At 52.6% G+C, this 115343-nt stretch carries 113 protein-coding genes, 1 tRNA gene and 2 pseudogenes (2 of these 116 cut by a window edge); 66 read left to right on the top strand and 50 right to left on the bottom strand.

From position 1 onward, the window contains the following. The 3 genes from HS100_20460 to HS100_20450 all read right to left on the bottom strand — a co-directional run. Window positions 1-723, bottom strand: partial view of a TerC family protein gene (locus tag HS100_20460; protein MBE7436299.1) — the 5' portion only. Its footprint begins 120 nt before the window's first position; 723 of the gene's 843 nt are visible here — the first part of the coding sequence; its start codon is at window positions 721-723; its stop codon lies beyond the left edge, outside the window. A 70-nt stretch (window positions 724-793) separates the two neighbouring features. Continuing rightward, entirely contained in the window at window positions 794-1690 is an 897-nt protein-coding gene (locus tag HS100_20455; GenBank protein ID MBE7436298.1) for a class I SAM-dependent methyltransferase, read from the bottom strand. Between the two features lie 9 nt (window positions 1691-1699). Then, window positions 1700-2293, bottom strand: a complete 594-nt coding sequence (locus HS100_20450; protein MBE7436297.1) for a deoxynucleoside kinase — start codon at window positions 2291-2293, stop codon at window positions 1700-1702. A 51-nt stretch (window positions 2294-2344) separates the two neighbouring features. Between HS100_20450 and HS100_20445 the strand changes: the two genes are divergently transcribed. Next, window positions 2345-2815 carry a hypothetical protein gene (locus tag HS100_20445; GenBank protein ID MBE7436296.1) on the top strand — a complete coding sequence of 157 codons (471 nt, stop codon included), beginning with the start codon at window positions 2345-2347 and terminating at the stop codon, window positions 2813-2815. Window positions 2816-2833: 18 nt separating this feature from the next. Here the strand turns inward: HS100_20445 and HS100_20440 are convergent, their stop codons facing one another. The 8 genes from HS100_20440 to HS100_20405 all read right to left on the bottom strand — a co-directional run bounded on the left by HS100_20440 (window position 2834) and on the right by HS100_20405 (window position 14758). Then, window positions 2834-5254, bottom strand: a complete 2421-nt coding sequence (locus tag HS100_20440) for a DUF4071 domain-containing protein (GenBank protein MBE7436295.1) — start codon at window positions 5252-5254, stop codon at window positions 2834-2836. Window positions 5255-5260: 6 nt separating this feature from the next. After that, entirely contained in the window at window positions 5261-6610 is a 1350-nt protein-coding gene (locus HS100_20435) for an SLATT domain-containing protein (GenBank protein ID MBE7436294.1), read from the bottom strand. A 19-nt stretch (window positions 6611-6629) separates the two neighbouring features. Further along, complete coding sequence (locus tag HS100_20430) at window positions 6630-8018, bottom strand: C39 family peptidase (GenBank protein MBE7436293.1); 1389 nt, start codon at window positions 8016-8018, stop codon at window positions 6630-6632. A 162-nt stretch (window positions 8019-8180) separates the two neighbouring features. After that, a complete protein-coding gene (locus tag HS100_20425) occupies window positions 8181-11159 on the bottom strand; it encodes a carboxypeptidase regulatory-like domain-containing protein (protein MBE7436292.1) in 2979 nt (992 codons plus the stop codon). 425 nt (window positions 11160-11584) lie between these two features. Next, window positions 11585-12859, bottom strand: coding sequence for an amidohydrolase family protein (locus HS100_20420; protein MBE7436291.1), 1275 nt, complete (start codon window positions 12857-12859; stop codon window positions 11585-11587). A 4-nt stretch (window positions 12860-12863) separates the two neighbouring features. Next, window positions 12864-13367 carry a DUF4760 domain-containing protein gene (locus HS100_20415; GenBank protein MBE7436290.1) on the bottom strand — a complete coding sequence of 168 codons (504 nt, stop codon included), beginning with the start codon at window positions 13365-13367 and terminating at the stop codon, window positions 12864-12866. A gap of 100 nt (window positions 13368-13467) precedes the next feature. Further along, a complete protein-coding gene (locus HS100_20410; protein MBE7436289.1) occupies window positions 13468-14199 on the bottom strand; it encodes a metallophosphoesterase family protein in 732 nt (243 codons plus the stop codon). A 112-nt stretch (window positions 14200-14311) separates the two neighbouring features. Further along, the gene (locus HS100_20405; GenBank protein MBE7436288.1) at window positions 14312-14758 is read right to left on the bottom strand and encodes a hypothetical protein; all 447 of its coding nucleotides are present in this window, start codon (window positions 14756-14758) and stop codon (window positions 14312-14314) included. Between the two features lie 101 nt (window positions 14759-14859). Between HS100_20405 and HS100_20400 the strand changes: the two genes are divergently transcribed. Then, window positions 14860-15132, top strand: coding sequence for a hypothetical protein (locus tag HS100_20400; GenBank protein MBE7436287.1), 273 nt, complete (start codon window positions 14860-14862; stop codon window positions 15130-15132). Here the strand turns inward: HS100_20400 and HS100_20395 are convergent. Next, window positions 15129-15881 carry a 5'-methylthioadenosine/adenosylhomocysteine nucleosidase gene (locus HS100_20395; protein MBE7436286.1) on the bottom strand — a complete coding sequence of 251 codons (753 nt, stop codon included), beginning with the start codon at window positions 15879-15881 and terminating at the stop codon, window positions 15129-15131. The two genes, HS100_20400 and HS100_20395, sit on opposite strands and share 4 nt — an antisense overlap. A 211-nt stretch (window positions 15882-16092) precedes the next feature. Between HS100_20395 and HS100_20390 the strand changes: the two genes are divergently transcribed. The 5 genes from HS100_20390 to HS100_20370 all read left to right on the top strand — a co-directional run bounded on the left by HS100_20390 (window position 16093) and on the right by HS100_20370 (window position 20096). Continuing rightward, entirely contained in the window at window positions 16093-16305 is a 213-nt protein-coding gene (locus tag HS100_20390; protein MBE7436285.1) for a cold-shock protein, read from the top strand. 249 nt (window positions 16306-16554) lie between these two features. Further along, window positions 16555-16773: a 4Fe-4S binding protein gene (locus HS100_20385; GenBank protein MBE7436284.1), complete on the top strand. Its 219-nt coding sequence runs from the start codon at window positions 16555-16557 to the stop codon at window positions 16771-16773. Beyond that, window positions 16770-18074 carry an NAD(P)/FAD-dependent oxidoreductase gene (locus HS100_20380; protein MBE7436283.1) on the top strand — a complete coding sequence of 435 codons (1305 nt, stop codon included), beginning with the start codon at window positions 16770-16772 and terminating at the stop codon, window positions 18072-18074. Before HS100_20385 ends, HS100_20380 begins: the two co-directional genes overlap by 4 nt. Window positions 18075-18134: 60 nt before the next feature. Then, entirely contained in the window at window positions 18135-18695 is a 561-nt protein-coding gene (locus HS100_20375) for a hypothetical protein (protein ID MBE7436282.1), read from the top strand. A 9-nt stretch (window positions 18696-18704) separates the two neighbouring features. Further along, complete coding sequence (locus tag HS100_20370; GenBank protein ID MBE7436281.1) at window positions 18705-20096, top strand: cytochrome c3 family protein; 1392 nt, start codon at window positions 18705-18707, stop codon at window positions 20094-20096. Window positions 20097-20144: 48 nt separating this feature from the next. Here the strand turns inward: HS100_20370 and HS100_20365 are convergent, their stop codons facing one another. After that, on the bottom strand, window positions 20145-21269 hold the full coding sequence (locus HS100_20365; GenBank protein ID MBE7436280.1) for a hypothetical protein: 1125 nt from the start codon (window positions 21267-21269) through the stop codon (window positions 20145-20147). A 141-nt stretch (window positions 21270-21410) separates the two neighbouring features. On the opposite strand from HS100_20365, the gene HS100_20360 reads away from it, so the two are divergent. Both HS100_20360 and HS100_20355 read left to right on the top strand, forming a co-directional pair. Then, window positions 21411-22016 carry an FMN-binding negative transcriptional regulator gene (locus HS100_20360; GenBank protein ID MBE7436279.1) on the top strand — a complete coding sequence of 202 codons (606 nt, stop codon included), beginning with the start codon at window positions 21411-21413 and terminating at the stop codon, window positions 22014-22016. A 199-nt stretch (window positions 22017-22215) separates the two neighbouring features. Next, window positions 22216-22884 carry a 50S ribosomal protein L25 gene (locus tag HS100_20355; GenBank protein MBE7436278.1) on the top strand — a complete coding sequence of 223 codons (669 nt, stop codon included), beginning with the start codon at window positions 22216-22218 and terminating at the stop codon, window positions 22882-22884. Window positions 22885-22934: 50 nt separating this feature from the next. On the opposite strand, the gene HS100_20350 is transcribed toward HS100_20355, so the two are convergent. The 5 genes from HS100_20350 to HS100_20330 all read right to left on the bottom strand — a co-directional run bounded on the left by HS100_20350 (window position 22935) and on the right by HS100_20330 (window position 27535). Beyond that, a complete protein-coding gene (locus tag HS100_20350) occupies window positions 22935-23537 on the bottom strand; it encodes a CoA pyrophosphatase (GenBank protein ID MBE7436277.1) in 603 nt (200 codons plus the stop codon). A 1-nt stretch (window position 23538) separates the two neighbouring features. Next, window positions 23539-24105, bottom strand: a complete 567-nt coding sequence (locus tag HS100_20345) for a hypothetical protein (GenBank protein MBE7436276.1) — start codon at window positions 24103-24105, stop codon at window positions 23539-23541. A gap of 1 nt (window position 24106) precedes the next feature. Further along, the gene (locus HS100_20340; GenBank protein MBE7436275.1) at window positions 24107-24946 is read right to left on the bottom strand and encodes a tRNA (adenine-N1)-methyltransferase; all 840 of its coding nucleotides are present in this window, start codon (window positions 24944-24946) and stop codon (window positions 24107-24109) included. A gap of 16 nt (window positions 24947-24962) precedes the next feature. Further along, window positions 24963-25634, bottom strand: a complete 672-nt coding sequence (locus HS100_20335; protein MBE7436274.1) for a peptidylprolyl isomerase — start codon at window positions 25632-25634, stop codon at window positions 24963-24965. A gap of 623 nt (window positions 25635-26257) precedes the next feature. Then, window positions 26258-27535, bottom strand: a complete 1278-nt coding sequence (locus tag HS100_20330; protein ID MBE7436273.1) for a hypothetical protein — start codon at window positions 27533-27535, stop codon at window positions 26258-26260. 141 nt (window positions 27536-27676) lie between these two features. Here HS100_20330 and HS100_20325 point away from each other — a divergent pair, with 141 nt between their 5' ends. After that, entirely contained in the window at window positions 27677-28693 is a 1017-nt protein-coding gene (locus HS100_20325; GenBank protein ID MBE7436272.1) for a MoxR family ATPase, read from the top strand. Further along, complete coding sequence (locus HS100_20320) at window positions 28683-29906, top strand: hypothetical protein (protein ID MBE7436271.1); 1224 nt, start codon at window positions 28683-28685, stop codon at window positions 29904-29906. Before HS100_20325 ends, HS100_20320 begins: the two co-directional genes overlap by 11 nt. Window positions 29907-29947: 41 nt before the next feature. Here the strand turns inward: HS100_20320 and HS100_20315 are convergent, their stop codons facing one another. The 7 genes and pseudogenes from HS100_20315 to HS100_20285 all read right to left on the bottom strand — a co-directional run bounded on the left by HS100_20315 (window position 29948) and on the right by HS100_20285 (window position 35420). Next, the gene (locus tag HS100_20315) at window positions 29948-30340 is read right to left on the bottom strand and encodes a hypothetical protein (GenBank protein MBE7436270.1); all 393 of its coding nucleotides are present in this window, start codon (window positions 30338-30340) and stop codon (window positions 29948-29950) included. Between the two features lie 89 nt (window positions 30341-30429). Continuing rightward, window positions 30430-30852 (bottom strand): annotated as a pseudogene (locus HS100_20310) (DUF1801 domain-containing protein). Window positions 30853-30902: 50 nt separating this feature from the next. Next, window positions 30903-31529 carry a hypothetical protein gene (locus tag HS100_20305; GenBank protein MBE7436269.1) on the bottom strand — a complete coding sequence of 209 codons (627 nt, stop codon included), beginning with the start codon at window positions 31527-31529 and terminating at the stop codon, window positions 30903-30905. A gap of 21 nt (window positions 31530-31550) precedes the next feature. Continuing rightward, the gene (locus HS100_20300) at window positions 31551-31700 is read right to left on the bottom strand and encodes a hypothetical protein (protein ID MBE7436268.1); all 150 of its coding nucleotides are present in this window, start codon (window positions 31698-31700) and stop codon (window positions 31551-31553) included. Window positions 31701-31886: 186 nt separating this feature from the next. Further along, window positions 31887-32690, bottom strand: coding sequence for an AAA family ATPase (locus HS100_20295; GenBank protein ID MBE7436267.1), 804 nt, complete (start codon window positions 32688-32690; stop codon window positions 31887-31889). A gap of 220 nt (window positions 32691-32910) precedes the next feature. Then, window positions 32911-33792, bottom strand: coding sequence for a hypothetical protein (locus tag HS100_20290; protein ID MBE7436266.1), 882 nt, complete (start codon window positions 33790-33792; stop codon window positions 32911-32913). A 185-nt stretch (window positions 33793-33977) separates the two neighbouring features. Then, window positions 33978-35420: an NAD(P)-dependent oxidoreductase gene (locus HS100_20285; protein ID MBE7436265.1), complete on the bottom strand. Its 1443-nt coding sequence runs from the start codon at window positions 35418-35420 to the stop codon at window positions 33978-33980. 260 nt (window positions 35421-35680) lie between these two features. On the opposite strand from HS100_20285, the gene HS100_20280 reads away from it, so the two are divergent. The 5 genes from HS100_20280 (at window position 35681) to HS100_20260 (ending at window position 40472) form a co-directional block, all read left to right on the top strand. Then, window positions 35681-36943, top strand: a complete 1263-nt coding sequence (locus tag HS100_20280) for an efflux RND transporter periplasmic adaptor subunit (protein ID MBE7436264.1) — start codon at window positions 35681-35683, stop codon at window positions 36941-36943. Between the two features lies 1 nt (window position 36944). Next, entirely contained in the window at window positions 36945-37643 is a 699-nt protein-coding gene (locus tag HS100_20275; protein ID MBE7436263.1) for an ABC transporter ATP-binding protein, read from the top strand. After that, window positions 37640-38896, top strand: a complete 1257-nt coding sequence (locus HS100_20270) for an ABC transporter permease (protein MBE7436262.1) — start codon at window positions 37640-37642, stop codon at window positions 38894-38896. Before HS100_20275 ends, HS100_20270 begins: the two co-directional genes overlap by 4 nt. 1 nt (window position 38897) lies before the next feature. Continuing rightward, the gene (locus HS100_20265; GenBank protein MBE7436261.1) at window positions 38898-39605 is read left to right on the top strand and encodes an SH3 domain-containing protein; all 708 of its coding nucleotides are present in this window, start codon (window positions 38898-38900) and stop codon (window positions 39603-39605) included. A gap of 108 nt (window positions 39606-39713) precedes the next feature. Continuing rightward, on the top strand, window positions 39714-40472 hold the full coding sequence (locus HS100_20260) for a hypothetical protein (protein MBE7436260.1): 759 nt from the start codon (window positions 39714-39716) through the stop codon (window positions 40470-40472). Window positions 40473-40551: 79 nt separating this feature from the next. Here the strand turns inward: HS100_20260 and HS100_20255 are convergent, their stop codons facing one another. Further along, entirely contained in the window at window positions 40552-41595 is a 1044-nt protein-coding gene (locus HS100_20255; GenBank protein ID MBE7436259.1) for a tryptophan 2,3-dioxygenase, read from the bottom strand. Window positions 41596-41706: 111 nt separating this feature from the next. Between HS100_20255 and HS100_20250 the strand changes: the two genes are divergently transcribed. Beyond that, a complete protein-coding gene (locus HS100_20250; protein ID MBE7436258.1) occupies window positions 41707-42027 on the top strand; it encodes an RNA polymerase sigma factor in 321 nt (106 codons plus the stop codon). 264 nt (window positions 42028-42291) lie between these two features. On the opposite strand, the gene HS100_20245 is transcribed toward HS100_20250, so the two are convergent. Further along, entirely contained in the window at window positions 42292-43674 is a 1383-nt protein-coding gene (locus tag HS100_20245) for a tryptophanase (protein ID MBE7436257.1), read from the bottom strand. 360 nt (window positions 43675-44034) lie between these two features. Between HS100_20245 and HS100_20240 the strand changes: the two genes are divergently transcribed. The 33 genes and pseudogenes from HS100_20240 to HS100_20080 all read left to right on the top strand — a co-directional run bounded on the left by HS100_20240 (window position 44035) and on the right by HS100_20080 (window position 75862). Further along, window positions 44035-44655, top strand: a complete 621-nt coding sequence (locus HS100_20240) for a DUF47 family protein (protein ID MBE7436256.1) — start codon at window positions 44035-44037, stop codon at window positions 44653-44655. An 8-nt stretch (window positions 44656-44663) separates the two neighbouring features. After that, window positions 44664-45647, top strand: coding sequence for an inorganic phosphate transporter (locus HS100_20235; GenBank protein ID MBE7436255.1), 984 nt, complete (start codon window positions 44664-44666; stop codon window positions 45645-45647). A 560-nt stretch (window positions 45648-46207) separates the two neighbouring features. Further along, the gene (locus HS100_20230; GenBank protein MBE7436254.1) at window positions 46208-47149 is read left to right on the top strand and encodes a metallophosphoesterase; all 942 of its coding nucleotides are present in this window, start codon (window positions 46208-46210) and stop codon (window positions 47147-47149) included. A 62-nt stretch (window positions 47150-47211) separates the two neighbouring features. Continuing rightward, entirely contained in the window at window positions 47212-48855 is a 1644-nt protein-coding gene (locus HS100_20225; GenBank protein ID MBE7436253.1) for an APC family permease, read from the top strand. A 74-nt stretch (window positions 48856-48929) separates the two neighbouring features. Next, complete coding sequence (locus HS100_20220) at window positions 48930-49829, top strand: phosphotransferase family protein (GenBank protein ID MBE7436252.1); 900 nt, start codon at window positions 48930-48932, stop codon at window positions 49827-49829. Between the two features lie 37 nt (window positions 49830-49866). Next, window positions 49867-50619: a nucleotidyltransferase family protein gene (locus tag HS100_20215; GenBank protein ID MBE7436251.1), complete on the top strand. Its 753-nt coding sequence runs from the start codon at window positions 49867-49869 to the stop codon at window positions 50617-50619. Continuing rightward, window positions 50616-50786, top strand: a complete 171-nt coding sequence (locus HS100_20210) for a hypothetical protein (GenBank protein ID MBE7436250.1) — start codon at window positions 50616-50618, stop codon at window positions 50784-50786. Before HS100_20215 ends, HS100_20210 begins: the two co-directional genes overlap by 4 nt. Next, window positions 50786-51619, top strand: a complete 834-nt coding sequence (locus HS100_20205; GenBank protein MBE7436249.1) for a hypothetical protein — start codon at window positions 50786-50788, stop codon at window positions 51617-51619. Before HS100_20210 ends, HS100_20205 begins: the two co-directional genes overlap by 1 nt. 110 nt (window positions 51620-51729) lie before the next feature. Beyond that, window positions 51730-52083 carry an NADH-quinone oxidoreductase subunit A gene (gene ndhC / locus HS100_20200; protein MBE7436248.1) on the top strand — a complete coding sequence of 118 codons (354 nt, stop codon included), beginning with the start codon at window positions 51730-51732 and terminating at the stop codon, window positions 52081-52083. Between the two features lie 150 nt (window positions 52084-52233). Next, window positions 52234-53427, top strand: a complete 1194-nt coding sequence (locus HS100_20195) for an NADH-quinone oxidoreductase subunit H (GenBank protein ID MBE7436247.1) — start codon at window positions 52234-52236, stop codon at window positions 53425-53427. 63 nt (window positions 53428-53490) lie between these two features. After that, window positions 53491-54018, top strand: a complete 528-nt coding sequence (locus tag HS100_20190; protein ID MBE7436246.1) for an NADH-quinone oxidoreductase subunit J — start codon at window positions 53491-53493, stop codon at window positions 54016-54018. 14 nt (window positions 54019-54032) lie between these two features. After that, window positions 54033-54341, top strand: a complete 309-nt coding sequence (gene nuoK, locus HS100_20185; protein ID MBE7436245.1) for an NADH-quinone oxidoreductase subunit NuoK — start codon at window positions 54033-54035, stop codon at window positions 54339-54341. Window positions 54342-54428: 87 nt separating this feature from the next. Next, window positions 54429-56549 (top strand): NADH-quinone oxidoreductase subunit L, encoded by a 2121-nt coding sequence (gene nuoL / locus HS100_20180; GenBank protein ID MBE7436244.1) that lies wholly within the window; start codon window positions 54429-54431, stop codon window positions 56547-56549. A 9-nt stretch (window positions 56550-56558) separates the two neighbouring features. Further along, on the top strand, window positions 56559-58079 hold the full coding sequence (locus HS100_20175) for an NADH-quinone oxidoreductase subunit M (GenBank protein ID MBE7436243.1): 1521 nt from the start codon (window positions 56559-56561) through the stop codon (window positions 58077-58079). 56 nt (window positions 58080-58135) lie between these two features. Then, window positions 58136-59656 (top strand): NADH-quinone oxidoreductase subunit M, encoded by a 1521-nt coding sequence (locus HS100_20170; GenBank protein MBE7436242.1) that lies wholly within the window; start codon window positions 58136-58138, stop codon window positions 59654-59656. Beyond that, window positions 59656-61104, top strand: coding sequence for an NADH-quinone oxidoreductase subunit N (locus HS100_20165; GenBank protein ID MBE7436241.1), 1449 nt, complete (start codon window positions 59656-59658; stop codon window positions 61102-61104). Before HS100_20170 ends, HS100_20165 begins: the two co-directional genes overlap by 1 nt. Before the next feature lie 56 nt (window positions 61105-61160). Then, window positions 61161-61430, top strand: coding sequence for an AtpZ/AtpI family protein (locus HS100_20160; GenBank protein MBE7436240.1), 270 nt, complete (start codon window positions 61161-61163; stop codon window positions 61428-61430). 3 nt (window positions 61431-61433) lie between these two features. After that, entirely contained in the window at window positions 61434-62438 is a 1005-nt protein-coding gene (gene atpB / locus HS100_20155; protein MBE7436239.1) for a F0F1 ATP synthase subunit A, read from the top strand. Between the two features lie 30 nt (window positions 62439-62468). Beyond that, window positions 62469-62708, top strand: a complete 240-nt coding sequence (atpE, locus tag HS100_20150) for an ATP synthase F0 subunit C (protein ID MBE7436238.1) — start codon at window positions 62469-62471, stop codon at window positions 62706-62708. Window positions 62709-62726: 18 nt separating this feature from the next. Then, window positions 62727-63461 carry a F0F1 ATP synthase subunit B gene (atpF, locus tag HS100_20145; GenBank protein ID MBE7436237.1) on the top strand — a complete coding sequence of 245 codons (735 nt, stop codon included), beginning with the start codon at window positions 62727-62729 and terminating at the stop codon, window positions 63459-63461. Between the two features lie 201 nt (window positions 63462-63662). Beyond that, window positions 63663-63974: a hypothetical protein gene (locus HS100_20140; GenBank protein ID MBE7436236.1), complete on the top strand. Its 312-nt coding sequence runs from the start codon at window positions 63663-63665 to the stop codon at window positions 63972-63974. 3 nt (window positions 63975-63977) lie between these two features. Beyond that, window positions 63978-65063: a V-type ATPase subunit gene (locus tag HS100_20135; protein ID MBE7436235.1), complete on the top strand. Its 1086-nt coding sequence runs from the start codon at window positions 63978-63980 to the stop codon at window positions 65061-65063. A 73-nt stretch (window positions 65064-65136) separates the two neighbouring features. After that, window positions 65137-67140, top strand: a complete 2004-nt coding sequence (locus HS100_20130) for a hypothetical protein (GenBank protein MBE7436234.1) — start codon at window positions 65137-65139, stop codon at window positions 67138-67140. 81 nt (window positions 67141-67221) lie between these two features. Then, the gene (locus HS100_20125) at window positions 67222-67653 is read left to right on the top strand and encodes an ATPase (protein ID MBE7436233.1); all 432 of its coding nucleotides are present in this window, start codon (window positions 67222-67224) and stop codon (window positions 67651-67653) included. A 22-nt stretch (window positions 67654-67675) separates the two neighbouring features. Continuing rightward, window positions 67676-67981 carry a Vacuolar H+transporting two-sector ATPase F subunit gene (locus HS100_20120; protein ID MBE7436232.1) on the top strand — a complete coding sequence of 102 codons (306 nt, stop codon included), beginning with the start codon at window positions 67676-67678 and terminating at the stop codon, window positions 67979-67981. Between the two features lie 47 nt (window positions 67982-68028). After that, window positions 68029-68640, top strand: a complete 612-nt coding sequence (locus HS100_20115) for a hypothetical protein (protein MBE7436231.1) — start codon at window positions 68029-68031, stop codon at window positions 68638-68640. Further along, window positions 68637-70406: a V-type ATP synthase subunit A gene (locus HS100_20110; GenBank protein MBE7436230.1), complete on the top strand. Its 1770-nt coding sequence runs from the start codon at window positions 68637-68639 to the stop codon at window positions 70404-70406. Before HS100_20115 ends, HS100_20110 begins: the two co-directional genes overlap by 4 nt. Beyond that, window positions 70403-71830: a V-type ATP synthase subunit B gene (locus HS100_20105; GenBank protein ID MBE7436229.1), complete on the top strand. Its 1428-nt coding sequence runs from the start codon at window positions 70403-70405 to the stop codon at window positions 71828-71830. The genes HS100_20110 and HS100_20105 overlap by 4 nt, the downstream gene beginning before the upstream one ends. Further along, entirely contained in the window at window positions 71817-72452 is a 636-nt protein-coding gene (locus HS100_20100; GenBank protein MBE7436228.1) for a V-type ATP synthase subunit D, read from the top strand. Before HS100_20105 ends, HS100_20100 begins: the two co-directional genes overlap by 14 nt. A 39-nt stretch (window positions 72453-72491) precedes the next feature. Continuing rightward, window positions 72492-73142 carry an NAD(P)-binding domain-containing protein gene (locus tag HS100_20095; GenBank protein ID MBE7436227.1) on the top strand — a complete coding sequence of 217 codons (651 nt, stop codon included), beginning with the start codon at window positions 72492-72494 and terminating at the stop codon, window positions 73140-73142. Between the two features lie 71 nt (window positions 73143-73213). Further along, the gene (locus tag HS100_20090; protein ID MBE7436226.1) at window positions 73214-74803 is read left to right on the top strand and encodes a UDP-N-acetylmuramoyl-L-alanyl-D-glutamate--2,6-diaminopimelate ligase; all 1590 of its coding nucleotides are present in this window, start codon (window positions 73214-73216) and stop codon (window positions 74801-74803) included. After that, window positions 74800-75260: pseudogene (locus HS100_20085) on the top strand (SRPBCC family protein). Before HS100_20090 ends, HS100_20085 begins: the two are co-directional and overlap by 4 nt. Then, window positions 75257-75862, top strand: coding sequence for a GNAT family N-acetyltransferase (locus tag HS100_20080; protein ID MBE7436225.1), 606 nt, complete (start codon window positions 75257-75259; stop codon window positions 75860-75862). The pseudogene HS100_20085 and the gene HS100_20080 overlap by 4 nt, the downstream one beginning before the upstream one ends. 103 nt (window positions 75863-75965) lie before the next feature. Here HS100_20080 and HS100_20075 read toward each other — a convergent pair whose 3' ends face one another. The 8 genes from HS100_20075 to HS100_20040 all read right to left on the bottom strand — a co-directional run bounded on the left by HS100_20075 (window position 75966) and on the right by HS100_20040 (window position 82926). After that, complete coding sequence (locus tag HS100_20075; GenBank protein ID MBE7436224.1) at window positions 75966-76514, bottom strand: hypothetical protein; 549 nt, start codon at window positions 76512-76514, stop codon at window positions 75966-75968. Next, window positions 76486-76899 (bottom strand): VOC family protein, encoded by a 414-nt coding sequence (locus HS100_20070; GenBank protein ID MBE7436223.1) that lies wholly within the window; start codon window positions 76897-76899, stop codon window positions 76486-76488. Before HS100_20070 ends, HS100_20075 begins: the two co-directional genes overlap by 29 nt. A 35-nt stretch (window positions 76900-76934) precedes the next feature. Continuing rightward, window positions 76935-78176 carry an MFS transporter gene (locus HS100_20065; protein MBE7436222.1) on the bottom strand — a complete coding sequence of 414 codons (1242 nt, stop codon included), beginning with the start codon at window positions 78174-78176 and terminating at the stop codon, window positions 76935-76937. 42 nt (window positions 78177-78218) lie between these two features. Next, the gene (locus HS100_20060) at window positions 78219-78518 is read right to left on the bottom strand and encodes an antibiotic biosynthesis monooxygenase (protein MBE7436221.1); all 300 of its coding nucleotides are present in this window, start codon (window positions 78516-78518) and stop codon (window positions 78219-78221) included. A 67-nt stretch (window positions 78519-78585) separates the two neighbouring features. Continuing rightward, complete coding sequence (locus tag HS100_20055) at window positions 78586-79473, bottom strand: bile acid:sodium symporter family protein (GenBank protein MBE7436220.1); 888 nt, start codon at window positions 79471-79473, stop codon at window positions 78586-78588. 134 nt (window positions 79474-79607) lie between these two features. After that, a complete protein-coding gene (locus HS100_20050; protein MBE7436219.1) occupies window positions 79608-81875 on the bottom strand; it encodes a polyribonucleotide nucleotidyltransferase in 2268 nt (755 codons plus the stop codon). A 176-nt stretch (window positions 81876-82051) separates the two neighbouring features. Further along, entirely contained in the window at window positions 82052-82324 is a 273-nt protein-coding gene (rpsO, locus tag HS100_20045; GenBank protein MBE7436218.1) for a 30S ribosomal protein S15, read from the bottom strand. Between the two features lie 101 nt (window positions 82325-82425). Next, the gene (locus HS100_20040; GenBank protein MBE7436217.1) at window positions 82426-82926 is read right to left on the bottom strand and encodes a DinB family protein; all 501 of its coding nucleotides are present in this window, start codon (window positions 82924-82926) and stop codon (window positions 82426-82428) included. 324 nt (window positions 82927-83250) lie between these two features. Between HS100_20040 and HS100_20035 the strand changes: the two genes are divergently transcribed. From HS100_20035 to pelG, 8 genes are all read left to right on the top strand, one after another. Beyond that, window positions 83251-84237 (top strand): ATP-binding cassette domain-containing protein, encoded by a 987-nt coding sequence (locus HS100_20035; protein ID MBE7436216.1) that lies wholly within the window; start codon window positions 83251-83253, stop codon window positions 84235-84237. Next, complete coding sequence (locus HS100_20030; GenBank protein MBE7436215.1) at window positions 84234-85037, top strand: ABC-2 family transporter protein; 804 nt, start codon at window positions 84234-84236, stop codon at window positions 85035-85037. The genes HS100_20035 and HS100_20030 overlap by 4 nt, the downstream gene beginning before the upstream one ends. Before the next feature lie 2 nt (window positions 85038-85039). Next, complete coding sequence (locus HS100_20025; protein MBE7436214.1) at window positions 85040-85825, top strand: ABC-2 family transporter protein; 786 nt, start codon at window positions 85040-85042, stop codon at window positions 85823-85825. A gap of 540 nt (window positions 85826-86365) precedes the next feature. Next, entirely contained in the window at window positions 86366-88540 is a 2175-nt protein-coding gene (locus HS100_20020; GenBank protein MBE7436213.1) for an NAD-dependent epimerase/dehydratase family protein, read from the top strand. Window positions 88541-88575: 35 nt separating this feature from the next. Beyond that, on the top strand, window positions 88576-89466 hold the full coding sequence (locus tag HS100_20015; GenBank protein ID MBE7436212.1) for a hypothetical protein: 891 nt from the start codon (window positions 88576-88578) through the stop codon (window positions 89464-89466). A gap of 13 nt (window positions 89467-89479) precedes the next feature. Next, the gene (locus tag HS100_20010; GenBank protein MBE7436211.1) at window positions 89480-91336 is read left to right on the top strand and encodes a DUF2194 domain-containing protein; all 1857 of its coding nucleotides are present in this window, start codon (window positions 89480-89482) and stop codon (window positions 91334-91336) included. After that, window positions 91333-92763, top strand: a complete 1431-nt coding sequence (pelF, locus tag HS100_20005) for a GT4 family glycosyltransferase PelF (GenBank protein MBE7436210.1) — start codon at window positions 91333-91335, stop codon at window positions 92761-92763. Before HS100_20010 ends, pelF begins: the two co-directional genes overlap by 4 nt. After that, window positions 92739-94175, top strand: coding sequence for an exopolysaccharide Pel transporter PelG (pelG, locus tag HS100_20000; protein ID MBE7436209.1), 1437 nt, complete (start codon window positions 92739-92741; stop codon window positions 94173-94175). The genes pelF and pelG overlap by 25 nt, the downstream gene beginning before the upstream one ends. 194 nt (window positions 94176-94369) lie before the next feature. On the opposite strand, the gene HS100_19995 is transcribed toward pelG, so the two are convergent. After that, window positions 94370-94442, bottom strand: a tRNA-Arg gene (locus HS100_19995). Window positions 94443-94511: 69 nt separating this feature from the next. Next, on the bottom strand, window positions 94512-95174 hold the full coding sequence (locus HS100_19990) for a hypothetical protein (protein ID MBE7436208.1): 663 nt from the start codon (window positions 95172-95174) through the stop codon (window positions 94512-94514). A gap of 77 nt (window positions 95175-95251) precedes the next feature. Here HS100_19990 and HS100_19985 point away from each other — a divergent pair, with 77 nt between their 5' ends. From HS100_19985 to HS100_19960, 6 genes are all read left to right on the top strand, one after another. Further along, window positions 95252-95968, top strand: coding sequence for an SDR family oxidoreductase (locus HS100_19985; GenBank protein ID MBE7436207.1), 717 nt, complete (start codon window positions 95252-95254; stop codon window positions 95966-95968). A gap of 54 nt (window positions 95969-96022) precedes the next feature. Further along, window positions 96023-97651: a hypothetical protein gene (locus HS100_19980; GenBank protein ID MBE7436206.1), complete on the top strand. Its 1629-nt coding sequence runs from the start codon at window positions 96023-96025 to the stop codon at window positions 97649-97651. A gap of 34 nt (window positions 97652-97685) precedes the next feature. Continuing rightward, on the top strand, window positions 97686-98156 hold the full coding sequence (locus tag HS100_19975; GenBank protein MBE7436205.1) for a DinB family protein: 471 nt from the start codon (window positions 97686-97688) through the stop codon (window positions 98154-98156). A gap of 69 nt (window positions 98157-98225) precedes the next feature. After that, window positions 98226-99335, top strand: a complete 1110-nt coding sequence (locus HS100_19970; GenBank protein MBE7436204.1) for an aminotransferase class I/II-fold pyridoxal phosphate-dependent enzyme — start codon at window positions 98226-98228, stop codon at window positions 99333-99335. Window positions 99336-99357: 22 nt separating this feature from the next. Beyond that, on the top strand, window positions 99358-100221 hold the full coding sequence (locus HS100_19965) for a hypothetical protein (GenBank protein MBE7436203.1): 864 nt from the start codon (window positions 99358-99360) through the stop codon (window positions 100219-100221). Window positions 100222-100256: 35 nt separating this feature from the next. Next, window positions 100257-101525: a molybdopterin molybdenumtransferase MoeA gene (locus HS100_19960; protein MBE7436202.1), complete on the top strand. Its 1269-nt coding sequence runs from the start codon at window positions 100257-100259 to the stop codon at window positions 101523-101525. A 53-nt stretch (window positions 101526-101578) separates the two neighbouring features. On the opposite strand, the gene HS100_19955 is transcribed toward HS100_19960, so the two are convergent. Further along, on the bottom strand, window positions 101579-102217 hold the full coding sequence (locus HS100_19955; GenBank protein MBE7436201.1) for a hypothetical protein: 639 nt from the start codon (window positions 102215-102217) through the stop codon (window positions 101579-101581). A gap of 53 nt (window positions 102218-102270) precedes the next feature. Next, window positions 102271-103323 carry a proline racemase family protein gene (locus tag HS100_19950; protein MBE7436200.1) on the bottom strand — a complete coding sequence of 351 codons (1053 nt, stop codon included), beginning with the start codon at window positions 103321-103323 and terminating at the stop codon, window positions 102271-102273. 120 nt (window positions 103324-103443) lie between these two features. On the opposite strand from HS100_19950, the gene HS100_19945 reads away from it, so the two are divergent. Both HS100_19945 and HS100_19940 read left to right on the top strand, forming a co-directional pair. Beyond that, window positions 103444-103869, top strand: a complete 426-nt coding sequence (locus HS100_19945; protein MBE7436199.1) for a GNAT family N-acetyltransferase — start codon at window positions 103444-103446, stop codon at window positions 103867-103869. A 26-nt stretch (window positions 103870-103895) separates the two neighbouring features. Continuing rightward, window positions 103896-105863 carry a cation:proton antiporter gene (locus tag HS100_19940; protein ID MBE7436198.1) on the top strand — a complete coding sequence of 656 codons (1968 nt, stop codon included), beginning with the start codon at window positions 103896-103898 and terminating at the stop codon, window positions 105861-105863. Window positions 105864-105948: 85 nt separating this feature from the next. On the opposite strand, the gene HS100_19935 is transcribed toward HS100_19940, so the two are convergent. The 11 genes from HS100_19935 to upp form a co-directional block, all read right to left on the bottom strand. Then, window positions 105949-106833, bottom strand: a complete 885-nt coding sequence (locus HS100_19935) for an alpha/beta fold hydrolase (protein ID MBE7436197.1) — start codon at window positions 106831-106833, stop codon at window positions 105949-105951. Window positions 106834-107108: 275 nt separating this feature from the next. After that, window positions 107109-107543, bottom strand: a complete 435-nt coding sequence (locus HS100_19930; protein ID MBE7436196.1) for a hypothetical protein — start codon at window positions 107541-107543, stop codon at window positions 107109-107111. 3 nt (window positions 107544-107546) lie between these two features. Then, window positions 107547-107843, bottom strand: a complete 297-nt coding sequence (locus tag HS100_19925; GenBank protein MBE7436195.1) for a class I SAM-dependent methyltransferase — start codon at window positions 107841-107843, stop codon at window positions 107547-107549. A gap of 2 nt (window positions 107844-107845) precedes the next feature. Next, window positions 107846-109531, bottom strand: a complete 1686-nt coding sequence (locus HS100_19920) for an amidase (protein ID MBE7436194.1) — start codon at window positions 109529-109531, stop codon at window positions 107846-107848. Between the two features lie 109 nt (window positions 109532-109640). Beyond that, window positions 109641-111143, bottom strand: coding sequence for an aminotransferase class V-fold PLP-dependent enzyme (locus HS100_19915; protein MBE7436193.1), 1503 nt, complete (start codon window positions 111141-111143; stop codon window positions 109641-109643). A 22-nt stretch (window positions 111144-111165) separates the two neighbouring features. Continuing rightward, a complete protein-coding gene (locus HS100_19910) occupies window positions 111166-112761 on the bottom strand; it encodes a xylulose kinase (protein MBE7436192.1) in 1596 nt (531 codons plus the stop codon). A 9-nt stretch (window positions 112762-112770) separates the two neighbouring features. Then, window positions 112771-113781: a zinc-dependent alcohol dehydrogenase family protein gene (locus tag HS100_19905; GenBank protein ID MBE7436191.1), complete on the bottom strand. Its 1011-nt coding sequence runs from the start codon at window positions 113779-113781 to the stop codon at window positions 112771-112773. Window positions 113782-113796: 15 nt separating this feature from the next. After that, window positions 113797-114135 carry a hypothetical protein gene (locus tag HS100_19900; GenBank protein ID MBE7436190.1) on the bottom strand — a complete coding sequence of 113 codons (339 nt, stop codon included), beginning with the start codon at window positions 114133-114135 and terminating at the stop codon, window positions 113797-113799. Window positions 114136-114196: 61 nt separating this feature from the next. After that, on the bottom strand, window positions 114197-114745 hold the full coding sequence (locus HS100_19895; protein ID MBE7436189.1) for an isoprenylcysteine carboxylmethyltransferase family protein: 549 nt from the start codon (window positions 114743-114745) through the stop codon (window positions 114197-114199). Window positions 114746-114748: 3 nt separating this feature from the next. Then, window positions 114749-115075 carry a TfoX/Sxy family protein gene (locus HS100_19890; GenBank protein ID MBE7436188.1) on the bottom strand — a complete coding sequence of 109 codons (327 nt, stop codon included), beginning with the start codon at window positions 115073-115075 and terminating at the stop codon, window positions 114749-114751. Between the two features lie 68 nt (window positions 115076-115143). Then, a protein-coding gene (upp, locus tag HS100_19885) for a uracil phosphoribosyltransferase (protein ID MBE7436187.1) crosses the window boundary here: on the bottom strand, window positions 115144-115343 show its final stretch. 427 nt of this gene lie beyond the right edge of the window; only the last 200 of its 627 coding nucleotides appear in the window; its start codon lies beyond the right edge, outside the window — the gene reads right to left on this strand; its stop codon occupies window positions 115144-115146.

The following is a 115343-nucleotide window of genomic DNA, read 5'->3' as shown; positions in this document are numbered from 1 at the left end:
TTTGTCGCGCATGCGGATGTTGATCATTTCAACGAAGACCGAGAAGCCCATCGCGAAGTAAATATAACCCTTGGGGATGTGCAGGTGCAAGCCTTCGACCACCAATGTAAAGCCGATCAATAACAGGAAGCTCAATGCGAGGATTTTGATCGTGGGGTGCTTTTCCACGAATTCGCCGATGGGTCCTGCGGTAAAGATCATCACGCCCGCTGCGATCACAACGGCGATCATCATGATGGAGACATGGTCCACCATGCCGACCGCTGTAATGACCGAGTCGATCGAAAAGACGATATCCAGCAGCATGATCTGGATGATGACGCTGGCGAAGTTCGCCGCGACTCGCGTGGAGACGCGCCCTCCCGTGCCTTCCAGCTTGTCATGGATCTCGTGAGTGCTTTTCCACAGAAGGAAAAGCCCGCCGACGATCAGGATCAGATCGCGGCCTGAAATTTCGAGCGTATCACCGCCAAACCACGGCACGAAAAAGAATGGCTCATCGAGACTGATGATCCAGGAAAGAGAGAGCAATAACAGGATTCGGGTGATGACTGCCAATGCAATACCGGTCGTCCGGGCGCGTCCCTGATCCTGGGGCGGGAGTTTTCCGGCGAGGATGGAGATGAAGATCACATTATCCACGCCTAGTACAAGTTCGAGGGCGACCAGGGTCAATAGCGCAACCCAGGTTTCAGGGTTGGAAAGCCATGAAAAGTCAAGCATAATTCTCCTTATGATGTATGGCGCAATTTTACCAAAAGCCGATCGCAGTCGGATTTACATTTGGTTTCCATCATGTGCCGGGCACGCCAATGTGTTTTCTGCCTATGGCCAGTATCTTGTTGCGGATGGGGAAGACCAGGAAGAACAAATGTACGAAAGGGAGAAGCAGTTTCACCAAGAGGTCGGAATGGAGCAGTTTCTTCAAATAGAAACCATATGGAAAGGAGAGTTCGTGAAACCGTTTCAGTTCCACCACTTCCAGCCCGGAAGATTCCAGCAAACCGCGCATCTCTGCGAGGGAAAGGATCTGTTTATGCCCGAACGGTTTCGACGAATACATGGTGTTCAGAAAGGTCGGGAATTTTCCGCGCGAAAGGCGGTAGGTGAGTTCGCCGAAACGGTGATAGAACGCGTCTCGGCAGGGTGTGTCGATCGATAAAACGCCGCCGGGTTTAAGCATCGCTGACGCTGCGCGCAGGGTCGCTTGCGGGTAATTCACATGTTCGATGACGTCCCACAAAGTCACAACATCGAACGTCCCCTGAAACGGCTTCCAATACTCGTCTTCGATGGGGCGTTTGACGACTTCGAACCCGTGCCGGGTTCTTGAATAAAATGCGCGCGTATCGTTCAGCTCGATCCCTGTCGCCTCTGCGCCTTCGCGCTGTAATGCTGCAAGGAATAATCCGCCGCCACAGCCGATATCCAGGGCTTTCTTTCCCGCTACAGTGACATGTCTTTTGACAGCGGCGATCTGATTCGACAACCGTTCCGGATTCGACTGCAGGGATTTCTCGATATACTCCACCTCGGCCTGGGTCAGAGAACTGCCATCGATCTCGGGCGAGATCTCCGCAACAGGGTCGAGATGGTCGATAAAATGAAAACCGCCCGGTGAAACGAACACATTCGCCGCCGAAAGTCTGTATCGCGGTTCGCCGGTTATTTGATGTTTGATTTCGTCCAAATTTTCCATTTATATGGTTCGGATTTTATCAAGAATGACCGGCACACTGGCGGGATACTCGATGCCTTCGTGTGAAACATCCAATTGCAGGATTCGCGACTCGGGGAGCGGATTCAGCCATTCGGCGATATACGACTCAAGCAGTTCCGCATCCTGCGCAGACGCGATGTTGATCCTGTTTCTCAAGGCGAGTCGTTCGCTGATGGTTTTTGAATCCGCGAAAAGATGGATGATGAGGTCGGGCGGCGGGAGATGGGAACGGATAAATGTGTGCAGGCGTCGGCACAGATCGAACTCAGCAGCGCTGAGCCAGCCCCGGTCATGGAAGAGGCGTGAGAAACCGTAAAAGTCGAGATCGAGCCCGCCGTCCATCAGGGCAGGAAATTTGCCGGATCGCAGTTCGCGTTCCTGTTCCGCGCGCAGGAGCAGGTAGTCGATTTGATTGGCCAGTGCGTATTTCGAATCGCCCTTGAATAAGGATTGGAACGGCCGCTGTTCATGCTGCTCGTACGCGACGGCAAATTCATGGCTGGCGCGCAGGGCGTTCATGAGGCTGGTCTTGCCCGCGCCGCTCACCCCGACGATAACGATGAGTTTGTTCATTCCGAATCGATTTTATAATAAAATGGGGCAGATTCAAGAACAGGAAAATTTATGAGCGATCCTCTTGTCATTACATCAGACGACCCGATCCTCGAAAGATTGAACTTCAAACCCTATCGCAACAAGATGGTTCGCCGTGTGACGCCTTTTGTCCCCGGACCCGATGAGCCTCAAACGAGAGAGGTTATAACGCCCTGGGGTTCGGTCTTGACCGCAAAGAAAGGCGACATGCTCATCAGCGAAATGGACGATCCCGACGAAGTCTGGCCCATCGACGCGGTAATCTTCGACCAGACCTATATCATGACAGGACCAGGCGTTTGCGTCAAACGCGCCATCACTTTGATCGTTCCGCTGGCAGATGTCGCCGACGGAGATGAAGACCGCCAGGTGACCGTGGTCACACTCGAAGGACCAGAGACCGTTCGCGCCGGGGATTTTTTTCTTGCGAAAGGCGTTCGGGGAGAGATCTGGCCCTGCTTGAAAGAAAGGGTTGCGCGCACAATGAGACCCGCCGAATGACCAGCGGGTCTCTTCTTTTCAGGATACGCGTTTGCGGGCGATGCTTTTCTTGATAAGTTTTACACCTTCGCCCGATTTTTTTTCCTCTGCCTCCTGCTGGATCATGCGTTCGAGCGCGGTGTCGATCACGCTGTAGATGTATTTCGACGGGTTGATGATCTCCTCCACCACGCCGCCCACATTGCGCATCAGGTCGATGGTGTAGCGTGTGAGCAGAACGTCACGATCCTTTGTATCGCCTGCAAATTCGTTTGCCACCGCGACCATACGCATATTTTCGATGCCCACACGCCCAAGCGCGGAATAGATCGCCCATCGACAGTTCCGTTCGTACAGATTGTCCCCATCCTTTGGTTGACCAAGGTGCTCGATCTGGTAGATTTCATCCACCAGGTGGTGGTTGCGGACCTTGTAGAAGCGGTCCACCCATGCCTCTCCTGCCGGGGAGACGAACCTGCGGATATAAGTGGATTCAGTATGCGGCAGAAAGACCTTGACCTTGATGCCCGCCTCGGCGCATACTTCGGCAAAGATAATTTCACTGCCTGCGGATAATCCCGCAAGGAATGCCCTGTCCTGCGGGCCGGGTCCGAATTTTTCCACGCGCTTGCGAATTTCATGCCTGACTTCATTTTCCTTATCGGGTGGAAATACCTTCTTGTCCTTGCCTGGATAATCCACCATGAAGCCGGTGAAGAGGAGTGCCCTTCCGCCAGTGGCTTTGCTCCCGGGGCGGTTGTCGGAGGCGGGCACATTCCCGGCATCACCCGAGCTGGCCAGTTTGATCTCGTCCTTGATCAGGTCGATGCATTTTGACACGTATTCCGTGCGAACGCCAAGAAGTTTAATGGTCTCCAATTGACCGAGCGAAGAGCGCAGAGAGAACAGGTCGCGCCTTAAAGCGGTAATGGCTTTTCTGTACGAACGGATGACCTCGGCATCGTCGTGCGATGTCAACAGGCGCAGTTCTGCGATCGAGACGAGCGACCAGTAATCCGCTTTTTCCTGCTGGAGGTCGATGGTGCTTTCAAGGCAGAATTCCAGCGTATCCCTCAACCCCGGCATGATCTTGCGAATGCGGGTGATATCGGGGTCGGGATTCTTCTTGGAGTCGAATTTATCCGCCAAATGGGTGGCGAGCACCGATAGGGTATATGCGTTGATTCCGGGATAGTAATCCCGCACATCCATCTGAAACCCCTTGAGGTAGATATCGACCGACTTGATCAGCCAGTGATAGGTTTCGAAGGCAGTCTTCAGGCGCTTTCTGTTGTTCGATATCCGGTCCCAGGAATTCGTCCACATCTCTTTGTAAATGCGCCCGAGATAGGAGATGGATTTCGTGTCCCTGGGGAAGTCGTTCAGAATGCCTTCGAGTTTGATGATGGCTTCGTTCACGCGCCCCACGCGGTTGAGATGGAACGCCTCTTCGCGCCGAAATTCGAGGTTGTTGGAATTTACCTGGATGCCTTCGCGGTATTGACTCAGAGCGAGTTCATTGCGTCCCAATTTGGCGAGCGCGTTTCCCACCTCGGCAACCGCGTCTTCGCGGATGAGGGGATTCTTTATCTCTTCGGTGAGCAGCAGTATATCCCCGATATGTTTTTCACGTTGCGCGACGGTGACTCTTTCCTTCCACTCATCGTATTCCCGCCAGAAGCCTGTGGCAAGGGGTGTCTGCAGGCTTTTCCTTTCCGGTTCTTTCAAACCTGAGAGCAGGTTGTAGATCGGGCTATGCACTGCGTCGCGGTCCGAAGCCCAGGTATCCCGGAGCAGCCGCGCAATGGCTTTGATATCGCTCTTGATAAATTCCGGGTCCGGGATACCTTCATTTGTGACGTGATAGGGGAGCGTACGGACGTTGAAAATATCGAAAGGCATGTAAGCCCGCCCCGCCTGGATGTGGACCACGCCTCGTTTCCTCAAAGCATGACGGATGCCAAGTTCGTAGAAGGCGTTGGCGTTATCGATGCTCAGGTCGCACAGGACCATATCTGCCAACAGGAGTTCCTGGAACATATCGGTTAGTATGTCGCCGGAGGCGGTTTCTTCATCGGCGCGGAAAGGCTCGAATCCGGCGTCTTCGATGGCGGGTTTGATCAACATCTTGTAAATGGCGTTGAAGTCGAATGGATGCCCGTCGGAACCGGTTTTCTTTCCAAACGGCATGACCACAAAGGCATGCGGTTTTACCTCGGGGTGCAAGGGGCGGTATTCCCTGGCGCCGCCATCGCTTTCGTCGTCGTCTTTTTCACTGGGTTGACGTTTCACCTTCGATTCCTGCAAAGCGGTCTCTGTTTTGGGCTTGGCAACTTGTTCTGCTGTCTGGTTATCGCCGGGGGAAGAGGCTTCGCTCGTCGGCACAGTCGGCGGGACAGGGATGGGATTCTCGGCCGGGTCGATTTTCTTTTCAGGTGTCTTTTCACTCGTCTCAGTCATGGAGTATCAGCCTTTTACTTCTTCGGTCTTCGGAAAACGCGCAAGCAGATCGTTCAAGACGCCTCGCGGAGTTTCTCCGCCAACAATCACACCCTTGTAATCTTCCTTGATGGCCTCGAGCGAATTGGATAGACCGAATTTCTGCGCGATCTTCTCGGAAAATTCCTGGATAGCCTCCCGCATCGCCGCCAGTTCGGCTTGGACCACATCCGACGAAGCTTCTTCTGCTAGCGTGCCAAGGATCTCATCGAAGCGCTCGCTCAAATCTGCGGTGACTTTATCCAGCTCCTCCGACGTTTTGTTCACGATGGAATCGGTCAGCGCCTGCCTGAAGCGCGCATCGGCTTCGCGCTGCTCGGCGATGACGTGGTTGATGAGTTCGGCTTCCTTGTCGAGGCTGGAGTCGCGCAGGGCTTCCTGCATGGCTTTGATGTATTCGACGTTGCGGCTCCAGAGAATGTTCTCGGTGCTTTGCACCATGCGGTTGACCTCGCTCTGTGTGCGTTCCTCGGCTTCGAGATTCTTCCAATGATCCGAGATGATGCCGAGCTCCATGATGACCTTGCTGTAGTTGCGCACAACCTGTTCGAGATTCTTCAATTGCTGCCAGACTGAGAACGCGCTAGTCAGCGATGCGGTCAACGCAACCCATATGGCGATGTTTGAAGTTGATTCACCAAAGGTGGCGATCGCGGCAATGATCGCGCCGAGAGCTCCAGAGATGTAGATCGAGACCTGTAAGCGGAAACGTTCCTTCTGCTTGCCGATGATCTTCTTCTCGTGCCACTGCAGTTCATTCCTGAGGCGATAGTTGAAATACTCATCGCCGCTCAAATCATCGAAACCGTTATCGTTCCCGGGTTCGGCGGGATTGAAGCGCGGCTTGGGCGGCACGTTCCCTTTGAAGGTTTCCATCACCAGTTCGCCGTTCATGCCGCGGAAGACCGCGCGCTGCACGCGTCCCAGCCTTCTTTCCAGCCATTCGCGCCGCTTCGGGTTGCCCTTTAAAATCGTCCGATACAGGTACATATCGCGCAGAATCTCTTCCGCGCCTGCCCTTGCCACGAGCCAATCGCCGGTGGAGTAGTATTCGTTGCCGATCGCGGCAAGCACCGAGGCGATGATCGGCGACGCAACCAGCAGGATCTTCAGAACGAACAAACCGAGGGGATAAAATCCAGCCGGGTAGATCGTCGTCAGGATGGAAAGTAATGTTGCCAGCACCCCGAAGATCAAAATCCATCGTCTCAATCGGGTGAACGATGCGGTCCTTTTTACCGACGTATCGTCGTATTGGGCGAACTTGCGCCAGGCGACTTCGAGAATGGGGGTTACATTTACGGGTTGGACAGCCATGATGATTCTCTCCAGTCTGCTAACGGGCCAGGAACCATGCGGCGATGTAGCCTTCGTTCGTCGCGTCCTTGACTTTGATCCATTGATTGTTTGCACCGATCTTTGATTCGCCGCCAGGCTCGGTGATCGTGAACTCGTAGTTGATCGGCACGCGCTTGATCAGCGTCGCATCGCTGACGAAGGGTTGGTTTCTCAGTGATACGGCCTCGGCTGTCGTCCGCACTTTGACCGCTCCGCTGGATGATGAAGCCGCCGAGCCTGCCTGCGCGGTGGAGCCGCCTGCATATTTGACAAACCATGCTGCAACATATCCCTCCCTTTTACCCGCATCGCGGACTTTGATCCACTGATTCTGAACACCGACCTTTTTGATGGCATCCTTTGCCGGTTCGAGGCTGATGAGTTGCTCGGTCGGTTCGATGTAACGGATGACATTATCCGCCTCGACAACAGGTTTGCTGCGTAATGTCACCTGCGCAGTGGGATACAACGCCAAAGCACCGGCAGGCACGGGGGTGGGATCGGGTCCCGGCTTGGGCGTAGCCGAAGGCGTGGGAGCGGGACTCGGCTGACCCGTCGAGGACGATGCGGGTGTTCCTTTTTTATCCGATACATACCAGGCGGCGACATATCCCTGGTCGCCTTTCGGGTCCTGCACTTGAATCCACTGTCCTTGCACGCTGATCTTTGCTTTCGCTTTCGCCTTATCTTCCAGGCTGATGAGTTCGGTGTTCATCATCATGCGTTTCCAAAGGTAACCAGTGACGGAGGGTTCGGCGCGCAGGGCGAGGTCGTCTTCGGAGACGTAGAGGATGAATTTTTCGGCAGGGACTGGGACGGTTTTTTTCTTCGGCGGCTCGGGCGCATTGACGCTGGTGCTGTCGAACCAGAGGACGGCGCTGATCTCAGTGCTGAGTTTTGCGCCGTTGAATTTATAGCGTGTCGTGAGCAGGACTTCCTTATCAGGAGAATCGCCGCCGTATTTGTAGGGATCGTAGATGACGTAGTCGTCGCCCTTCTTTTCCTTGACGAGAACAAAGTGAGTTTGAAGCCCGACTTGTTTGTTCCAATCCACTTGCAAGATGACGGGCTTCCCCGCCGCGACCGCCGCGTCGATCTGAGCAATGGGGGCGGGGGTCGTTTCGCAATTTTGCATGTCGCGGTAGACACAGTTGGGCCATATGTACGGCAGGACGCTGGGGATAAAAAGAGACCCCTGAAAACCGCCGTTCGCTTTCATCTTGTCGTTGACGGTGGCAGGGGTTTCGTTATAGCCGATGCCGTTGAGCATCATGGTGGCGGAGGTCAATAAACAGCCCCACTTGCCGATGGTGCTTTCTCCCGATGCGCCGAGCGGGACGTCCTTCCATTGATCGTCGTTCTGGTAGAGATTCTTGGTGACGAACATGCAGGCCTCGCCTTCTGAGTTGGATATGGAGAAGAATTGGGCAATTTTACTCCATTTCAGGTTGAGAGGATTATTATTCTTTTAGGGTTGAGACGATCAATAGGTGTCAATCCAAAAAGCCGCCCAACAAGTGGACGGCTTTTTGGCGAATGGCATCATTCTCTATGGTTGTAGCCAGGTTACTGAGCCAGCCATGCGATAGTTTTCAGCAAGCATTTCCAGATCAGTTACGTTTATCAGACCATCATTGCTCAAATCAGCGGGGAGTGAGGCTGATACGTTGTAATTCATACCCACAGTGAGCGCATCGTATTGATCGATCACGTTGTTGCTGTCTATATCCCCAGCCGGGAGGGTGATTGGATTGAGTGTCGTAGTTGTGCCTTCCAAAAGCGTTACGCTCGCTTGTGCACTCAAATGTCCCTCGGCGGATGCTATTACAGTAAAGGATCCTGCGGGGGCAATCAAGTTGAAAGAGCCGTCGGGGTTTGTCATCGCGGAGGCGGCTAGTGTCGTATCCGGGTTGAATAAACTGATCTTGACAGGTTTCTTCGCGATCACCTGTCCGGCTAGCATGGGTGCGGAAAGAGGAGTTGCGGTGGGGGCAGAGAAGAGTGCGACAGTTATGGAATCAGGTATGGACGCAATGCTTTCCAGGGAGTAATTGGTTCCTGAAATCTTCGCTTTACATTCCACAGGTGACGATCCCGGTTGCATACCGGTGATGTTGAACGTAAAGGCAACTCCATTTGTATTGATGACCCTGCCGTTACTTGCGGCGACTGCATAGATGAAACTCCCGGCTTGTGAGTTGTTGTAAGCAGAGACTGGATCATCTCCAAAAATATTTCCGATTTGAACGCTGCCAACGGATATCTGATCGGATGCGTATGAACATGCAAATTCGACGCTTGCGATACCTTCTGAGGGCAACCCGTTCAGACTCACGGAGACCAATCCGGCCTGACCAACGAGGAGGGTATCAGGATCAACTGTCGTGAGGACCGATGTTCCGCTGGGCAAAGTGGGGGGAGTAACAGTAAATGTTGGTGTGATGACGGGCGTTTGCGGTAGCGGTGTAGGTATTGTTATATCTGTAGCGGTGGCAATTATTTCAGCAGACGTTGCCGTCAATGTTACGGGTGGCACGGGGGTGGAAGTGATAGTGACTGCCGGTACAGTTGTCGGGGTGGCGGGAGCTGTGTTCGTTGGCACGGGCAAACCGGCGATGAGTGCCGCCTGTTCTGCCAGGTAATCAGGTAAATTATCCCAAGGATTACCGAGCGTGTCATTCGTTGCATAGATGTAACCGAACCGTCCTTTTGTCTCCGCAACAAAGGAAATCATTTGTTCGCGATTGGCATTGTAGGCCAGGGCACAAAGCTTTGCTGGGTTTACTTGTCCCCAGGTAGGGTACGGAATGGGCGAGCGGGGCGGGGCCTCATAAATGCAAGCCACATCTGAACTGCTCATATAAGACTCTGTCGTCATTGCGCCTGGGTTTATTATGACAGACATACCTTTAGAGCGGATATAATTATATATTTCGTTATAGTATGCCAATTTATTGGCGTCATTCGTGTTATCGACCTCATCGAGGAATATCCCGGATGGAGCATACCATCCCTGCCATGTGTCGATCTCGGATTTAATGGTACTGATGCTTCTTGTTCCATAACCTGTAAGAACATATCCGAACACACCGATTCCAGCACTTCGAAAAGAAGCAATGCCATTCACAAATGAGGTCTGAATAGCGGAGCCTACGCCATTATGCGGATTAACAATAACATCAATCACGTTACCCACGTTGGCGGAAATAACCTGTCCCCAATTCGAAGGATAAGTGTAAAGCGGAATCAACATGCGTGTTCGGGCTGTTGTAGGGGGCGGATTGTTGGTCGGGGTGGGCGACGTGTTAGTTGCAGTGGGATTTACTGGGACTGAAGTCGCAGTCGGTTCGGAAGCGTTCACAAAGACATTTGATGCTTCCGGGAGGTTGACAGCCGAGAATGTTTTAAAGCCACCGACCGAGTTGTTTTCAAATCGATTGCCTTTTGAGCGACAGTCGTGGGGATACATGTACCCCCAATCCGGGCTGGACGTATCGCTCTCCAAGGGCATGAAATCCGAGAAGTTGCATGGATAGGCGGTAGTGCCATCTGCCCAGGAGCGCAACACGAAGGCGGTATCCACGCCGGTGAGTTGATTGTTTCGGATAATGTTGTTGTCTCCACCGTAGAATGAAATACCGTTGGCAACGCCGGTGATGACATTATTTTCGACAAGATTATTATCTGCCAGATCCCACTCGAAGAAAATACCGATGCATCGGATGGATTGATCGATACGAGCCAATTTATTCCCTCGTACGATGTTATTGTTGCCAAGCAGGTTAAGTAACTGGCAGCCGTAGGTCGAATTGTAATCCGAGGTCAGCTTGATGATCTCGTTATTCTCGATGCGGTTGCCGTTCCCGTTGAATTGCATTCCGCTTTCACGGTAGTATTCGTAGACTCGATTATCGTGGACATACCACCTGTCTGCGGATGTCGCGCCATTTCTTACCTTCCTCTGAAATATTCCATAGGCGACCTTAATAAAATCGATCCCTGCAACCTCCCAATTATCGCATTGAAAGGCGGTGATGGCGGGGGCGATTCCTGAGCGAACTCCCGTCATGACGATGCCTTTGGAAGTGGTTACCCCATCGAAGACCTGTGGGGCTACATTCGTTCCTATGATGCGAATATAATCAACTGCCGGCGATACCTGTAAGCATTTGATGATGTAGTTCCCGGATACGCTGTTATCCGTATTCAATACGACACGCTCACCCGGGTAATTTGTCACGGTGATCGGCTGGCTGGCTGTGCCGGAATTGGTAAATTGCCATCCAGTTGCGGGGGCGGTATACGTCCCGCCCCGAATATAAAGTGTATTTCCCGCCTTTAGCATCGAAAAAGCTTTTACTAGAGTTTTAAAGGGGGATGATTCTGTCCCGGCATTGGCGTCATTACCAGATGGAGAGACATAATAACTTGTCGAAGTTTGAAGTGCCGCTGCGGCGGGGGGGATGTTCCACAATAATGTGGCGGTCATAGCGGTTAGGGTCATTATTTGGAGGATTTTCTTGATCATTCTCATTTCCTAATAATTCACTGGCTGGTATTGTGTGGATTCTGCCAAATTAGACCAAAGACCAGCAAACTAATTTGAAGTTCTTTTGAAAAATTATCACATTAGGGATTAAAGTTCAATGCACAGGCATAGGAATTGAGTACTAGCAGCGTAGACACTTTTGTTGGGGCGAGCAGAGAACCATTTTTATGCCGTTTACTCTCCCCAAAATGAGATATCTTATGCTTCAAAGTATTACAATTTCATTGCAATTCATTACTATACGTCCTTTAATTCTGGAAATTGTCGGAAAAATCCGCGGATTAGGTGAATTGGTGAAATTTCAATAGGAAAATCTGCGATATTCCTTGCTTCTGTTAATAAGCAGCTTTTCAATCCTTTTACCGGATATGTTCTACTGAATACGGTAATCATTTGTCGTAATATTAGGTTCCGCAGCAAATCCATGCGCCAGCCATCAACTCCTCAGGGATTCCATCCGGTTCGGAGAATTGTCTTGCCACGAACTTTCCGCCTTGCATCACATATTCGATGTTTTTTCTATCTGCCAACGAGCGCAAATCATCGAGTGGATTCGTTTTGACCACGATCAAGTCCGCGAGCTTTCCCGCTTCGAGGGTGCCGAGTTTCGAGTCCCAGCCGAGGGCGCGCGCGGCGTTCCTGGTTGAAGCCACGATGCAATCCATGGTCGAAATCCCTGCCTGAGACATGTAATATAGCTCCATCGCATTCTCGCCGTGGAAATTATAGGGCGTTGCGGCGTCAGTTCCCATGGCGATGGGCACACCCATCCTATACGCTTCGCCGATCGAACGCAGCGCATCTTCTTGCGTCTCTTTGCTTTTCTCCATGATCCAAGCCGGGATGCCCGGCCTATCGCCGTAGATCACGTCATATCCCGCTTTCAAGGTCGGCACGAGAAAGATTTCCTCCTTTGCCATATGTTCCATCAGGCGAGGGTCCTGGTTAAGATACGTCCCGTGTTCGATGGTCTTTGCTCCCGCAGACACGGCATTGCGGATGCCTTCGATCCCGTGCGCGTGTGCGGCGACGATCTTGCCGACCTTCGCCGCCTCTGTCACTGCCGCGCGGATCTCTTCAATTTCGAAGGTCGCCGCGCCGGGTTTTTCTCCGGGAGATAAAACCGCACCCGTAGCCAAAACTTTGATGAGGTCGGCTCCGGCTTTGAGTTGTTCCCGAGCCGCCTTGCGGACCTCGTCCACGCCGTCGGCTTCGCGATACATCCCGTCGTACCATTCTGTTCCGGTCGTTGTGATCGAGAGCAATTTCCCGGCGAGGACCATGCGCGGAGCGACAAAAAAGCCTGCTTCTACTGCTTTGCGGAGAGAGAATTCAAGATGATGCCGCCCGCCCACATCGCGGATCGACGTGACTCCCGCTGCAAGCGTGTTTTGGGCATGTTTCAACATTATGAGCGTCGTCCAACCCCAGGGACCCGCCATCGTGCTATCCGGCAGACATTCGGCAGCGATATGGACGTGACAGTCGATCAAACCGGGGAGAATTGTTCTTCCGGATAGATCCAATTCGTGAGCATCCTTTCCCTCAGGAATTCTCCAATCTTCTAATTCTCCAGCATAGATGATCTTTTCATTTTCGACAGCGACCACACCGCGCTCAATTGGCCTTGAGCCTGTTCCGTCGATCAACCGGGCGTTCTTCAATACATGGATCGTCATATCGTTACGCCTTCCATTTCCTGGCTCGGATGTAAGCGGGGATTGCCGCATCCGTATGCTCTCGTTCGCGGATCCGTTCAGCCAGCCACTGGAACCACTCGAATGCCGTATCGCGCTTCGAGTTCTCGCGGAATTGTGTGACGAAACCTTCCAGCCTTTGCCATGAGACCATCACCGTTCCGCCGAACGCGTCATCCACCAGGTCAAGTGGAATCTCACGGCGATGCACGAGGATGCCAAGCCTTTCCCATGTCCCAAGCAGGATATAGAACGCAAGATAATCCTCCTTCGGAAGTTTTTCGACCGTCTTCATGCTGATCTCGCCGCGCATGTCGAACATCAACATCAGCCCGCGCACGAAGTCGGTCGTCTGGAAGGAATTCAACATCAGGATGGCGGCTTCGCGCCGCCGCATCATCTGGAAATTTCTCAGGTTCAGCAAACCAAAGATGATTCCCAGAATGACTGCCGTGGTCGAGATCAATTGAAAGACAAGGGAGAGTTCCATAATTTTGATAATCGACCGCTGACCGCGGTTTGCCGTCAACGGTCTATTGTCGTTGGAATGAGTAATAACAAGGTCAATCGCAAGTGACCGTAAAAGAGAGCTACTGGTATTGTCTGATCCACCAATCCGCGCCGGGCAGTCCGCTCGCCTTCACCAGTTCGACCAGCGCGTTGGTGTTGAAATATACGCGGCGCATGTCTGCGCGAAGCATGTTCCCGTCCTGTTCCAAAATGGCGTATTCAGCCCACGGCAGTAAACTTGGCGGATTGCCGGGAGAGAATGCATATTTGAAGGCATTGCCGACACTGCCCGAATTGAGGATTAATTTTTTACCGTGACGGCGGTGCATTTGAATGTGCGAGTGTCCGCCGATGAAAATTGAAGCAGTTTGACCCTCGAAATATGTGTCCAATTCTTCCGGAGGTGTGATCGCCTGGATCAAGTGCGTGGTGGATTTGGGCGAACCGTGGAAGGCGAGCAATTCGATCCCATTCATAAATTGCATTGTATACGTCGAACGAAAAGACCGGATGTACTCGATATCCGCGCCTGAAAGTCTCTCCCGCCCCCATTCCAAGTCTGGGACCAGATGAGTCGCAATCTCAAATTGGGCGCAATTTGCCGGATCAAGGATTGCCTGGTCGTGATTTCCCATGATGGTAACGGTATTCCAATCCCTCAAGGCACTTAATACCTCGACGGGCTGTGGACCCAGGCTGACCGTGTCGCCCAAACAGATCAATTGGTCGATGTTCTGCTTCTTGATGTCTGCGAGGACGGCTTCGAGCGCTGTAAAACTTCCGTGAATATCAGAAATAAATCCAATGCGCATGATTATGCCAATTGTACACGACGCGACTCGTTTTTTTCGCCTCAATAGAACTTTTGGGTGATGGAAATCCGCTTCAGCGTGGGTGTCCAGCCTGGTTCAACGCCCGGGCCATTCATCCCGCCCGAAGCGTGATCTCATCGGGATCGATGCCCACCTCGAGCGAGTCCCCGTATTTGATTTCCGGAATCCGTTTTGTGATCACTTCCAGAAGCGATGGATTCTGGAAGTGATTGCGCTTTGTCTCGGGGTGTGGGTAATACACCCAGCCCGGATATTCGATATTTTTATACACAACGATACAGCGCGAAAAGGAAAATGTCTCTGGCGGGTGCAGGTCGGTCCATTCGACAAGCGGAAAAGTGAACTCCGGTGCGGTCATTTCGAAAATCAGCGGGGCGATGGAGATGTTCAGCGTACCGTTGAAATATCCGTATAGATCCAACCCTAACGCTTTGAAGAGCGGTTTCTGCTTTTCCAGTGCGCTGTAGGGATAATCCTTCGAGGGGCGCGAGGCGACCTGGTGTCCACGGGAGAGGATTCCTGGCAGGCGTTTGAACATACGGAAAGTATATCAGCCGGGATTTTAATTCGTCCGCTCGAAGTTCGTGCTATTGTTTAACTGCCCGGGTCTTCGGAACGATACCGGGCAGGAGCAGATTTATGGAAGTCGAGATTGGAAAGGTCACGCATTATTACAATCATCTTGGCGTCGCTGTCCTGGAGTTGGTGGATGGATTGAAACTTGGGGATAAGATCCGGTTCTATGGGCATTCGACCGATTTCACCCAGCGGGTCACATCGATGGAGGTGGATCATCACACCGTCCTGTGGGTGAAACCGGGAGATAACATGGCGGTCAAAGTGATCCAACCCGTTCACGTCCACGACAAGGTATATCGAATCGTGGAAAAGGAACTTGAGTCGACCGTCTAGATCTGCCTGATGAGTTTATCGAAGATGCGTCCGTAATTGTGGGTGGCGGAAGTAAGAAAATCGGTAAAGCTGACATTGGCGGAATGATCGGCTTTGTCGGACATGGCTCGAACGCACAGGAAGGGGATCTTATTGATGAAGCAGACATGCGCGATGGCGGCGGCTTCCATATCCACGCACAGGGCCTGGTGAGTTTTCCATAATTGACCGGCTTTTTCACGGCTGGAAATGAACTGGTCTCCGCTGACAAGCCGTCCCAGGTGGACTTTTGGGGCGTGACCGGCGATGGGGTCCAATTCGTTCGCTTGCGCAGCTTCGAAGGCGATTTTGGTCAGGCGCGGATCAGTCGGGAAGACCTGCCGCGAAGCGAAGGTCAGTTGTCCTGATTCTGGGGCGGTTTTTACATCAAAGAGCATCTCGCCGGGCTTCATTCCCCAACCGGTCAGATCGAAATCGTGCTGGATGGCTTCGGTCGCCACTACAAGGTCTCCCACCTCGAGTTCGGGTGAAAGCGCGCCGGAACTACCCATGTTGAACAGGCAATCGGGGGTGAAAAGATCGATCAATTGCTGGGCGGCGATGACGCTGTTGACCTTGCCGGGATCGCAGCGCGTAAGATACACCTGATGTCCATGCATGTCGCCGTGCCAGTATTCGCGTGCGCCTTTTTCGATCCGTTCGAGATGAGCTGATAACGCGCGGATGGGGGCAAGTTCTTCGTCCATTGCGCCGACGATTCCAATTTTCATGGCGGGTTTCCCTTCGCGGTGAAATGATTTTCAATCTGGTACCGGATTTTACCGCTCCTTGGATGGCGGTTGGAAGAAACAGAGGGATTGAATAATGCCTGAAAAATCTTGACACTCGCATACAGGCATGATAATCTTGCGCGTGCATGCCCGGCACGTGGCGTCACGGCGCCATGGCGGGCATAAATTTTTTAATTGCAGGAGTAATAAAATGTCTGAACGTATCGTTGGAACCGTCAAGTGGTTCAATGCGACCAAGGGCTACGGCTTCATTGGGCGCGATGGAGGCGAGGATGTGTTCGTTCACTTCAGCGCCATTCAGACCGACGGCTATCGCAAGTTGGAAGCCGAGCAGAAGGTGGAGTTTTCCATCGAGGAAGGACCCAAGGGTTTGCAGGCCGCGAACGTGGTGCCCATCTCGTAAGAAGTACATCATTTGCATAACGAGCAGGGTTGTCGTGAGACAGCCCTGTTTTTGTTTGCGGGGAAGGATGCAAGCCTTTTATTGCTTCATTGCAAATCAAGAAAATACACGCTACTCATGACATTCGTCACTATTTGGGCATTTGATGGCGGATTTAGAATAATCATGTTACACCCGTAACTTTTCTGCTCTATCTGCGACATGTCAATAATGGAGCTTTTCTCGAATCGCCGGAGCCACCGCATAACCTTGTCGGCGGGATTTGTCGTTCCCGACCCGTCCCGTTGTGTGCAATGCGGGATCTGTTCGTATAACTGCCCCATCGGCATCGACGTCCGCGCTCATGCGTGGCTGGGACGTCCGGTGAAACACGGGGAATGCCTGACGTGCGGGGAGTGCGTGGCGAGATGTCCGCGCGGCGTTTTGCGTTTTGAATTGCCCGAAACCGGAAGGGAGATCGGTGCATGAGATATCTCATCATCGGTACCGGCGTGGCGGGCATCTCGGCTGTTGAGGCGATTCGCAGCGTGGATCGAAGCGGGGAGATAGTAATACTGGGCGAAGACCCGCATGGCTATTATTCCCGGCCCGGGCTCGCCTATCTCCTCACCGGTGAACTGCAAGATAAGGCACTTTTCCCAAAAGCGCGAGAAGAATATGAAAGGATGAAATTCAATTACAAATATGCGCGCGCTGTGGAGATCGACCGAAACAAAAAAAACATCCGATTGGGAGACGGGTCGCTTCTTTCGTACGATAGATTGTTGATCGCGACAGGCGCCTCCGCCGTCCCTTTGACCGTTCCCGGGGCGAAATTTTCAGGTGTGATGAAACTCGATCACCTCGAAGATGCGCTAGCCATATTGAAACTAGCCAGGCGTGGACGCAGGGCAATTGTGATCGGGGGTGGTATCACCGCGCTTGAGATGACAGAGGGCTTGCTCGCGCGCGGCGTTCATGTCCATTATCTTTTGCGTGGAGATCGATACTGGAGCAGTGTGTTGGATGAACAAGAATCGCGTGTAGTCGAAGCCCGTCTTCTTGAGGAGGGCGTGGAACTCCATTTTCGCTCTGAAGTGAGCGAGATTCTGGGCAGGTCGGGCAGGGTGGTCGGAATCCGCTTGCTTGACGGGCGAACGATCAAATGCGACATCATGGCATATGCAGTCGGGATCAAACCGCGGCTCGAGTTGGCGCAAACTGCAGATCTGGCGATGGATCGCGGGATTCTCGTGAATGAATTCTTACAAACGAACGACCCGGATATATTTGCGGCAGGAGATGTGGCTCAGGTATACGACCCGTCGGCGGGACGTTCTGTATTGGATAGTTTGTGGAACCCTGCGCGCGAACAGGGTTATGCGGCGGGATTGAACATGGCAGGAGAAAGAAAGCCGTACATCAAAAAAACACCGTTCAACGTCACCCGCCTCGTTGGGCTGACCACGACCATTATCGGCGCGGTGGGACATGGGAACGATGAGGATGTGGTGGGTATTGCGCGCGGCGACAGCGAAACATGGCGTCAATTGCCGGATGTTCTGGTCGCGCAGGGTGGTTTCGATGTGAATCGGATTCGATTGTTGGTTGGTGAGAATCATCTTATCGGTGCGGTGGTGATGGGAGACCAGAAACTTTCCATGCCTCTGCAAAAGATGATTGATGAGAAGATGAACATTGTTCCGATCCGCGAGAGATTGCTGGCAAAAGACGCCCGGGTTGCGGATGTCATCGCGGATTTCTGGACGCGCCATCTGGCGGCTGCGTAAACATAAATTCATCATCAACAACCGCCTTTGGGCAGGGCGGAACTCATGGTTCGGGAGGGCATGACGATGCTTCGTGGAAATATCGAACTTTGGCTGGCGTTGATCACCTGTTTGCTGGTCGGCATGATTTACGGGTTCATAATGTTTTGGACCCGCGAGATTCCTGCCGCAGGCGAGCTGTTTGGCCATACGTTGGGAATATTCGGCTTTATCTTAATGTTGTTGACGGAAACACTATATAGCATCCGAAAACGCAGTCGAAGCGCTTCTCTCGGACGCATGTCCACCTGGTTGAAATTCCATATTTTCATGGGGTTGGTCGGTCCGTTTATGGTTTTGCTCCATACCTCATGGAAGTTCAACGGCATCGCTGGCGCGACCACCTTGTTAACGGTCATCATTGTCTTCAGCGGCATCATCGGGAGATATATCTTCACTCGCATCCCGCGAACGCTCGACGGGATCGAGATCGAAGGCGCGCTCTCACAAGAGGCGCTCAGGCGCAGCCGTCAATTCCTGGCGCTGTGGCACACTGTCCATATACCCATCGGTATGGCGTTGTTCATCTCCGCCTTTATCCACATCGGCGGGGCGTTGTACTACGCCACCTTTCTGAAATAGGAGACGGTCATGAAAAACCCAAATCGTCTTGGCTGTCTGACAGGAACGGGAATCATCGCCGCTCTGATTACCGTATTCGTCATAGTCGGCGTCGCCTACGCCAGCGGATCGCAAATGTTTAGCTCCGGCGCGCTAAACGCCCAACCCGGCGAGAACATTCACGGCGTCAAATCGCACGCGCAGATCATCGAGTGTAAATCCTGTCATGCTGCGCCATGGAGTCGGGCGACGATGGCTGACCAATGTCTTGATTGTCATGAAAATATCGCCGACCAAATGCGGGACGTTGCCCAGCTTCACGGCTCCATTACGGCAAAATCGCCCAGCCTTGCCTGCCGCGATTGTCATCATGAACATCGCGGAAAGACCGCATCCCTGACAGACCTCGGGGATAACACCTTCCCACACGATGCCTTCGGTTTTGCCTTGAATGAGCATAAGCGGATGGAATCCGGCGAGCCGATGACTTGCGATTCCTGTCACATTGATGATTTGACAACCTTCGCCTCAGAGTCGTGCCAAACCTGCCACAGCGGCATGGACATTGCCTTCACCCAGGCACATCTGCTCTCCTTTGGCGGCGATTGCCTCGCCTGTCACGACGGTGTGGACCGTTACGAGAATTTCAATCACAGCGCTTACCCTTTCAGGCTCGAGGGCGGTCATTCAAACGTTCACTGCACCGGATGTCACCTGAACGCGCGTTCCATCGCGGATCTGCAATCTGCGCCTCAGGATTGTTTTTCGTGCCATAAGCAAATCGATCCGCACCGGGGCGCTTACGGCGCAGATTGTCAGGCATGTCATTCCGTCAAAGGCTGGTTACCCGCCAATTTCGATCACAACCTTTCGTCGTTCAAACTCGAGGGTGAACACGCTGAAGCCGCCTGCGAAGAATGCCATGCAAATAATGTCTTCAAAGGCACACCGAAGGATTGTTATTCCTGCCATCGCGAAGACGATGAACATAATGGACAATATGGGACTCAATGCGAATCGTGCCATAATCCGTCTGATTGGGAGAATGCAACGTTCGATCACGAACGTACCGGCTTCCCGCTAAGAGGCGGTCATTCTCAAGTGGAATGTGACCAATGCCATGTTGGCGGTTCGTTTGAAGGACTCTCCACTGCCTGTGTCAACTGCCATCAAGACCCCGTTTTCCACGCAGGCGCATTTGGTTCGTCGTGCGAGTCATGCCATTCCGTGGATTCCTGGTCGCCAGCCCGCTTTGAACTTTCTCATCCCGAACCGAGAGTGGAAGAGGAGGGGAGTGGAATTCATCACGGCGGCGCATCATGCCGGGATTGCCATCCATCATCGGTTTTCCAATCTAGTTGTATTTCCTGTCATGAAGGGAATAGTTTTGAGGAAAGCGAGGGCGGCGGGGATGATGATTAGTTGATTCGAGAAGAAACGGGAGACAACTCTCCCGTTCTCTTCTTTCCTCTACTTACCGTTCCTTTTTGTCTCTTCCAATTCCCTCGGTTCGAGCATTCCCCATCGTCCCGCCGCGAGATAAAGGATTTCCAATATCAGGTCGGTGTGGCTGATGCCCTCCGCTTCCGCTTGCAGGCACAAGTCGCTGTAACCGGGAGTGAGACCGGGCAGGGTGTTGATCTCTATCAGGCGCGGATTGCCTTCTTCATCCAACCGAATGTCGGTGCGCGAGACATCGAGCGCATAGATGATGTTATGGGCGCGATATGCCAGGTGTTTGAGTTTCTTTTCCAGTTCGGGATCCACGATTGCCGGACAAAAAAAACCTTCATTGCCTTCAGGACCGACATCTTTGGATTTGGCTTCGTTCGTGTAGATCCATGGACCTTCAGTGTTGCCCGTATCCAATTCCAGGATCGGAAAACGGTGAAATCCGTCCTTATCGTACCATTCGGGATGACGACTATAACGTTTGGCGTCCGGGCGTCCCAGTATGCCCATAGTGAATTCGCGGCCCGGAAGGAAGACTTCGACCAATGCGGGTTGTTGATAGGCGTTGATGATGTATTGCGCGCGTTCGCGCAGTTCCGATTCATTGTTGACAATGGCGTTCATATCCACGCCCATGCCCGTCCCTTCGCGCGCAGGCTTGACGAAGAGCGGGAACTTCAACTCGGGGCGCAGGGGTTCGTCGCCGAATGTGAACTCCTGAAAGGGGGCGACGGGCAGACGGCGGTCGCGCCAGATGCGTTTCGTCAGTGTTTTATCGAGCGAGATACCATTTGCGAGCACACGTGATGCGGTGTAAGGGATCGAGAGCATCTCCAGCAATGCGGGAACCTGCGCTTCGCGCGCGTCGCCGCCGAGTCCCTCCGACATGTTGAAACAGATATCGGGCTTGTATTTTTTCAGCGCATATGGCAGGTCGCGATCGGAGTGGAGAAAGACCGTGGAGTGGCCATCTGTTTCGATGGCAGCGCGCAGCGCGTCCATCGTTTCCATCGTATCGAAGTCGGCGAAGACATCCGGCGGGACTCCCTCCGGCTTGGGCTGGTTCGCATCCTTGATATTGCCGATAACCGCCACTTTCCATGGACGTTTCGAACGACGGTTGGGTTTTCCATCAAAGGGCATCAGAGATCGGTTGCTCCGGATTTGATTTCATGGTTTCCAGTATAGTATAAGCCAGATGATTGACAAGGGTATCGCGATCCCAATTCCATTGCATTCGTTGCGCATGAAATGTAGAATATCTTGAAAATTGAGGAGCTGTTCATGCATATTCCGAAATATTATCGTGAAGAAGACCATAAGCGGGTCGTGGAATTCTTGAAAGGGAATGGATTCCCCGCGCTCGTGTCAATTCATGACGGGAAGTTGGTTGCGACTCACCTGCCTGTGGAAGTCGTTGAGAACGCCGATGGTTCATTGACGATCTATTGCCACATGTCGCGCGCAAATCCACAATGGAAATCGTTCGGGGATCAGGAAGTGCTGCTCATTTTCCAGGGCGCGCATACCTACATCTCGCCGCGCTGGTATAACCACGTCAACGTGCCGACGTGGAATTACATGAATGTGCATGTTTACGGCAGGGTACGGATGCTCGAAGGGGAAGAGTTATATTCCCTGCTTGATCGGTTGGTGGAAAAACACGAAATTGAGACTGGATATGATTTGGAGACGTTGCCGCGCGATTTCGTGGAGAAGGAAATGAAAGGTGTGGCAGGCTTCGCCCTTGAAGTGACGCGGTTCGACGCAGCGTTCAAGCTTAGCCAGAACCGCGACGACGAATCCTACGTAAATATCATCCGTGAACTGGAGGCGCGGGGCGACGATGCTTCTGCGGAGGTTGCGCGCGCAATGAGAAACAGGCAGTGATTCCATCTTCCTTGACGAAACCCCCGTTAGCGAATAAAATCCAGCCCGTTCCAGACCATGCGCCTCCGCAAGGAGGCGCGTTTTCTGCGGATGATTTCGAATGACGGGCGGATGTGATCTGCTTGACAGAAATTCTTTGACAGGGCGAAGGTAATGCGGCGGAGTTGCCGCGTGAGAGGCGCCCAAGGAGATTGATAAGATGGAAAAAGTGGTTTTGAACGCAACCAAACGCGAAGTGACCGGCAAGCAGGTGAATGCTTTGCGCCGCGAAGGGAAACTCCCGGCGGTGATCTATGGGCGGCACCTTGAACCGATCTCGATCGCACTGGAAGCGCATGGGGCAGGGCTGGCTCTGGCGAAAGTGACTGCGTCCAGCCTGGTCACTGTCAATGTGGACGGCGCAGAATACCCCGCGCTCGTGCGCGAACGTCAGCGCGATTACATCAAGGGGACGCTTTCCCACGTTGATTTCCTCGCAGTGGATATGAACGAAAAGATTCGCACCAGCGTCGGTCTTGCATTCGTCGGTGTATCACCCGCCGTGAAGGACTACAACGGCATTCTTGTTCACAACCTCGAGCGGCTCGAAGTGGAATGTTTCCCCGGCGACCTGCCCGAGCGAATCGAAGTGGACATTACGGTGCTCAAACAGATCGGTGATCTGGTTCGCGTCCGCGAGCTTACTGTGTCTGATAAGATCCGCATCCTGGGCGACCCGGAAGAGACCATTGCAGTGGTTACGATCATCAAGGAAGAAGCGGCTCCTGTGGCCGCCGAAGCGGAGGCTGTTGCCGCCGAGCCTGCAGCTCCCGAACTGAGCGTGGAGCGCGGCAAGAAGGCAGAAGAAGGCGGAGAAGCCGAGAAGTAGTTCTTGCCTGTGTAAAAGTATCCGTCATTGCAAGGTGGCGGATACTTTTTTTATTTTAATAACTCCAATATCTTCATGAAATTCACTGTCATTCTTGCGGTGGCGCCCCACAGCAGTTCACCGTCGTAGGGATGATAGGCGATCACGGTCCGTTCCGAACCGGGAAGTGAAAATTCCCAGAAGTTGTTTCGGTCTGCAAGCCAGAGCAGGGGGATGGTAAAAACCCGCGCCACTTCGATACCCGCCGTTTTGAATGCATAGGGGAAGGGGATGATTCCCACCACTGGGCTTACCCGAAATTTGCTGATGGTCACCATGCGGCTCAATCTGCCGATGACCTTCACATCCTCTGGGCGGATCCCTATCTCCTCTTCTGCTTCGCGTAGCGCGGTCTGCTCTGGGGTGGTTTCGTTTTCATCACAGGCTCCTCCTGGAAATGAAACCTGCCCCTTATGTGATTCCACCCTGTCTGTACGACGCGTATAAAGAATATGCCATTCGCCTTGAAAATGAACAAGGGGCACAAGCACTGCCGCGCATTTGAGGTGGACGTCCGGATGAATCGGGATCTCAGCATAACCGTCCGTCTCGGCATGCGAACGGTTGGACTCCCGCAGTTTTGTTATCAGGAATTCCACATCGACAAAAGTCATCTCATGACTCTGCGCGGACGGGGCTCCCGCAATAATCACATTCTGCAGTGACATCGTCCAACCATTCCACTTCGTCGGATCGAACCGCCGCGCCGCATGATGGACAATGCGTGGGCAAAACTGGACGGTCTTTTGGGGCGGACGCCTCCGCCTTTCCCCAGACAGCGGCGTTGTTCCTGACGACGGATTCCACCTCTTCCGCTTCGGCGTTGAAACCGTGATCACGCAGTTCGGCGACGATCCGCCGGCCCGCTTTGCGCAAGCGGTGATGACGCTGCTGTGATCCCAGCATGGTCAACCCGCTGCGGAAATGCGTCACTGCTTTTTTGCCGTCGCGGTTCAACATTGCGGCATGTCCGGCTTCGATGTATAAAAACGGCGCGCGTTCCGGGAACCGATCCTCGGCCTTTTTGGCGAGATCGTGAAAAGCGACCGCGGCTTCCGGGTATTTCCCTTCATCCATGAGGCGATGCGCGTGTTGAAGTTCCGGCGGAACCGGCGCAGGCGGACCGTGTCGGCGACGACTCAGGGGACCACCCCTGAAGAATCTTCTGGCGCGTCGAAACATATCAATACTCCTCTTCGATCCCGCTGATCTCCTTTGCAAGCGCAGACCCTCGTGGGTCGTCAGTGGGCTCGATCTTGCGGGCAAATACCAGAAATCCGGTATGCGCCACCATGCGGTCGGTGGGTCGCAGCCGGGCGGGATTGGTCTTGTAATATCTCAATATTAATTCGCAGACTTCCACAAAGGCAAAGTTATTCTGTTTCAAGGCGAATAATACCTTTTCCACCTGATTATAGGTCGGCATCAAGGAGCCGAAGAACCCTCCGGGTTTGAGCGCGGCACGCACTTGCGAAATGTAATCAAATGGGTTTTGCACATCGAGGAAGAAGGCATCGGCATCGGCTTCGTCAAAACCTTCCTGGATGTCGCGCAGTTTGAAGTCCACGCGCGAGGCGAGCCCCACCCGTTCAAGATTCTTGCGCGCCAGGTTTTGCGTATCCTGCTTGTTTTCGTAAGAGACCACCCGCCCGCTCGGGCCGATATTCGCTGCCAATGCTATCGTCATCGAACCAGACCCGGTTCCTGCTTCCAAAACGGTTTGCCCCTCGGAGATTCCCATTTGGATCAAGATGAAGCCGATGTCCTTCGGGTACAAAATTTGCGTGTTGCGCGGAAGTTCGTTCAGGATATCGGCCATGGACGGCTGTAATAGAAAGAACGGCGCGCCGGTATGACTGAAGACCTGCGAACCCCAGGGCTTGCCGATCATGTCGTCGTGTTTGATCACTCCGCGATGGCTTTGGAATTCCCCGCCGCTTTGCAGGATGAAGATGAAATGCTTGTGGGTGAGACCGACCAGTTGTGTAAGGTCGCCTTCGCGTGCGTCGATGAAATACTTCATGCTTGTGATTCTACCGTCATTTCTCTTCGATGGTCACGTTCAGGATGACATCTCCGGCGGGCAGGTAAATTCCCTGCGAGGGATCGCGCGGCGTGAGCTGTTCGGCAACTTCCAGCCCGCTGATGACCTGACCGAAGATCGTGAAGAATCCGTTCAAATGCGCAGCCGGAGCGAACGTAATGAAGAACTGGCTTCCATTCGTATCAGGACCCGAATTCGCCATGCCCACCATGCCGGGTTTGCTGAATAGCAGGTCGTTCGTCTCATTCTTGAAAAGATAACCGGGATTGCCCCTTCCCGTCCCGCTGGGATCACCCGCCTGCGCCGCAAAACCGTGGATCACGCGGTGAAAGGTTACGCCGTTATACCAGCCCTGCCGCGCAAGAAAGACGAAAGAATTCACAGCGAACGGCGCCTTATCGGGGAACAATTGGATGACGATATTTCCCTTTTCGGTTTCAATAGTGGCGATATATTGCTTCGAGGCGTTCACAGTGAAAGGCGGGCATTTCGTGAATTGTTTTTTGCCGAGCAGGATCAAACCGACCGTATCGTTCAACCCTTGATAGTCGGTGAAGTATTGCTGGAGGGACCCGTTAATGAATACCAGGGGTAAAGCCTGGACCGGAAGCAGGGATGCCGCCTCCTTCGCGGACTTGAGCCGTGTCGCGGGACCTTCGGCTTTCATCTCCACTGCAAGTTGATTCCCATCCACTCCCACCGCAGCGGATTCCCTGACAAGCCAGGACTTAAACTCACCCGGGCTCAGGTTGGACCATTCCGCATGTTTGACGAAGAGCAGATCGTACATCTCCCAAAATTTCCCCTGCTCATTCGCGGCAAATGCCGCCAGCAGGGCTTCGTCCGACTTATCGAGCAGGTCCGGCAAGGGGAAGGGTCGAAAAACGAAGCGGATGTTCCCCGTGTAGTTTCGGTTCAACTCCGCGATCGTTTGTGCCATGAGCAAACAGATCTCGGATTGAAATTCGCAATACTCGAGGATCGTCACTGGCGCATCAGTAGGACCGATGGAAAAATCTGCGTCGGTTATGGGCGGTACTTGAGATTGTTCGTCGGGCAGCGGGGTGGGGAGGACATTGATGATCGTGCAGGCGAATACCGGCGTGGAAGTGGGTGGGATCACCGGATCGAGTACGATGAACGGAGTGATGGTTGTAACCGGCGTCGGCTCTTCCTTAGAACAGGAAATGATGAAGAAACTGGTACCGGCGAGAATAAGATTGAGTAGAATTTTTTTCATTTTTCTCTAAAGAGGACTTCAATTTCTGAAGACACTGGACACAGGGCAAATTATTGCTTTACTCTTTTCTGTAACTGCTCGAAAGACCACATCCAGGACATGGTGTTGATGAAATCAGCAAGCGAATCGCTTTTTGCGCGCAAGGCACGGACGGCGGGACCGACCGGGTCTTCTCCCGCCGCGCCGCCGGGGACATCGGCATAAGCACCATGAAACGCAAAATATGCCTGGTTGATCTTGCGCAGCAGATAACCGTTTCTTAAAAACACCTGCCTGCGTTCTTCCATGTAGGCTTCGGCTTCTTCGATTCTTCCTTCCGCCAGCAGGGCATCCGCATTGATTCTTGTCTCGTGCATTTGTGCACGGAAGTCGAATGGCGGGCGGACCAAGGTTCCGGGGTCAGGACGGTCAAATGGAAGCGAGATCAATTCAAATTGAGGAAAGGAGGCGGAGGGTTTTAATTCCGGATAGAATTTTTCAATAACCAATGCTCCAATCTCATCTCCAGCGATCGAAGCGGTGGTTTCGTTCATTGTGCGCAATTCGGGTGTTTCGTTGTAGAGAATTCCCAACGGACGAAGAGTGAGATAGTTATGAATCCATTCATGTGCGATCGTATTGAGCATCCAGTTCAAATCTGTCGTGCGCATCACCATGGTGGGATACACGCCCACACCGCCGATCTGAACGACAAGGGAGGAAACGTTCAAGCCTTCTGCCACTTTGTCTTCGAGTTCCACCTGTTCGTCCACGGTAATGCCGGTTTTTACCGAGATGTTTGCGGTTTGTTCGATGCGGTCGCGTGGAGAGACGATGAGCGCCATCGGCAAAGGCGTGGAGTGATACCAGACATTCGGGATGGTCTGACCAACTGCTGTGAGGCCGAGCTCTGCCAAAACCTGTGCGACCTGGTCCTGCAAAATTGCTTCAGCCAAGGGCGCGATCTCGCTTTGGCGCGCATAAAGATCAGCCAACTCGTTGCGGGTTGACAGGGTTGCCGTATCTTTGTCTGTAATCGATGGGTCTGCATAAAACTGCGATAGTTGGTATTCCTTTTCGAGAATGCTTTGAGTTGTGAGGATATAGCCCCCGACGATCTGCTTTTGGGTTTCGCGGTCGAGCGTATATGGCAGGTCCACGGATGCAGCGCGGATCTTAATGAGTGCGGCATCCGTCATCCACTCAGCGTAATCGAATTCAAGACTGCGCGTATATGCTCGTACTTTTTCGATTGGGTTGGTCAGAGAGGGATTGCTGAACCCTGTCAGCGCGGAAAGGATGAAGAGCAGGAACGTCATCTCGAGTCCGCGAAGAATGCGTTCGATCATGCTGGGATTATACCCAGTAAAATAACCTCGCAGGCTTGACGATGGGACTGCGGTAAAATTCGATGGATGAAATATTCCCAAGCATTTGTAAGCGGATGCCCTCCACTCGCAATTACTTAGAAAGCAGCAGTCAACTTTTCGATGAAACCAGCCGATCTTGAGAAATACCTGGACCATCTCGTCCAGCACCGACTGAAGCTCAGCACCATGATTTGGGGACCGCCCGGCATTGGGAAATCCTCAATCGTCGCTCAAACCGCCCGCGCGCATAAATTGCAGTTCATCGATGTGCGCCTCTCACAACTCGCTCCCACCGATTTACGCGGCTTGCCGGTTGCCGTAAAAGGGATTTCACGCTGGTATCCGCCCGAGTTCCTGCCGCGCAGCGGTAAGGGCGTTCTCTTTCTCGATGAGATCAACCTGGCGCCGCCCACGATGCAGGGAATGGCGCAGCAATTGATTTTGGACCGGCGAGTCGGCAGTTATGTGGTTCCAAATGGCTGGTTCATCTGGGCGGCGGGAAACCGCAGTGAGGACCGCGCGGCAGTGTTCGATATGCCGGCGCCGCTCGCCAACCGCTTTTTGCATTTGGAAGTCCAGCCCGATTTCGAAAGTTTCAAGAACTATGCGCTGGCAACGAATGCGCACGAGCATATAATCGCGTTTCTTTCATTCCGCCCCGAACTGCTCCACAAACTGGATCCGCAGCAGCCCGCCTGGCCATCGCCGCGTTCGTGGGAAATGGCAAGTCACCTGCACCGTGTTGGGTTGGACATAACTGCTGCGGTCGGCGCGGCAGCGGCAACAGAGTTCAATGCGTATACTGCGCTTTATCACAGCATCCCCGACCTGGCGCAAATTCTACGAGGTGAAGGCGGCGGAATTTCCTTTCCCGGCGAGCCGTCCATGCGATATGCGACAGTGGTCGGGCTTCTCACCCGCGTTGACGAGCCGCAATCGGGTTATCACGCGTTCCGCTGGATGACGCGCAACGCCCCAATGGAATGGGTGCAGCTTTGCGCGACCGACCTCTTCCGGCTCATGAGAGCGCGGCAGATGATCAAACCGCTTTTTGCAATGATCAACCAGGACCCGGAACTCGTTAAATGGATGGGGGAGTATCGCCGCTTGATGGGTGAACCTTCCGATGAAGCTTGATGAGGAACTCCAGCAAACGGTGAGCGCGTCGATCCTGCGCATCACCGAACGGAGCGCATTTTTTGCGACGCTGGCGCTCTACGCGCGTTTCGAAGCAAGTCGACAAATTCCAAGCGCGGCCACGGACGGGCGGACGATTTTCATCAACCCTGAGTTCTGGAATAAATTGACATCGCCGGAACAGGACGGGCTTTTACTACATGAAGTCTTGCATGCCGCGCTTCTCCATCCAACGAGGCGGGCGGGACGCCATCCACAGGTTTGGAATGCGGCGGCGGACATCGTCATCAACGGCATGATCTTGCAGGAGGGGTATCAACTGCCCGAGGGAGGGTTGCGAGATAAATCCCTCGAACGCCTCGGCACGGAAGAAGCGTATGAAGTCCTGATCAAGAAGGCGGGACCTCCTCCTCCGCCGATGAACGATCTGCTTGACGCATCTCCCGGAGATGCTGAGTCATCGCATGGAATGACCGGCTCGGGTCACGAAATGCAGGAACCAGGGCGGAAACCTGGCGTGGGTGAAGGCGAAGGAAAAGAATCGAAGGAAGCCCTTGAGGGCCACTGGCGTAACGCTCTGGAACAGGCTCAGATGGCGGCAAAGACTTTGGCGGCGGGAAAAATGCCGGCAGGAATTCAACGAGAGATGCCTGGTGTCATTGGGGCGCAATTGGATTGGCGGACATATCTATGGCGCTATCTTACGCAAACGCCAACCGATTTTCAGGATTTCGACCGGCGATTCGTCGGCCAGAGGATGTACCTTGATACGCTCGCCGGTGAATCGGTGCAGGTTTTGGTTTGCGTCGACACAAGCGGCTCGGTAGGCAGCGTCGAAATACAGACTTTCATCGGCGAAGTACGCGCCATTTTACGCGCATATCCACATTTACGTTGTGAACTGTATTATGCCGACGCTGCTTTATATGGACCATATCCACTTAAGCCAGATTCACAGATCCCCGCACCGCAAGGCGGAGGCGGAACCGATTTCCGCCCATTCTTCGCCCAGATTGCGGCGCATCCGTTTTTATGGGGAAAGACCGTGGCGATTTATCTCACGGATGGCATTGGTCGTTTTCCCGGTCAAGCGCCTCGCTGCCCCGTCCTTTGGGTGGTGACTCCCGGCGGGCTCGACCTTGACCGCTTCCCATTCGGCGAGGCGATCCGATTGTTGAAATCACAAACTGCGCCATTCATGGTTACACAATAGCGGGGATTGGATTCTGTAATTCGACCGCATGAGACTGATTGCTATTCATCCGATATTGCGGATTCTCTTTTCTTCCATTCCAGCCATACTTGATGCGCGGTGAGCTCGGCAATTCCCGGACGCGAAAAAACGACATCGTACCTGGCGACGAGTTCCTCACCTTCGTAGATCGTGTCCCAGCCCGCGATGATAAAGTGCTGCGGATCGGCCATCACTGCGCGGTAGGTGTCGATAATCGTGAACGCCGCCTCCCCCTCGATCAGGGTTCCGGTCATCTTGCGGAACGAAGTCTCACCCTCCCACAAGTTATCTATCGACACAAACCTGCCCGTCTGACGGATCTCCCAGATGTGCGCCGGACGGTCGATCTCCTGAGATTCACCGATCCAGCGGCCTGTGAATTGCCATGCGTGGGCGCGGACGTCTTCGCTCATTTAGAGTCTCTATATCGCATCATTTTATTGATTCGGTTTTTTTACATAATGGTATATGATGCCAAGCCATCGCCACTGCGCTTTACCCATCATTTGCTGAGTTGTTTCATCCGCTTGACGGACGCCGCCACCAATTCTTTCAAGACCTTTTTGTCCACGTCGTCCAGCCGCTTGATGTACAAACACCCCACGCTGGTCGTGAACTTGCCGATTTTCTTCAGCAGGGAGGCGTGAGTCTCGAAACCACCCATCAGGTACAGCGTCAGGTTTTGCTTGCGGGGCGAGAAACCGGTCAACATCCAGTTGCCTTCGCGCCCGCTTTTTCCCTTGTAGTGATAACTGCCGAAACCGATAATGCTCGATCCCCACATCTTCGGCTACTTCTTCGTGACCTGTTTCATCATCTTGAGGATCTCGAAGCAGTCCTTCCGTTTCCGCTCGTCGGCGACGCTATTGAGGAATTTCGTCACGCTCGCGTCGTTCACTTTCGTTTTGAGTTCGGTCTTTGCCATGCCAGCCTCCAATAAGCGGTATGTTAGCTTGCAGTTCTTATCAAACAAGCTCATTGATTTCGAGAAGAATTTTCATTGAGGTGAGAAAGAAAATTGAATACCATTCTTGTTTGATTAGCCAGAAAAAAGTTAGCCAATGTTGTATGATCTTCGATATGCGATAATCCGAGAAGCTTTCCTATTCTCAGAAGACCACTACCAATAATGTCATATGCACGTTCAAGATCATCCCATTTCACGGGCGGATCAATGGTCAGAGCCGCTGGATTGTTGATATGACGCCTATCAAGATGCGCAACCGTTGTATCACGCATCACTAATGCCGCTTGAATAGGGGCGTCAATTTCTTGCAACGCCGACTCGAATTCTGACAAAAACTCTGTCAGGTTTTTGTGAATTTCTTCGCCTAAACTTTTCTCCGAGCTGCGTATGGAATTAAATAAGTAATTAAGATTTATTGAATCATCGCGGGGTTTCATTGTATTAGCTAAGGCAAGCACTATAGTGTTGTAACTTGACAGATAGATAGCGATAACGAATTGGGAATTAACACCGTTCTTTGAAGTCGCTATTTGTTCACGCAAAGTCTTCAATACTACAAACGACAATGTGCCAGAATAGAAATAATCCAGCAATCGCTCATAGATTTGGATGATTTTACTGATTTCTTTGCTCATAAGTTGCTGACCACTTTCAGCTCATTTTTGCAAGTCAATATCGATTTGGGAAAAATTACTACCCGACCGAGATATTTTTACTTCTAAAGGCTCATTGTTTTCGGTATCAACGGCTTCAGTAATGCTAAAGATGCCGTATTTATCAATCGCGAAATGAGCTTTTACGGTCATTATCTTTTTGATGACGTTATTTGATTTATTAGCATAAAACCGAAAAATGCCCAAAATTGGATTCTCAACGGCGATCGACCGAAGACCTTGAAACAAACTCAAAATATATTGTCCATCAGAATTAATTTCAAGGTTGATGGTCTGATCAATCGAACACGGGATAATCGTACCAACCTTTATTAGTGGTTATAAGAGTCCATCGCTTTGCTCATATCCAATATTTAACGGCGTATAATCCAAAGTGTTTATATTCCCTATTTTGTGAGAAGTTGTCAGAATTTTACTTGCTGCCATACGCAACTTTATCGACCAATCATGATCCGGATAACGAAGCGAAAACAAATAACCGCCTGCGTATTCAAATAAATCAAATGAAAGGGGAAGGACGCCCATCGCCGGAAGATTAAATCTTTCTGCAATCTCTCTCTTTACACTTTCCGGGTCATATTTGGGATGCGCCTTGTTAATCAATAATTGTATTTTTGGTATTTCTAGAAATTGAGTAATATCTATAGTTGCCTGAGCCCTTTGAAGATCAATGTGGTCGGGAGTAAGGACAATGAGAAAAATATCAGCGGTTGCGATAGTGAGAAGGGTTATTTCATGCAATCCGGGATGCGTATCAATGAACAGATAATCGAGATCGAATTCAGTCATGGCGGTTTGCAGACCCTCGTTCAACTTGTTGAAATCCACGCCTTCACGCAATAATTGGCTGATCTCCTTGCCCTTGATGCTGGATGGAAATAAATAGAGTTCCTTGCCCGCCAATTGAGACCGCCCTTCGCCTTCCACGGTATTCGCTCCAACCGAATATCCAACCTCGCGAATGGTAGCCTTGCCATGCAAATAATCGTTCAGGGTCTTGCCCATCTTGTGTTCATCCAACCCGAAGAGCACATGGATGCCCGGCGACTGAATATCGGTATCTACAACCCCGACGCGCTCTCCAGTCAGCGCAAATTGCGCCGCGAGATTTGCCGTGATCATGGAATTTCCGTTACTGCTGCTAAACGAATTAACAACAATAAGTTTTGTTGAAATTCGCGATATCTCGTTTGATGACTGCGTCACTGGCAAATCATCTAGCAGCCTTAAGCCGCGTTGAATCAAGTTGGATCTATACGATGTAAGTTGATTATCTCCAACAATAACTATCTCATTCGGGCTAGGTGGGGCGTCTTTCTTCACTATAATGAACCTTGATAGATCAAGCCGTCATGGATTTCTTTGCGGCTTCGATTTTCTCTTTAAGGATTGCCGCCATTTCAGCAAGCATATCTCGTCCTCTTTTGCGGGCATCATCGGATTTAGTTTTGAGAATGTAAATCTTGCTGGTTAATATTTCATTAACTTTGGATCTAATGGATTCTATTCTTTCTTTTATTTTTGCTATGCTTCGGATCACTCGCACCAACTCATTACCAGTACCATCCCCAATTACCATTTCAGGGCTGTTCTCCCACTCATTAATGATCATTCTTAACCGGTCGATATCTCCGGACCGATAGGCAGCGTTAACCTCAGCCATGAATTTTGTCCGGCGAGCACGGTCTTCGTCGTCAATACCTAGATCGGGATGCATCAATTTAGCAGCTTTGCGATACAGCTCTTTGATTTCATCAGAGGGATTAAAGTGTTTAGATTGGATTTGTGATTCTGTTTCTGTTGCTCCTGCTGCACTTTCATTAGCTTGCTTCCGAAATTTCTCCGCTTGGGCTTGAGCTTCTGAATCATTGGGATTCTCCTGTGCATACTGTTCGGCAATCTTTGCTTCAATTTCGTCAAGTTGTGCCAGTAGAACTCCAATTGTTCGGATGTATTGCCCCTCAAAAAGATTTAACTCGTTTTCAAGTGTTGCGAGATTTAATTCTTCCTGAGCGAGCTGCAACTTTAGAGCCTCCAATTCGTCGCGCTTTCTATCTAGTTCTTCCTCTTCAGGCGTAGGTCTTGGAATAATTTTTTCAGTCATGGAATATTGATTTTGGTCGCCAATAACCATATTTTTTAACTGCGGTGAATATTCTTGCCTTGCATTAACCAAATACTCAGATGGAACAGGGGAAAGCTGTCGGTGAAGTACGCCGTACATGAAGTTATATAAAGATTGCTATGCCGTGGATTATATGGTGATCGCAATCATTGCGGCTATGATTGCCTAATTATACGCTCGGATTTCAAAATGTGAATATTAAAACGCAAACGGCAGAGACAACCGTCCCTGCCGTTCGAACGACCTGCCCTCAACAGGTAACGTAGTGACGACTTAAGTCCTCACTAAGTTTTACTTTTCAAATACTCATCGATCGCCAGCCCGGCTTTTCTTCCCGCCACCATCGCGGTGACAACAAGATCCGGTCCGGTCACACAATCGCCGCCGGAGAACACACCTTCGCGGCTCGTGCTCCCTTTGGCTTTGTCCTTGACCGTGATCAATCCCCAATCGTGTGTTTCAAGGTCGGGAGTCGTTTTGCTGATGATCGGATCGGGCCAATAACCGAGAGCAAGGATGGCGGTATCCGCTGCAACGCTGAAGTTCGAGCCCTCCACGGGCACGGGCTTGCGGCGGCCTTTTTTATCGGGCTCGCCGAGCACCATTTCGATGCATTCCACAGCGGCGAGTCTGCCGTCCGGTCCTGCGATGAACTTAACCGGCTGGGTCAGGAAGCGGTATTTCGCTCCTTCGTCCTTCGCCATCTGGCGGTCTTTCTTGCCGCCAGGCATTTCCTTTTCCGTTCGGCGGTACAAACAGGTCACCTCGTCGGCTTCGAGTCTCAATGCCGTGCGCAGGCAATCAGACGCTGTATCACCGCCGCCGATCACCACCACCCGCTTGCCGATCTCCAACGGCTTTCTCATCGACTCAGGAAGCTGATCCAAGGGGATGTTTCCGCGGATGAGGAAATCGGTCGCTTCATAGACTCCGGGGAGGTCGGTGCCCGGGGTGTCTTCCATTTTTGCATCCACTTCCGAACCGACACCGACAAAGACCGCATCGAAACCCTCGGCGAACAGATCGTCGATGGTCTTGTCCTTTCCGATATAAGTGTTGCCCTCGAACTTCGCTCCCGCGCGTTCGAACTCCTCCCATTTTTCCTGCCACACATCCTTCGGCAGTTTGAAATTCGGGATGCCGTAAACAAGCAATCCGCCCGGTTTCGGTTTGGATTCGAAAAACGTGACTTCATGTCCTTTTTGCAGGAGGATATCCGCGCATCCCAACCCCGCCGGTCCTGCCCCCACGATAGCAATTTTTCTTCCGCTGGGAATCGTCAATGGAATAATGTAGCCCTGCGTCCGTCGTTCGTAGTCAACGGTAAAGGCTTCGAGTTCGCCGCACAATACCGGGGTTTGATGTTTGTTCAGCACACAGGAGCCCTGGCACAGCGCCTCATGCGGACACACCCGCCCGCAGATTTCCGGCAGGGAACTGGTCTTATGGTAAATGCCCGCCGCTTCCACGAACTTTCCCTGCTCGATCAGCCACATCGCAGATGGGATATCGTTCGAGGTCGGGCATGCCACCATGCAGGGAGCCGGATCCGGGCAATGGATGCAGCGCGCGGCTTCGACCATGGCGCGTTCTGGCGAGAAGTCGATCACTACATCTTCGAAATCACAGGTGCGTACATCCGCCGGGCGAAGATCCAGATCGAAAAAAGGACGGTTTGCCCGTTCTCTGCGGTCGATGGCTAAGAATTCGCTTGGGACAGCCTGCATTCTTCCTCCAATTTAAATATAAACACAAGTAAGATAATTGGATGATACCCAATCAATTCGGAGATACAAAGACGTAAATGTCACAAAACAAAAAGACAATCGTCATGACTTTATTAGATATTTCTTAATGCGACGCCTGTGTCGTAATAAATATCTTCCCCTTGAATTAGAATTGTCTGGCTCGAATCTGCACATTTTATCCACATCATTTCGTATATAGTGTGATATACCCGTCATGGTTTCATCGGAGGTTTTCAATAATGCGTAAATTCCTTGCGAAAATATCGCGCCGCGCATGGATCGTCATCGGCGTGGTCGCCGTTATTCTGTTGGTTGTCCTGTTTTCGATGGCGCGCCAGCCTGAACAGGCGGTCTTCGAGACCATTCCCTTGGAGTATGGCGACCTTGCCGCATCCGTCGGCGCGACGGGCAGCGTCCGCGCAAACCGGACGGCCGTCCTCAATTGGCAGACGAATGGAATCATCGGAGCCGTAAACGTGGCTATCGGCGATACGGTCGCCAGTGGGGAGGTTCTTGCCGAACTCGACAAGGCCTCGCTCAGTCAGTCGATCATCCTCGCCGAGGCAGACCTGATCAATGCCCGGCAGGCGCTCGAAGACCTGCTCGAGTCGGATACCGCATTGATCGAAGCGCAAAAGGCTGTTGAAAAAGCGGAGGAAGCCTACGAGAAAGCCTACAACTGGCGCATGGAACTCAACGGGAAGATCGATATCAAGGAAGTGTATTACGACCAGTTTGGCGATTTGAAGATAAAGGAATACAGAGGTTTTGCCAGCCCCGAGACCATAGCCGAAGCCGACCGCGACCTTGCCCTTGCCGAGGCTAAACTTGAAGATGCCCGGCGCGAACTCGAGCGCTTGATGAAGGGCGAGGAATCCGATGCGGTACAGGCGGCTCGCGCCCGTGTCGCAGCAGCCGAGGCGACTTTGAATCTTGCCAGGCTGATCGCGCCTTTCGATGGCACGGTGACTCAGGCAAGCCCCAAGGTTGGAGACCAGGTCTCACCGGGAACTGTTGGATTCCGAGTGGATGATCTTTCGAGTCTGCTCGTGGATGTGCAAGTCTCCGAAGTGGATATCAATAGTGTCGCCATCGGCCAGGATGCAACTCTTGCCTTCGATGCCGTCTTGAACAAGGTATATCATGGCAAAGTCATGGAAGCGGGCCAGGCTGGCGATACGGTCGGCGGCGTCGTGAGTTTCACCGTCACCGTGGAATTGACCGACGCGGATGAACAGGTCAAGCCGGGGATGACCGCGGCGGTGAGCGTCATCGTCGAAGAGGTAAAAGATGCGTTGCTGATCCCGAACCGCGCCGTCCGATTGGTGGATGGGGAACGGGTCGTATATGTCCTTCAGGATGGAATCCCTCAACCAATCAAGATCACGCTCGGCGCATCCTCCGACACGATGAGCGTATTGATCCAGGGCGATCTGAAGGAGGGCGACTTGATCGTTCTCAACCCGCCCACATTCAGCGGCGGACCTTTTGGCGGAGACTAGCATGGACTGGGTCATCGAAGCGCGCGGCTTGACAAAGACCTACATCATGGGCGAGATCGAAGTGCAAGCCTTGCGCGATGTTTCCTTCAATGTGACTCGCGGGGAGGTCGTTGCGATCATGGGACCCAGCGGCTCCGGCAAATCCACCATGATGAACACGCTTGGTTGTCTCGATCGTCCGACCTCCGGTGAATACATCCTTGACAGCGAATCCGTCGCGCAGATGAACGACGATCAACTCGCAAGCGTGCGCAACCGAAAGATCGGATTCGTATTTCAAAGTTTCAATCTGTTATCGCGTCTCACCGCGTTGGGGAATGTCGAACTTCCTTTGCGTTATGCCGGTCTGTCTCAGGGACGCCGCGAACGCGCGCAGAAGGCGCTCGAAGCGGTCGGCTTGGCAGACCGTATGACCCATCGTCCATACGAACTATCCGGCGGGCAGCAGCAGCGCGTGGCGGTTGCGCGGGCATTGGTGAATAACCCGGCCATCATCATGGCGGACGAACCAACCGGCAACCTCGATTCAAAAGTAGGCAAAGAGATCATGAATCTTCTTCTTTCTTTGAATAAAGATCTCGGGACGACGCTGGTCATCGTCACGCACGATCAAAAGATCGCCGAGCAGGCGGAGCGCATCATCCGCTTGAAAGATGGAGAGTTGGACACCATCGAAAAGGGGAATGGAGCGGCGGCATGAGTTTTACGCAAGCCATTATCGAAGCGCTCGAAAGCCTGAACGGCAACAAGATGCGTTCCGGTCTCACCGTATTGGGTATTGTCATCGGTGTTGCTGCGGTCATTGCCATGCTGGCGGTGGGCAATGGCGCGCAGGCGTCCATCACGGGTTCGATCTCGAGTATCGGTACGAATTTGTTATTTGTTTTTACCGGAGCTCCGAACGATGAAGGACCTCCCGGTTCCGGCGCGCGGAGTGGGAACAATGATCGCCCACTCACGCTCGGAGATGCCAGCGCCTTGCTCGATCAATTTGCAGCCCCATCTGTCGAAATGGTTGCGCCTGCCATACAGGGCAGTGTTATTTTGACATTTTCGAGCGAGAAGACCACCACCCAGATCACAGGCGTCACGCCGGAATACTATCAAGTCCGCAACCTGGAAATGGCGGAAGGGGAATTCGTCAATCAAGAACACATCCTCGGGCGCATGTCAGTTGTGGTTCTTGGACCGGAAACCGCCACGGCTCTTTTCGGTCATGCAGACGGCGTGACCGGCGAAGTCATCCGAATCGAAGGTCAGCCTTTCCGCATCATCGGCGTTTTGGTGGCGCGCGGCGGCGGCGCGTTCGGCAGTGAAGATAACAGCGCGTACATCCCATTCACCACAGCGCAAGCCCGCCTCATCAAACGGAGCGCGCGCGACCAGGTGGATGTCATCTTCGTTCAGGCGGTCTCGGCAGAAGCCGTTCCGCAGGCAGTGGAGGAGATTTCCTCGATCATCCGTCAGCGGCACCGCACCCCGGTCGGCTTGGATGATTTCACCGTCTTCACCCAGCAGGATTTTCTCAGCATCTTCAGTCAGATCACCGGCGTGCTTACCATCTTTCTCGGCGGCATTGCTGGTATTTCGCTGTTGGTTGGCGGCATCGGCATCATGAATATCATGCTGGTATCGGTCACGGAACGGACCAAGGAGATCGGCTTGCGCAAAGCCCTCGGCGCGCGCAAGCGCGATATCCTTTTGCAGTTCCTCACCGAATCCTCCCTCTTGAGTCTCATCGGCGGGATCATCGGCATCATCTTCGGCTGGGTCATCGCGCGCATTGTCGAGCAGGTCGCCACCGCGACGGGCAACAACTTCATTCCCATCGTCGGGTGGGATGCGGTTCTCCTCTCCACCGGTTTTTCAGCAGCGATCGGTTTGTTCTTCGGCATCTATCCCGCCAGCCGCGCCGCCAACCTCGAACCCGTCGAAGCTTTGCGTTACGAATAATATGCGAACATCGCGAATGGTCGTGCCTGCCTTGCTGATTTCGTTGATCGCGCAGGGATGTTTCTTTGCCCGGATCGGGAACGAAAGCCCATCATCTGCTCAAACGGAATCACCTCTTGAATCGACGCCCACAACTCGACCGGAATCTTCCCCGCTTCCTCCCACAGCGACGCTTATTCCTGTGTCGGCACAGTTAGCCACGCCGGAGTCGCTTCCATCCGTCCGCATAATCGCTTCGGAAGGGAATCTCTACATCCGCCGCGGACCCGGCACCGAGTACAACCGCATCGGTTTGTTGAAAAAAGGCGAAACTGCGCAGGTCATCGGGCGGGATGTGCTGTCAAAGTGGGTGCAGGTCATCCTCCCGAATACGGAATTCACCGGCTGGGTTTCCCTGCTTACCCCGTTCACAAAACTCGAAGGCGATTTGTCTCGGGTCGAATCGTTTACATTCACCGACTGGCCCCAACCCGCCTACATCAAGAACTGCACCGAACACGACCTCATCATCGGACCGAACGAACTTTATCTTTATAACTTGTTTACCAACAGCAGATATTTAAATGAAGTACAGGTCGACCCAGGCGTGTATGATATTTACGACCTTTTTCTTCCCGACGAGCCAAAGATCCAGACCGTGGACGTTCAGGAGGGCGAAACAATCTACATCACAGTCGACGGAAACGGCACGGAGCACCTCTGCCCTTGATGTAAAATTATTCATACGGATACCTTCTGGGTAGTCTACCTGTTTGAAAATGATCTGCATACGAATAAAGAGTAGGATACTTTTTGATATGCGATAAGTGAGGTATGAATGCGCCTTCTATTACCGACAATCTATGTTGCATTTATTAGCGTTACAACTTTCGCCATTCCTTACAATACTCCTCCTGAAACTCCGTGGTTTATTGAGCATTTAACATTTGCTCCAGTCGAACTTCCGCAAGGGATTTTGGTTTCAGACGTTTCTGAAGAAGATTCTTACAGCGACGCGTTTGATTATGTGGTGATTAAGAATTTGTCCTCAACACCTCTCTTTCTTATTGAAACCCCCGATGATGAATACGAGACATTTGAGTTTATTATTAGTGAATTCCCAATGGGGACCGGACCCATGTATAAGGTAGTGGACGGGAAGGCTTATTTTTGGAAAAAACGATCCAACGATTCTGGTACTGGTTATAACTATGCTTGGGGAAAAGAAACGTCAAGGGATGATTTAATTTGGGTTTTTGCATATATGAACCGAATTCGAACTGAAACTGGCACCGTGATGGAACTTGAAATGTTGAATAAGGTCTACGAGGAAAGACCCGATGATGTTGAAATCCCGAAACCTCAAAATGTATTTTTACCGATGATCTATGGTTCTGATGCATTGCGAATTCCGATGATGGTTTCATATACTCTAAATAAGAATTATATTTCGTTATCCGAATACACTAAAGCCTCTTCTTTTTATTATTATATCGATATAATCGGTATAGCATGTGTTTATTTGTCACCCTTACTCTTATTTGCGCTTGCACTTAAATTCTTAATAAATTGGGGTTCAAAACACAGGACGAATTAACCCACTCGCCTAATCTTGCTACGCGTTTGTCAACCAACCCAAACAGAGTCCATAGTCGTGATTTTCTGACTCTACCTTGTCACGCGTTGAAACTCATCTTCTCCCTCACATCCCTTGGCAATTCGGGTAAATTACTTCGCTCGATCAAAAATGTCGAGACTTCGGTCAATTCCTTGAAAATATAATGCTGTCTTAATGCGCCTTCGAGATAGCCCGCTCCGCTCGTGCCGCCGGTTCCCACCCGCATCCCGATCATGCGCCGCGCCATCAGCATGTGTTTATAGCGAAACTGCGAAAGCATTTCGTCGATGTCGATCAGGGTGGTCAGCAGGTCGAACGGTTGTTGGAAGATCGGCAGGTTGCGGTACAGCATGATGAACAATACCGCCCGCATGGCATTCACCGAGAATTCCCCCAAGCCTTCCTTGTAAAAGACCCTGTCCAATTCATCCAGTTGACGCATTTCAACCGGCCCATTGAGGCTGTTCCGGTAAATCTGCTTGTAGTCACTCCAGAATTTGTGAATATCTTCCCCGCCTGGGAATCGAGCCCGGTAATCCTTCCATGATGACTCGTCGAAGAAGGGAGTGCGCTCCGCCCACTTGATGATCAGACTCTTCAGCGTCGCCTCGGATTCTGTGGCAGTGATTGCGTCGTAATTCCGCTGGTTGAATCCACCCGGACGCGTGTTCTTGTAATAATTCGCCTTATAGCGTTGGTCCATTTTGAGTCCCAGCTTGGCTTCGATGATGCGGAATTGCAGGCTTTGGAATCCGGAAGAGGGCAATAGCAGATCGCGGAATTCAAGAAAGTCCATCGGCGTCATCGTTTCGAGGACGTCCACCTGGCGGTTGACGACATCGAAGATTCTAACGACCCGTTTCAACTTATGAACGGCGATGCTTATCTCCCCGGCGTTGTCAGGGACATTGTCCGTGTCGAAGATGCTGCGTACTTGATCCAGCTCATGGATGATCATCTTGAACCACAGCTCGTACGCCTGATGGACGATGATAAACAGCATCTCATCTGTATTATTTCCGCTTTTTGGGTGTTGCGCACCGAGAATCTTATCGAGTTCAAGATAATCGGAGTAATACAAAGGTTCGGGTTTTTTAGCCATCGGCTCCTCCGGTTTGCGGATGTAAAAAAATAAAATCGATTGTACCCAGAAAGATGGCTGACTCATGTGTAACTTTTTTGCCTCGAATGGATAATGTAAGATTGAGACAACATGCTCACCTTACATGAAATCTACGAGCGGCATTCCAGAGATGTCTATCGATATGCCTTCTGGCTTTCGGGCAGCGCCGATGACGCTGACGACATCACCTCCGAAACCTTTGCGCGTGCATGGGTTGGACGCGATGAGATTCGTACCGAAACGGTCAAGGCATACCTGTTCGCGATAGCCAGGAACCTTTACCTGAAAGGACTCAGACATTCGAAACGCACGGTGAATTTGAACGCCCATCACGCGGACCCACAGCCTGCTCCTGGCGAATCGGTCCCCATCTTTGCAGGAGATCCCTGCGCCGCTCAAAAAGGAGAATGAAATGGACGCTTTAAAGAAAGTACGCAAATTGATGGTTCAGCACAATGTGTTTCTGGCTCTGGCAGGGATCCTGACCATCATGATGGGCATCGCCTACATCTTTTTGTGGGACTAGCCACGCGGCACACAGGCACCCTTCGTCTTTGGCGGGCTCGCGGCCTTTTTCTGGGTTGCGTTTTTCTGGGTGAATAGGAAGATCAGCGAATAACCAAAAATGGACGATGGATCGCGCTCGATGGTCCACCGTCCATTGTCTATGGTCCATTACAGCGGCTCAAACCTCGCCGTGAAGTGACGCAGCAATTCAGGCGCGTAGGTAAATTTATAGCCCTTCACTTTATCTGCTCGCGATTTGATGGCGGCGAGACAATCGGCTACATAATCGAGGTGACTTTGCGTGTACGTTCGTCTTGGAATGGCGAGGCGCAGCAGTTCCAATTTTGGGTAATGCCATTTGCCATCTTCCGGGTCGAGACAGGCGAACATGACCGAGCCGATCTCCACACCGCGGATGCCGCCTTCACGATAGAGTTCTACAGCCAAAGCCTGCGCGGGGAATTCGTAATTGGGGATGTGAGGAAGGATCCTTCCGGCATTGACGTATACGCCGTGGCCTCCGGTCGGCTGAATGGTGGGAATCCCGGCTTCGTTCAGGCGTGAGGCGAGATACGCTGTTTGCCCAAGACGATAGGCAAGATAGTCTTCGTCCAAGCCCTCGTAAAGTCCGACTGCCATGGCATCGAGATCGCGCCCGGCGAGTCCGCCATAGGTTGGGAAGCCCTCGCGCAGGATCAATTCGTTCTTGAGATTTTGGGATAAAGTTTCATCGTTCAAGCATAACAACCCGCCGATGTTGACGATGGCATCCTTCTTCGCGGACATGCACATGCCGTCTGCCAGCGAGAACATTTCACGAGCGATCTCTTTGACCGATTTCCGCTCAAAGCCAGGTTCCCGCTGTTTGATGAAGAAACAGTTTTCGGCGTAGCGCGCGGCGTCGATAAAGAACGGGATTCCGTTCTCGTGATAGAGATCCGCCACAGCCTTGAGATTCTCCATCGAAACGGGCTGACCGCCTCCGGCATTGTTCGTGACGGTGATCATGCCAAAGGGAATTTGCTCACGCCCATACTTTGCGATGAAAGCCTTGAGCTTGTTGATATCCATGTTGCCCTTGAAGGGATGGCGATTTTCGGGATCGTGAGCTTCGTCGATGACGAGGTTGGCGGGTCGTCCCTGCCTTGCGCGGATGTTGGCGTCGGTGGTATCGAAGTGCATATTGCTCGGCACCCATTGACCGGGCTTGACCAAAACCGACACGAGGATATTTTCGGCGGCGCGGCCTTGATGAGTCGGCATGAAATACTTGAACCCAAACACGTCGTCCACGGCGTTCTTGAGGCGGTGATAGGATCGCGCGCCCGCATAAGACTCGTCGCCGCGCATCAGCGCCGCCCATTGTTCCTGACTCATCGCGCCGGTGCCGGAGTCGGTCAGCAGGTCGATGAACATGTCTTCGGCTTTCATGAGAAAGAGGTTGTAGCCTGCCTCTTTGAGTGCCGCCTCTCGCGCCTTACGCGGAATGAGCCGGATGGGTTCCACGACTTTGATGCGGAACGGTTCAGGGGGATAGGGATGGGAAGTCATTTTTTCTCCTTAATTTGAGTGTGCGTCAAATCTTGGGTAGCGAGCCTGGCGTGTGCCCCTGTGTGTTGCCATTCGGTCTCCAATGACAAGCCCATTTTATGATTAATCCCTGTTTTATGGCTGTAACAAATGTCATGAAAATTGATAGATTTTAGTTGATTAGTGACAAGAGGGTAATTCAAACCAGTTCCCACCTTTTTGTGCCCATCCATTCCTGATTGTGATCTCCACATGAACGAACAGATTCCCGGCCTTCTGCTTTTAAGCCGGAAATATCAGGAAAATTGACACGAGGAGGGCGGTTTGACGTGGTGCTAATATAAAAGACGGTTCAAGGAAACCTTTGGAAAGGGCAGAGCCATGTTAAAGATATTCAAACGCAAAGAGGATGTTTTCAATAAGCTCCTCATCGATCAAGCCAACCTTACCTATGACGGTCTTAAGCTGCTGGCGAAATATCTCGAGTCGCCTGGCACCGAAATCTCGGATGCCCTGTCTCTAAAAGAGAAGGAGGCGGACGAGGTCCGGCGCATCCTGATCGATGAGTTGAACCACACCTTTGTCACGCCGTTCGACCGCGAGGATATCTTTGCCCTCTCACGCTCGATCGACGACATGGTGGATTATGCCGACACGACCGTTGTGGAAATGGGTATTTTAAAGGTTCAACCGACCGATTACATGCGGCGGATGAGCTCCCTCTTGAAGGATGCAGGCTGGGAGATCCAACAGGCGGTCCAGAGGCTCAAGAACAACCCGGGCGTGGCGATCGGACATGCCCAGCGCGCCAAGGCTTTGGAGAATCGGGTCGAATCCATTTACCGGGAGGCGGTGGCGGACCTTTTCAGCGGACCCGAGGATATCCATCACGTGACGGAAATGTTGAAGGAGCGCGAAGTCTATCGCCACCTTTCCAATGCGGCTGACCGCGGCGACGAAGCGGCGAATGTCATCGCAGATATCGTTGTGAAGAGGACATAGGTTCAGGTATGCCATTGGAGTTACTTTTTGTCATCAGCCTCGCGCTGCTCTTTGATTTCCTGAACGGTGTCCACGACTCGAGCAATATCGTCGCGACGATGATCGCTTCGCGCGCCTTCCGCCCGGGGACCGCACTGGGGCTGACGGCGGTTGCAAATTTTCTCGGACCCTTCCTGTTCGGCGTCGCGGTCGCAACCACCATCGGTGATGAAGTGGCGCAATCGAACGCTTTGAGCATCGTGGTGATCATTGCCTGTCTGGTGGGCGCCATTGTCTGGAATGTTCTGACGTGGATACTGGGGATTCCCAGCAGTTCCTCCCATGCTTTGATCGGCGGCATGGTCGGTGCGGTCTTGGCAGGGGCAGGATTCGGCGCCATCAAACTCCGCGGACTGGAGAAGGTGATCATCGCTTTGTTCGCCTCCCCGCTGCTTGGGTTTTTCTTCGGCTTCTTATTGACCCGCCTGATCCATTTCCTCGTTCAAAATGCGCCCATGGAGATCAATAATTTTTTTAAACGCGGACAGCTCGTGACTGCGTTGGCTATGGCGTTCAGCCACGGCACGAACGATGCGCAGAAGACGATGGGGATCATCACGCTCAGCCTTTTGATCGGCGGACAGATCGACCAGTTCCGGGTCCCCCTGTGGGTCGTGATGTTAAGCGCCGCGGCGATCGGACTGGGAACCGCTCTCGGCGGCTGGAAGTTAATTCGCACCCTGGGTGGACGGTTCTATAAGATCCGCCCCATCCACAGTTTTTCGACCCAGATGACCTCGGGGGCGGTGATCCTTGCCGCTTCATATTTGGGACTGCCGGTCAGCACGTCGCAGGTGGTCAGTTCCGCGATCATCGGCGTGGGCGCTTCGGAAAGTTTCGGCAAGGTGCGCTGGAGCGTGGCGGAAGAGATCGTGACTGCATGGTTCATCACCATCCCCGCCAGCGCGTTGGTCTCTGCGGCGGTGTATTGGGTGATTATGTTGTTCCGATAATATATTATTACGAGAAGCGGAGCGACGAAGCAATCCCCGTATAACAGGAGATTGCTACGGGCGGGAGAACACCGCCCTCGCAATGACATCAGCCTTTTTTCTATTTCAACTTCACTTCGTTCTCCGCCAGCGTTTCCTGTTGGGGGTAATCCGTCCAAGAGCTCTTCAATCGCGAAACACTAAGGACAGGTTTTTCACGAAAACTCGAATGCCAATCTTCTATTTCGTGAGTAAGTGACTGCATTCGTGGATGGTTTGCCAAAATTCAGTTTGAAGTGTCACTTGTTATTGCACGCCTGGATCGGGTCAAGTCGGGTTTATCAACCTACTCGATCTCATACTTATGGATAAAAGACACATGAAACGCTGTTTGGTCCTCATAAAATATTCCTGGATTGCTCTGATTTTGGTTAAATTCTTTCATCCTCTCGTCGGGCAATCCGAAACTTTGTCCGCGCCGGGTTGTTAATCATTAATGAAATCCGGCTGGCGACGTGTATAATCAAATGCATACCAGCGTAACACCTCTGCAAGTGACCCTTTGACCCAAGGATCTGCATGTGACCACCATTTTCTTTGCGACGGACATTCACGGCTCGGATATTTGCTGGAGCAAGTTTCTCAATGCGGGGAAGTTCTACAACGCCGATCAGTTGATCCTCGGCGGCGACATGACGGGCAAGGCGGTCGTCCCGTTCATTCATCAGGGCGGAAAAAATTACCGCGTCACACTCCTTGAACAGGTTTACGAAATCACCAACGAAGACGAACTGGCGGATTTGAAAAAAAGAGTCCGCAGCCGCGGCTATTATCCCTACCTGACGAATCCGGATGAGATCAAGGAACTGGAAAAAGACCCTGGGAAGGTCGGCAGGATTTTTTTGGATGAGGTTTTGAAAGTCGTCCAGCAGTGGATGGAATTGGCGGAGAAAAAACTCGCAGGTACGGGCATGAAGGTCTATTGCTGCCCGGGCAATGACGATATGGACGAAGTGGATGACATCATCCGCGAGAGCAGGACGGTTGTCCTTGCGGAAGGGGACGTGACGCTTCTCGACAGCGGTCATGAAATGATCGCCTCTGGTTGGAGCAACAGGACACCCTGGAATACGCATCGTGAAGAGGACGAGGACCAGCTCAAGGTCCGGTATGAGGCGATGACGTCCCGGCTTAAGGACCCGAAGAATGCCATCTTCAACATCCACGTGCCGCCGTATAAATCGAACCTCGATGAAGCGCCGGAGTTGGATGAAAACCTGCGCCCCAAGATGGCGGGACAGGCACTGAAGGCGGTCGGTTCGACGGCTCTGCGCGATTCGATAGAACAGGTCCAGCCTTTGCTCGGCTTGCACGGACACATCCACGAAGGACGCGGCGTTGCCCGCATCGGCGAGACGTTGTGCATCAATCCCGGCTCGATGTATGAGCAGGGAACGCTGCTCGGCGCGATCGTGCGCCTGGGCAAACACAAGATCGAAGATTACGTTCTGACAACAGGTTGATTTTGTAGGGGCGCGATAAACGCGCCGCTACCGATAAAAAAAATTCATAAGAGGAGAGTGTTATGAGCGACTTGTTTGTCCGTAAAGCGACCGGCATGGTGCGTTCCTGGTCGGTCCTCGACGCGTTCATCTACGCGTTGTTTTCCATCAACCTGATCACCCTCGGCTTGTACAGCTTCAGCCAGATGTATTACTTCGAGGGCGGGATGGTGAACGCGCTGATCGTCAGCGCGATCTTCATTTTCTTCGAGGTTGTGGTCTATGCCGCATTGATCGCCGTCATGCCCCGTTCGGGCGGCGATTACGTCTGGCAGAGCCGCATTCTCGGCGGCGCGGTCGGCTTCATCCTTGCCGTGACCGGCTGGTGGTTCATCCTATGGTTGTGGGTGCCGCTGTATGGCGACATGTTCCGCCACATTGTTCTGGTTCCGATTCTCGGTGTGCTCGGCGCGAAGGATACCGCCCTGTGGTTTGCGGGAACCCAAAACGGGGCGTTCACCGCTTCGATGCTGACCATCATCATCGTCAGCGTCTTCATCATGCTCGGCATGAAGACCTACGCCCGCATCCAGAAGTTCTCCTTCTACGGCGGGATGCTCGGCTTGCTGATCGTTATCGCGCTTTTGTTGGGCGGCACGCCTGAAGCGTTCAAAGCCGGTCTGGAGGCGAACGCCTCATCCATGTTCGGCGTGAGCGGCGTGTACGATGCGACCGTCGAACTCGGCACAGCTGCTGGCGCAGTGACTCCGTTTGCGGGCGGCTCGCTGGCTGTCGTCTTCCTCGTCATCCCGTACATGGTCTTCTTCAATTTGTGGCCCAACTGGGGAGCGACCCTCTACGGTGAAGTACGCGGCGCGACGGATTTCAAACGAAACATGGCGGGCATGGGATGGGCGCTCGGCATTACGACCCTGCTTGGCATCGTTCTGCTCTTTGCCATAAGCAAAAGCGTCGGCTGGGAGTTCTATGTCCAATCAGGCGCAGCCTGGTGGAACTACGCCTGGGGTTTCACCGATGTTGCCCCGGCATTCCCTGTCTGGCCCTATCCGGCGCTGTTCGCCGCCTTCCTGACAACGAATAAAGTCGTTCAATTCCTGGTCGTGGCCTTGATGAGCTTGTGGTGGTTCGGCTGGTGCGCAACGGTATTCCTTTCATCGACGCGCGTGATCTTTGCCGCCGCCTTCGACCGCCTCCTGCCCGAATCGGTTGCAAAACTCGATGAGCGCACCGGGACGCCGGTCAATGCGCTCTTGCTGATGATCGTTCCGTCGATCCTGGTGGCGTATCTCTTCAACTACAACATCGCCAACTTCGCCTCGTTGACACTGTGCTCCACCTTGGTCATCGCTGTGACCTTCCTCGGCACGACGATTTCGGCAATTCTTTTGCCCTACGTCAAACCCGATCTCTACAAGGCGTCGCCCATTGCAAAGTACAACATCTTTGGCATCCCGATGATCACAGTTGCGGGCCTGATCTTCGGCGGTTTCCTCGTATACCTGTTGTATCAATGGATCCTCGACCCGAACGCTTTGTACGGTATCGGCTACAGCATCAACGAAGCCGGATACAAGAACGGCACATCGCTGATCTTCATGGGCGTCAATTACCTGCTCGCCGCGATCATCTACTTCGGATTCAAATCCTACCGCATGAGCAAGGGCATCGACCTGAACAAGGTTCAGGCTGAGATCCCGGTCGAGTAACGAAACGTCAAGAGACCTGACAGCCACGCGGAAGGTGTGACTGTCAGGTCTTCTTTTTTTATTTGGAGGCACGTATGTCTGTAATCGAAAAGATCGCCGCCCAGGTGGAAGATTGGAAGGGAAGGGATGTATCCATTCAACAGCTTTCGGGCGGTCTTACCAATACCAATTACAAAGTGACCGTGGATGGCATGCCTTATTTTGTTCGTGTGCCGGGTGAAAGCACGGAACTGCTCGCCATCGACAGGGATAACGAACATCACAACACAAGAGCCGCCGCCAGTGCGGGGGTCGCGCCAAAAGTCTTGCATCACCTGCCGGAACACAGCGCCATGGTGTTGGAATTCCTTGACGGGAAGACCATGTCGAAGGATTCGTTGAATCAGCCGGGACAACCCTCCCGCATGGCTCAAGCCATCAAGAAACTCCACGCCGGTCCGCGCTTCTATTCGGACTTCAACATGTTCCGCCTCACAGAGTATTATCTCAACCTGTGCCGTGAACGCAGTATCGAGATCCCCAAAGGTTACCCCGAGCGGATACCCGTTGTGAACGAGATAGAGAAAGCCATGTCTGTCAATCCTTTGGCGCCGGTCCCGTGCAATAATGATCTGCTTGCTGAAAATTACATCGACGACGGCGAACAACTCTGGTTGATCGATTATGAATACAGCGGCAACAACGACCCGACGTTCGAACTGGGCAATACCTGCCAGGAAATGCAGTTCAACGACGATCAGATCGAGGAAGTCTGTGCCGCGTATTTCGGCGATGCGTCACCACAGATGGTCGCGCGCATGAAGCTCAACATGATCATGTCCGACGTGGGCTGGGGGCTGTGGGCGGCGATCCAGGCGAGAATCTCGACCATCGATTTCGACTTCTGGGGCTGGGCGCTCGAACGCTGGGGCAGGGCTGAGGAAAAAATGGATTCCGCCGAATTTCCCATGTGGATGAAGGATGTTGTGCAGTGAGCGGAAAAGAGTAAAATGAAAGCAGGCAAATAACCTGATGGAAGCGCACCCCGATCTTGTACAGGAAATGCACCGCCTCATCGATGCCGCGAACGAGAAGAACATCCGTTTGCGCGCCATTGGCGGGCTGGCGGTGCAAATGCACAACAAAACCAGCCATCCGCTCTTCACGCGCGAATTCGCCGACCTTGATTTTTGCATCCCGCTCAAGCAGCGCCGTGAATTCGAGAGCTTCATGCCCGCGATGGGCTATTCTCCGCACAAGCAGTTCAATATCCTCAACGGCGACCAGAGGCAGATCTACTATCACGATCCCACGGAAATGAAGGTGGATATTTTCGTCGGGCATTTCGAAATGTGCCACAAAATTCCGCTCGAAGACCGCCTTGCTGCAGACCCGGTCACCATCCCGCTGGCAGAACTATTTCTTTCCAAAGCCCAGATCATCGAACTTAACCGCAAGGACGCGTTCGATCTCACTTCGATCCTGATGAACAACGAAACAGGCGAGGGCGATAACGAAACCATCAACCTTGCCGTATTGGCTCACTTATGCAGCGCGGATTGGGGATTGTATAAAACGACTTCCATCAACCTCGATAAGCTCGAAGCGATGTTGAACACGAATGAAATCCCGCTCTCAAATGAAGAAAAGGCGCTCGTCATTGGGCGCATCAACGACATCCGCCGCACATTCACAGAAATGCCCAAGCCTGTCGCCTGGCAATTGCGCGACCGGGTCGGCACACGAGTAAAGTGGTATATCGAAGTGGAGGAGGTTCAGCGTTGAAATCTCTGCGGCTCACCCTAACTGTCATTATCCTCTCCGTTTCAATTGCGCTTTTGATCTGGGGATTTTCGCCCAACCCGCGTGAGACGCGAATCCAGACCATCTCTCCCGCTGAAATGCAGCTCCCGACGCCGTCCTCGCTTCATCTTGATTCTCCGTCTGGTTAGTGAAAAAAATACATTTTCGTTTCCGCTATCTATTCGTTGTTGCTGCCGCGGCGGTCTTCCTGTTTGCATCCTGCGGAGCGCCCCCGGCAACCGAGGCGCCAGCAACGGAAGCGCCGCCAGATACTTTGACTCAACAGGTGGCAGTTCCAGCCACAGCGACGTTCGAGTCTGCATTTCCAACTTCCACGCCGTCCTCGCAAGTAGCGACTCCCTCTGTTGGAAGCGAACCGGCTTCCGCCCTGCCTGAATTCCGCCGCCTGACCCTTGAATATCCTTCGAGCATCAAGGCGGGAGCGGAAAGCGACGTCGTGCGCCTTACCCTCGAGGTGGATACATTGGGGAACATCACGCCGACTGCCGAGGTCGGAGGGAATGTCGTTGAAGGCGAAGTGATCGAAATACCGAATTTATACGCAACTCATAACGTTACAGCGGAGGCGTATTACGAGGTGGTCGGTCTGGAGGTAAAACCGACTGGGTCGACCTTTCAGCCATTAAAGCAGGGGCAGTCTGTGACCTTTTATTGGAGCGTCGGTACGCAAAATGTAGGCAAGTATCGCGGCACGATCTGGCTGCACCTGAATTTCGAGAACCGTTCCACGGGAGAAAAAAGCCGGATTCCGGTAAACGCTCAAATCGTCGAGATCGAGGCGGTGGACTTCTTCGGTTTCTCCACCAACTTTGTCCGGACATCCGGCGTGGTCGGCTCGGTGGTGGGATCCATTGTAGGCTTCCCGTTTTTGAAGGACATTATCAAATACCTATACGGCAAGCTTCTGAAACCGAAGCGGAAACCTTCAAAACCCGCGGCGAAGTCCAAAAAGAAAACGTGACAAATATCACCTGAAAAATTGACAAGGGGTAATAGGCGGGCGATTTGTCCTTTATGGTACAATGTTCGCGTTAAATTTGTAATACAACATTTCCCAATGGAGAAATCTAAATGAGCGAGTGGATATATGTCGCCCTGTTTATTGTTGTAGGATTGGTCATTCCCATTGGCGCGATTGCAGCAGGTTTTATTTTCGGTCCCAAGAAACCCAACCCGGTCAAAGAGTCAACCTACGAGTGTGGGATCGAACCTGTGGGCCCGGCGTGGATCCAATTCAAAGCGCAGTATTACATCTTTGCACTGGTTTTCCTCGTCTTCGATGTGGAAGCGGTGTTCCTTTTTCCCTGGGCGGTGAAACTCGGCCACCTTGGGTTGTACGCCGTGATCGAAGGCATCATTTTTGTCACCATCCTGGTGGTGGGTCTGGTTTATACCTGGCGCAAGGGAATGTTGGAATGGGCGTAATTGTGCGGTAAATGGAGAGAAGGCTGATCGGAGATTTCCTTTCAGCCTTTTCTTTGTGTAATGTCAATGCGTGTGCGCCGCGCGCAAACACCAATGCGCATGGGACAGGACGTAAGAGAACGTCCGCAACGCAAATAAACGGAGTGATTTATGAGTTTTTGGAATGACCCCTTGAAAGTAGCCGCAGACTGGTTGGAAGGTGTTTTCACCGGCTGGGGCATGAATGCTGACGCGGCTCATGTACTGGTCGCCTTCCTTGGCGTATTCCTTCTCATTACGATCCTGATGGTGATCGATATTTTCCTCGTCTGGGTCGAGCGCAAGGTGGTGGCGCGCTTCCAGGACCGGCTCGGACCGAACCGCGTGGGTCCATTCGGCTTGATCCAGCCTTTTGCAGACATCATCAAACTCATCATAAAGGAGGATACGACTCCAGGCAACGCCGACAAAGTGGTGTACAACCTTGCGCCGATTCTCTCGATGATGTCGGTCCTGATCCTTTGGGCGGTGGTTCCGCTCGCTCCCGTCATGCTCGGCACGGATCTAAACGTGGGAGCGCTTTTCCTCATCGCTGCCGGAGCCATCGGAACGCTTTCCATCATCATGGCGGGCTGGGCATCGAACAATAAATTCGCGCTGATCGGCGGTTTTCGTCAGGTCGCAGTAATGGTTTCCTTTGAGATCCCCATGCTGACCGTGTTGATGATCCCAGTCATCTTTGCCGAGTCGATGAACATGAACGCCATCATCGCAGCGCAGAGCACCTGGTACTTTCTCATCTCGCCGCTCGGCGCTTTGATCTTCCTCATCGCCGCCATCGCGGAACTCGGCCGCGCTCCCTTCGACCTTGCGGAAGGCGAATCGGAGTTGGTCTCCGGCTTCAACATCGAATATTCAGGCATGAAATTCGGGATGTTCTATGCTGGCGAACTGCTTCACGCCTTTACCTTCGGCGGTTTCTGGGCGATCCTGTTCTTTGGCGGCTATCGCTTCTTCGGTCTGGAACAGGTCAGTCCGTTCCTAGCCATTCTTATCCTTATCATCAAGGCGATGCTTGGATATTGGGTCATCATGTGGGTCAAATACACCATGATGCGCATCCGCATCGACCAGATGCTCGCCTTCAATTGGAAATTCCTTACTCCTTTGGCGTTCGCTCTCCTTTTGGTGACGGCTCTGATGAACGCGCTTCTCGCCTCCGCCCCGGCCTGGCTCTATACCCTCGGCATGATCCTCGCCAATATCGTAACAGGCTGGATTGCCATCGAAATCGCGCGCTCCGCCACCCGCTCCGAACGCGAACGCATCGAGGGGGGGAAGAAACCCGCGGAGGCGCATCACTAATAAATTTTCCAATCCTCCAATTCTCTTACGGAATTTGGAGGAGAAGAGAATTGGAGAGTTGTTATGACGGCACAACAGATCATTTTCATCCTTATCGCTCTCTTCACGCTCGGTTCCGCCGTGATGGTGGTGACGACACGCAACCTCGTCCATGCCGCGCTCTGGCTGGTCTCCACGCTTTTCGGCGTTGCGGTGGTGTATGCGCTATTGAACGCGAACTTCATCGCTGTGGTGCAGGTGGTGATCTACATCGGAGCGATCGCCATCCTATTCATCTTCGCGGTGATGCTCACGCGAAAGGATATGCGCGATGCGGGCCCGCAGATCAATAAGAACTGGTGGGCAGGCGTCCTGGTTTCGCTGCTTGTATTCGGTGGATTGGTTTACATGCTCAGAGAGTGGAGCGGTTTCACAAAAACCGCATCAGAGCTCCCGCCCGGGTTCGATTCGATCGGATTGTTGGGCGAAGCGCTGGTCTCGCCCAATGCATACGTCCTTCCGTTCGAGGTTGCGTCTGTTTTACTCCTGGCGGCATTGGTGGGCGCGGTGTACGTCGCGTTCAACCCCCGCGCCGGGAAATCTGATAAATAGGAGGCGGAATCATCATGGTCCCTCATTCATGGTATTTGATCCTCGCGGCGGCGTTGTTCAGCGTTGGCATGTTCGGCGTGCTGGCGCGGAGGAACGCGGTTGCGATCCTGCTCGGCGTGGAATTGATGCTCAACGCCGTCAACATCAACCTCGTATCGTTCTGGCGATACAGCGATGTGTTTTCGATGTCCGGTCAGGTTTTTTCGATCATCGTGTTTGCAGTCACCGCCGCCGAAGTATCGGTCGGCCTTGCGCTGGTTATTTCCATGTACCGCTGCCGCAATACGGTGATTGCGAACGATGTGGATATGTTGAAATTCTAGAGGGTAGACATTGGAGATTGGCTGATTGGAGATGAGCCCGAAAAAACCTCCAACCTCTAATTACCTTTCTCTGCTCTTGGAGGCTTAATGACGACTGAATTATTGATCTGGCTGATTCCATTGCCCCCGGCGCTTGCCTTCTTCCTGATCGTTTTGTTTACGAACAGGAGCAAGATGCTCAGCCATACAGTGGGGGTGGGCGCGGCTTTCCTTTCCTGGCTGGGCGGGATGGTCGTCTTTGCTCGCGCGTTGGGAGTGGAACATCTTGCAGAACACCCCTTCGAGTCGTCGGTCAACTGGCTGGCGACCGGTGACAGTTACCTCAAGATCGGCGTATTGTTGGATCCGCTTTCAGCAACGACCCTTTTCTTTGTCGCATGGACGATCTTCATGATCTTCCTTTACAGTGTGGGCTATCACAATTTCGGTCAGCCCGAAGGCGACCATGACCACGCCGGTTTGCCGCCTCATGGCGCGACGGTTCACGGTCACACGGTTCCGTCCGTCGAACCGATGTATTCGCGATTCTTTGCTTTTCTTGCGTTGTTCGCTTTCGGTATGTATGTGCTGGTCGTTTCCGACAATGTGCTAACAATGTTCGTTGGCTGGGAGATCATGGGTTTGTGCTCGTACCTGCTGATCGGCTTCTGGTACGGGAAAGAATCCGCGCGCAATGCCGCGATCAAAGCCTTCATGACCACCCGCGTGGGCGACGTGTTCATGTTGTTGGGAATCGCCTTCCTTTATAGCGTGACCGGATCGCTTTCCTTCAAGGATATTTTCCGCGAGGAAGTTTTACACGCTCTCGCCTCCGTCCCGACGGGAATCCTGGGTCTCTCCGCTGCGGGCTTGATCGGCCTCCTTTTGTTCATCGGCACGATCGGTAAATCGGCTCAATTCCCGCTGCATGTCTGGCTTCCGGACGCGATGGAAGGTCCCACCCCTGTCAGCGCGATGATCCATGCTGCCACGATGGTCTCCGCCGGTGTGTATGCCGTCATCCGCATGTTCCCGATCATCAGCCTCGATGAAAAGACCATGACCTTCGTGGCTTTCATCGGCGCGTTCACAGCGCTCTTCGCCGCAACAATTGCGGTGGCGCAGAACGATATCAAACGCGTTCTAGCTTACTCCACGATCTCACAGCTTGGTTTCATGATCGCCGCGCTCGGCATTCATGCATATGTGGCGGCGACTTTCCACCTTGTGACTCACGCATTTTTCAAGGCGCTGCTCTTCCTCGGTTCCGGTTCCGTCATTCACGGCATGGAACATGGAGTGCTTCATACCGGCAATCATAAAGTAGACCCGCAGGATATGTTCAACATGGGCGGATTGCGGAAAAAGATGCCCATCACTTTTTGGACTTTTCTGATCGGCGGGTTTGCGCTTTCGGGCTTCCCGGTGTTGACGGCCGGCTTTTGGTCGAAGGATGAGATTCTGGCTGATGCCTGGGCGCACGGACATACGATCGTCTTCTTCACTCTCGCTTTCGCCGCCTTCCTCACCGCTTTCTACACCATGCGCCAGATTACATTGACTTTCCTCGGCGAAGCCCGCACGGAAGAGGCAAAACACGCTCAAGAAACTCCGTGGACGATGACAACCCCGCTTGTGGTGCTATCCGTCTTTGCGGTTGGATATGGCTGGGTCGGCATGCCGCACTGGGCGACGGGCGGACTTGTCCCCAATTGGTTCCACGAATTCGTCGGCTCGATGCTTCACGAGCATGCTGAAGAACTGGCGTTCAATATCGTTCCATTGGCAACATCGCTTCTTGTGGCTCTCGGCGGTTTGACCCTTGGTTATTTTGCCTACCGGAATGTCAAATCACCTGCCGAAGACCGGCTGCAAATTCCCGTCCTCAAGAATAAATGGTATTTCGACGAATTATATAACTTCCTGTTCATCAAGCCCGCCATTTGGTTCTCGGAGGTCTTTGTTTCCAAATGGATGGACCAGGGCGTGATCGATGGAATCCTTCACCTGTTTGGACCAGCCACCGGCGGAGTCGGAGGCGCGATTCGGAATTACATCGACCTGCCCGTCATCAATCGTTTCTTCGGCGATGGTTCCGCGGAGGTGACCTGGTGGTTCGGTAAAAACCTCCGCCCGATTCAGACAGGACGAATCCAGCAATACCTTCTGCTCACATTGATCGTCATTTTTGTGATCAGCGGGCTGCTGTACTTCCTTTTGATGGCGTAGGAGCGACTCATGGAATATCTAAACACACATCTCCTCAGCCTGATCCTCTTCACACCCGCGGTTGCGGCGTTGATCATGCTTTTCATGCCGAACGAAGCGAAACTTCACCGCTGGTTTGCGTTTGTCGCCAGTCTGATTCCATTCCTGCTGACCCTTGTCCTTTGGAACCGCTTCGACCCCAATGTCGCCGGTTTTCAATTGGAGGAAAAATACGTCTGGTATGAAGCGTTGAATTCATCCTTCCATCTCGGCGTGGATGGGATATCCTTCTCGATGGTCCTGCTCACCACGCTTTTGACGCCGCTTGCCATTCTCGCGTCGTTCAGTGTGACAGACCGCGTCAAGCCGTACATGATGCTTTTCCTGTTTCTCGAAACGGGCATGTTGGGCGTTTTCCTCGCCCTTGACCTTTTGATCTTCTTCGTGTTCTGGGAGATCGGCCTCGTCCCGATGTACTTCCTCATCAACCAGTGGGGGAGCGCCAACAAGGATTACGCGTCCCTGAAGTTCATGATCTATACCATGGGCGGCTCGCTCGGCCTGTTGCTTGCGGTGCAGATGCTGGGCGTCCTCTTCGGGAGTTATGATCTCGTCTCGCTTTATCAGAACTGGAACGCGCTGAACCCCGGTGCAATGTTGCTCGGCATGCCAGTAGCCACGGTCAAATCCATTGCCTTCTGGGCGTTTGCGATCGCATTTGCGGTCAAGGTACCCATATGGCCCTTCCATACCTGGCTGCCCGATGCTCACACCGAGGCTCCGACCGCAGGTTCGATGATCCTGGCGGGCGTCCTTCTGAAACTTGGTGCGTACGGATTTATCCGCCTGGTGCTTCCGCTTTATCCTGTTGAAGCGAAGATATTTGCCGGCGCGCTGGCATTCCTTGCAGTAGCGGCGATCGTTTTTGGAGCGTTCGGCTCGTTCGGCCAGACGGACTTCAAACGGCTTGTCGCGTATTCTTCCGTCAATCACATGGGTTTTGTCGTCCTCGGCATCGCTGCGGCTGGGCTTGCCGCCGGAACCACCGACGCCCACATCGCCATGAGCGGTGCGGTCTTGCAAATGTTCAACCACGGACTCTCCGCTGCTGGCATGTTTTTCCTCGTCGGCGTGATTTATGAACGGACTCACACACGCAACCTCGACGATTTCGGTGGTTTGTTCCCGCTTGTTCCTGTTTACGGCGGCATCCTGATCTTTACCTCGATGGCGTCGCTGGGCTTGCCGGGACTGAACGGCTTTGTTTCCGAATTCATGATCGTGCGGGGTTCCTACCAGCCGTTGACGATCTACACCGCCATCTCCATGCTTGGTTTGCTCTTTACCGGCGCATACATCCTGAAGGGAATCAAGAAAGTCCTGCACGGACCGATGAACGAACATTGGGCACACGGTGAACATAAACTGACCGAGATCAATGCACGCGAGGTCATTGTCATGGCCCCGCTCATGGTGCTCATGCTGCTGACGGGTCTCTGGCCTCTGTGGATTTTGGATATCATCAACAAGGCAGTGACGGCCCTCTTCTAATGCGTAATCCGTAATGCGTGATTCACGGATTACGCATTACGCAATACGAGGTGATTATGACTTTTCCAGTTCTGAGTGTTATTACCCTCCTTCCGTTTGCGGCGGGCATCTTCATCCTGATGCTGCCCGCAAACCGGAAGAACGAGGCCCGCGCAGCGGCTCTGGCGGCGGCGGTGATCGACCTCCTGTTGTCCGCCTGGGTCTACCTCCAGTATTTGCTGCGGGATATGACGGGTTATCAATTCATCGAAAAATATACTTGGATAAACATCCCGCCGCTGAACTTTGCCCTGCACTTCGGCGTGGACGGCATGAGCGCGCCGCTCGTCCTGCTCACGGGCATTGTCATGTTTACTGGTGTTCTCATCTCCTGGGGCGACGACGATCCGCATGTGATGGCTGGCATCCAGGACAGACCACGCGAATTCTTCGCCTTTCTCTTTTTGCTGGCGGGCGGCGTGTTCGGCGTTTTTGTCTCACTTGATCTGTTCATGTTGTTCTTCTTTTATGAGATCGCCGTCTTCCCGATGTACCTGCTGATCGCCATCTGGGGCTGGGTCAAGACCCGTGAATATGCGGCAATGAAACTGACGCTGTATCTTTTCGTGGGATCGGTCGTGGCTCTTGTCGGCGTGCTGGCGATGTATTGGGTGCAATATCAAAATACCGGCGTGCTTTCGTTCGATATGCTTGAGATGGAAAATGCAGGCTTCTCGACCGCGTTCCAAAACTTGTGGTTCCTGCCGGTATTTCTCGGCTTTGCGGTGTTGGGCGGCATCTGGCCCTTCCATAACTGGTCGCCGGATGGCCACGTCGCCGCGCCCACGGCCGTTTCCATGTTCCATGCCGGTGTGTTGATGAAACTCGGCGCTTTCGCCGCTCTTCGCGTTGGCGTCATGCTCCTGCCCGAAGGCGCAAAGACCTGGTCGCCCCTCATCATGACCTTTGCAGGCATCGCTGTCGTTTATGGCGCGTACATCGCTTTTGTACAGACCGACTTGAAATACATGATCGGTTTTTCCTCTGTTTCGCACATGGGACTTGTCATGCTTGGCATCTCCACACTGAATGAAACCGGTTTGCTCGGCGCAGGCGTGCAGATGTTCTCTCACGGTGTGATGACGGCCCTCTTCTTTGCTGTGACCGGAATGATCTATGACCGCTCGCACACGCGCATGATTCCCGAACTGGGCGGCATGGTCAAAGTGATGCCGTTCGCTGCCATCGGCTTCATCATCGGCGGTCTGGTCTCGATGGGCATGCCCGGTTTTTCCGGCTTCGTTGCTGAATTCCCGATCTTCATGGGTGTATGGCGGGAGCAATGGCTGGTGGCGGTCATCTGTTCCATTTCGATTGTCATCACAGCGGCGTACATCATGATGAACATCCGCAAGGTGTTCTTCTCCCCGATGCCTGAAAATCTCCAGGGACACATGGGCGACATCACGGTCATGGACAAGGTCGCGATCTCGACCCTCTGCCTGTTCATGATCGCTCTTGGTGTCTTTCCCTCCATCATGGTGCCGATGATCGAATCGGGAGTCACCTACATCATGGCCCTTTTGGGAGGTGCATAATGTTTACGACACTGACCTTCGCCTCCATCCTTCCCGAGATCCTGATCCTGGCCATCGGGCTTTTGGTCCTCGTCTTCGAGCCGTTCTGGAAGGGCGAACAGCGCCGAAATGCCGGATGGCTCACAGCAGGCGGTTTGTTCGTCTCCATGATCATCTGTTTGCTGGCTGGTCGCCCCGGAGAACCCGAGATGACTTTGGGCGGTATGATCCGATTCGACTGGCTGGGCTTCTTCCTCAAAATGCTTTTCATGTTCGCCGCGGCGGCAACTGCGCTGCTGTTGATGGACCATGACAGGGCGGGGAAACGAGGCGAAGCCTATCTCCTGCTGCTCGCATCGTTGATCGGCATGAACCTGATGGCATCCTCTGCGGATCTGGTCATGCTGTATCTTTCCATTGAGACCGCTTCCATTCCGCTTTATGTGTTATCCGGTTTTCTTCTGGATGATGAGCGCAGTACGGAGGCGGGTTTCAAGTATTTCCTGTACGGCACGTTGGCATCCACCATTATGCTTTACGGTTTCAGTCTGCTGTTCGGTTTTTCGGGTACGACCGATTTGTATGGCATTGCGGGAGCGCTGGCGTCCGGTAAAATCCCGCCCTTGATCGGCTTTGGCATTGTATCCCTTGTGGTCGTTGGGCTGGGCTTCAAAGTTTCCATTGTTCCATTCCATTTTTGGGCGCCGGATGTGTACGAAGGCGCGCCGACTCCCGTGGCCGGTTTTCTATCCACGGCTTCGAAGGCTGCGGGGTTTGCGGTCATTTTGCGTCTGTTCTTTGTCGTTTTCCCTGGTTTCGATCAGATCTGGACGATGACATTTGCGGTACTATCGGCGGTGTCCATGACTGTTGGCAACTTGCTGGCTCTGCCGCAGACGAACATCAAACGCCTGCTCGCCTATTCCTCCATCTCCCACGCGGGTTATGCGCTGATCGGGGTGGTGGGATTCAGTCAATTCGGCGCGGCAAGTGTTGTCTTTTACCTTGCAGCGTATATTGCCACGAACCTGCTCGCCTTTGGCATCGTGATGGCATACAGCCGGATTACCGGTATCGAAGATATCCGTGAATACGCCGGTCTAAGTCGAAGGAATCCTCTGCTCGGATTGATGATGCTGGCGGCATTTCTTTCTCTGGCGGGAATGCCCCCCTTCGGAGGATTTATCGCAAAGATATTGGTCTTCGCTGCGGGCGTCCAGGCAAACTATATCTGGTTGGTTGTGGTAGGGATCATCAACTCGATCATCGGCTTGTACTATTATCTGAACGTCTTGAAATTCGTTTATTTGTACCGCCTGCCGAATGAAGACGAAGACAGGCACCCTGTCCCGCTGACTCAGCCTTATATGATTGCTTTGGTGGTATTGGTTCTTGGCGTTATCCTGATCGGTACGATCTTCGCGCCCTTCTTCAACTGGTCGGATGCAGGCGCTTTCAACCTGTTCTAGGCACCCTGCAATTTGCCTTTGACGATTGTCTGACCTGTCAGTTATAATCGTGCAACATGGCACAATCGGAACAAAAGGGTCGTAATATTCTAAATACCCTGCTCGTTGTGATGATTGGGCAGGTCGGTTGTCTGACCCTGGTTGTCATTATGGCTTCGGTATTCCTCGGGCTCTGGCTCGATGGGGTGTTCGATACGAAGCCCGTTTTTACCCTGATTTTGCTTTTTGCAGGCATTCCTGTCTCGGTGCTGCTGATGTTGTTTGTTTCCCGCAGGACGCTGGCAAAATTGCAGGAAAAATATGAGACCAAAGAAAAGGAACAATAAGTAATGGCGGGCTTGGAAACCCAAAAACGCACCCCCTGGCGGCGGTGGATCGTCCTGGTCCTCATGATCGCAGGCTTTATCCTTGGCGGGATCTTTATTCCCATTCAGCCTGAGATCGTGGTTGCCCCGGAAAAACTGAGTTATGAGCCTTTGTTCACCCTTCCGGTGATTGGCTCGTTCTATCTTGTGAATACGCTTCCCACGTTGGCAATTACGATTGTGTTGCTGATTGTGATTGCGTTTTACACCAACCGCTCCATTAAACGGAGCGCGCAGACGGATATGGTACCGAGCGGGATCGGCAACCTGATGGAAGCTTTGGTCGAGATGCTCTATAACCTGACCGAAGGTTCTGCGGGCGCCAAGTGGGCGCGGGCGATTTTCCCCTGGTTTGCAACCATCATGATCTATGTGTTGTTCGCAAACCTGTTGAAACTGGTCCCCGGCTTTGAGTCCATCGGTCTCATTAAAGAAGCGCATGGTGAACACGGTTATGCCGTGCAAGGCATGTTCCTGACTGCTGAAGAAGGGCACTATGTGATTTACCCCTTCCTGCGTGGTATTTCAGTGGATCTGAACTTCACTGCCGCGCTGGCGATCATCTCTGTGGTGATGATCCAGGTGATTGGCTTCCGCGCGCAGGGCCTCGGCTATTTGAGCAAGTTCTTCAATACGCGCCGGATGTTCAAGGTACCGTTCTTTGGCGCAATGGACTTTTTGGTCGGCTTGCTGGAGTTGATCTCGGAGCTCTCGAAGATTCTCTCCTTTGCCTTCCGTCTCTTCGGTAACATGTTTGCGGGTATCGTATTGGTGGCCATTGTGGCGGGTTTGTTGGGTCGTATTTCGATCCTGCCGGCGATGGTGATGATGTTCGAATTGTTCGTCGGTATCATTCAGGCGTTCGTATTCGGTATGCTGACCATGGTGTTCATGGCGCAAGCCACGCAAGGTCACGGCGAGCATGAGGAGCATGAAGACTCTCATGTGGAAGCGGCGCACGAAATCTAAATTATCAACCATTCTTAAGGAGATTGAAACATGGAAGGAAACATTCTGGATGCGATGCGCTATGTGGGCGCGGGCTTGGCGATGATCGGCGCCGCAGGCGCTGGTGTGGGAATCGGGCTCAGCGTGCAAGGCGCGCTTACGGGTATGGCTCGCAACCCCGATACTTACGGAAACCTCTTGACCAACATGATCCTGGGGATTGCGTTCTCTGAAGCGATCGCGATCTACTGTCTGGTCATTGCGTTCCTCATGCTCTTCAAGGTCGTATAAAGCGGATAGGAGAGTCAGATGGAAGCATTAGGTATCAATCTTGGTCTCCTCATCGTCCAGATCATTGCGTTCATCATCGTGTTCCTCACGCTGAACGCCTGGGTGTACAAACCCATGCTGGATATGATGGAAACCCGCAAGAAGAAGATCGCACAAGGCTTGGAAGATGCACGTATCGCAGCCGAAGCCAGGGCTGACGCGGAAAAACAGGCGGCTAAGATCCTTGCCGATGCGCAGGCTGAAGCGGGAAAGACCGTCCGCGAAGCCACGGAACGGGCCACAGTCGCCAGCAAGGATGTGAAAGCTGCGGCTGAAGCGGAGGCCGCACAGGCGCGGGAGTCTGCGGTCGCGGAAGCCGAATTGGAGCGCAACCGCATCCTCGGCGATCTGCGCGGGCAGGTGGCGGCACTTGCGATCGCCGCCGCCAATAAACTCGTCGGGGAGGCGCTGGATGAAAAGAAACAACGTGCGCTCCTTGATGAATTCTTCTCCGGGGTGAAATCCGGGAAGATCGTCGTGCTGGACGATGTCAACTTCAAAGGCAATTCCGCCGAAGTGACGAGCGCGCTTTCGCTCACTGAAGACGAGAAAGCTGTTGTTAAGAAGGATCTTTCGAGCAAGGTCGGCGCGACGGAAGTTGTATTCCTTGTCAATCCGTCCATTCTGGGTGGGCTCGTCATCAAAGTGGGTGACAAGGTCATGGACGGCTCTGTTGCCGGAAAACTTGAAGGCCTGCGTCAAAGCTTGAAATAAAATAGGAAAGAGGGCTTTCCTGTCAAAGCCCTCTATGGTTTAATACAGAAAAACGCTCCCAGGATGGGAGCGTTTTTCGCATGTTTACGATTTCACAATAAAAATCGTCATTGGAGAAATCCGCCCTTGATTGTCGTGTCTTAATACTTTACAATAGCGGGCATTAATCATCCCGATAGACCTGAGTGAGGTGATACCGTTATGAACGAGAAACACATTCAGCAGGTGCTCGAGATCGAAAAACAGGCGCAGGAAATGCAGGATAAAGCCAAACGCGAGGCGCAGGAGATCCCTGTAAAAGCCGAGCAGGAGGCACAGGCTCTAATTGCAAAGGCGATCGCCGATGCGCATGATGAGGCGCGGAAGATGCTCGCCGATGCGCAGTCACAGGATGCCTCGGATGAGCTGGCATCCGAGATCGCCGCCAAAAACAGCGAGTTTGAGGCGATTGCCAGGAAGAATTTCGACAAGGCGGTTGCCTTCGTTCTCGAACGCGTCATCGGCAGGGCGTAAATCATGGCGAGCGGCGTTTCCGGTTACGCGGCGATCAGCACCCGGGTGCGGGCAATGTATTCCTATTTGTTCACCCCGCAGGATATGATCCGTCTGAGCGATTCACCTGATTTCATGTCCTTGGTGGGCGCGTTGAAGACATCGCCTTATGGAAAATATCTCACCGGACTCAAAGACAACGAACTGACACCGCGGCGTGTCATCCTTCAGATCAAGAACAGGCTGGCAGACTCCTATTCCAGCGTCGTCCAGCAGTCTCCGGAACAGACCCGTCCGTTGATCAAGCAGATGTTCCGTTATTACGAGGTGGGTAATTTAAAAGCTGTCATGCGCAGTATTCAAACAGTTGCTCCATGGAATTCAGAAATTGCAGCATGGGATCGCGTGCGTGAAGTGCTCTTCCCTCTGGGATCGACCGCCTCCATCCCCGCCCAGGCAATGGTGGAATCGGGCAGCGTCGCCTCTGCTGTGGACCTGCTGCATGGTACGCCGTATGAAGCGACCATGTCCTTCGCGATGAAACGTTTTTCCGCGGAGCAGAATCTCTTCCCCCTGGAAGTGGCTCTTGACCTGGACTACTGGCGGAGGCTGTGGTCTGAAGCAAAGAAACTCTCCGGCAAGGACCGGGAAATGGGAGTCAAGATCATAGGCTCCCTGCTCGATATGAACAATTTGATGTGGGTGATTCGATACAAGATCTATCACAAGCTTTCAGAAGAGGAATTGATCAATTACACCCTGCCGTTTGGCTTCCGCGTCAGGGACGAGGATGTCCGCGCGATCGCGGCAGGTTCGGATATTGCCGCGACGGTCTCGCGTGTCTACCCGGGAATTCCCGATGTGAACGCTCTGTTGGAACACCCGCAGTCCGGTTTGCCGAAATTGGAGCAGCAGCTCAAGCGCCAGGTGATGCGGCAGTGTGTGGCGGCTTTCATCGGCGACCCATTCCATATCGGCATCCCGCTAGCTTACCTCATCTTAAGCGATTTTGAAATCCAGGATCTGACCGTCCTGATCGAAGCGAAATCCTCCGGGGTTTCGGACGAGGAATACCGCGGATTGCTACTGAAGACGAAGATGATCCAATGACCTGGAAATATCGCCTTCCCAAAAAGTGAGGGTTGGTGACGAGTAACTTATCACTTCCAAACATGGAGATGTTATGTTCTTTCCGAGAGAAATGACCGAACTCGAGCTGATCGTTCCATCCAAGGACTTGATGGCTGTCGTCAAGGTCTTGAGCGGACACAGCGTGTTTCATCAGGTGGATAGTGCGCATTTGGGCGTGGAGAACTTGGGTCCCAGCGGATGGCAGGACAGGGCAGGCGCCTACTCCGCAATGGAGCGCCGCGTGCAGACCTTGATGCAGAACCTCGGTTTGCTGGAGGAGTATCCCGCCAAAGCCGATGCAGAATCCATTGCCGATCTGGATGTCGTTCGGCAGTCGCTTGACCGGATCGAAGACGAAGTCAAGGGGACCAGCGACCAGTTATCGGCGGATAAGAAGCGGCTCGAACTCCTGGAGAGTCAACTTCGACAATTGGAGCCGATTTCCGAAGTAAATGTGGAAGTGAGTGCCTTGCGTCAGTCCGCGTACATGCATTCCATCCTGGGTGTGATTCCTGCCGCGAATATCAGCAGGTTGCAGACCAGCCTTTCGAGGGTTCTGCATGTGTTCTTTACCCTGCGGGACGATCCTCAGAAACCTGTTGTCTGGCTGTTGGGACCCAAAAGCAATTCTGATATTTTGGAGCGCGCGGCAAAAAGCGCCTATCTCAACCCGTTGGCTCTGCCCGATGAGTTCAGTGGAACCCCTGAACAGATCACCGTTTTGCTCAAGCAGGAGATCGAAGCGACAAAGAAGAGGATATCCGATCTCGAAGCAAGTCTCGCGAAAATGGCTTCGGCTCATAAAACAGAACTTCAGCAGCTGCTTTGGGATATGCACATCAGCCGCATCATGGCGGATGCGATTGTGCGTTTTGGGCAGTTGCGCCACACATACGTCGTGGTGGGGTGGGTGCCGACTGCGCACCTAGAGGAATTGACCGAAAAGCTCAAGAACGCCTCGAATGAGATTCTGATCGAAGCCATTCCGACGACCCGATCCGGTCATGGCTCGCATATCCCGGTCGCATTGTTTAACAACAAATGGTTGAAACCCATTCAAATGCTAGTGGGTACCTATGGGCATCCCAGCTACAGCGAACTCGACCCGACACTGCTGATGGCGTTCACTTTTCCCCTCCTGTACGGTGCGATGTTCGGCGACCTGGGGCAGGGATTGGTGATGGCACTGGCTGGCTTCCTCATGCATAAGAAGATATTCATGAAAGGCATGCAAAGCCTTGGCTTGCTGCTCGTGTATTGCGGACTGTCTGCGGCGTTATTTGGGTTTTTGTACGGAAGCATCTTCGGCTTCGAGGGCCATCTGGTCGAGGAATATCTTCACTTCCACTTTGAGCCTACCTGGATGAGCCCTCTTCACAACATTCTCGGCATCCTCAGCATTGCCATCGACGCCGGGATCGTTATATTGATGATCGGCTTTCTGCTCGGCATGTTCAATAGCCTCCGCTCAAGGGATTGGGCGCATTTGTTATTTGGTCATTCAGGCGTTGCCGCTTTCCTCTTTTACCTGTGTTTCCTGGCTCTGCTGGGTGGTTTCCTCGGTGATACTGCCATCGCTCCGAAAGTCGCCGTGGCGATCGGCAACCTTCCGCTTCCATTCACTACCCTGGCAGGTGTCTTCGCCCTGTTCGTGATGTTCGGCGGCTTTTTCCGGAATATGGTCGAAGGACACACCCTGATCGAAGGGAAAGGCATCGGTGGTTTCATGATGTTCCTCGTGACCTCTTTCATGGACTTGTTCGAATCCGTCATCAGCATGCTGAGCAACACGCTTTCCTTTGTTCGCGTGGGCGCATTTGCCGTTGCGCACGGCGGTTTGAGTCTCGCCATCTTCTCGCTTGCAGGTGAGGAGCCCAACATTGGCTTTTGGATCACGATCCTGCTCGGCAATATCTTCATCATCGGTTTCGAAGGCCTGATCGTCGGCATCCAGACCATGCGTTTGCACTATTACGAGATCCTCGGCAAGTTCTTCCATGGCGGTGGTCTGCAGTTCGAGCCGTTGAAGTTGAATCCCTCGCGGGAGGAGGCTTAACCCTGCATCCGGTGAACCTGCCTTTCATGGTCGCTAACGAGTGTGAATAAATAAATTATTCCAACTAAAAGGAGATAAACAATGTTCTTGGTCTTTGCAGTACTGGTCGGTTTGGTCCCGGTGATTCCGGCGGTGATTTACCTGCTTCAAAACGGTAAATCCAACCCATCGCAGGCGGTATCCCGTCTTGTGAGCGGCTTCAATGGATTTAATTTCCTGGTCGGGTTGTTTGCTGCGGGTCTGGCGGTTGTTTGGTTTGCATCGCCAACATCGGTACTTGCGGCAGGCGCAGCCCAGGAGGCGGCAGTGGATCAATATGCGACCCTCGCTGCGGCGCTTTCCACGGGTCTTGCTTGCATCGGCGCGGGCATTGCGGTGGGCGGTTCCGGCGCTGCGGCAGTCGGCGCCACTGCAGAAAAACCTGAATCCTTCGGCCGCGCTTTGATCTTCGTGGGCCTATCCGAAGGGATCGCCATCTACGGCTTGATCATCTCCTTCCTCGTGCTTCCGTAATCGGGGAAACCCGGATTGCCCTATGAAGATCCTGGTCATCGGTCATCCTGATGCGGTGTTGGGCTTCTCCCTGGCGGGCGTGGGTGGAATCGTGGCCTCCACCGCCGAGGAAGCCAACCGCGCATTGGACGAGGCGCAAGCCAGCAAGGAAGTCGGCATAGTTCTTGTCACGCAGGATGTGGCTGAATTGATCCCCGCTCGCATGGAACACCTGAACCTGCGGAGCACCATTCCATTGGTGGTGGAAATTCCATCGCGGGGCGGCGTTCCGGAGGGCCAGGCTTCTCTTGGCGACATCGTCCTGCGGGCGATCGGCATCAAGTTGTAGGCCTTCCTGCAAGTTCTAAACCAAAGGATAAGATTGGATTGAGCGTTATGAAACCTGAAGCGGAAGATATCGAACGGCTCGGCGTCGCGATCATGGTGGAGGTGCGAGAGGACGCCGAGAGACTGCGTGCGGAGGCGAAGGAAAAAGCCGATGCCATTCGCAATCGTGCCCGGGAACAGGCGGAGGCGGAACGTAAGGTCATCCTCGACCGTGCCAGGGCAGACGCGGACCGTCTGCGCAGTCAATCCCTGGCGACCGCCCAGCTCAAGGCGCGGTCCATGCAGCTCGAACAACGTGAAAAAATATTGAACAACGTCTTCGAAGAGGCGAAGAAAAAACTTGCCGACGTGAAGAATCGAAAGGATTTCAACGCCATTGTCGAAATGCTGGCACGTGAAGCCTTGAGCCAGTTGAAGGTGGACCAGGCGGAAATCCGGGCGGATGAAGTTACCCGCAAAGTATTGGAACTTGACGACCTGTCGAAGGAACTGAACGGTAAATTTTCTTTCGGTGGGAATCTCGACGAAGGGACGGGTGTTGTGGTCAGCGCCTCCGGCGGCAAACTGTATTTTGACAACACCCTTGAAACCCGCCTGGAGCGTCTGCAAAGCGCCCTGCGTTCCTCTGTGTATAAAGTGTTGATGGGAGAAAACGTATGAGCGAACAAGTTGGAACGATAACCTGGATCAGCGGACCCGTCGTCCGCGCCCGTGGTTCCCGTCATGTGGGCATGCTCGAACTTGTTGAAGTGGGTACCGAACGCCTGGTAGGTGAAGTGATCGGTCTTAAAGGCGACCAGATGACGGTTCAAGTGTACGAAGAAACGGCGGGCATGCAGACCGGCGCGCCGATCTATGGAACGGGATTGCCGCTTTCGGTGGAATTGGGTCCGGGATTGATCCAAAGCATTTACGACGGTGTTCAGCGGCCTCTTCCGTTGATCGAGGAGGCGGTGGGCTCCTTCATCAATCGCGGCGCCCGATTCGATTCGATCAGCCGCGAGAAAAAATGGAAATTTACACCCAAAGTGAAGGTCGGTGACGAAGTCAAAGGCGGCGCGGTTCTCGGCTCTGTGATGGAAACTGATACATTCGAACACCGCATTATGCTCAACCCGGACGACTCTGGCACGGTCTCTTGGATTGCGGCATCCGGCGAATACACAGTCACAGACGTCATCGCAAAAGTGAAAATGGGAAGGGAGGAAAAATCGGTCACGATGCTCCAGCGCTGGCCCGTTCGCCGGGCGCGACCGTTTGTGAGCCGCCGCGGAGCGAACATTCCTCTGATAACCGGTCAGCGGATTCTGGATACATTCTTCCCGGTCGCCAAAGGCGGCGCGGCAGGGATTCCCGGTCCTTTCGGATCCGGAAAAACCGTCACCCAGCACAGCATCGCCAAATGGGCGGATGCCGAGATCATCGTCTATATTGGATGCGGCGAACGCGGAAACGAAATGACCGAGGTGCTTCAGGAATTCCCGCATCTTGTCGACCCGAGAACTGGTCGCCCCTTAATGGAACGTACCGTGCTGATAGCGAATACGTCCAACATGCCTGTTGCGGCGCGCGAAGCCAGCATTTATACGGGGATCACCATCGCCGAGTATTATCGCGATATGGGCTACCACGTTGCGTTGATGGCAGACTCGACATCCCGTTGGGCGGAAGCCTTGCGTGAAGTATCGGGCCGTCTTGAAGAAATGCCCGCGGAAGAGGGCTACCCCGCCTATCTCGCCGGGCGTCTGGCTGAATTTTACGAGCGCGCGGGATTTGTGAATAATCTCAACGGCACGCAGGGGTCGGTCTCGATCGTTGGGGCGGTTTCGCCTCCCGGCGGCGACTTTTCCGAACCCGTAACCCAACACACCAAGCGCTTTATCCGCTGTTTCTGGGCATTGGATAAATCCCTCGCCTCGGCGCGACATTTCCCGGCCATCAACTGGCTGGACTCTTACTCGGAATATCTCGAGGATGTGGCTTCCTGGTGGCGGGAAAAGACCGGCAAGGACTGGCTTTCCATGCGCAACCGTGCCATGGAATTGTTGAGCGAGGAAAGCCGCCTCTCCCAGATCGTCAAACTTGTGGGTCCCGATGCGCTTCCTTATACGGAACGCATGGTACTCGAAACAACCCGCCTCATCCGTGAAGGGATTCTGCAGCAGAATGCCACTGAATCTGTGGATGCGTTCTCGTCGGTGGAAAAACAGATCCGTATGCTCGAACTGGTGCTGTACTTTCACGAGCGCGGCATGGCGATCGTCCGGCGGGGAGCGCCGATCAACTTGATCCACGATCTGCCCGTTGTGGATACGATCATTCGAGCCAAGTCCACTGTGACGAACGAGGAAATGCACAAATTCGACGACATTCAAAAACAGATTGACCAGCAGATGGGTCAATTGGATGCGGAGTACAGATCATGAGCGATGTAACAGTACAAGGCGGACAGGAAGTTCTCGGCGTCGGGCGCATCGAGGGACCGATTTTGGTGGTCGAAGGCGGCGCGAACGTCCGCTACGACGAAGTCGTTGAAATCCAGGATTCACGCGGTCAGGTTCGGCGTGGACGCGTGCTCGAAGTGGGTGAGGGATTCGCAGTCATCCAGGCATTTGCCGGTTCCACCGGTCTTTCGATTGACGGTACCCGTGTGAGATTCCTGGGTAATACTCTTCACATTCCCGTTGCAGAGGAGATGCTCGGGCGCATCTTCGACGGCCTGGGCAATCCCATCGACGGCGGTCCCGAACCGTTGACCGACCGCTACATGGATGTGAACGGACAGCCGATCAACCCGACGGCGCGTATCTATCCGCGAGATTATATTCAGACAGGGATCTCCACGATCGATGGTGTGAACACACTTTTGCGCGGACAGAAACTTCCATTGTTCTCCGGTGCCGGCATGCCCCACGACCAACTTGCAGCGCAGATCGTGCGCCAGGCGACTCTGGGTAAGATTGCAGGAGCGCCGCCAACTGAAGGGGAGGAATTCGCCATCGTATTCGCCGCGATGGGAGTGAAGAACGATGTGGCGGATTACTTCCGCCGCTCGTTCACCGAAAGCGGGGCGCTCACCCGGGTGGCGATGTTCCTTAATCTCGCGGACGATCCCCCGGTCGAGCGTATCGTCACTCCACGCGCGGCATTGACGCTGGCGGAATACCTTGCCTACGAACTCGAAAAACATGTTCTGGTCGTATTGACCGACATGACCAACTATGGCGAAGCCCTGCGTCAGATATCGAACGTGCGCGGCGAAGTACCGAGCCGAAAAGGGTACCCCGGCTATCTCTATAGCGATCTGGCGTCGATGTATGAACGAACCGGACGCATCCGCACGAGCAAAGGATCGATCACGCAGATCCCGATCCTGACCATGCCGAACGATGACATCACGCATCCAATGCCCGACCTGACCGGTTACATCACAGAAGGGCAGATCGTGCTGGGTCGTGAGCTAAATTTCGCCGGTATCTATCCTCCCGTTGCCGTCCTGCCGAGCCTTTCGCGTTTGATGAAGGACGGCATCGGCAAGAACCGCACGCGCGACGATCATCCGCGTTGGGGTGCGCAGTTATATGCGGCGTATGCCCGCACACAAGATGTGCGTGCTCTTGCCTCCGTGATCGGCGAGGAGGAACTTTCGGATGTGGACCAGAAATACCTCAAGTTCGGACGCGCTTTCGAAAGGGAATTCGTCAACCAGAGTTTTACAGAAAACCGCTCCATCGAACGGACGCTCGAGATCGGCTGGAAACTGCTTTCGATCCTCCCGAAGAAGGAATTGACCCGCGTCACTCTCGACGAGATCGCACAATACTACAAGGGCGACGATGCCTCAAATTAATATTGCTCCCACCCGCACGAACCTGATCCGTCTCAAGAAGGAATTGCGATTTGCGAAAGAAGGGTACGAGATCCTTGATCGCAAACGCGAAGCTCTGACAGGCGAACTGGTTCGTGTGGCGAAAGAGGCGGATGCGCTTCAAAAAGAGGTCTGGAGGCTGCTTGATATCGCCTACGATGCGATGGAAAAGGCGCGTCTTGTCATGGGCTCCGACCATGTGGAATGGGCGTCGCTGGCGGTCAATAAAACCGTGGATGTCCATCTGCGCCTGCGCGGCGTGATGGGAGTCGCAATCCCCCAGATCGAGGCGCGCGGCGAGCCGCCGAAACTTCCCTACAGCCCCGGAGATACTTCTGCGGTGCTTGATGAAGCCAGCGACGCATTTCGCGAGGTTCTATTGCGCATCCCGCAGCTTTCCATGTTGACCGCGGCGGTGTGGAGGCTTGCCAACGAATTGCGCAAGACCCAGCGGCGCGTCAACGCGCTCCAGCACATCTTTATTCCGCAGTACAGGCACCAGATCGAATTTATCGTCAGTTCCCTGGAAGAGCGCGAACGCGAGGAAACCTTTCGGTTAAAATGGCTGAAAACAAAGATGACCAAGGCGAAAGCTGAAGGTTAGCCAAATTCAAGAATTGTCAAACAAACTCGAGGTGACATCATGAATATCGCAGTATTGGGTTCGGGAGAAGTGGGGCGGACGATTGGCTCGAAATTGGTGCAGTTGGGCCATGATGTAATGATAGGCTCAAGGGAGGAAGCCAACCCGAGAGCGGTTGCCTGGGCAAAGGAGGAGAAGCATAACGCGCTTTTTGGAACCTTTGCCAATGCGGCGGAATTTGGTGAGATCATATTTAATTGCACGCTCGGTTCGGCGACGCTCGATGCGCTGTACTTGGCTGGTGCTAAATATCTGCGGGGCAAGATCCTGATCGACACCTCCAACCCACTGGATTATTCCGACGAAAAACATTGGAAACTTATAATCTGCAATACTGATTCGCTCGGCGAGCAGATTCAGCGCGCATTCCCCGAAACCTATGTGGTCAAGACATTGAACACGGTCTATTGCACTGTGATGGTGGACCCGGACAAACTTGTGGAGCGGACGGATATTTTCGTCAGCGGCAACAGCGCGGATGCCAAGGCGCGGGTGATCAAGATCCTGCACGATTGGTTCCATTGGAAACACATCATTGATCTCGGTGATATCACCACCTCGCGCGCTGTCGAGATGTACTCTTTGTTGTGGCGCAGCTTGAGACTCTCCACCGGCTCGCACCGATTCAATATCAAGGTCGTATCGACTTAACCTTGCGGCGGTCCGATTTCAAAGGATTTTGGCGATACAATTGCCAAAATCCTTTTTTATTGCTCGATGCCATGACAAAACACGACAAAACTCCCCTTTCCCATTTGTTTATCGATTTTCCACTGGACAAGCCTGCCGACGTTCCGGATGCTCTTGTAGAAGGCATTGCCATCAACAGCCGTGCCATCGAACCCGGATATCTGTTCGTTGCGATGAAAGGCGGCACAGCAGACGGCCACGATTACATTCAGGATGCGATCGCGCGTGGTGCCTCGGCGGTGATCGGGGAACGCGACCTAGGCGGACTCTCCATCCCTTATCTGCGACTCGATGACACGCGTCGCGCGCTGACCTGGCTTGCCGCGGCCTTCCATGGCTTTCCCGCCCGCAAGCTGACCGTCATTGGCGTGACGGGCACGGACGGCAAAACCACCACCAGTAATCTTCTTTACAAGGTCATGGTTGCAGCAGGACTCAAAACAGGAATGATCTCGACCGTCAATGCGGTGATCGGCGATGAAATGCTAGATACGGGATTCCACGTCACAACGCCGGACGCGCATGATGTTCAGGCATATCTTGCAAGGATGGTGGACGCCGGGCTGACTCATGTTGTTTTGGAGACCACATCACACGGCTGGGCGCAATACCGCGTGGATGCCTGTGAGTTCGACATCGGTGTCGTAACCAATATCACGCACGAGCACATGGACCAGCACGGCGGCTATGAAAATTACCGCGCTGCGAAAGCTAGGCTTTTCAGCAGTCTCGAGTGGACTCGCGAAAAAACCCAGGGTAATCCGCGTTTGGGAGTGATCAACTTCGACGACGAAAAATCCTTCGGCTTTCTGAATGGGTTCATCAAAACAAAAAAGATCAACTATGGGTTGGGGGAGGGGGCGGACGTACGGGCCGAAGAAATCGGTTTCAACCCTTCAGGAATCCAATTTACCGCCGCAGCGATAGACTTTCGCGTAGGCATTTCGAGTAAATTGGTTGGGGCTTATAACATCTCGAACTGTCTTGCCGCGTTGACTGCCGCCGTTTATGGACTTGGCATTGACCCTGAGGTCGCAGCAAGGGGAATTGCCTCGCTCGAAGGAATCCCGGGCAGAATGGAGCGCATAGACATGGGCCAGAATTTCACTGCCATAGTGGATTTTGCCCATACTCCCAATGCTCTCAAGGTCTCACTCGAAGCCGGACGTACGATGACCGATAAACGCGTAATAGCTGTGTTTGGTTCGGCTGGTTTGCGCGATAAAGAAAAACGCCGCATGATGGCAGAGACTTCCGCTGAATTGGCAGATATGACTGTATTGACCGCTGAAGACCCGCGTATTGAGTCGTTGGATGGTATTCTCGAAGAAATGGCGCAAGGGGCGATCTCCAAAGGCGGCGTGGAGGGGAAGACCTTCTGGCGCGTACCTGACCGTGGCGAGGCGATCAAGTTTGCGTTGAGGCTTGCTCGGGAAGGCGATATTGTTCTATCCTGCGGGAAAGGGCATGAACAGTCCATGTGCTTTGGGAAGACCGAATATCTCTGGGATGACCGCACAGCGATGCGCGCCGCGCTGGCGGAATTTCTTGGGGCAAAAGGACCAGCGATGCCTTATTTGCCGACACAGGATAAGATGGAAGAGGAATGGCTTAAGGGATGATCCATTACCTGCACCGCGAACAGAACATCCCTGGAACGCTGAATGAAGTTTGGGATTTCTTTTGCGACCCTCTCAATCTGAACACAATCACACCCGGGGATATGAACTTTGAAATCGTTGCAGGTGGGGATGCGAAAATGTATGAAGGACAAATGATCGAATACCGCGTGGAGTTTATCCGCGGAGTCCGTTCGTTATGGCTGACAGAGATCACACATGTGCGGGACCGGGAATATTTTGTTGACGAACAGGCATCGGTCCGTACAGGCTTTGGCATCATGAACACATTTTCGCGGCGAAGGCAGGCGGAGTCAAGATGACCGACAAAATATCCTATGTCCCACCGTACGGTTTCCTGGGAGACCTCGTCCACGACCTCTGGGTGGGCAGACGATTGCGGCAAATATTCGATTTCCGGCAAAAAAGGATCACGGAACTGTTTGGGAGCATGGAATGAGCAAGTGGATTAAGCGAGTTACCTTGCAGGGAAGGCACGTCCGCCTCGAGTCGTTGGGGGAAAAGCATATTGCCGGGTTGGCAGAGATCGGCAAGGGACAGGATTTCTGGAAGTATATGTTGTACGGCGAGATGAAAGCCGAAACGGATTTCCGCCGATTTGTGACCGACCTTCTCGCGCGCGAGGAAAAAGGGACCGATCTTCCCTTCGCCGTCATCCATCTCGCTTCGGGTCGTATCGCAGGCTCGACCCGCTATTTGAATATCGATCCACCCAACCGCGGATTGGAAGTGGGCGGCACCTGGTACGGATTGGATTTCCAGCGCACGGCTGTCAACACGGAATGTAAATATTTGCTGCTGACCCACGCTTTCGAGACCTTGAAGGCGATCCGCGTGCAGATCAAAACGGATTCGCTCAATGTGCGCTCGCAACAAGCCATCGAACGCATCGGTGCGGTGAAGGAGGGCGTGCTGCGCAATCACATGATCCTCTCGGACGGGAGAATCCGCGATTCGGTCTTCTATTCGATCTTGGATAATGAATGGGCGGGGGTGAAGAAGAAGTTGGAAGAAATGCTGGGAAAGTACGGGGATGGGTAGTTTATTATTCCAAAAACAAATATTCTTTTATCTGTCCAAGGCTTGATTCCCAGTCTTTGTAAGGGTCCAGGATTCTGATCTTCGACCCGTGCCAGTCATCATATTACCTACCAGACAGTCTGCGCCACTCCTCGAACAAACTCACCAACCCTTCGAAATCATTTAACCCGCGGTTCTTAAACCAGGGATAAGACAGCAATTCCTCCTTTGTTGACAGCATCCATGCCTTGCCGCGCATGAGGCGGAGTCGTTCGAGGGCGGTTTTTGTATCATTCTGGTCGAGATGGATCAATACCGGAGCAAGGGGAGCGAGGATTTCTTCTTCCTTATGCGCGAACTCGATGATTTCTCCACTATCGATTTCACTCATCAACATGTAAAGGCACGTGTTCTGCCAGATGCGACTCTCGATGGCCGTTATGGTGGATGACACCCCGGCTTGTAGTGCAAATTTCTCCAATAAGGGGATGACTTTTTTTGGTAGCCCCTGTGTGTCAAAATCGAGGCAGGGGATGGGATGCGGCTCATCGTCCTCCCGGTAGAATTGCGATTCAATTCCATGGGCTGTTAACGTATCATGGATCCATTTAGTCGTAGTGGACTTCCCTGCGCCAGGCAGACCCTCAATGAGTATCAATTTGGTGTCGCGCATGGCTTGGCTCCAGAAGATCCCATTTGTTCCCGTATAAATCCTTGAACACAGCAACAATGCCGTAAACTTCATGACGCGGCTCTTCGAGGAATTGTACGCCATGCGCCTTCATGTATTCATGGTCGCGTTGAAAATCGTCTGTATGTAGGAAGAGGAAGACCCGCCCGCCGGTTTGATTCCCAATGGCGGCTGTCTGTTCGGTTGTGGAGGCTTTTGCAAGCAAAAGGGATGAGCCGGCACCACCGCGCGGTTTGACGACGACCCAGCGTTTGCCCTCCTGAGGGGTATCTTCGATAAGATCGAAATGCAATGTGTTGATGAAGAATTCGATGGCTTCGTCGTAATCGCGGACGAGATAGGTAATTAGGGCGAGGGATTGATTCATTGGGAAAAAGGGATAGGGGAAATGAATGGTTGGAATCAACTTGCGGCGGGGAGGGATGCGTCGCTTGGGCGTTGGGAAAACTTGTTGAGCAGGATCAAGCCGAGGACGCTGGTCAGCCCAAAGAGCAGACCTCCGATCCAAATGGACTTGGGTGAAATATTATCATTCAGCCAGCCACCGATGAGCGGGGCGAAGGTACGCGAGAGACCCCAGCCGAACCAATACATCGACATGTAACGCCCGCGCATATCTTCGGGTGAAATATCGGCGACGTATTTGCTGGCGGTGGGCACGATGGTCAGTTCGCCGAAGGTCAGGATGACCATGCTGAGCCAGAAACCCCAAAAGCCGATCGCAAGCGAGACGCTTCCCGCGCCGAGTGCATAGATGAACATGCCGACCGCGATCACAGGCAGGGTTTTATATTTGCGCGAGATATTTGTAACCGCATACTGGACAAAGACGCACATGGCGGCGTTGGTGGTTGGAATCCAGCCGTAAAGCGACTCGGGGATATTGAAGCCGGTCTTGGCGTAAACGGGCATGAGAATCCACAGGATGGATGGGGCGATCATGCCGGTTGCGAATAGGGCAACGAATGTCATGTAGGCTTTATCTTTGAAGACGCGCAGATAACCGTTGGAGTCGGGTCGCGGCTTGATGCCAATGTGGATGTTCCTCCGCGCCTCAGGCGGGACGTGGAGCGTTTCTCTCGCGAAAAGAATCCAGATCAGGCTGTAGGCGAGGAATCCGACCGCTGCGCCGTAGAAGGCGAGGCTGTAGGAAGTGGAGGCGAGAAATCCGCCGACGGCTGGACCGATGCCGAATGCGGCGTTGTTGGCGATGCGGTTGATGGAGTAGGCGTCGGTCCGTTGGTGGGAGGGGATCATGTCCGCGAGCATGGCATCCGCGCCGACCTGATACATCGGGTTGGACATGCCGATGAAGGCCATCAGGATCGCAAAATGGATGTAGGTCTCAGCCTGGACCATGAAGATGTAAGCCACCCCGATCATGGCGAGACTGACGACCATCACGGCTTTACGCCCGATTCTATCGGCGAGGGAGCCTGCGAGAAAGGATGCGAATAAACCCACACCTGCGTTGATGGAAATGAGCGAGGCGACCGCGCTGAGCGGCAGGCTGAGTTTCCCCCCCGCATAGATCAGCATGAAGGGCCAGACCATGCTCCCGCCTGCAGTGGAGATGACGATGCCGAGGATCATCAACCAATATTGGCGGGGGTAGCGGGAGTAAAGAGTTTTGATTTTGGTCATGGCGTGGGAAGTTTAGCATGAAAAATTACTCAATCGAAAGGCTTATCCCTGCATGAATCTTCCTAGCAATCTCTCGTCCTCCGTCAGGCCTTCGCACAATTTATCCAATTCTCCATACTCCTTACCCCATCGGGACAGAAATGCCTCAAAACTCCCTTTGGAATCCCATCGGTCGATGGTGAGATATCGTTCCGGGTCGTTTTCATCGTGCAAGAGCTCCGTGCCAAGATAGCCGGGCGCTTTTCGGAACAATTCCGACCAGTCTCCATGCGCGGAATAGATTTTTATGAACTCATCAAGTTTTTCTTTTTTGACTTGATATTCCCAGACGATAATGTACATACAGCTCCTTTCAATAAAAAACGGACGGAATTTATATCCGTCCGTTCTGTGAATTATTCAAACGAGTTTACGCCGGAGAACTTTCCGCGGCGGGGGTGGGATTGCGCCTTGCCATGAAATAAGCCAATCCGAAGCCGGTGACGTACATCCAGATGGCGTACAAGCCGGGGATGATTGCCATTTCGTTATTATTCAGCAGCGTGAGTGCGACCGTGATGGAGACCGTCGAGTTCTGCAAGCCGGTCTCGATGGCGATGGTCATGGATTGGACGTAGTCGATGCCCAGGAATTTGGGGACGTAATATCCTACGACAAGCGAGGCGATGTTCAGGAGTATGAACGCCGGGGCGAAGCGTGGACCGTCACGGACGATCACATCCCAATTCTGCACGACGAGCGCGAGGATAACGAGGAAAAGAAAGGCCGTGGCGAAGGTCTTCGACCAGCGTTTGCTGTTCTCGGCAAACTCCGGTTTCCACTGGCGGATACCCATGCCGATCAATGTGGGGATCAGTGTGATGACCGCGACCTGGATCATCGTGTCCACGACCGGGAAGTCAATGTCGAGCGCGCCGGTCCCGTACAGGGAGTAGGCGATTCCCAATCCGAATGGAATCGTCAGAAATGCCAGCATGTTGGTGATGGCGGTCAGTGTAATGCCGAGCGCGCGGTCGCCGTCCCCTGCGTGGATGATGAGATTCGACGTCGCGCCGTCTGGCGAGACTGCCAGCAGGATAAGGCTGATGGCGTAGACCGCTGTCAAGCCGAAAAGTCCAGCCACGGCGAAACCAAGCAGCGGGAGCAGGATCATCTGGCAGAACAAACCGATGAAGATCGGTTTCGGTTGCACGAAGATGCGGCGAAAGTCCGCAACCGTTAATGTCATGCCCAGAGTCACCATGATGATGGCGATCGCCAGCGGGAGGATCACACTTGAAATTATGCTTTCTTGCATGGTTTACTCTCCTGTTTTGGGGTTGATAAATTGGATATTGCCCGATGCATGGTAAAACCCCGAATCGGATAAAAAGTCTCGAAATAAAAAATCCCGGAGTTCATTCGAACTTCGGGATTCTGACTCATTCTTGTTTATCTTCGATCGCGTCCGCCGCGGTCACCGCCGCCTCGTGGACCACCTCGCCCGCCCCGGTCTCCGCCGCGTCTTGGCGGACCACCCCTATCGCCCCGTCCTCCGCCGTTGCGTCCACCGCCGCCCTTGTCTTTTTCGCGCGCTTCTTCGAGGGTCCAGCCTTCGAGCACTGCCTGGCGGGATAAACGTATCTTGCCCTGCGGGTCGACGTCAGTGACCATCACAGTGAGTTCATCGCCGAGCACGCACACGTCTTCAACTTTTTCCACCCGTTCGCTGTCGAGTTGGGAGATATGCACAAGTCCGTCAACTCCGGGCAGTATGTTCACGAACGCGCCGAAGGCTTCGATACGCACAACCTTGCCGGTATAGATGTTGCCCGGCACCGCCGACTCACCCATTGCTTCGATGCGTTCCTGCGCGATCTTTGCTCCTGCGCTGTCCGTCGAGGCGATATATACGGTGCCGTCTTCTTCGATGTCGATCTTCACGCCGGTTTCATCCTGCAATGCGCGAATGTTCTTTCCGCCCGGTCCGATCAACGCTCCGATCTTGTCCACCGGTATTTTCACCGTGATGATGCGCGGCGCGTGCGGTTTCAGTTCTTTGCGCGGTTCGGGCAGGACGGCAAGCATTTTCTCCATGATGGACATTCTTGCCACGCGAGCCTGTTCGAGCGCTTCCTTCATCATCTGAGTGCTCAAGCCGGAGATCTTGATGTCCATCTGCAGGGCGGTGATGCCAGCGGATGTGCCGGCAACTTTGAAATCCATATCGCCGAGATGGTCTTCGGTTCCCTGAATGTCGGTCAGGATCTTATACCTGCCGGATTCATCTGTGATCAGTCCCATCGCCACTCCGGAAACGGGAGCCTTGATCGGCACACCGGCATCCATCAGCGCAAGGGTAGAACCGCAGACCGATCCCATCGAAGTCGAGCCGTTGGAGGACAACGCCTCGGACACGACGCGGATGGCGTACGGAAATGTTTCTTCGTTCGGGAGGATCGGTTCCAGCGCCCGTTCTGCCAACGCCCCATGCCCGACCTCGCGCCTGCTCTGGCCTCGAAGAGGTTTGACCTCTCCAGTCGAAAACGGCGGGAAGTTGTAATGATGCATGTAACGCTTTGTGTCGTTGGGGGATAGGTTATCCAACTCCTGCGCTTCGCCGAGGGTGCCGAGCGTGGCAAAGGAAAGAATTTGCGTCTCGCCTCTTGTGAACAAGCCTGTTCCGTGTGCGCGCGGTGAGACGTTTACGTCACACCAGATCGGGCGGATCTCGGTCGGCTGACGGCCATCCGGTCGTTTGCCCATGCTCAAAATCCGTTCGCGAACGACAGCCTGCTCTGCCAGTTCGAACGCCTCGCGGAATTCGTTGACGGGCATGTGGTCGGCCGGGTTGCCTCCCTCCGGCACGGTGCAGAATTCAACTTCGGCAGTTTCCTTGATCGCGGTCATGCCTGAATAGAATTCGACTTTGGCGAGAGGTTTGTCGAGCAGTTCGTTCATCGCCTGGCTGACACGGTCAAAAACTTTCTTCTTGATCTCTTCGCTCGGGAGATAAAGTTTTACTTCACGTTTGGGCTTGCCGATCTCAGCCGCCATTTGCATTTGTAATTCGATGATCGGCTGGATCGATTTATGTCCCAGATCTAACGCGGCCGCCATCACATCCTCGGGGATTTCGTTCGCGCCGCACTCCACCATGAGGATGGCGTCTCTCGTGCCGGCGATTCTCAGATCGAGGTCGGAGGCGTCCATTTCAGCAAACGTCGGGTTGATGACGAATTCGCCGTTCACTCGTCCAACGCGGACGGCTCCGACAGGTCCGCCCCAGGGGATATCCGAGATCATGATCGCGGTGGAGGCGGCGTTGATGGCGAGGATATCCAGCGGGTTCACGCCGTCGGACGAAAAAGAGTACATGATGACCTGCACTTCATTGCGCATGCCATCCTGAAAGAGCGGGCGCAGAGGCCGGTCGGTCAATCTCGCAGTGAGGATCGACTCTGTGGAGGCGCGTCCCTCCCGGCGGAAGAAAGAGCCGGGGATCTTTCCTCCCGCGTAAAGCCTTTCTTCGTATTCAACGCTCAAAGGGAAGAAGTCGATGCCTTCGCGCACGCCGCCCATTGTGGCGGATGCAAACACGATCGCTTCATCGATACCCAGCGTAAGCGCGCCGCCAGCCTGCCCGGCAAGGCGGCCCGTTTCGATGGTCACCGTCTTGTTGCCAACAACGGTCGAATAACGTTTACCTTCGGATTTCATATTTGATTGTCTCCTAAATCAGGGCAGATGGCGATCCGCCCCTTACATATCCCGCCTCGGGTCAGGGACTGAAGAGTGGGAATGACGCCTTGCGTCATTCGCGCTGTTCAATTCCTGACTGCGGGTTACACATAAAGACCTGACAGGTTTCCAAAAACCTGTCAGGTCTCAGATTACTACTTGCGGCGCAATTGCAAACGATCGGTCACACTAAGGTACGCCTGGTAATTGCTTTGGCGCAGATAGGTGAGCAAGCGGCGGCGTTGCCCCACCAGTTTGAGCAATCCGCGCCGACAGGATTGATCCTGCTTGTTATTGCGCAAATGCTCGGTCAATTGATTGATGCGGGTGGTCAAAATTGCGACTTGGACCTCGGGCGAGCCGGTATCCTTGTCGTGGCGGTGAAAATCCGTGATCGCCTTCGTTTTAATTTCCTTTGCGAGCGGCATGACGTATGCGTCTCCTTTCTAAAAACTATGCAGGTCTCCATGTCCGCAGCTCATCCTCTAAAGAGGACCTACCGCAGGGCAGGACCAGTCACGGCGGAAAATTATACCAGAGAATCCCTCCTCAACTGACGTTCATGCATCTCGAAATGCGCGGTCACATAACGGAAGAGACGCTCAGGTGTGACCTCCCCCGCAAGATCGGAGACGAACTCCACGGGATATACAACCGATTTGAGCAAGTCCTCCTCCCGCATCCGCATCAACCCGGACAATATAATTGAATGTGCCCTCCCGTAAGCCTTGAGCAATCCCTGACGATTGATTCGTCTTTTTCTACGTCCAAACCACGCATTGAGCGAATTGAAAATCCGCGACGGGAAATGGCTCATTACGAAGCTGAACAATTTCCGCGCATGGACGATCAGCCAGATTTCCAGCGCGATCGCCCGCGGACCCAGTGTAATATGATGAAGAATATCGCCCACCGTCCATTCGGGGTTATGGGTGGGCAGGGGATAATTTCGCTCGGGGATCGAATTCACCACTTCGGTAAAGCGACGGCGGGTTTCTTCCAGTTCCTGTTCGAGTTCCTGTTTGTTCATTTCACTCCGTGCGGCAAATCTCCTGATTTGGCTCGAAGGTCGTCAGACTTTCGAATCCTGGTTTTCGAAATTCATTCTTGCATATCGTTTTTGTCTGTGATAAACTCTGCCCGTTCAATTCTAATCTGAAAGGAGGCACTTCGAATGGCAATCGTAATGAACAACCAGGTAGATTTTTGCGTGCCTCCCAGCGGGCTGATTGGGTAATTAAATCCCATGTTTTCCATCCGCAGGCGCGTCGATGCCCTGCGGTTTTTTTATTGCCGCCGGGCGGACTATTAGTTCAACAATACCAACAGCAAAAGACTTTATCAGGAGATATCCATGCCTTCTGTCATTTCGATCTCGAAACTGGCAAAACATTATCAGGTCCCCGAGCGCGAAGCGGGCTTGAAAGCCGCCGCGAAAGGGCTCTTCAAACGGACGTACAAGACCGTCAAAGCCGTGGATGAAATATCGTTCGACATCCAGCCCGGTGAAGTCGTCGGTTTTCTCGGCCCGAACGGCGCTGGAAAGACCACCACGCTCAAAATGCTCAGCGGACTCTTGCACCCCACATCCGGCGGGCTATCTGTGTTGGGTTACGAACCCGCCAAACGCAACCACGATTATCTGCGTCAGATAACGCTGGTGATGGGCAATCGCAACCAGCTTTCATGGGATCTGCCCGCTCTCGACTCGTTCGATCTTCAACGCGCCATCTACAGCATCCCGACAGATGAATTCAAGCGCACCCGCGATGAGTTCGTGGAATTGCTCGAGTTGAAAGACCTTGTGCAAAAACCCGTCCGGAATCTTTCATTGGGCGAGCGCATGAAGATGGAATTCGTCGGTGCATTGCTGCACAAACCGAAGATTCTCTTCCTCGATGAGCCGACTCTGGGTCTCGACGTGACGATGCAAAAGCGCATCCGTTCGTTCGTGGCGGAATACAACAAACGCTACGGCGCGACGGTCCTGCTCACCAGCCACTACATGGCGGATGTGGAAGCCCTATGCAGGCGGGTCATCGTCATTCATCATGGACGGTTGCTTTTTGACGGCGACCTTGCCGCATTGGTCGAAAAATTCTCCGCCTTCAAGACCGTTGGCTTTACGCTCGATAATCCCGCCGCAGACTTTAGTCAATACGGGGATGTGGTATCCATTGACGGGTCCAGAGTGATGATGCGCGTTCCCAAGGAAAAGACCTCGGCGGTCACATCCCGCCTTCTCACTGAACTATCCGTTGATGACCTCACTGTCGAGGCCGCGCCCATCGAAGATGTGATCGAATCCGTCTTCGCGGTCAGGAAGGAGGCGCTCGAATGAAACGCTATTTCGATTTTTACACGTCCATGATGAGGGTTTCGGTCCTCGAGCAGTGGCAGTATCCCATCGCCAATTATTTTTATATGATCGGCATGCTTGCCGAACCGGTCATCTACATGGTGGTTTGGTCTGCGGTCGCCGAACAGCAGGGTGGGTCGGTGGGTGGGTATACTCCCGGCTCGCTTGCCGCTTATTACATCGTATGGACGCTCGTGCGCCAGATGAACATCGCCTTTACGCCCTACGGTTGGGAATGGCGCATCCGCCAGGGAAGGCTTTCGATGTCGCTTCTTCGTCCGATGCATCCCTTGCATGAAGATGTTGCGTTCTTTGCCGGTTGGAAGGTTGTCATGATCATCCTGTGGATTCCCCTGGCGCTTGTGCTTTCGCTGATTTTCAAACCGGACCTGAATCCGACCCTTCTCGACGGGGTGGTATTTTTTGTAGCGATATGGATGGCGTACCTGATTCGCACCATCACCTTGTCGCTGCTTGGCATGGTCACATTTTGGACGACGCGCGTCAGCGCCTTGTTCGAGTTGTATTTTGCCGCAGAGCTGATCCTCTCCGGCCGCCTCGTGCCTCTCTCGCTCATGCCTGATTGGGTGCAGAGGGCGGCGTGGTTCTTCCCGTTCCGCTGGGCGTTTGGCTATCCCATCGAAGTGCTGGTGGGGAACATGTCTGTCAACGACTTGTTCATCGGCTTGGGAATGCAGTTCATATGGGTTTTCTTTGGCGCAGTATTCGTCAGTCAGATTTGGAAGATCGCCATTCGCCGCTTTTCGGCGGTGGGAGGTTAATCATGCAGGGATTTAAACTGGCTTTCAACTACCTGCGGATCGGGATCATGAACGAATTCCAATACCGCGCCAATCTTTATATCCAGATTCTCCAAACCTTCATTGCGCTCGCCACCGGCCTGATCGGCTTGAACCTTGTCTTCAACCAGGTCAATGAGCTCGGCGGCTGGGGCAAGGCGGATTTGCTTGCCGTGATGGGTGTTTTCACCATCACTGGCGGCATCATTCGCTCGGCGATCCAGCCGAACATGGAACGGCTCATGGACGAAATCCGCGAAGGGACTCTCGATTACATCCTTACCAAACCCGCCGACGCGCAGTTATTGGCAAGTGTGCGCGAGTATCGCCTATGGCAAAACACAGACGTAATCATCGGGACGATCGTTTTAATCGTCGCAATGTCACAACTTGGCTGGCGTATGGATTTCTGGTCTTCTCTTGGGTTCATCTCGGCGCTGGTCATGGGTGCCATAATGGTGTATTGCTTCTGGCTTGTCATTACATCCACCGCGTTCTGGTTTGTGCGCGTGCATGAGATTGCCAATCTCTTCGAAGGTCTCTATGCCGCAGGTCGCTGGCCCGTGGATATCTACCCGAACTGGCTGAGATACGGCTTGACCTTTCTCGTCCCCGTCGCCTTTGCCGTGACCGTACCCGCCTCCGCCCTGACTGGACGCCTGTCTCTCCAAACCTGGCTTGGTGCTCTCGCCCTGACCGTGGTTTTGGCGACCATTACGAGGGTCATCTGGAGGTTTGGTTTGAGGAATTACTCCGGAGCATCGGCGTAAGAGAGTGTCCTGATATTTAGGTTTCACGGCTCGATTTTCGCCTTGAAGTCGAGCTGTGACCCATATTGTAAACCTATCTAGAATCTAATTTTAACAGGGAAAAACAAAGACCTCCTCATCCGTCTGAAATAATTTTGTAAGGAAGTAAAATCCCTATATGGCGATTGCCCGGTGTATAATAAAACTGCTATGGTGATTCTAAACTGCAACTCATTCAACAGACCATGTTACTCGAAAAGATTTTTAATCGGGCAGGTGCGCCTTTCCCAATCATGATATGGCATTATCTGTGCACTGTACGCTTCAAGCGACAATTATGTTTCGATACCGTTGAAATTCCTTTCCTTCCGGCGTCAAAAACTGCGGGTGTATAATAGGTTGATAAATGTTGATTTCCATAAATTATAAATCAACTAAAGGGCGCGTAAATCGAAATCAAGTTTTGCGGGAAGCTATTTCTATCCATTCTATGAGCTCAATTCAGTGGATACAGTTACGAAATTTAACCTATAGCAGAAAGTCATTGGGAATTATTGCGAAGTGAATATTTTAATTACCGGAAATCTTTCTTCTCTCGCCCTTCCGATAACGCAGAGATTGATTAAGGACCAAAACAAAGTCGTTTTGGCATCATATAACTCGCAAGCTATCCATGTAAACCAGCGAAATGTCATTGTTCATTCTTTAAACCCAGCCGACCCAGTTTTTTTTAATATCCTTTCTTCTTATAAATTCGACATTGTCGTATTTTTAGCCACAAGAGAGGAATTGCTTGATAGTACTGGCGGTAACTATTCGGATGGCCACCAATTGGACGCTCTAAAGAATACGCTGGAAAACTTTGGGTCGGAGAAACTCCGTCACTTCATTTTCATTAGTTCCACGGAAGTTTTAGGAAATTCGAAAAATCCTTCAGGTGACGACCGGGGGACTCCGGAATCGATCAATGGAAACGTTCTTCATTCCTGCGAACAACTTTGCCAGTTCTACCAAAGAAATTACGGTTTAAATCTGACGATTGTGCGCGTGCCATTTGTTTACGGGCGGCAGGAAAAAAACGGATTGTTAAACCGGTTAATTGATAGTGGCCGTCATGGCAGGAAAATCGTATTGCCTGGCGCACCGGATTCACCCTGTGCCTTCTTGCATGAGGATGATGTAGCGGATTTCATCAACAATGCTGTTAATGCGGATTACTCTCATGAAACGTCTAGCGTGAATCTGTCAATGTCGAATCCGATGGACTTTTCAAACCTGGCTGATATGCTTGGAAACTATTACCCCAATATTACTTTTCAAGAAGGGAATAAAAATAATGCTCTGACGCGGCCTGCAGATAACGCCCTGGCAAAAAGAATTTTTGAATGGAATGATACCCGTGATTTACAGTCCGAACTTCCAGAGGTCATTGCGGCGGCGGGCAGAACTTTGGCAAAACGGTCGTTCGTACGCACTATGGCTGAAAGATTTCGCTCTGATAGGCCGCTATTACGATGGGCCGAACTTATTGGAGGCGCGGCGCTCGCAATTTACCTGAGTCAGCTGACTAACACCCTGATACAGTTTCAATACGTGGATTTTCGCCTGGTGTATGTTGTCATCATGGGCTCGATTTACGGACTTCAGTTTGGTTTGTACGCATCGATCCTGATGGGCATTTTTGTGGTTTACACATGGTTTCAATTAAATGTGGAATGGCAGCTGCTCGTTTATAATGTGGGAAACTGGTTTCCGTTCGTCATGTATCTTGCCGCAGGCCTGATTACCGGTTACGCTCATGATAAAACAGAGAACCAAATAGTCAATGGGCAGAAGCAATATCAATTGCTCATGGAGAAATACACATTCCTGTTTGAGGTCTTTAATGAAATTCGCGCCTTGAAAGACGAATTTCGAGAGCGGTTGATAGGGTATCGCGATAGTTTTGGAAAGATTTTCACAATCACCCAGGAACTCGACAAACTTCAGGAACATGCCGTTTATTTCCGGGCGTTGACCATCCTTGAAGAGTTGATGAATAATAGAAACATCGCTATTTATACACTGGACAGCAGCCGGGCGTATGCGCGGCTGGAGGCGAAATCGCCCGAGATGATCTCCTCGTTAATTCTGAAAAAATCCTTGAAGTTAAATGACTACCCCGAATTGCTGGATGCCATCGAAAGTGGGAGGATATTCCAAAATACCCGCTTGCTAGAAAACTACCCGGCATATGTAGCACCGGTGTTTAATAATTCCTATCCGTTCAATGTTCCGGTAGCGATGATCGTCATCTGGTCAGCTGAGTTCGACCAATTCTCGACTTATTATTACAACCTTTTCAAGGTGATTTGTGGTTTGATAGAAGCATCCCTGGTCCGTGCCACAATTTTTCTGGATGCAAATTACTCGCAAATGTACTTGCCAACTACCCGGATCATGAATCAGGAGGCTTTCCTTGATCTGCTCAAAGTTCGGCTCGAAATGAAAAGGAGCAAAGTCTCCGACTTCCAGCTAATCCTGTTGGAAGAATCAAAGGAGGAGATAGAAGGACTTTATCATTTGCTTTCAAAAGAGATTCGTTCCGTCGACATTGTAGGGATGTTGCGGGATGGAACATATTATGTTCTTCTCTCTCAGGCGGATCGGCTTGCCTCCTCTGAGATTGTCAGACGCTTGGAGCGGCACGGCATCCAGGGCAGGTTGATAGAAGCGGCAGACCTTCCCTTCGATTAATTCATAAATTAACGACCTTATTGGAGAGATAAAGTTTGAGCATTCCGTTCGAGGCCTACTTCGTTATGTTGCATCTCTTATTGGCGGGGGTCTGCGTGTTTTACATTCTTACCGGAAGAACACATCTTCGGTGGGAATATGTTATCGTGGTTACTTTTGTGCCTCTCTTCGGTCCCCTGATAGCTGGTGTGGCAGAGTCAATGAATGTCATGAAACTGCAGAACAGCAAACCTGTGGACCTTGAGACACTTTCACTGGGCGATAACATCCTGTGGGTTACGTTGAAAAGTTTTAATGAGAATAAAGACATTGTCCCTTTGGAAGAAGCAATACTTATAAATGACGTGAGCATTCGAAGGAAGTATATGTTGGAGACGCTTTATTCAGATCCCATGAAATTTCTTGATGTCCTGAATATAGCAAAATACAATGAGGATATTGAGACCTCGCACTACGCCACGACAACCATCTCCAAAGCCCAGAAAGATTTACAACTTTCCATACAAAAATTAGCTGTCGCAATAGAAAACGACCCAGCCGACAAGTCCTTGTTGGACAAGTATGTCGAATCGTTGGAGCAATACATTGAAAGCGGTCTGTTGGAGGAACATTTACTTCGGAATATGAGGATTGTATTTTCCAAAGCCCTGGAAAAAAAACTGGAAATGGCGGATCAGCCGCAGGAAGTTTTGATCAAAATGTTGAAAAATCGCATCAAGTTGGGGGAATTTAACGCGGCATATGACATTGTGGACCGCCTTGTCAAAGAGTGGCCATTGGACGAGCGATCTTGGATTTCATACATCCGCGCCTGTGTGGATAGCATGGATAGTAGGAGATTGGAGGATATCCTGTCCCGGATTCCCGTTGAAATTCAGTGGACGAGGGAGGGCAGGGAGTCTTTGAAATATTGGCTTTCCCGATAAAGTTGACGCCATTATGAAGCATACCTATAACTTTTCTCTTTTGCTCCTTCCGCTAGCTCTGCTTGTCGCGCTTGCGTTTACTCTTTTTGTGCAGCGGGCAGGTATCCAATATACTGTCGAACCGAAATACTACACAGCATTGCAATTTTTACCACAGGAAAACGTCAATGTGTTCAATTTCTTTCCTGAGAATCCTGCAAACACTGTTGTTATATACGAGTCTAGTAACACTCAGAAGTATTACACAGATATAATGGAAAATCTGTATGCCACATTGGCTGACATGAGGGTTAAGTACGATGTCTATGGTGTTGATTCCTCCCGGCCGTTAGACCTCTCTGATTATCACACTGCTATTGTCGTCATTCTCGATCTAACCAAGGCAACTGCAGAGGTTGATTCCGTTTTGAACTGGTTGGATGCTGGAGGAAGTGTTCTGTTTCTAATCCGCCCTGATCCCACTGAATTACTTTACCAAATCTCTCCGCGAGTCGGCGTCACAAAAATCTCCGACGGATTGGTTTCAACCCAGGGGGTCGAATTTGAAACGGACCTCCTGCCAGGTACCGAGGGCAGACGTCTTGGTGTGGATTTCATCAATGGAAGAAGCTATGATGTGGAATTGGGTGAAGATTGCGATGTTCACCTTGTTAGTGGAGACGGTACGGCCATACCCCTTTTGTGGGATTGCGCGCGCGGCAATGGTCATGTCGTTTTTGTAAACTCGGATCAGTTCTCCAACAAAGCGGCCAGGGGGATCACGGCTTCTGCGTATACATTAACCCAGGAAGTTGTGGTTTATCCTGTTATTAATAGTTCCGTATATTTTATTGATGATTTTCCTGCGCCCCTACCCGAAGGACAAAACGATTATATTACCCGTGATTATCCCGACATGGAGTCTTCGGTATTTTTTACTGAGATATGGTGGCCTGAAATGCAGGAGATAGCCGAGCAATACAACATCCGCTATACCGCTGGAATTATTGAAACATATACTCAGGTGGTAACGCCTCCTTTATACCAGCAGTCAGACCAGGAACCACACAACTTCTTCGGGCGGTCGCTTCTTTCCATGGGCGGTGAAATCATATTTCACGGTCATAACCACGTACCGTTATGCACCACGGCTAATGATGTCAACCAGCAGTTTGATTATCCTTCCTGGTCGAATACCGAAGCAGCTCAATTATCGGTGCTTGACCTTTATACTTTTACCAGTGAAGTATTTCCTGATTACAACGTGCTTGGCTACATTCCTCCTTCCAACGTACTGTGTTTTGATTCGAGGAGGTGGCTGCCCTTGGTGGTGCCAAACTTGAAATTGATCGCGAGCCTCTATTTGCCTTCGGATATGCCTGTGTATGTCCAAGAATTTGGCGAGGCATCGGACGGAGTTATCGAACTTCCGAGGGTGATCTCAAGCTACAATTTGGTCGATGATGAATATATGCAATGGGCGGCAATTAATGAAATTGCGATGCATTATATTAATTCCCATTTTCTGCATCCGGACGATATTCTTGATCCCGAGCGGGGCGCGGAAAAGGGCTGGGAAAACCTTCGCGACCAATACATCGAATACATAGCGTGGCTGGCAGAAGCTGCCCCGGGATTAAGAAATATGACATCCAGCGAAGCCGCAATGGCGGTTCAAAGGTACTCTCGACTCGCCCTCACCACGAACTTTCAGAATAATGCGCTTGAGATTTCCCTGGGTAACTTTTACGATGAAGCCTGGCTGATATTGCGGTCTACTCGAATACCTGTATCAGTCAGGGGTGGCGCCATTACCCAAATTACTTCTGATCGTTACCTGCTCCAGGCTAGTGCATCGGAAGTTGTTGTTGATTTTGAGGAATTGCCTTGAAGATATGTTTCATTCTGGAGGGGAATTATCCATATGTCCGTGGCGGAGTATCCACGTGGGTGGATGGATACATCCGCTCCCTACCGGGGCATGAGTTTGTTCTCTGGACGATTACTGACAAGGATGAGAGCTCCAAATCGAAATTTGTTTACGAGCTTCCCTCCAATGTAGTGCAGGTGCATGAGAATTTTCTCGGCGCATCCTTCAACCTCAAGATCAATAATAACCCTAATTTGAAGTTTTCAGGCAGGGAAAGAGCAGCCTTGACTGATCTGATCCGGTGTGGTGATCCGGATTGGTCTGTAGTTCTCGAGAGTTTCAATTTGCGAACGAACCGCTCGGTGGAGTTTTTCTTAAGTGAAGAATTGCTTTCAATTTTGAAGGAATATGCCCGTGCGGAGTTTCCATTTGCAGGATTTAAGGATTTGTTTTGGACCATTCGATCAATGTTTTTACCGCTTCTTTATTTGATCGCGCAACCCATGCCTGAGGCGGACTTATATCACAGCCCCTCGACGGGATACGCTGGCGTTCTCGCGGCTCTCGCATCCATAAAATATGATAAACCTTTTGTTCTGACCGAACATGGCATATACACGCGGGAACGCGAGGAGGAAATTCTGAGATCGGACTGGGTTAAATCCTATTTCAAGGAATTATGGATCTCCATGTATCTAATGTTTGCCCGGCTTGCATACAAACAGGCGCATTGTGTGACAAGCTTGTACCGGCGCGCAAGCATGATCCAACAAGAACTTGGCTGCCCGCCTGAAAAATGCGAGATTGTTGGAAATGGGTTGCATCTTCATAAATTTTTATCGATTCCCGAAAAGATCAGGGATGGTTGGGTCGATATTGCCATTATTGCGCGGTTTGCACCGATCAAGGATTTGAAGACGTTAATCTACACATTCTCCCGCCTGAAGCAGGAAATGGAAAACGTGCGCTTGCACATCATTGGAGGCGTAGACGACGAGGAATATCATCAGGAATGTCTGGATTTGATCGAATATCTGCAGGTAAAGGATATTATTATTCCAGGCACTGTACAGACCACAAAGTATCTGGAAAAAATCGACTTTACGATTTTGACCAGTATTTCAGAAGGGCAGCCTTTTGCGATTCTCGAATCCTTGGCTGCGCGCAGGCCGGTTATCACAACGGACGTGGGTAGTTGCCGCGAGCTTGTGGAAGGCGGGCCGGAGGATGATTTTGGGCATGCGGGAATATGCGTTCCGCCGATGCATCAATCCAAGTTGCTTCAAGCATTGTTGGAAATGTGCCAGCACGAGGAGAAGCGGAAGATAATGGGAGAGGCGGGGCAAAACAGGGTTAAGGAAAAATTTGATATTAACGATATGATCAACCGCTATATGAATGTATACGAAAGGGCTGTGTCTCGATGGCAGGTATCGGTTTCGAATTAAAAAAATTATTTCAAAACAAGGGGCTGTTACTGCAGGTCAGGGCGAACATCTATGCAAGTATTGTGATCGCTGGTCCCACACTGATGGGTGTGCTTTTATTGCTCGGGACGCGTTATATTTCTTCATATGGCGGCGCGACAAACCAGCAGCAAAACTTGATTGTGGTCATCATCACATATTCACTGTTGTTTTCCTTGATTTTAACCAGCTTCCTCCTTTTTGTCCTTTCCCGATACGTTGCTGATATGTTATATATCAATGCGTACGAAAGAATATTGCCTTCGATGTACGGCGCAATTGGGCTTTTCCTGGTGATCGGTTCGGTATTGTGGATTGGATTTCTCTCGATCAACAGCTTGGAATTCAATTTCGCCCTGTATTCCTTTGCCTTGTTTTGTGAAGGTGTCGTTGTGTGGATTCAGATCAGCTATATCTCGGCGATCAAAGAGTATCGTGGAATTCTGTGGGGCTTCCTGATCGGCGTTGCAGTAGGGCTTTTATGTGGGTTAATTTTTGTAACCTTGGGTTATGAAGTTGTTGCTTCGCTACTGGCATCTGCATGTATTGCGTATGGGGTATTGATTGTTGATTTCACAGTCCTAATTCATAAATATTTTCCGGTGGGTTCGGGCAGCCCTTTAAGGTTTCTGGCTTGGATCGAAAAATATCCGCAACTCCCCTTCGTTGGACTATTTTCAACCCTCGGTTTGTTCATTCATTTGATTCTGATGTGGGTGAGCCCCTGGGGAGTACAAGTCGATGGATATTTTTATCACGCACCGCGGCATGACATTCCGGCGCTGATGGCGTTTATGACCAGTCTTTTCACCACGGTGAATTTCGTAACAACCGTGGAGGTGAATTTTTACCCGAAGTATCACTTGTATTTCAATCTGCTAAATGGGGACGGATCGTTGCTTAATATTGAAAAAGCCTATGATGAAATGTTGGATGTGTTGAAGCAGGAGATTTTTTACCTTGCGATCCAGCAAATATTTATATCCCTGATCGCTGTTACTTTGTTCGGGGAATTGATCGCTTATTTGAAACTTGGATTTAGCGGGAGCATGATCGAAGTGTTCCGGGTGCTCTGTGTAGGGTACGGTATCTTTGCCATTGGGAACAGTCTTTTGTTGTTCCTTCTTTATTTTTCCAGCAACCGGGATGCCTTATTGGCTTCCGCCATGTTTTTTGTCGCAAACACGGCGCTGACGTTTTACACGATTTCGCTTCCACAGACGTATTATGGATTTGGTTTCATAGTTGCCAGTATTATTTTGTATCTGGTGGCGCTGCGGCGATTGTATTCCTACACCGATCGTCTCGATTATCATATTTTCACTGAGCAGCCGGTTTTCTTTGTCCAGAAAAGGAGCATCCTAACAAATTTAATACAAAAATTGGACTATTGATATTGAATTCCAGACAGTTAAGGTGAAAAAATTCGTGCAGCGTGGCTCACTTTTCTGTCATTGCTTTTAGGTTTGCTTTTGATTTGAAGTTTATAGGGATAGTATTGCCTGCAAAGTAATCATTATATTTGGTTTCAACATGTCGTACCCATCTCATCCCCTCAACGGGGGCAGTCGCCGATTAAATAAATAGGCGCCCCAGGCAGGAGTCGAACCCACAACCTACTGATCCGAAGTCAGCCGCTCTATCCATTGAGCTACTGGGGCGTGGCCGCGATTATACCTGATTCTCCCAGAGAGGCTTGGACCTTCAGCCTCTCCGGGAATTTTATACAGCTAGGGCACTTTGCTCATATTGATTTTAATGACCTCATACAGGAATACATCCACTGATCCTTCGTAATACTCCTGATAAGTGGCGATCGGCTCGGCGCCTGCGGGTCTCATCATGGTAACACTCGACCAGTACAAGCGCCCGTCTTTGAGTACCAGCAGGTCGATCAGAACATGCGCATTGGGATGAGTACCCACGTAGATGGCGTGCTCATAGGGGATACTTAATCTAGACGGGACGGCTTGTTCGTCTGCATACAGTTGCCCGCTTTGAAAAAACGACTCAATGATACCGTCGAAGGTCGAGCCGAGGGCTGCGTTATAGATACAATTCAAGTGAACATTGGGTGTGGCGCTCTCGCTTACTCCCGTGAACTCCCGGCAAATTCGATGTTCGCCGGGCGTTTCGCCGGCCAGTTCCCAATTGGTGATGAAAATCGGCGCGGATAGGTTGTTCAAGTCTTGCGCAGTCGCCAGCGCATCCATGCTTGGGGCGGAAAGACCCGATGATTCAGCGGCTGATGGCGAAAGGTAAAAAAATACACCGGCCGCCCCGGCGCTTATTGCTGTCAGGCAGCAGCATGCCAGGATAAGCACACCTGCGATCAGCCAGCCGCGCTTCGAACCTGATGAATTTAGAGATTGGGTAGCTTGTTGGTTTTCCATATACGCTCCTTTTAAGATGAGCAATAATACTGGAAACCCCAATGGGTAAAGGATGAAAATTCCGTTACAATTTACTCATGTCTTCACTCGCCCTTGTGACCGGTTCCGCTCACCGTCTCGGCAAAGCCTTTGCGTTGACTCTTGCCCGCATGGGATATTCGGTTGCGCTGCATTATCGCGGGTCTGTGGTTGAAGCGGAACAGACCGTCGACGAAATTCGATCCATGGGCGTGGACTGTCTTCCGATTCGCGCCGATTTGACTCTGCCCGAAAAAATCGATTTTCTTTATTCGCTGGTCGATGAGTTTCACGCTCCTTTGAGGGTTGTGGTAAATTCGGCTGCGGTAATGCCTGTGGGGAGCCCGCTCGATCTTGAATTGCAGGAATGGAACACCGCCCTGGACCTAAACCTTCGTGCGCCATTTCTGATCGCCCAGCATGCTGTCAAACGCATGAAGGACGGCGGATTGATCGTAAATATATCGGACGTTGGCGCCCAAAAACCGTGGACTCGATACCCATCCTACGCCGTCAGCAAGGCGGGATTGGAGTCGCTTACGAAAACCCTTGCGCGCGCCTTTGCGCCGAAGGTTCGCGTCAACGCCATTGCGCCCGGGCTTGTCCTTCCTGGCGAGTTCGTCACCCCTGAGCAATGGGAACTTTTGGTGAAAAGGCTTCCTCTAAAACGGGCTGCCACGCTGGATGAGATCACATCTGCGCTAGAATTTCTCATAAAGAACGAGTATATTACCGGTCAAACCATCGTCGTCGACGGCGGTTATTCATTGATCTAACGATCAAAGAGCAAATCCCATCCGCGATCTCCATTGACTATTCGCCAATCCCCAATGTCTCCCACAAAAAAACTCCTTCCAGACATCATCGTCTCCGTACTTTTATTCGTCTCCGTCGTTTATTACGCGTTCAACTTCATCGATTTTGCCATTCCGCCTTTTGAAGACGCAGCGATGCTCATGAGGTATGCGCAGCACCTCGCAGCCGGACATGGCATTGTATGGAATATTGGTGAACCACCGGTTGACGGCGCCACGGATTTTCTTTTTATGGTCGCATCGGCTGGTTTGATCAAACTCGGGCTCACGGTCGGTCAGTCCGTGCGCGGCATTGGCTTTGCTTCACATTTACTTACGGTACTCATCATCTACTGGACAAATCGCCGCATCCATAACGGCAGTATTCCTGCGTCTTTTATAAGCGGGCTTTATCTTGCTGTTGGAACTGGACTCTCCTATGTATCCGCCTACTTCGGGACGCCTTTCTTTGCCCTCGCCGCCGCCTCCACCTGGACCTTAGGCTTGAATCTGATGAAAGAACCGCAACCCCGCTGGTGGCTTTCCCTCGCTTTCGCCCTGAGCGGTCTCGTCATGGGATTGATCCGCCCTGAAGGCGTCATCCTTGCCTCGCTGATTTTGCTTTCAATCGTCCTCATGCGCGGACTGAATGACTCTCTTTCCATTATTATTGTCTTTGGCGCGGTCTTTCTCACATTAGGCGGCTTTTACTTCCTCTGGCGTTGGGATTATTTCGGTTATCCCCTGCCCAATCCATTCTATAAAAAGGGGGAGGAAGGCTGGGATTGGGCTGCTTTCAATTCTTCACTGCTGAATGCCTTGCGCTTGTGCCTTCCAGTGGCGTTCGCTTTTATTGTTGCCTTCCGTTCCAAAGAAACGACAAAAACCGCCATCGCGTATCTTGTGCCCATCCTTGGCTTTGCGGCGGCGTTCGGCTTGATCTCCGACGAGATGAACTACGGTGCGCGTTTTCAATATGCGATCGTGCCTATCGCGCTGATGTCGTGGATTCCGCTGATCGGGCATCTCAGGCTCGAAGCGCTGGATCAAATTCAAGCCCGGGAAAGAGCCGCGTACATTGTCGCATTGATGAGCCTTGCGGGAGGCATCGTCTATTATTCCTGGTTCCAAAATTGCTTCCTCGCCCTGCATCAACAATCCTGTGACCGACCCTACGAGCGTGATGGACGGTTGGAGATGGCGCAGATGCTGTCCGACTTCCGCGGCAAAGGCTATCTGGTCGCGACGACCGAGGCGGGCTTGATCCCGTATTATTCGGGCTGGGATGCGATCGATACGTGGGGATTGAATGACCAGTTTATTGCCCATAATGGTTTAACTGCGGAATACCTCGACAGTAAAAAGCCGCACATCATCATGTTCCATGATTATTATTCGCCGCTCGTGCCGCCCAGGTTGACCGATGCCAATCTTGCCCAGCGCTGGTTCAACATGACCATTCTGCTCAAAACGTACGCAGAAGACAACGGTTATGTTCTCGCCTCCGTGTTTGGCGACAGTCCGTACGATACACATTATTATTATGTGCGCCCTGATTTCGAGGATAGCGAACGATTGGTGAAGCGCATTTCTGAGTTTCGTGATTATTACTACCCGACAACGGGAAAACGCTCGATCAACTACGCAAACTTTCCCGGACCATAACCCTTGGTTTTGGAAAGTTTATCAGGAGAAACGCATGTCTGAAGTTTCAGAACTTGCCGAAAAACTTAAAACCGAAGGTGAACGCATGACGGCGTTCTTTGCGGGATTGAGCGAAGAGCAATGGAATGCTGATGTATACACCGAAGGGACCACGTGGAGCATCCGCAATGTGCTTTCGCATTTTGTCACCTCAGAGCGCGGATTGATCCGACTCTTCGAACGCATTCGCACGACCGGCGAAGGATCTTCAGTTGATTTCTCCATTGACCGCTACAACACCGCACAGCAGGAAAAGACAAAAGATTTGTCTCCTGCTGAACTGATCGAACAATACAAACAAACCCGCGCCGGGTCCGTGCAGTGGGTAAGCGGACTGAAGGAAGCGGAATTGGAGATCAAGGGGCGGCACCCATTCCTGGGCGAAACGGTCATTCGCGAAATGGTGAAGATGTTATACCTGCACAATCAACTTCATTATCGGGATGTGAAGCGGGCTTTGAAATAATTCGCCACAAAGTGTCGCTGAGGTTTTCCTTTACGCTCTTGATGACCCTTTCCTGTCGAAAAGGTTTTTATGCTACTCTCTCCTTTCAAACTCGAACGTTATTTTGCAAGATACGAATTCAACACCGAATTCCTGCTTTGCTCCTCGGATTGTGAATCCATGTCGATCTCGGAGTTGCTTGCCCTCGAAGATGGCGCGGCGGATAAATTCCAAAGGCACTGGCTTGGGTACACTGAATCGTTGGGCAGCCCCGCTTTGCGATCGGAGATTGCAGGAATGTATTCGACAACCCAGCCTGAAGACATTTTGGTCTTTTCTGGCGCGAACGAAGCCATCTACCTTTTCATGTTGGCGGCTTTGAAGGAGAATGACCATGTCATTGTCCAATCGCCGCATTACCAATCCCTGAGCGAGGTGGCAAAGGGACTCGGATGCCTTGTCAGCCCGTGGCGTGCGCGCGAAGAGAACGGCTGGGCGTTGGATCTGGTTGAACTGCGCCGCCTCATCCGTTCATCGACAAAAGCGATTATCGTTAATGTGCCGCACAATCCAACCGGTTATCTCATGCCCCGCGCGGACTTTGACTCACTCAATGAACTTGTAGAAGAAAATAAATTACTTCTTTTCTCCGACGAGGTCTACCGCGAATCCGAATACAACCCGGCCGACCGGCTTCCCGCCGCCGTGGACTATGGCGTCCACGCTGTCTCGCTTGGCGTCACTTCCAAAACGTACGGTTTGGCAGGTTTGCGTATCGGCTGGATCGCCACCAAAAACCGGGACCTTTACAACAAATTGGCTTCCCTGAAAGATTACACCACCATTTGCAACTCTGCCCCCAGCGAGTTCCTTGCCGAAGTTGCCCTTCGTCACCGCATGAAGCTTGCCGGTCGAAATCTGAACATAATCCAAAGCAACTTAACTATCATTGACAATCTCTTCACGCGCCACGCTTCACTTTTCACCTGGCATCGCCCGAAGGCGGGTTCGATGGGCTTCCCGAGACTTCTCGAAGGCAATGTCGAATCTTTCTGTGACGACCTCGTCAAAAAGGCAGGAGTCCTCCTGCTCCCCGGCACAATGTACGACGAAACGACCAACCACTTCCGCCTGGGTCTGGGACGCAAAAACCTCCCTCAAGCGGTGGAGCGTTTGGAAGAGTATCTGGTGAGATCATAAACCTCTAACCTCCAATTACCAAATGTTTCGCCTTACCCGCCCCCTTCACCTCCTGCTTGCCGCACTGACCTACCTCCTCGGCGCGGGCATCCCTGCCTATTTGGGCAAGCCGTTTCAACCTATTCCGTTCGTGCTTGGCTTGGCGATTGCCCTGCTGGCTCAAACCAGCATGTCCTATCTGCGCGAAGTCTTCCGTCCGCACAATGAGCCGCTCATCGGAGGTGAAACCCCACAGAAAAAAGAGACTCTCCGCAACAACCTTCTCTATACTTCCATCGGCATGATCGGCACCATTGCTGTCATTGTTTTCCTCATCTACCTCAACTTCACCCTCTCGCTCACCGCTTTCCAATTTCTGCTCTTTTCCCTTATCCTCATCCTTATTAGCTCCATCCCGCCTTTTCAACTTGTCAACCGCGGATTTGGCGAACTTATCCTCGCCGTTCATATTGCCTACATCATCCCATCCCTCGCCTTCCTCCTGCAAACCGGCGAAATGTCCCGCCTGCTGACCACACTTTTGCTGCCGCTTTCCGCGCTTGCCCTTGCATATTTTCTTGTCATCAACTTCACCACATTCCCCGATGACCAAAAATACGAACGTGGAACACTCCTTCGGCGAATCACGTGGGAGCGCGCCGTTCCGCTCCATCACAGTCTTATCATCTTTGCCTATCTTACTTTCGCGATTGCCCCGCTTTTTGGTTTTGCCCTCCGCCTCGTCGCGCCTGCATTCCTCACGCTTCCCTTCGCCATTTTTCAGATCCTTCAACTTCGTGCCATAGCAAATGGCAATCCGCCCAACTGGAGGCTTCTCGCATCCACTTCATTAGCCGTCTTTGGTCTCACCACCTACTTCCTCACTCTCACCTTTTGGCTTCGCTAACCTTACAACCTTTGACCTTCGACTTTTAACCCGATATGCCCGAATTTCTGACCCTCCTCCCGCCGGACGAAGCGCGTGAAAAACTTCTTGCGGCTCTTTCCAGGGCGACGCCTGATTCAGAAATCCTGGCTGTGGATTCCGCCCTGGGCAGAGTCACTGCCGAGGATATTGTTGCGCCGCACCCGTTGCCCGAATTCCCTCGCACCACCGTGGATGGATATGCCGTCCGCGCCGCAGACACTTTTGGCGCGACAGACTCCCTGCCAGCGTATCTTCATCTCATCGGCGAGGTGCCAATGGGGGATGAGCCGTCCATTGAAATTGGCGCAGGTCAATGTGCTTTGATCCACACTGGCGGCATGCTCCCGGATGGCGCAGATGCGGTTGTAATGTTGGAATACACCCAGCAAATTGTAGGCGCGGGGTCCGTCCGCCCAGAGATCGAGGTTTTTAAATCCGTCGCAGACGGCGAGAATGTCATCCGTATTGGCGAGGATGTTGCCAAAGACCAGATCGTGATTCCCAAAGGCGCCACTTTGCGCCCAGCCGAAATTGGCGGGCTGATGGCGTTGGGAATCACATCCCTGCGCGTAGCCAGAAAGCCGCGGGTAGGGTTGATCTCAACAGGCGATGAAGTCATCGAACCTGGACAATATCCAAGACCCGGACAGGTGCGCGACATTAACTCGTACACGCTGGGAGCATTGATCGAGAAGAGCGGGGGAATTCCCGTCCGCTATGGGATCATTGGCGATGAATTTGAGTTACTGAAAAGCGCTTCGGCGAAGGCTCTCAATGAGTGTGATGTGGTCATCGTCACTGCCGGGTCGTCCGCCTCCACCCGCGACATGACCGCTGAAGTCATCCGCCAACTTGGGGAACCCGGTGTGCTTGTGCATGGCATCAACACCCGTCCCGGCAAACCGACCATCCTCGGCAAGTGCAAGGGCAAAGCGGTCATCGGGTTGCCCGGCAATCCCGTCAGCGCCCTGGTGAATGGATATTTATTTGTCGTGCCGGTCATCGAGAGGTTGCTGGGCGCAATACCCAAACCCAAAGCGACTGTGCAGGCAAAGTTAACCGTCAACCTGCCGTCGCAGGCAGGGCGCGAAGATTGGTGGGCGGTGAAGTTGTCCCCCTCGCCCTCAGGGAGAGGGGGCAGGAGTGAGGGTTGGATCGCCGAGCCGATATTTGGGAAGAGCAATTTGATATTTACCCTGGCGGCGGGTGATGGCTTGCTGAAAATTCATCCTGACGCAACGGGATTGAGCGCGGGTGAAATCGTGGAAGTGATTTTGATCTAGGACGATAGACCATTGACGTTTGACCATGAAAAAGATTGCCTATCGTCCGCGATCTATCGTTCATCTTTGCTTATTCGTTTGGTTTTCATAAATAGAACGCCTTGCCAGGTGTATAAGACCATGCCTAGCAATATACCCAGCCCTTCGGCGGCTGGAAATAAATAAATAAAAAGTGAAACGAAGCCCATTGCAAAATAAACCAGGTTTAGCAGGCGCGGCATCTGCTGAGACTCCCAATGGACGATGCCGATTAGGATTTGAGTCCATCCCAAAAAATGCCAGCCGACGGCGGTTAAACCTGCAATAAGCGTGGTCCACACGACGAGGACAGGAATGGATTCTTGCAGGTTCAATTCGGGATGAAGAATGTGATATTGCCGGTTGGATGAACGGATGAAGGCGACGGCCAGCATCATCCCTGCGGAGAGGAATGCTGACATCAACGCCAGCGACATGCGCCGTGATGCTTGCCCGCCGGATTTTTCGCGAAGTGTGAATACTACAATGACGAGACACACAGACCAAACCGGTCCGTACATAAAATCGGCCAGGTGATAAGCAAGTTGACCAATGGTTGAGCGTAAGTCTCCAACGAGATAGATAAATGCCGGCACTAAAAATGTGACAGCCAGCAAAAGGGATGCAATCCCGCTCCATTTTTCTATTTTTGAATCTGTCCTCGTCGGACCCATGGGAACTCCTTCAGCCAGCAGGTGGTTTTGCATAGTTATTTGTGAATCGCCCATTACCAGATATCGCCGATTGTAAATCCATTCGGGTATGGGTCACTGGGGTCGACCACGAATTGATGGATGCCCGTGATCCACGCTGTGCCGCCAATGGTGGGGACAACGGCTTTGTACGGACCGACCTGCGTCTCTTCGATGAGCCGACCCGTGAAGAGCGTGCCGAGAATCCCTTCGTGGATGAAATCTTGATCCAAGCCAAGTTGATGGCGCGCGTACAGTGTTGCCATCTTGGCGCATGTGCCCGTGCCGCAGGGAGAACGGTCAATGACGCCTGTCCAGGTGGAGGGTTTGTTCCAGTCGATTTTGCCGGTGGAAACAGTGACGACATTTTTGCGGTGCGCTTGCGGATGTACCGGCGGCGCGGAAAGCTGCCCAATGGTTGGACCGGTAATTTCCGGGTTATCAGGATGCATGACCGGGTATTGCTCTGCCGTGGCAGATTTGACCATTTCAGTGATGCGGGTGATGTCTCTGCCTTCGTCGGGCGTGAGTTGCAAGCCGAATTGCGCGGCGTCTGCAATCGCGTAGAACATGCCACCCCAAGCCACGTCCACTTTGACGGTGCCAAGCGTGGGGATTTCGACATTGAGGTCGAGATGCACGGCAAAAGCGGGGACGTTCTTGAACGTGATTTGCGTGACCTTGCCATCTTTGCACTCAGCACGGATGCCGACCAGCCCAGCGGGCGCTTCAAGCATGAATTCGGTGACGGGATCACGCATAGGAATCATGCCTGTCTCGAGCAGGGTTGTCGCCACACAGATGGTGTTCGTGCCAGACATGGGCGGATACTCGGTCTGCTCCATGATGATGAAGCCTGCGGCGGCGTCTGGATTCGTAGGCTGCATGATGACGTTGCAGCATAAGGCGGGGTATCCGCGCGGCTCGCGTAACATACGCAGGCGCAGGTCGTCGAGATTTTTCTCCATGAATTTCATCTTCTCGAACATCGTCCTGCCGGGCACGTCGAGCACGCCGCCGGTGATGACTCGCCCCGGTTCGCCGCAGGCGTGCAGGTCAACAGCGGTGATCATGTTGGTGAGGCGCATGGGAGGCTCCGTGGAAAGTAGAAAATAGGGAGTGGGAGGTGACGAAAGAAGAAAGAGGAATAAAGGAAGATGGTTATGCCAAGTTTACCTTATTTGATTCCAGCCTGATAAAATATTTGTATGGAATACAAAAGAGACAGCTTTATCATTTCAGATGACCCTTCGCGCCTTGATGTGGATGCAATTTGTGATTTCCTCTCACGCGCCTATTGGGCGGACAAACGTCCGCGTGGGGTGATCGAGAAATCGATACAGTTTTCGGTGAATTTCGGCTTGTACGATGGGGAAAGACAAATCGGCTTCGCGCGCGTGGTGACTGACCGCGCCATCTTTGCCTATCTTTGCGATGTCTTTATCCACGAGGACTATCGCGGTCGGGAGTTGGGAAAATGGATGATGAAATGTGTAATGTCCCACCCTGATTTACAGGGGATGAAACGTTGGTGTCTTCTCACTCGCGACGCTCATGGATTGTATAATCAGTTTGGTTTTACCGAACTGGGCAACCCATCTCGCTGGATGGAAAAGCTCGACCCGGCCCAATAACCAATTGCCAATAACGAAGGATATGCGTGCTCGAAGAACTCTTCTCCAAACCCGTAGGCTTTTTCCTGATCGTCATGGCGATCATCCTGATCACGCCGCTGATCTCGGAACGGTTAAAACTGCCCGGCATCATCGGCATCATAATCGGCGGCATGCTCATCGGTCCGCACGGGCTTGGCCTGCTCGAAGATAACGACCGCATCCAATTCCTCTCGACCATCGGACTGGTCTACCTCATGTTCAGTGCCGGTCTCGAAGTCGATATCAATCAGTTCATGAAGGTCCGCGCACGGGCTTTGGTGTTTGGCATCATCACCTTCATCTTTCCGCAATTGATGGGTATGGGGCTTGGCTACATCCTCGGGCTCGACTGGCTTGGGATGATCCTGCTTGGTTCTGCGTTTGCATCCCATACCCTTATCGCATTCCCCATCCTTACAAAGCTTGGCGTCACTCGTAATGAGGCGGTGGCCGTCACAACCGGCGCAACCGTCCTTACAGACATTGGCGCATTCATTATCCTTGCAGTAGTCCTCGGCGCAGGCAAGGGCGGTTTGAGCTTCGGTTATTTTGCTCAATTGTTCGTTCTACTTGCCATCTTTACGGCGCTCATCATTTTTGGGTTGCCGCGTTTTGGCAAGTTTGTCTTTCAAAGACTCACTGGTCGCGCCGTCGAATTTCAATTCGTGATTGTCGCGCTTTTTGTCGCCGCCTTTGTGGCTGAAGTCATCGGCGTGCATGAAGTGGTCGGTGCGTTCCTTGCGGGACTGGCGGTCAACTCGATGTTGCCGTGCCACAGCCCGGTGGCGGGTCATGTACTCTTTATCGGCGAGTCCTTTTTCATTCCCGTCTTTTTATTATACAGCGGTCTGATCACCAATCCGCTGACTTTTCTCGAAAGCCCGCAGACCATTGTTGTGGCGGCAGGGGTCACAGTCGTTGCATACGTTTCCAAATTCATCGCCGCCTGGCTCACTGCCCGGATTTACAAATACTCAAAATCCGAGTTCTGGACCGTCTATGGGTTATCCCATGCCCAGGCTGCAGTCACGATCCCAACCCTTGTTATCGGTTTGGAAACTGGACTTTTTGACCCAACACTCTTCAACGCCGCCATCCTGATGATTCTCCTCACTTCGATCACTTCGCCTCTCATCGTCCAGCGGTTCGCCCCCGACATTCAAACTGTCTCCGCCGACGTTGAGCAGACTTCACTCTTCGGTCGGATTCTCGTCCCCGTCTCCGAGTCGGGACACTCCGAAGGTTTGGTTTCTCTTGCAAGTTTGCTCGCCCGGGGTTCGAAGGGAAAGGTTTTGGCGGTCAGCATCGCGCAGGACAAGGGACCGAACGAACACAATAGTCTGATGATGCATAAGGAATTATTAGGCAAAGTGAGCCAATCCATGCATGATCCGGACGCCGAGATCGAATTCATACCGCGTCTTGCCGCCACTCATGCACAGGGAATCCTTCATATGGCACAGGAGGAAAAGGCCTCACTGATCGTCATGGGCTGGCGCGGACGGCGGACCTTTCGTGAGAGCGTTCTTGGGTCGGTCCTGGATGAAGTGATCTGGGGAACCGATTCTCCGGTGGTGGCGGGGAAGTTATCCCTGCCATTGAACAGCATGCGGCAGGTGATCTTTATTGTTCCACCCAAAGCGGTGCCTCCCATCGCCCTGCGCCGGATGGTGGAAGCCACGCTTGCCATCGCCAAGGCGTTGAACGTCCCTCTGCTCGTCCGCGCGGATAAAAGCTATGTTCAAAACCTCGAAGCATTATTTGCCGCAATCAACCCCGACCAGGTATATAAGCTGGAGACATTGAAAGACCAGCTCAAACCAGAGAAATTGGAACACGAAGTCGTCAGCGATTTCATCATCCTGCCGGGTTTTGGCTCCCGCAAACGTGTTCAGGATACGCTTGGGAACATTCCCGAACAGATCGCCCGGTATTTCGAGGGCAACCTCGCGATCTTGCATTTTGATAGATAGCCAATTGTGTCACTCTTGGCGGAGCGAAGAGTCTCTCAGAAAGGAGTGGAGATGCCTCGCTTCGTTCAGTATTACGTCACTATCGTCATTTCAAATAGATATCGTAGAATGCGATCGTTTGTCTCATTGCCTGCGAGAAATATTTGGATATATTGTGGTTGTCGCCGTCGTAGGTATATAAATTTACGATCTGTCCATACTGCCGTCCCAACTCCGCCAGCCGGATCGAAAACTCAACGGGGACATCTTCGTCCGCAGTTCCATGATGCAGTTCCAATGGTCCGGAAAGCTCCGCGAGGTAGGATGTCGCAGAGACAGAATCCCAAAAGACAGGGTTCTGCTCCGGAGTTCCATATTGCTCGATCCATGCGCCGCGCCACCCCCTCCCTGTGGAGCTCGGTGAGGGAGTGAATGCGCCCGTCCGCCGCCAGTTGTAGAGCAGGTCCGTATACGAAGCGACGACGCCAGCCCAGATCACGCCGACTTTCACTTCATCCGAAATGACCATCGCGCGCAGGGTCAAATATCCGCCCATCGAATGGCCCCACATGCCGATCTTCTCCGGGTTTATATCGGGATGCCGTTGGAGGGATGTGACGGCATTCATGACATCGATCTGGTAGCCGGGGTTGCCGTATGCGCCTGTCGCCTCGCCTTCGGATTGATCGTGTCCGCGGTAATCGATGCGGAAAACGACGTAGCCCGAGCGCGCAAGTTGATCGACATAGTGAATGTATCGCTCGGTCGTGCGGTACACGTCCGGCGGGATGTAGCCGTGGTTGAAGACGATGGCAGGGAAGCCCCCATCGGGTTTCTCGCCATTGGGAATGGTAAGCAGGGCATAGATCTTCAGTCCCTCAGAAAGATAATAGACATAATATCGGCGGTAATTCACGCCGCGCTCCAATTCTTTAACGACGGTGATCTCGCTGCCGGGATATTCCTGGTTTCTGAGCGCGATGATGCTCATGGGGTGCGGAACAGGAGTGGCGGTGGGCGCCGGGGAATATGTGAGTGCTGGCTCCGAAGTCAGTGTAAAAGTGGGTGTCGCTGTGGCGGGCTGGGGTGAGGGAATGGGCAGGGGAGTTGCCTCTGCGCCGCAGCTGGAAAGTAATATCGAAAGCAAGAAGAATACCGATAAGTTTTTTTTCATTTCATTCTCCAAATCTGCGAGGACATCTTTCTTGTAGTATAGAGAACAAAAAGAGACGGTCTATTACCGCCTCCAGGATTAATCTCTTATAATTATAGCTTCTTCCACGCCGCAATCCACATTTTGACCCGTACACGGACCCGGGCATCGGCATTGGCCGATGCCCATAACGAACTTGTTTTTCGGTATAGGTCGTCGTCCAGCTTTTCGAAATCCTCCCATTCCTCGTCGATGTAAGACTTCATCTCGGAGGGTGTGTCCCAGATGTAGAAGAAACCGAATTCGTCACCCTTTTCTTTCGAGAACCAACCGAGCGCTTCAACCTCCTTCATCGCTTTGAACGCGGCGTTATCATCTGCGATGCCGACGGGCATATCCATTAACTTGCCTGCGACCCTATGTCCGGTCGAAGAAACCACCTCCACAGACCAATTATCCTCGACGGGGCGCAGGTCGATCAGGATGCCTCGCGGCTTTAGGATTCGATGGATTTCGTTCAGAGCATGGACCATGCTCTCGTGTTCCATTCATCAAAGCGACCAGGCGAGGATGGCGATATCGAAAGTTTCTTTACGGAAAGGAATGTTTTTTGCGCTGGCACACGCAAAGCGGACTTTGTCGTGCAGGTCAGGGGAGGAATCCGCACGGGCGACACGCAAGGCCGAATGGTCGGGGTCAAACCCGATGGTCAGGGACGAGGCGGAGGCGTACTTCCACGTCAAACGCCCTTCGCCGCATCCGACCTCCATGATGCGTTTTCCATTAAGGTCAACAATGCTGTCCAGATGTTTTTTTTCGAAACCTTCGGGATCTTTTTGCAGGGTCATGGTTATTTACCGAGGATCGGATAATGAACTTGGGGCGCTTTTCGCTCGACAACCTGTTCCGCGGCGAGCGCCATTCGGAGGAGTTGATGCTCTTCCCATGCGCGACCGATGGCTTGCATGCCAACGGGCAATCCGATTTGAGTGTAACCGACAGGGAAGGAAATTGCGGGGTGACCCGTCATGTTCGCGGTGGTGACGAAGCGCATGATCTCGGTCAGGACGGTGAGATCAGAATCGCCATCTGGTAGGGCGCTCTTCTTGATCACAGGCGCGGCGATGGCAGTCGTGGGAGTAAGGATCACATCCACTTCTTTGAAGGCACTCACGAAGTGACCGATCATCCGGGTGCGGATGCGCTGCGCTTTGACATAATCGTCCGCGCTGAACTGCCGGCCCAGCGCAAGGTTGACCCGGACATCGTTTCCGTGCTCGCGATGGTATTTGTCATAATACTTCCCAAGACCCTGCAGCATCTCGCTGACAATGGTGAATAAATGTGCCACACGATTGGCTTCGAGATCGGGAATTACGATTTCCCTTACTTCGCACCCCATCTCTTCGAAATTCTTGACCATGGCATCGCACAAGGTAACAACCTTTTCTTCCGCATGGTCGAACCAGGGGCGATAGATGCCGATTCTGAACCCGTTCAAATTGAGATTGTCCCAGCCTTCGAGGGTGGGTAGCGGCTGGTGCAGGGAGTTTGCGTCTTTCGGGTCGGGTCCGGCGATGATGGCATAGGTCAGTGCGGCATCGGTGGCAGAAGCGCCGATGGGTCCCACATGAGCGACGCTCCAGTCGAGGGGGTACGCTCCGTGTTCGGTGACTCTGCCGAAGGTGGGTTTTAAGCCGACAAGTCCGCAAAACGCCGAAGGAATGCGGATCGAGCCGCCTCCGTCCGCGCCGATGGCGACTGGAACGAACCCGGCGGCAACAGCAGTGGCGGATCCGCTTGAACTACCACCCGTGTAATGGTTTGTGTTGTAGGGATTGCGCGGCGTGCCGTAATGCGGATTCAGCCCGGTCACGCCGATGCCGATCTCATACATATTGGTTTTGCCGATCAGCAATGCGCCCCCTGCGCGCAATCGCGCAACAACAGTTGCGTCTTCTTTTGCAGGCGTCTTACCAAGGAACGAGGTTCCCACAGTGGTGGGGTAGGGCGTCATATCGATTTCATCTTTGACTGCGACGGGTACGCCGTCGAAGATGCCAAGCGGTCTGCCTTCCTTGAAGCGCTGAGTCGATTCACTTGCCTGTTTCATCACATTGTCGCGGTTGATGGCAATGAATGCCCTGATCGGCGGGTTGGACGAATCGCTGGCTTCGATGGAGTCCAGCACACGATTTGCAACTTCTTCCGGGGTCGTCCTTCCATCGCGATAGGCTTTGGCAAAATCGTGGATGGATGCAAATCGAAATCCCTTGCCTTGAGATGGTTTTTCAGGCCAAAGCGCCTCCGGTACGGATGCCGGGTCGGTTTGCAATACCCCGGTGTAATGAATTGGAAGATTCGTTGGCGGTTCGTCAAAGTGCTGTTTGCGCAGGTGAGTAATGCCCGCGGTTTCGAACAGATTGGGAATCAACAATCCCTGCAGCGGTCCTTCAAGCAAGGACGCGGTCAATTTCAACATTCCACCGGCAAGGTAGGGGAAGTTGACCGATTTCAGGTCATATTGGTTTTTCATGATGCGCCTCTTTTCGGATTGGTCGTAGTTTCCGCTTTCCTTTCGTCAGCACTTCGTTTCGCAGGCAGGCTCAGGGCAAGCCTGGTGTTTGACAACGCCGTTTACACAGCTAAACTTTAAAAATCAAATCCAGATACTTCTTTAGCATATCACTCACCAGTCCGCGCATGGGCATGGTGGATGCCATGCCATACACGGGCGCCATGCTCCCCTTCTCCTCGGGATGACTTTTCACATGCGCCACCGCAGCCTTGAGGTCGGAGATGAAGCTCTCCTTCACGCCGGGCTGGGTGTGTCGCAGCGTCACACAGATGTGCATGCACGAAGGCTTGTGCAATCCGTTCAAGCTCCATTTTTTGCGGCTCATAAACTCCAGGACTTTGTAGATATCGAGGCTGTCGGACGCGAATGCGATCACGAAGAATGAATCGCCGATCAGGCGCAATTCTGGGATTTGCCTGACTTCATTTTTCAAATACTCGGCGGTTTCGAGAATCCTTTTTGTCGCGTCCATGTAGCCTTGTTCGCCGATGGAAGTCAACGCCGCCCAACATGCCGCGCTCAACGCGCCCGGCCGGCTGCCCGCAAAGGTGGGTGAGAAGTACAACCCGCCGGGCCATTCGGTGGTTGTGTAATATTGATAATGGCGCAGTTCCTTGTTGCGGTACAGGATCACCGATGTGCCTTTCGCGGCATAACCGAACTTATGCGTATCCACCGAAATGGATGTCACACCGGGCAGGCGGAAATCAAAAGGTGGGACAGCGTAGCCCAATTTCTCCGCCCAGGGTAGCACAAACCCGCCCAGGCATGCATCCGTGTGAAAACCAACCCTATGCTTAAGCGCAAGGTCGGACAAATCCTTGATCGGGTCGATGGCTCCGTGTGGGAACGAGGGGGCGGACCCCATGATGACCACCGTGTTGCGATTGACAGCTCTTCGCGCGGCGTTCACATCGGCGCGCGAGTCCGCATCCACAGGTATCTTGACCATTTTGATCCCGAAATACTGGCTGGCTTTGTCGAATGCTGCATGAGCTGTGATAGGGGCGATCATTTCGGGACGCGCGATTCCCCTGGTGTCCCGTGCCCAGTCGCGATAGGTTTTCATCGCCAGCATGATGCTTTCCGTTCCGCCTGAGGATACGGTCCCGCACACAGCCTGGCCTTCGCCTCCGAGCATGTTTGCGCACATGGATACGATCTCCGCCTCGAACTTGGTCGTGCTGGGCCAGACATCCGCATGCAGGGGATTACTCTGTGAGTTGATCGCGTACACCCGGTTCAAGAATTCGATGTGTTCTTCATCGCCGTGGTAGACCGCGCCGGAGACGAAACCATCCTTCCATTGCGCCTCCTCCCGTTTGCGAAGCGATTCCATTTCCTGCAAAATCTCCGCGCGGCTGCGGCCTGTTTCAGGCAGCCTTGCAAAGGCTGGGAATTTATCCTTGTAGGGTTTCAGTGATGTTTCCAACCCGCCCATTAATTCATCGTATTCCTTTTCGATCTTGCGGCGGATGGATGGGATTTTCTTCAGGCGCTTCTCCGCCCATGCCACCATCGGCGGCGGGAGTTTGCCGATATTCTTCATTAATAATTCTTCGAGGTTCATATATATCCTTAATTTCTTCTTTCTACTTCCCGCTTTCCATTGCCATCCCCCTGTTCAGCCTCGCATACACCTTCTTGTTGTTCTCATACACTGCCAAAAACTCGCCGAACAATTCATCGTAAATCTTTCGATGGTCGGGATTGGGTGTATAGGTTTTCGCCACCGGCACGCGCGAAGCGATATCGTCATAGTGGATGTGCCCCAGCGATGCCGCCGCCAGCAAAGCTGCCCCACGCACGTTGACTTCGATTGGATCTTTCATTTGCCGGATCGGGCGGTCCAATATGTCCGCGTGGATCTGACACCAGATATCCGACTTTGCCCCGCCCCCGACCATGTTGATATATTCAACTGGCTTGTTAATGAATTGCTCGACATACTTCAAGAGCCAGCGAGTATTGAAAGCCACTCCCTCGAATACTGCTCGCACCATGTCCTCCCGTGAGGTTTGCAGGGAGAGGTTGAAAAAACCTCCACGCACGAAGCGATCGTCGACGGGAGCCCGCTCGCCGTACAGCCAGGGAGTGTAGATCAAGTTTCCGCTCCCGGCGGGAGTCCGTGCAGCGATCTCGTCGAATAATTTATAGGCATGACCGGGTTTCTGGTTCGACAGTTCGTACTGATATAAAAACAAATTGTCGCGTAGGAATTGCAGGTTCACTCCTGCGCACTCCTGCTCATTGGTGAGCAAGTACCTGCCTGGAATGGCGGATGGAAGTGCGGCAAGACTGTGGGAAATGTCCGTTTTCTTGAACGGCACGTGGCAGGTCAGCCAGCCTGAGGTGCCGACGTAAAGGTGAGTATCGTAATCCGCCACCGCCCCCGAGCCGACCGCCGCGGAGTGAACGTCAGGAGAGCCGATGATCACTTTTACGTCATCGCGTAAACCCCATTCACCTGCAAGAGCAGGCAGTAATGAGCCAAGCATGTCATTTGCATGGCGCAGGTCGGGCAGTTTGCCCCGATCGATTTTCGATAAACGAACAAGCTTCTCGTCGTAAACGATGCGGTCGATGTTTCGATTGTCGGTCAACCAATGCAGCACGATCGAGTTGACTGAGGCGGCGAATTTCCCTGTCAATAACAATCCCAGGTAATCGATCGGTTCCAGGAACTTATATGTGCGCTCGTATATTTCCGGATGAACATTTTTGAAGTACAGGATATGCGCGATGGGATCCTTGCCGGTGTTGCTCGGTACACCTCCCGTGGCACGAATCCATTTCCAAAGTTTTACCGGCTCGTACCCTTCCACTTCGATCGCACCCCCGCAGATCTCGCGGATATACGGCTCGCCTCTTGAATCCATCCAGATGATCGCATTCGACAACGCCTTGCCATCCCTGTCGACCGCAACAGTACCGGACCATTGCCCTGTTGTTCCAATTGCGATAATGTCGTCATTCGGTACAAGTTTCCTGCCGAGCAATCGTTTGACGGCTGTATCGATCGCCTCCCACCATTCGGCGGGAGATTGCTCCGCGCCGCCATCGGGCAGGAGGATCAGGCGATTTTCCTGAAACTCGCTTCCCACCAGGTCCCCGCGTAATGAGAACAAAGCAACTTTCGGTCCCGAAGTCCCCAGATCGATCGCAAGCACATATTTTTCCGACGACATGCCCACTCCTCAAATGACAGTTAATACTTTCGCTCCACGGATTTTACCTTGCTTCATTTCGATCAGCGCCTGATTGGCGTCCTTCATATCATATTCCTGATATTCCGGTTTGATCCCCGCCCCCGCCGCCAGCTTCAAGAAATCGCTCACGTCTTCGCGCGTCACATTCGCCACGCTCTTGATTTCCTTCTCCATCCATAAATGCTCCGGGTAATTCAACTGGAGGAGGACATCCCTGTCCGTTTCCTCTTTACGGATCGCATTGATGACCAGTCTGCCCCCCGGCTTGAGGATTTTCAACGCCTCGATACCCGGACCCCAAACCGGGGTGGTATCTATGACCGCATCCAACGCTCCGGGTGGATTCTGATCTATGCCTCCCGCCCAATCTGCTCCCAAGGAGAGGGCGAATTCACGTTCCTGGGGGTTACGACTGAAGACAAAGACCTTCGAATTGGGAATCTTGAATTTCACCAATTTCAAGACAAGGTGGTTCGACCCGCCAAAGCCCATCAAGCCTATAGATCCCCCATCCTGCAAATTGGATAATCTGAATGACCGGTACCCAATCGCTCCAGCGCACAACAATGGAGCGGCTTCCGAATCTGAAATCGAATCCGGGATGGGATGCACAAAATCCGCGCGGACTTTCATGTACTCGGCGTAACCTCCGTCGATGTCGCGTCCCGTCGCCTTGAAATCAGGACATAAATTTTCGCGCCCGCTATTACAGAAATCGCAATCTCCGCACGCGGATGCGATCCACGCCGCGCCAACTCGACTGCCTTTGTTGCCGCCCTCTTCGATAATCCCCACCACTTGATGCCCCAAAATGACTGGCAATCTTGGAGGCGGCATCCGGCCTTCGATCTCGTCCAATTCGGTGTGGCAGACTCCGCAGCGGGTGACTTTGAGCAGAACCTTGCCTGCATCCAGTACCGGATCCGGCACGTCCTCCAAGGTAAGGGGAGCCGGGTTTTCTTCAAGAGCCGCTGTCGCGCGCAGAAGTTGGGCTTTCATGGAGAGATTTTCTTGTCATTCATCATTCTTCAACCATGCCACTGCTTCGTCAAAATCATAGAACACCCTCAAATTGATCCCGCGATTGCGCGTGACATTCTCATAGAACACATTATCCTTGTGATACTGCACATTGGCAACAACCGCCACCTTGTCCAGTTCGGAGAATGCACCCGTCGTTTTGTAATGTCCCGCCAGGTCGTAAAGTGAAAGGATGGACGATGTGTACTCGACCTGCCTGTCGTCGATCAAGACCCGTGAATGGGAAAGCCGTTTGCATGTTTCAAGGATCATCGCATGGATTTTCATGTTTTCCCCCAGCCCCTCCTCGATCCCGTTGCCTGCAAAATACAAGTATGCTCCTTTTCCTTCGACTGATTAATGAATGGACATGGTATTCCTGCAGTGCAAATCCCTAGAACAGAAAAGGGATGAGCATCTTCGTCGTTTTCATATACTCCTGATACTGCGTTCCAAAGAAATGAATACACTCAGCTTCATCGGTTTTGGCGGTCAGGATCAATAGGGTCGTCGCCAGGACAGCCAGAAGAACGCCCATCGCCGAAATTTGTTTGAAGAAGATACCCCAGGTGAGAAACAATAGCGAACAGTAAAGCGGGTGGCGGATATACCTGTAAACCCCGCTCACGACCAGTTGTGTGGTCTTTTCGAAACCCAGCAGGGAATCATCGCCATTGCGTATCCCGGCGGGTTTGCCCCTTGTTCTCAATTCGTAAATCCCAAGCCCAAGCGGCACGAGCGAGACTAACAACAACGCCCACGCAATCAACTGATTCCACGCGAGGGGTTTGTAGAACCAAAAGGTTACGTTCAACAGAAACAATCCCAACATGCATTCCCAGGCAAAAAAGCGATAAAAACCATGCGAGCGCGGAGAGCGCAGGGATTTGTGCGAAATGAATAAAAGGATCGCTGAAAGAATGATGAACGCCGTGGTTTTCATATTCTATTTCGGCGGTAATGTAAGCGCGACCTCCGTGCCTTCTTTGACCCATTTGTCGAGTTGGGAGGAAGTTTTGCAGCCCTTCGCATCCACCACCAGCCAGCCCTTCATCGGCCTGCCGGAAAAGTCAAAGAGTCTGACATGCGGCTTTTTGAGAAGTGTCTCGTACTTTTCAAGTTTCACCCGAATGATAAGACTGTCTTCCAATACCCCGCACGCCATGTTCCCATGAATGAGAAATCCGACTCCGCCGAACATCTTCTTTTCCACGAACGGAATTCCCTTCAATAGAGGCCGAATCCGTTCGACCAGTTTCAAATCAAAAGCCACATGGCCTCCAATTTTCAATCGCTAATTCAGCAATTCTCCAATCCTTCACATCACTCCAATTGCCATCCTCAGCCGGTTCCGAACTGACGGTCACCCGCATCGCCCAGGCCCGGCACGATGTAGGCGTGTTCGTTGAGATGATCGTCTATGGCGGCCACATAAATGTCAATATCGGGATGCGCCGTTTGCATGGCTTTGATTCCCTCCGGCGCGGCGATCAACCCGACGAACTTGATCTTCTTCACACCCCATTTTTTCAGAACCTCTG

This window comes from Anaerolineales bacterium (assembly GCA_015075725.1).
GTDB lineage: Bacteria > Chloroflexota > Anaerolineae > Anaerolineales > Villigracilaceae > Villigracilis.
This window is presented reverse-complemented; position numbering and strand designations above follow the sequence as displayed.

Bases quoted from the DNA above. Each gene is read 5' to 3' on its own strand.
- HS100_20065 (MBE7436222.1), bottom strand. From the start codon at position 78,176: ATGACCAAAATCAAAACTCTTTACTCCCGCTACCCCCGCCAATATTGG.
- HS100_20160 (MBE7436240.1), top strand. From the start codon at position 61,161: ATGGCACAATCGGAACAAAAGGGTCGTAATATTCTAAATACCCTGCTC.
- nuoL (MBE7436244.1), top strand. From the start codon at position 54,429: ATGACGACTGAATTATTGATCTGGCTGATTCCATTGCCCCCGGCGCTT.
- atpE (MBE7436238.1), top strand. From the start codon at position 62,469: ATGGAAGGAAACATTCTGGATGCGATGCGCTATGTGGGCGCGGGCTTG.
- HS100_20295 (MBE7436267.1), bottom strand. From the start codon at position 32,690: ATGATCACGGCAAATCTCGCGGCGCAATTTGCGCTGACTGGAGAGCGC.
- HS100_20345 (MBE7436276.1), bottom strand. From the start codon at position 24,105: ATGTTTCGACGCGCCAGAAGATTCTTCAGGGGTGGTCCCCTGAGTCGT.
- HS100_19910 (MBE7436192.1), bottom strand. From the start codon at position 112,761: ATGTCGTCGGAAAAATATGTGCTTGCGATCGATCTGGGGACTTCGGGA.
- atpF (MBE7436237.1), top strand. From the start codon at position 62,727: ATGGAAGCATTAGGTATCAATCTTGGTCTCCTCATCGTCCAGATCATT.
- HS100_20170 (MBE7436242.1), top strand. From the start codon at position 58,136: ATGACTTTTCCAGTTCTGAGTGTTATTACCCTCCTTCCGTTTGCGGCG.
- HS100_20280 (MBE7436264.1), top strand. From the start codon at position 35,681: ATGCGTAAATTCCTTGCGAAAATATCGCGCCGCGCATGGATCGTCATC.
- HS100_20410 (MBE7436289.1), bottom strand. From the start codon at position 14,199: ATGCGCATTGGATTTATTTCTGATATTCACGGAAGTTTTACAGCGCTC.
- HS100_20430 (MBE7436293.1), bottom strand. From the start codon at position 8,018: ATGTTCGTCACCAAGAATCTCTACCAGAACGACGATCAATGGAAGGAC.
- HS100_19915 (MBE7436193.1), bottom strand. From the start codon at position 111,143: ATGAACCTCGAAGAATTATTAATGAAGAATATCGGCAAACTCCCGCCG.
- HS100_19970 (MBE7436204.1), top strand. From the start codon at position 98,226: ATGCTACTCTCTCCTTTCAAACTCGAACGTTATTTTGCAAGATACGAA.
- HS100_20285 (MBE7436265.1), bottom strand. From the start codon at position 35,420: ATGCAGGCTGTCCCAAGCGAATTCTTAGCCATCGACCGCAGAGAACGG.
- HS100_20420 (MBE7436291.1), bottom strand. From the start codon at position 12,859: ATGACGATCCATGTATTGAAGAACGCCCGGTTGATCGACGGAACAGGC.
- HS100_20140 (MBE7436236.1), top strand. From the start codon at position 63,663: ATGAACGAGAAACACATTCAGCAGGTGCTCGAGATCGAAAAACAGGCG.
- HS100_20240 (MBE7436256.1), top strand. From the start codon at position 44,035: ATGTTAAAGATATTCAAACGCAAAGAGGATGTTTTCAATAAGCTCCTC.
- HS100_20040 (MBE7436217.1), bottom strand. From the start codon at position 82,926: ATGAACAAACAGGAACTCGAACAGGAACTGGAAGAAACCCGCCGTCGC.
- HS100_20245 (MBE7436257.1), bottom strand. From the start codon at position 43,674: ATGACTTCCCATCCCTATCCCCCTGAACCGTTCCGCATCAAAGTCGTG.
- HS100_20130 (MBE7436234.1), top strand. From the start codon at position 65,137: ATGTTCTTTCCGAGAGAAATGACCGAACTCGAGCTGATCGTTCCATCC.
- HS100_20220 (MBE7436252.1), top strand. From the start codon at position 48,930: ATGTCTGTAATCGAAAAGATCGCCGCCCAGGTGGAAGATTGGAAGGGA.
- HS100_20305 (MBE7436269.1), bottom strand. From the start codon at position 31,529: ATGAGCAAAGAAATCAGTAAAATCATCCAAATCTATGAGCGATTGCTG.
- HS100_20325 (MBE7436272.1), top strand. From the start codon at position 27,677: ATGAAACCAGCCGATCTTGAGAAATACCTGGACCATCTCGTCCAGCAC.
- HS100_20250 (MBE7436258.1), top strand. From the start codon at position 41,707: ATGCTCACCTTACATGAAATCTACGAGCGGCATTCCAGAGATGTCTAT.
- HS100_20335 (MBE7436274.1), bottom strand. From the start codon at position 25,634: ATGAAAGCCGAAGGTCCCGCGACACGGCTCAAGTCCGCGAAGGAGGCG.
- HS100_20075 (MBE7436224.1), bottom strand. From the start codon at position 76,514: ATGCGCGACACCAAATTGATACTCATTGAGGGTCTGCCTGGCGCAGGG.
- HS100_20025 (MBE7436214.1), top strand. From the start codon at position 85,040: ATGCAGGGATTTAAACTGGCTTTCAACTACCTGCGGATCGGGATCATG.
- HS100_20035 (MBE7436216.1), top strand. From the start codon at position 83,251: ATGCCTTCTGTCATTTCGATCTCGAAACTGGCAAAACATTATCAGGTC.
- HS100_20405 (MBE7436288.1), bottom strand. From the start codon at position 14,758: ATGTTCAAACGCCTGCCAGGAATCCTCTCCCGTGGACACCAGGTCGCC.
- HS100_20395 (MBE7436286.1), bottom strand. From the start codon at position 15,881: ATGAAAATTGGAATCGTCGGCGCAATGGACGAAGAACTTGCCCCCATC.
- HS100_19895 (MBE7436189.1), bottom strand. From the start codon at position 114,745: ATGAAAACCACGGCGTTCATCATTCTTTCAGCGATCCTTTTATTCATT.
- HS100_20100 (MBE7436228.1), top strand. From the start codon at position 71,817: ATGCCTCAAATTAATATTGCTCCCACCCGCACGAACCTGATCCGTCTC.
- HS100_20445 (MBE7436296.1), top strand. From the start codon at position 2,345: ATGAGCGATCCTCTTGTCATTACATCAGACGACCCGATCCTCGAAAGA.
- HS100_19950 (MBE7436200.1), bottom strand. From the start codon at position 103,323: ATGCGCCTCACCAACATGATCACCGCTGTTGACCTGCACGCCTGCGGC.
- HS100_20380 (MBE7436283.1), top strand. From the start codon at position 16,770: ATGAGATATCTCATCATCGGTACCGGCGTGGCGGGCATCTCGGCTGTT.
- HS100_19935 (MBE7436197.1), bottom strand. From the start codon at position 106,833: ATGAGCATCATCGCGCTCAGAAACCAGGAATATCCCGGCAGCGAGATC.
- HS100_20390 (MBE7436285.1), top strand. From the start codon at position 16,093: ATGTCTGAACGTATCGTTGGAACCGTCAAGTGGTTCAATGCGACCAAG.
- HS100_20030 (MBE7436215.1), top strand. From the start codon at position 84,234: ATGAAACGCTATTTCGATTTTTACACGTCCATGATGAGGGTTTCGGTC.
- HS100_20255 (MBE7436259.1), bottom strand. From the start codon at position 41,595: ATGGCTAAAAAACCCGAACCTTTGTATTACTCCGATTATCTTGAACTC.
- nuoK (MBE7436245.1), top strand. From the start codon at position 54,033: ATGGTCCCTCATTCATGGTATTTGATCCTCGCGGCGGCGTTGTTCAGC.
- HS100_20415 (MBE7436290.1), bottom strand. From the start codon at position 13,367: ATGGAACTCTCCCTTGTCTTTCAATTGATCTCGACCACGGCAGTCATT.
- HS100_20375 (MBE7436282.1), top strand. From the start codon at position 18,135: ATGACGATGCTTCGTGGAAATATCGAACTTTGGCTGGCGTTGATCACC.
- HS100_20400 (MBE7436287.1), top strand. From the start codon at position 14,860: ATGGAAGTCGAGATTGGAAAGGTCACGCATTATTACAATCATCTTGGC.
- HS100_20050 (MBE7436219.1), bottom strand. From the start codon at position 81,875: ATGAAATCCGAAGGTAAACGTTATTCGACCGTTGTTGGCAACAAGACG.
- HS100_20340 (MBE7436275.1), bottom strand. From the start codon at position 24,946: ATGAAGTATTTCATCGACGCACGCGAAGGCGACCTTACACAACTGGTC.
- HS100_20165 (MBE7436241.1), top strand. From the start codon at position 59,656: ATGTTTACGACACTGACCTTCGCCTCCATCCTTCCCGAGATCCTGATC.
- pelG (MBE7436209.1), top strand. From the start codon at position 92,739: ATGGCAGGTATCGGTTTCGAATTAAAAAAATTATTTCAAAACAAGGGG.
- HS100_20195 (MBE7436247.1), top strand. From the start codon at position 52,234: ATGAGTTTTTGGAATGACCCCTTGAAAGTAGCCGCAGACTGGTTGGAA.
- HS100_19945 (MBE7436199.1), top strand. From the start codon at position 103,444: ATGGAATACAAAAGAGACAGCTTTATCATTTCAGATGACCCTTCGCGC.
- HS100_20425 (MBE7436292.1), bottom strand. From the start codon at position 11,159: ATGATCAAGAAAATCCTCCAAATAATGACCCTAACCGCTATGACCGCC.
- atpB (MBE7436239.1), top strand. From the start codon at position 61,434: ATGGCGGGCTTGGAAACCCAAAAACGCACCCCCTGGCGGCGGTGGATC.
- HS100_20105 (MBE7436229.1), top strand. From the start codon at position 70,403: ATGAGCGATGTAACAGTACAAGGCGGACAGGAAGTTCTCGGCGTCGGG.
- HS100_20110 (MBE7436230.1), top strand. From the start codon at position 68,637: ATGAGCGAACAAGTTGGAACGATAACCTGGATCAGCGGACCCGTCGTC.
- HS100_20320 (MBE7436271.1), top strand. From the start codon at position 28,683: ATGAAGCTTGATGAGGAACTCCAGCAAACGGTGAGCGCGTCGATCCTG.
- HS100_19925 (MBE7436195.1), bottom strand. From the start codon at position 107,843: ATGACCCTGCAAAAAGATCCCGAAGGTTTCGAAAAAAAACATCTGGAC.
- HS100_20135 (MBE7436235.1), top strand. From the start codon at position 63,978: ATGGCGAGCGGCGTTTCCGGTTACGCGGCGATCAGCACCCGGGTGCGG.
- HS100_19980 (MBE7436206.1), top strand. From the start codon at position 96,023: ATGTCTCCCACAAAAAAACTCCTTCCAGACATCATCGTCTCCGTACTT.
- HS100_20315 (MBE7436270.1), bottom strand. From the start codon at position 30,340: ATGAGCGAAGACGTCCGCGCCCACGCATGGCAATTCACAGGCCGCTGG.
- HS100_20070 (MBE7436223.1), bottom strand. From the start codon at position 76,899: ATGAATCAATCCCTCGCCCTAATTACCTATCTCGTCCGCGATTACGAC.
- HS100_20330 (MBE7436273.1), bottom strand. From the start codon at position 27,535: ATGATCGAACGCATTCTTCGCGGACTCGAGATGACGTTCCTGCTCTTC.
- HS100_20190 (MBE7436246.1), top strand. From the start codon at position 53,491: ATGACGGCACAACAGATCATTTTCATCCTTATCGCTCTCTTCACGCTC.
- HS100_20290 (MBE7436266.1), bottom strand. From the start codon at position 33,792: ATGTACGGCGTACTTCACCGACAGCTTTCCCCTGTTCCATCTGAGTAT.
- HS100_20175 (MBE7436243.1), top strand. From the start codon at position 56,559: ATGGAATATCTAAACACACATCTCCTCAGCCTGATCCTCTTCACACCC.
- rpsO (MBE7436218.1), bottom strand. From the start codon at position 82,324: ATGCCGCTCGCAAAGGAAATTAAAACGAAGGCGATCACGGATTTTCAC.
- HS100_20120 (MBE7436232.1), top strand. From the start codon at position 67,676: ATGAAGATCCTGGTCATCGGTCATCCTGATGCGGTGTTGGGCTTCTCC.
- HS100_20440 (MBE7436295.1), bottom strand. From the start codon at position 5,254: ATGACTGAGACGAGTGAAAAGACACCTGAAAAGAAAATCGACCCGGCC.
- HS100_20060 (MBE7436221.1), bottom strand. From the start codon at position 78,518: ATGTACATTATCGTCTGGGAATATCAAGTCAAAAAAGAAAAACTTGAT.
- HS100_20300 (MBE7436268.1), bottom strand. From the start codon at position 31,700: ATGACCGTAAAAGCTCATTTCGCGATTGATAAATACGGCATCTTTAGC.
- HS100_19985 (MBE7436207.1), top strand. From the start codon at position 95,252: ATGTCTTCACTCGCCCTTGTGACCGGTTCCGCTCACCGTCTCGGCAAA.
- HS100_19920 (MBE7436194.1), bottom strand. From the start codon at position 109,531: ATGAAAAACCAATATGACCTGAAATCGGTCAACTTCCCCTACCTTGCC.
- HS100_20450 (MBE7436297.1), bottom strand. From the start codon at position 2,293: ATGAACAAACTCATCGTTATCGTCGGGGTGAGCGGCGCGGGCAAGACC.
- HS100_20080 (MBE7436225.1), top strand. From the start codon at position 75,257: ATGAGCAAGTGGATTAAGCGAGTTACCTTGCAGGGAAGGCACGTCCGC.
- HS100_20055 (MBE7436220.1), bottom strand. From the start codon at position 79,473: ATGCAAGAAAGCATAATTTCAAGTGTGATCCTCCCGCTGGCGATCGCC.
- HS100_19990 (MBE7436208.1), bottom strand. From the start codon at position 95,174: ATGGAAAACCAACAAGCTACCCAATCTCTAAATTCATCAGGTTCGAAG.
- HS100_20095 (MBE7436227.1), top strand. From the start codon at position 72,492: ATGAATATCGCAGTATTGGGTTCGGGAGAAGTGGGGCGGACGATTGGC.
- HS100_20370 (MBE7436281.1), top strand. From the start codon at position 18,705: ATGAAAAACCCAAATCGTCTTGGCTGTCTGACAGGAACGGGAATCATC.
- HS100_20355 (MBE7436278.1), top strand. From the start codon at position 22,216: ATGGAAAAAGTGGTTTTGAACGCAACCAAACGCGAAGTGACCGGCAAG.
- HS100_20265 (MBE7436261.1), top strand. From the start codon at position 38,898: ATGCGAACATCGCGAATGGTCGTGCCTGCCTTGCTGATTTCGTTGATC.
- HS100_19965 (MBE7436203.1), top strand. From the start codon at position 99,358: ATGTTTCGCCTTACCCGCCCCCTTCACCTCCTGCTTGCCGCACTGACC.
- HS100_19960 (MBE7436202.1), top strand. From the start codon at position 100,257: ATGCCCGAATTTCTGACCCTCCTCCCGCCGGACGAAGCGCGTGAAAAA.
- HS100_20350 (MBE7436277.1), bottom strand. From the start codon at position 23,537: ATGACTTTTGTCGATGTGGAATTCCTGATAACAAAACTGCGGGAGTCC.
- HS100_19905 (MBE7436191.1), bottom strand. From the start codon at position 113,781: ATGAAAGCCCAACTTCTGCGCGCGACAGCGGCTCTTGAAGAAAACCCG.
- HS100_20115 (MBE7436231.1), top strand. From the start codon at position 68,029: ATGAAACCTGAAGCGGAAGATATCGAACGGCTCGGCGTCGCGATCATG.
- HS100_20365 (MBE7436280.1), bottom strand. From the start codon at position 21,269: ATGCCCTTTGATGGAAAACCCAACCGTCGTTCGAAACGTCCATGGAAA.
- HS100_20010 (MBE7436211.1), top strand. From the start codon at position 89,480: ATGAAGCATACCTATAACTTTTCTCTTTTGCTCCTTCCGCTAGCTCTG.
- HS100_19955 (MBE7436201.1), bottom strand. From the start codon at position 102,217: ATGGGTCCGACGAGGACAGATTCAAAAATAGAAAAATGGAGCGGGATT.
- HS100_19930 (MBE7436196.1), bottom strand. From the start codon at position 107,543: ATGGAACACGAGAGCATGGTCCATGCTCTGAACGAAATCCATCGAATC.
- ndhC (MBE7436248.1), top strand. From the start codon at position 51,730: ATGAGCGAGTGGATATATGTCGCCCTGTTTATTGTTGTAGGATTGGTC.
- HS100_20225 (MBE7436253.1), top strand. From the start codon at position 47,212: ATGAGCGACTTGTTTGTCCGTAAAGCGACCGGCATGGTGCGTTCCTGG.
- HS100_20090 (MBE7436226.1), top strand. From the start codon at position 73,214: ATGACAAAACACGACAAAACTCCCCTTTCCCATTTGTTTATCGATTTT.
- HS100_20125 (MBE7436233.1), top strand. From the start codon at position 67,222: ATGTTCTTGGTCTTTGCAGTACTGGTCGGTTTGGTCCCGGTGATTCCG.
- HS100_20275 (MBE7436263.1), top strand. From the start codon at position 36,945: ATGGACTGGGTCATCGAAGCGCGCGGCTTGACAAAGACCTACATCATG.
- HS100_20235 (MBE7436255.1), top strand. From the start codon at position 44,664: ATGCCATTGGAGTTACTTTTTGTCATCAGCCTCGCGCTGCTCTTTGAT.
- HS100_20360 (MBE7436279.1), top strand. From the start codon at position 21,411: ATGCATATTCCGAAATATTATCGTGAAGAAGACCATAAGCGGGTCGTG.
- HS100_19975 (MBE7436205.1), top strand. From the start codon at position 97,686: ATGTCTGAAGTTTCAGAACTTGCCGAAAAACTTAAAACCGAAGGTGAA.
- HS100_20435 (MBE7436294.1), bottom strand. From the start codon at position 6,610: ATGGCTGTCCAACCCGTAAATGTAACCCCCATTCTCGAAGTCGCCTGG.
- HS100_20270 (MBE7436262.1), top strand. From the start codon at position 37,640: ATGAGTTTTACGCAAGCCATTATCGAAGCGCTCGAAAGCCTGAACGGC.
- HS100_20215 (MBE7436251.1), top strand. From the start codon at position 49,867: ATGGAAGCGCACCCCGATCTTGTACAGGAAATGCACCGCCTCATCGAT.
- HS100_20260 (MBE7436260.1), top strand. From the start codon at position 39,714: ATGCGCCTTCTATTACCGACAATCTATGTTGCATTTATTAGCGTTACA.